General features: G+C 57.0%; 109 protein-coding genes and 7 tRNA genes (2 of these 116 only partly in view). 72 read left to right on the forward strand and 44 right to left on the reverse strand.

Translation table 11 applies throughout. The features are described from left to right. From nagB to AB8818_RS07965, 12 genes are all read left to right on the forward strand, one after another. A protein-coding gene (nagB, locus tag AB8818_RS07910) for a glucosamine-6-phosphate deaminase (RefSeq protein ID WP_028012356.1) crosses the window boundary here: on the forward strand, window positions 1–800 show its 3' portion. The gene continues 1 nt to the left of window position 1, outside the view; 800 of the gene's 801 nt are visible here — the last part of the coding sequence; the start codon is cut by the window's left edge — 2 of its three bases fall inside, at window positions 1–2; its stop codon occupies window positions 798–800. A 55-nt stretch (window positions 801–855) separates the two neighbouring features. Further along, window positions 856–2,004 (forward strand): N-acetylglucosamine-6-phosphate deacetylase, encoded by a 1,149-nt coding sequence (gene nagA / locus AB8818_RS07915; protein ID WP_028012355.1) that lies wholly within the window; start codon window positions 856–858, stop codon window positions 2,002–2,004. An 8-nt stretch (window positions 2,005–2,012) separates the two neighbouring features. Beyond that, a complete protein-coding gene (locus tag AB8818_RS07920) occupies window positions 2,013–3,233 on the forward strand; it encodes an N-acetylglucosamine repressor (protein WP_116343891.1) in 1,221 nt (406 codons plus the stop codon). A 45-nt stretch (window positions 3,234–3,278) separates the two neighbouring features. Beyond that, a complete protein-coding gene (nagD, locus tag AB8818_RS07925) occupies window positions 3,279–4,031 on the forward strand; it encodes a ribonucleotide monophosphatase NagD (RefSeq protein WP_116343890.1) in 753 nt (250 codons plus the stop codon). A 249-nt stretch (window positions 4,032–4,280) separates the two neighbouring features. Beyond that, window positions 4,281–5,945 carry an asparagine synthase B gene (gene asnB / locus AB8818_RS07930; RefSeq protein WP_192983959.1) on the forward strand — a complete coding sequence of 555 codons (1,665 nt, stop codon included), beginning with the start codon at window positions 4,281–4,283 and terminating at the stop codon, window positions 5,943–5,945. Between the two features lie 226 nt (window positions 5,946–6,171). Beyond that, window positions 6,172–6,248 (forward strand) — tRNA-Met (locus tag AB8818_RS07935). A 7-nt stretch (window positions 6,249–6,255) separates the two neighbouring features. Further along, window positions 6,256–6,340: transfer RNA gene (locus AB8818_RS07940), tRNA-Leu, on the forward strand. A gap of 23 nt (window positions 6,341–6,363) precedes the next feature. Next, window positions 6,364–6,438: transfer RNA gene (locus AB8818_RS07945), tRNA-Gln, on the forward strand. A gap of 32 nt (window positions 6,439–6,470) precedes the next feature. Next, a tRNA-Gln gene (locus AB8818_RS07950) sits at window positions 6,471–6,545 on the forward strand. A gap of 17 nt (window positions 6,546–6,562) precedes the next feature. Then, window positions 6,563–6,639: transfer RNA gene (locus tag AB8818_RS07955), tRNA-Met, on the forward strand. A gap of 39 nt (window positions 6,640–6,678) precedes the next feature. Next, window positions 6,679–6,753, forward strand: a tRNA-Gln gene (locus AB8818_RS07960). A 36-nt stretch (window positions 6,754–6,789) separates the two neighbouring features. Continuing rightward, window positions 6,790–6,864: transfer RNA gene (locus AB8818_RS07965), tRNA-Gln, on the forward strand. A gap of 108 nt (window positions 6,865–6,972) precedes the next feature. Here the strand turns inward: AB8818_RS07965 and ubiF are convergent. Then, on the reverse strand, window positions 6,973–8,148 hold the full coding sequence (gene ubiF / locus AB8818_RS07970) for a 3-demethoxyubiquinol 3-hydroxylase (RefSeq protein ID WP_116341777.1): 1,176 nt from the start codon (window positions 8,146–8,148) through the stop codon (window positions 6,973–6,975). Window positions 8,149–8,284: 136 nt separating this feature from the next. Here ubiF and miaB point away from each other — a divergent pair, with 136 nt between their 5' ends. From miaB to rihA, 10 genes are all read left to right on the forward strand, one after another. Further along, window positions 8,285–9,709: a tRNA (N6-isopentenyl adenosine(37)-C2)-methylthiotransferase MiaB gene (miaB, locus tag AB8818_RS07975; RefSeq protein WP_371199862.1), complete on the forward strand. Its 1,425-nt coding sequence runs from the start codon at window positions 8,285–8,287 to the stop codon at window positions 9,707–9,709. Window positions 9,710–9,872: 163 nt separating this feature from the next. Further along, window positions 9,873–10,919 carry a PhoH family protein gene (locus AB8818_RS07980; protein ID WP_028012349.1) on the forward strand — a complete coding sequence of 349 codons (1,047 nt, stop codon included), beginning with the start codon at window positions 9,873–9,875 and terminating at the stop codon, window positions 10,917–10,919. Continuing rightward, complete coding sequence (gene ybeY / locus AB8818_RS07985; protein ID WP_003858677.1) at window positions 10,916–11,383, forward strand: rRNA maturation RNase YbeY; 468 nt, start codon at window positions 10,916–10,918, stop codon at window positions 11,381–11,383. Before AB8818_RS07980 ends, ybeY begins: the two co-directional genes overlap by 4 nt. An 84-nt stretch (window positions 11,384–11,467) precedes the next feature. Continuing rightward, window positions 11,468–12,346, forward strand: a complete 879-nt coding sequence (gene corC, locus AB8818_RS07990; protein WP_021242574.1) for a CNNM family magnesium/cobalt transport protein CorC — start codon at window positions 11,468–11,470, stop codon at window positions 12,344–12,346. A gap of 5 nt (window positions 12,347–12,351) precedes the next feature. After that, window positions 12,352–13,890, forward strand: coding sequence for an apolipoprotein N-acyltransferase (gene lnt, locus AB8818_RS07995; RefSeq protein WP_192983961.1), 1,539 nt, complete (start codon window positions 12,352–12,354; stop codon window positions 13,888–13,890). 401 nt (window positions 13,891–14,291) lie between these two features. Continuing rightward, window positions 14,292–15,197, forward strand: coding sequence for an amino acid ABC transporter substrate-binding protein (locus AB8818_RS08000; RefSeq protein ID WP_162874968.1), 906 nt, complete (start codon window positions 14,292–14,294; stop codon window positions 15,195–15,197). 155 nt (window positions 15,198–15,352) lie between these two features. After that, the gene (locus tag AB8818_RS08005) at window positions 15,353–16,093 is read left to right on the forward strand and encodes an amino acid ABC transporter permease (RefSeq protein ID WP_028012347.1); all 741 of its coding nucleotides are present in this window, start codon (window positions 15,353–15,355) and stop codon (window positions 16,091–16,093) included. Beyond that, the gene (gene gltK, locus AB8818_RS08010) at window positions 16,093–16,767 is read left to right on the forward strand and encodes a glutamate/aspartate ABC transporter permease GltK (protein ID WP_013097580.1); all 675 of its coding nucleotides are present in this window, start codon (window positions 16,093–16,095) and stop codon (window positions 16,765–16,767) included. The genes AB8818_RS08005 and gltK overlap by 1 nt, the downstream gene beginning before the upstream one ends. Further along, on the forward strand, window positions 16,767–17,492 hold the full coding sequence (locus AB8818_RS08015) for an amino acid ABC transporter ATP-binding protein (protein ID WP_014883001.1): 726 nt from the start codon (window positions 16,767–16,769) through the stop codon (window positions 17,490–17,492). Before gltK ends, AB8818_RS08015 begins: the two co-directional genes overlap by 1 nt. A 120-nt stretch (window positions 17,493–17,612) precedes the next feature. Next, on the forward strand, window positions 17,613–18,554 hold the full coding sequence (rihA, locus tag AB8818_RS08020) for a pyrimidine-specific ribonucleoside hydrolase RihA (RefSeq protein ID WP_192983963.1): 942 nt from the start codon (window positions 17,613–17,615) through the stop codon (window positions 18,552–18,554). 79 nt (window positions 18,555–18,633) lie between these two features. On the opposite strand, the gene AB8818_RS08025 is transcribed toward rihA, so the two are convergent. Further along, window positions 18,634–19,116 carry a zinc ribbon-containing protein gene (locus AB8818_RS08025; RefSeq protein ID WP_116341781.1) on the reverse strand — a complete coding sequence of 161 codons (483 nt, stop codon included), beginning with the start codon at window positions 19,114–19,116 and terminating at the stop codon, window positions 18,634–18,636. A gap of 216 nt (window positions 19,117–19,332) precedes the next feature. On the opposite strand from AB8818_RS08025, the gene leuS reads away from it, so the two are divergent. From leuS to lipA, 14 genes are all read left to right on the forward strand, one after another. Next, a complete protein-coding gene (gene leuS, locus AB8818_RS08030; RefSeq protein ID WP_116341181.1) occupies window positions 19,333–21,915 on the forward strand; it encodes a leucine--tRNA ligase in 2,583 nt (860 codons plus the stop codon). A gap of 14 nt (window positions 21,916–21,929) precedes the next feature. Beyond that, the gene (gene lptE / locus AB8818_RS08035; protein ID WP_116341183.1) at window positions 21,930–22,499 is read left to right on the forward strand and encodes an LPS assembly lipoprotein LptE; all 570 of its coding nucleotides are present in this window, start codon (window positions 21,930–21,932) and stop codon (window positions 22,497–22,499) included. Continuing rightward, window positions 22,499–23,530, forward strand: a complete 1,032-nt coding sequence (gene holA, locus AB8818_RS08040; RefSeq protein ID WP_192984052.1) for a DNA polymerase III subunit delta — start codon at window positions 22,499–22,501, stop codon at window positions 23,528–23,530. The genes lptE and holA overlap by 1 nt, the downstream gene beginning before the upstream one ends. Further along, the gene (gene nadD / locus AB8818_RS08045; RefSeq protein ID WP_192983965.1) at window positions 23,523–24,188 is read left to right on the forward strand and encodes a nicotinate-nucleotide adenylyltransferase; all 666 of its coding nucleotides are present in this window, start codon (window positions 23,523–23,525) and stop codon (window positions 24,186–24,188) included. The genes holA and nadD overlap by 8 nt, the downstream gene beginning before the upstream one ends. Window positions 24,189–24,456: 268 nt before the next feature. Beyond that, a complete protein-coding gene (gene rsfS / locus AB8818_RS08050) occupies window positions 24,457–24,774 on the forward strand; it encodes a ribosome silencing factor (RefSeq protein ID WP_003858696.1) in 318 nt (105 codons plus the stop codon). A 3-nt stretch (window positions 24,775–24,777) separates the two neighbouring features. Then, a complete protein-coding gene (gene rlmH / locus AB8818_RS08055) occupies window positions 24,778–25,245 on the forward strand; it encodes a 23S rRNA (pseudouridine(1915)-N(3))-methyltransferase RlmH (protein WP_003858701.1) in 468 nt (155 codons plus the stop codon). A 28-nt stretch (window positions 25,246–25,273) separates the two neighbouring features. Continuing rightward, on the forward strand, window positions 25,274–27,175 hold the full coding sequence (gene mrdA / locus AB8818_RS08060; RefSeq protein ID WP_163330468.1) for a peptidoglycan DD-transpeptidase MrdA: 1,902 nt from the start codon (window positions 25,274–25,276) through the stop codon (window positions 27,173–27,175). Between the two features lie 2 nt (window positions 27,176–27,177). Next, complete coding sequence (mrdB, locus tag AB8818_RS08065) at window positions 27,178–28,290, forward strand: peptidoglycan glycosyltransferase MrdB (protein ID WP_042715186.1); 1,113 nt, start codon at window positions 27,178–27,180, stop codon at window positions 28,288–28,290. Between the two features lie 16 nt (window positions 28,291–28,306). After that, window positions 28,307–29,416, forward strand: a complete 1,110-nt coding sequence (gene rlpA / locus AB8818_RS08070) for an endolytic peptidoglycan transglycosylase RlpA (protein ID WP_116341191.1) — start codon at window positions 28,307–28,309, stop codon at window positions 29,414–29,416. A 139-nt stretch (window positions 29,417–29,555) separates the two neighbouring features. Further along, complete coding sequence (gene dacA, locus AB8818_RS08075; RefSeq protein ID WP_116341193.1) at window positions 29,556–30,767, forward strand: D-alanyl-D-alanine carboxypeptidase DacA; 1,212 nt, start codon at window positions 29,556–29,558, stop codon at window positions 30,765–30,767. Between the two features lie 105 nt (window positions 30,768–30,872). Then, the gene (gene ybeD / locus AB8818_RS08080) at window positions 30,873–31,136 is read left to right on the forward strand and encodes a DUF493 family protein YbeD (protein ID WP_003858718.1); all 264 of its coding nucleotides are present in this window, start codon (window positions 30,873–30,875) and stop codon (window positions 31,134–31,136) included. A 94-nt stretch (window positions 31,137–31,230) separates the two neighbouring features. Next, entirely contained in the window at window positions 31,231–31,872 is a 642-nt protein-coding gene (gene lipB / locus AB8818_RS08085) for a lipoyl(octanoyl) transferase LipB (RefSeq protein ID WP_192983967.1), read from the forward strand. A 290-nt stretch (window positions 31,873–32,162) separates the two neighbouring features. Then, window positions 32,163–33,116, forward strand: coding sequence for a YbeF family transcriptional regulator (locus AB8818_RS08090; protein ID WP_116341195.1), 954 nt, complete (start codon window positions 32,163–32,165; stop codon window positions 33,114–33,116). A 207-nt stretch (window positions 33,117–33,323) separates the two neighbouring features. After that, window positions 33,324–34,289 (forward strand): lipoyl synthase, encoded by a 966-nt coding sequence (gene lipA / locus AB8818_RS08095; RefSeq protein WP_028012333.1) that lies wholly within the window; start codon window positions 33,324–33,326, stop codon window positions 34,287–34,289. A gap of 80 nt (window positions 34,290–34,369) precedes the next feature. Here lipA and tatE read toward each other — a convergent pair whose 3' ends face one another. Next, window positions 34,370–34,570, reverse strand: a complete 201-nt coding sequence (gene tatE / locus AB8818_RS08100; RefSeq protein ID WP_014882988.1) for a twin-arginine translocase subunit TatE — start codon at window positions 34,568–34,570, stop codon at window positions 34,370–34,372. A gap of 125 nt (window positions 34,571–34,695) precedes the next feature. Further along, window positions 34,696–35,484, reverse strand: a complete 789-nt coding sequence (locus AB8818_RS08105) for a deaminated glutathione amidase (protein ID WP_192983970.1) — start codon at window positions 35,482–35,484, stop codon at window positions 34,696–34,698. Between the two features lie 67 nt (window positions 35,485–35,551). On the opposite strand from AB8818_RS08105, the gene crcB reads away from it, so the two are divergent. After that, the gene (gene crcB, locus AB8818_RS08110; RefSeq protein WP_163330472.1) at window positions 35,552–35,935 is read left to right on the forward strand and encodes a fluoride efflux transporter CrcB; all 384 of its coding nucleotides are present in this window, start codon (window positions 35,552–35,554) and stop codon (window positions 35,933–35,935) included. Window positions 35,936–36,154: 219 nt separating this feature from the next. On the opposite strand, the gene cspE is transcribed toward crcB, so the two are convergent. Then, complete coding sequence (gene cspE / locus AB8818_RS08115; protein ID WP_002439184.1) at window positions 36,155–36,364, reverse strand: transcription antiterminator/RNA stability regulator CspE; 210 nt, start codon at window positions 36,362–36,364, stop codon at window positions 36,155–36,157. A 190-nt stretch (window positions 36,365–36,554) separates the two neighbouring features. Beyond that, a complete protein-coding gene (gene pagP / locus AB8818_RS08120) occupies window positions 36,555–37,172 on the reverse strand; it encodes a lipid IV(A) palmitoyltransferase PagP (protein WP_163330537.1) in 618 nt (205 codons plus the stop codon). A gap of 392 nt (window positions 37,173–37,564) precedes the next feature. Here pagP and dcuC point away from each other — a divergent pair, with 392 nt between their 5' ends. Further along, the gene (gene dcuC / locus AB8818_RS08125; protein WP_163330473.1) at window positions 37,565–38,932 is read left to right on the forward strand and encodes an anaerobic C4-dicarboxylate transporter DcuC; all 1,368 of its coding nucleotides are present in this window, start codon (window positions 37,565–37,567) and stop codon (window positions 38,930–38,932) included. A 94-nt stretch (window positions 38,933–39,026) separates the two neighbouring features. Further along, the gene (rna, locus tag AB8818_RS08130; RefSeq protein ID WP_192983973.1) at window positions 39,027–39,836 is read left to right on the forward strand and encodes a ribonuclease I; all 810 of its coding nucleotides are present in this window, start codon (window positions 39,027–39,029) and stop codon (window positions 39,834–39,836) included. On the opposite strand, the gene AB8818_RS08135 is transcribed toward rna, so the two are convergent. Then, window positions 39,830–40,447: a flavin reductase family protein gene (locus AB8818_RS08135; protein ID WP_192983976.1), complete on the reverse strand. Its 618-nt coding sequence runs from the start codon at window positions 40,445–40,447 to the stop codon at window positions 39,830–39,832. The genes rna and AB8818_RS08135 overlap by 7 nt on opposite strands. A gap of 246 nt (window positions 40,448–40,693) precedes the next feature. On the opposite strand from AB8818_RS08135, the gene rnk reads away from it, so the two are divergent. Then, window positions 40,694–41,104 carry a nucleoside diphosphate kinase regulator gene (gene rnk, locus AB8818_RS08140; protein WP_061098890.1) on the forward strand — a complete coding sequence of 137 codons (411 nt, stop codon included), beginning with the start codon at window positions 40,694–40,696 and terminating at the stop codon, window positions 41,102–41,104. 123 nt (window positions 41,105–41,227) lie between these two features. On the opposite strand, the gene AB8818_RS08145 is transcribed toward rnk, so the two are convergent. Then, window positions 41,228–42,466, reverse strand: a complete 1,239-nt coding sequence (locus AB8818_RS08145) for a zinc-dependent alcohol dehydrogenase (protein ID WP_192983979.1) — start codon at window positions 42,464–42,466, stop codon at window positions 41,228–41,230. A gap of 181 nt (window positions 42,467–42,647) precedes the next feature. Here AB8818_RS08145 and uspG point away from each other — a divergent pair, with 181 nt between their 5' ends. Continuing rightward, window positions 42,648–43,076, forward strand: a complete 429-nt coding sequence (uspG, locus tag AB8818_RS08150; RefSeq protein ID WP_116341212.1) for a universal stress protein UspG — start codon at window positions 42,648–42,650, stop codon at window positions 43,074–43,076. 39 nt (window positions 43,077–43,115) lie between these two features. On the opposite strand, the gene AB8818_RS08155 is transcribed toward uspG, so the two are convergent. From AB8818_RS08155 to ahpC, 6 genes are all read right to left on the reverse strand, one after another. Beyond that, on the reverse strand, window positions 43,116–43,883 hold the full coding sequence (locus AB8818_RS08155) for a DmsC/YnfH family molybdoenzyme membrane anchor subunit (RefSeq protein ID WP_192983982.1): 768 nt from the start codon (window positions 43,881–43,883) through the stop codon (window positions 43,116–43,118). Then, complete coding sequence (locus AB8818_RS08160; protein WP_080327917.1) at window positions 43,883–44,440, reverse strand: 4Fe-4S dicluster domain-containing protein; 558 nt, start codon at window positions 44,438–44,440, stop codon at window positions 43,883–43,885. Before AB8818_RS08160 ends, AB8818_RS08155 begins: the two co-directional genes overlap by 1 nt. Further along, window positions 44,437–46,713: a molybdopterin-dependent oxidoreductase gene (locus tag AB8818_RS08165; RefSeq protein WP_166710420.1), complete on the reverse strand. Its 2,277-nt coding sequence runs from the start codon at window positions 46,711–46,713 to the stop codon at window positions 44,437–44,439. The genes AB8818_RS08160 and AB8818_RS08165 overlap by 4 nt, the downstream gene beginning before the upstream one ends. Next, window positions 46,710–47,285, reverse strand: a complete 576-nt coding sequence (locus AB8818_RS08170) for a molecular chaperone (RefSeq protein WP_192983986.1) — start codon at window positions 47,283–47,285, stop codon at window positions 46,710–46,712. Before AB8818_RS08170 ends, AB8818_RS08165 begins: the two co-directional genes overlap by 4 nt. 191 nt (window positions 47,286–47,476) lie before the next feature. Continuing rightward, window positions 47,477–49,042, reverse strand: coding sequence for an alkyl hydroperoxide reductase subunit F (gene ahpF / locus AB8818_RS08175; protein WP_192983989.1), 1,566 nt, complete (start codon window positions 49,040–49,042; stop codon window positions 47,477–47,479). Between the two features lie 241 nt (window positions 49,043–49,283). Then, window positions 49,284–49,847: an alkyl hydroperoxide reductase subunit C gene (gene ahpC, locus AB8818_RS08180; protein ID WP_014882974.1), complete on the reverse strand. Its 564-nt coding sequence runs from the start codon at window positions 49,845–49,847 to the stop codon at window positions 49,284–49,286. A gap of 623 nt (window positions 49,848–50,470) precedes the next feature. Between ahpC and AB8818_RS08185 the strand changes: the two genes are divergently transcribed. The 3 genes from AB8818_RS08185 to AB8818_RS08195 all read left to right on the forward strand — a co-directional run bounded on the left by AB8818_RS08185 (window position 50,471) and on the right by AB8818_RS08195 (window position 53,381). Beyond that, a complete protein-coding gene (locus AB8818_RS08185; protein ID WP_163330480.1) occupies window positions 50,471–51,370 on the forward strand; it encodes a LysR family transcriptional regulator in 900 nt (299 codons plus the stop codon). Window positions 51,371–51,546: 176 nt separating this feature from the next. Continuing rightward, the gene (locus tag AB8818_RS08190) at window positions 51,547–52,770 is read left to right on the forward strand and encodes a phosphoadenosine phosphosulfate reductase (RefSeq protein ID WP_163330481.1); all 1,224 of its coding nucleotides are present in this window, start codon (window positions 51,547–51,549) and stop codon (window positions 52,768–52,770) included. Then, window positions 52,755–53,381: a ParB/RepB/Spo0J family partition protein gene (locus AB8818_RS08195; protein ID WP_192983992.1), complete on the forward strand. Its 627-nt coding sequence runs from the start codon at window positions 52,755–52,757 to the stop codon at window positions 53,379–53,381. The genes AB8818_RS08190 and AB8818_RS08195 overlap by 16 nt, the downstream gene beginning before the upstream one ends. Here the strand turns inward: AB8818_RS08195 and AB8818_RS08200 are convergent, their stop codons facing one another. Beyond that, a complete protein-coding gene (locus AB8818_RS08200) occupies window positions 53,382–54,542 on the reverse strand; it encodes a pyridoxal phosphate-dependent aminotransferase (RefSeq protein WP_166710414.1) in 1,161 nt (386 codons plus the stop codon). 247 nt (window positions 54,543–54,789) lie between these two features. Here AB8818_RS08200 and AB8818_RS08205 point away from each other — a divergent pair, with 247 nt between their 5' ends. Genes AB8818_RS08205 through AB8818_RS08215 form a run of 3 tightly spaced genes read left to right on the forward strand, consistent with a single transcriptional unit; the run spans window position 54,790 to window position 56,629 of the window. Then, window positions 54,790–55,404, forward strand: coding sequence for a methylthioribulose 1-phosphate dehydratase (locus AB8818_RS08205; RefSeq protein WP_116341231.1), 615 nt, complete (start codon window positions 54,790–54,792; stop codon window positions 55,402–55,404). Beyond that, complete coding sequence (mtnC, locus tag AB8818_RS08210) at window positions 55,401–56,090, forward strand: acireductone synthase (RefSeq protein ID WP_116341233.1); 690 nt, start codon at window positions 55,401–55,403, stop codon at window positions 56,088–56,090. Before AB8818_RS08205 ends, mtnC begins: the two co-directional genes overlap by 4 nt. Beyond that, window positions 56,087–56,629, forward strand: a complete 543-nt coding sequence (locus AB8818_RS08215; RefSeq protein WP_192983995.1) for an acireductone dioxygenase — start codon at window positions 56,087–56,089, stop codon at window positions 56,627–56,629. Before mtnC ends, AB8818_RS08215 begins: the two co-directional genes overlap by 4 nt. 96 nt (window positions 56,630–56,725) lie before the next feature. Here AB8818_RS08215 and AB8818_RS08220 read toward each other — a convergent pair whose 3' ends face one another. Next, on the reverse strand, window positions 56,726–57,196 hold the full coding sequence (locus AB8818_RS08220) for an SRPBCC family protein (protein WP_032641748.1): 471 nt from the start codon (window positions 57,194–57,196) through the stop codon (window positions 56,726–56,728). Window positions 57,197–57,238: 42 nt separating this feature from the next. Beyond that, a complete protein-coding gene (gene mtnA / locus AB8818_RS08225) occupies window positions 57,239–58,255 on the reverse strand; it encodes an S-methyl-5-thioribose-1-phosphate isomerase (RefSeq protein ID WP_166710408.1) in 1,017 nt (338 codons plus the stop codon). A 104-nt stretch (window positions 58,256–58,359) separates the two neighbouring features. Here mtnA and mtnK point away from each other — a divergent pair, with 104 nt between their 5' ends. Then, on the forward strand, window positions 58,360–59,559 hold the full coding sequence (gene mtnK, locus AB8818_RS08230; RefSeq protein ID WP_192983997.1) for an S-methyl-5-thioribose kinase: 1,200 nt from the start codon (window positions 58,360–58,362) through the stop codon (window positions 59,557–59,559). A gap of 52 nt (window positions 59,560–59,611) precedes the next feature. Here the strand turns inward: mtnK and AB8818_RS08235 are convergent, their stop codons facing one another. The 4 genes from AB8818_RS08235 to AB8818_RS08250 are packed head-to-tail and all read right to left on the reverse strand — an operon-like array spanning window position 59,612 to window position 64,428. Then, window positions 59,612–60,853, reverse strand: a complete 1,242-nt coding sequence (locus tag AB8818_RS08235; protein ID WP_192983999.1) for an LVIVD repeat-containing protein — start codon at window positions 60,851–60,853, stop codon at window positions 59,612–59,614. Next, complete coding sequence (locus AB8818_RS08240) at window positions 60,850–61,914, reverse strand: sugar ABC transporter substrate-binding protein (protein WP_192984001.1); 1,065 nt, start codon at window positions 61,912–61,914, stop codon at window positions 60,850–60,852. The genes AB8818_RS08235 and AB8818_RS08240 overlap by 4 nt, the downstream gene beginning before the upstream one ends. Before the next feature lie 19 nt (window positions 61,915–61,933). After that, window positions 61,934–62,929 (reverse strand): ABC transporter permease, encoded by a 996-nt coding sequence (locus AB8818_RS08245; protein WP_192984003.1) that lies wholly within the window; start codon window positions 62,927–62,929, stop codon window positions 61,934–61,936. Continuing rightward, window positions 62,926–64,428 (reverse strand): sugar ABC transporter ATP-binding protein, encoded by a 1,503-nt coding sequence (locus AB8818_RS08250; protein ID WP_192984005.1) that lies wholly within the window; start codon window positions 64,426–64,428, stop codon window positions 62,926–62,928. The genes AB8818_RS08245 and AB8818_RS08250 overlap by 4 nt, the downstream gene beginning before the upstream one ends. 158 nt (window positions 64,429–64,586) lie before the next feature. Here AB8818_RS08250 and AB8818_RS08255 point away from each other — a divergent pair, with 158 nt between their 5' ends. From AB8818_RS08255 to AB8818_RS08270, 4 genes are all read left to right on the forward strand, one after another. After that, window positions 64,587–65,675 carry an oxidoreductase gene (locus AB8818_RS08255; protein ID WP_192984007.1) on the forward strand — a complete coding sequence of 363 codons (1,089 nt, stop codon included), beginning with the start codon at window positions 64,587–64,589 and terminating at the stop codon, window positions 65,673–65,675. A 57-nt stretch (window positions 65,676–65,732) separates the two neighbouring features. Next, window positions 65,733–66,476 carry an SDR family NAD(P)-dependent oxidoreductase gene (locus AB8818_RS08260; protein ID WP_116341252.1) on the forward strand — a complete coding sequence of 248 codons (744 nt, stop codon included), beginning with the start codon at window positions 65,733–65,735 and terminating at the stop codon, window positions 66,474–66,476. A gap of 183 nt (window positions 66,477–66,659) precedes the next feature. Continuing rightward, window positions 66,660–66,962: a type II toxin-antitoxin system RelE/ParE family toxin gene (locus AB8818_RS08265; RefSeq protein ID WP_116341254.1), complete on the forward strand. Its 303-nt coding sequence runs from the start codon at window positions 66,660–66,662 to the stop codon at window positions 66,960–66,962. Further along, window positions 66,937–67,341, forward strand: coding sequence for a helix-turn-helix transcriptional regulator (locus tag AB8818_RS08270; protein WP_116341256.1), 405 nt, complete (start codon window positions 66,937–66,939; stop codon window positions 67,339–67,341). The genes AB8818_RS08265 and AB8818_RS08270 overlap by 26 nt, the downstream gene beginning before the upstream one ends. Here the strand turns inward: AB8818_RS08270 and AB8818_RS08275 are convergent. The 7 genes from AB8818_RS08275 to entC form a co-directional block, all read right to left on the reverse strand. Beyond that, complete coding sequence (locus tag AB8818_RS08275; protein WP_006809671.1) at window positions 67,338–67,535, reverse strand: YbdD/YjiX family protein; 198 nt, start codon at window positions 67,533–67,535, stop codon at window positions 67,338–67,340. The two genes, AB8818_RS08270 and AB8818_RS08275, sit on opposite strands and share 4 nt — an antisense overlap. Window positions 67,536–67,651: 116 nt before the next feature. Next, window positions 67,652–69,757 carry a pyruvate/proton symporter CstA gene (gene cstA, locus AB8818_RS08280; RefSeq protein WP_166710402.1) on the reverse strand — a complete coding sequence of 702 codons (2,106 nt, stop codon included), beginning with the start codon at window positions 69,755–69,757 and terminating at the stop codon, window positions 67,652–67,654. A 149-nt stretch (window positions 69,758–69,906) separates the two neighbouring features. Beyond that, window positions 69,907–70,320, reverse strand: coding sequence for a proofreading thioesterase EntH (gene entH, locus AB8818_RS08285; protein WP_116341260.1), 414 nt, complete (start codon window positions 70,318–70,320; stop codon window positions 69,907–69,909). Beyond that, window positions 70,320–71,072, reverse strand: a complete 753-nt coding sequence (entA, locus tag AB8818_RS08290; protein ID WP_163330489.1) for a 2,3-dihydro-2,3-dihydroxybenzoate dehydrogenase EntA — start codon at window positions 71,070–71,072, stop codon at window positions 70,320–70,322. Before entA ends, entH begins: the two co-directional genes overlap by 1 nt. Further along, window positions 71,072–71,926, reverse strand: coding sequence for an isochorismatase (locus AB8818_RS08295; protein ID WP_192984011.1), 855 nt, complete (start codon window positions 71,924–71,926; stop codon window positions 71,072–71,074). Before AB8818_RS08295 ends, entA begins: the two co-directional genes overlap by 1 nt. A gap of 10 nt (window positions 71,927–71,936) precedes the next feature. Continuing rightward, a complete protein-coding gene (gene entE, locus AB8818_RS08300) occupies window positions 71,937–73,547 on the reverse strand; it encodes a (2,3-dihydroxybenzoyl)adenylate synthase EntE (protein ID WP_192984014.1) in 1,611 nt (536 codons plus the stop codon). A 9-nt stretch (window positions 73,548–73,556) separates the two neighbouring features. Continuing rightward, window positions 73,557–74,732 carry an isochorismate synthase EntC gene (gene entC / locus AB8818_RS08305; RefSeq protein ID WP_192984017.1) on the reverse strand — a complete coding sequence of 392 codons (1,176 nt, stop codon included), beginning with the start codon at window positions 74,730–74,732 and terminating at the stop codon, window positions 73,557–73,559. A gap of 187 nt (window positions 74,733–74,919) precedes the next feature. Between entC and fepB the strand changes: the two genes are divergently transcribed. Further along, window positions 74,920–75,879, forward strand: coding sequence for a Fe2+-enterobactin ABC transporter substrate-binding protein (gene fepB / locus AB8818_RS08310; RefSeq protein WP_192984020.1), 960 nt, complete (start codon window positions 74,920–74,922; stop codon window positions 75,877–75,879). A 46-nt stretch (window positions 75,880–75,925) separates the two neighbouring features. On the opposite strand, the gene entS is transcribed toward fepB, so the two are convergent. After that, complete coding sequence (entS, locus tag AB8818_RS08315) at window positions 75,926–77,173, reverse strand: enterobactin transporter EntS (protein WP_192984023.1); 1,248 nt, start codon at window positions 77,171–77,173, stop codon at window positions 75,926–75,928. Window positions 77,174–77,281: 108 nt separating this feature from the next. On the opposite strand from entS, the gene fepD reads away from it, so the two are divergent. Genes fepD through fepC form a run of 3 tightly spaced genes read left to right on the forward strand, consistent with a single transcriptional unit; the run spans window position 77,282 to window position 80,066 of the window. After that, on the forward strand, window positions 77,282–78,286 hold the full coding sequence (gene fepD, locus AB8818_RS08320; RefSeq protein WP_163330494.1) for a Fe(3+)-siderophore ABC transporter permease: 1,005 nt from the start codon (window positions 77,282–77,284) through the stop codon (window positions 78,284–78,286). After that, entirely contained in the window at window positions 78,286–79,275 is a 990-nt protein-coding gene (gene fepG, locus AB8818_RS08325) for an iron-enterobactin ABC transporter permease (RefSeq protein WP_192984055.1), read from the forward strand. Before fepD ends, fepG begins: the two co-directional genes overlap by 1 nt. Next, complete coding sequence (gene fepC / locus AB8818_RS08330; protein WP_163330495.1) at window positions 79,272–80,066, forward strand: iron-enterobactin ABC transporter ATP-binding protein; 795 nt, start codon at window positions 79,272–79,274, stop codon at window positions 80,064–80,066. The genes fepG and fepC overlap by 4 nt, the downstream gene beginning before the upstream one ends. An 87-nt stretch (window positions 80,067–80,153) precedes the next feature. Here the strand turns inward: fepC and entF are convergent, their stop codons facing one another. Genes entF through fes form a run of 3 tightly spaced genes read right to left on the reverse strand, consistent with a single transcriptional unit; the run spans window position 80,154 to window position 85,427 of the window. Continuing rightward, on the reverse strand, window positions 80,154–84,011 hold the full coding sequence (entF, locus tag AB8818_RS08335; RefSeq protein WP_192984026.1) for an enterobactin non-ribosomal peptide synthetase EntF: 3,858 nt from the start codon (window positions 84,009–84,011) through the stop codon (window positions 80,154–80,156). Next, on the reverse strand, window positions 84,008–84,220 hold the full coding sequence (locus tag AB8818_RS08340; protein ID WP_166710396.1) for an MbtH family protein: 213 nt from the start codon (window positions 84,218–84,220) through the stop codon (window positions 84,008–84,010). Before AB8818_RS08340 ends, entF begins: the two co-directional genes overlap by 4 nt. Window positions 84,221–84,230: 10 nt before the next feature. Then, window positions 84,231–85,427 carry an enterochelin esterase gene (gene fes / locus AB8818_RS08345; RefSeq protein ID WP_192984029.1) on the reverse strand — a complete coding sequence of 399 codons (1,197 nt, stop codon included), beginning with the start codon at window positions 85,425–85,427 and terminating at the stop codon, window positions 84,231–84,233. Window positions 85,428–85,573: 146 nt separating this feature from the next. Between fes and AB8818_RS08350 the strand changes: the two genes are divergently transcribed. Continuing rightward, entirely contained in the window at window positions 85,574–87,814 is a 2,241-nt protein-coding gene (locus tag AB8818_RS08350; RefSeq protein WP_163330499.1) for a TonB-dependent siderophore receptor, read from the forward strand. 112 nt (window positions 87,815–87,926) lie between these two features. Further along, a complete protein-coding gene (gene entD / locus AB8818_RS08355; protein ID WP_371199863.1) occupies window positions 87,927–88,601 on the forward strand; it encodes an enterobactin synthase subunit EntD in 675 nt (224 codons plus the stop codon). Here entD and AB8818_RS08360 read toward each other — a convergent pair. The 5 genes from AB8818_RS08360 to betT all read right to left on the reverse strand — a co-directional run bounded on the left by AB8818_RS08360 (window position 88,555) and on the right by betT (window position 94,221). After that, window positions 88,555–89,394 (reverse strand): metal ABC transporter permease, encoded by an 840-nt coding sequence (locus AB8818_RS08360; RefSeq protein ID WP_116341289.1) that lies wholly within the window; start codon window positions 89,392–89,394, stop codon window positions 88,555–88,557. The two genes, entD and AB8818_RS08360, sit on opposite strands and share 47 nt — an antisense overlap. Further along, a complete protein-coding gene (gene sitC / locus AB8818_RS08365) occupies window positions 89,391–90,239 on the reverse strand; it encodes an iron/manganese ABC transporter permease subunit SitC (protein WP_047355404.1) in 849 nt (282 codons plus the stop codon). The genes AB8818_RS08360 and sitC overlap by 4 nt, the downstream gene beginning before the upstream one ends. Next, window positions 90,236–91,042 carry an iron/manganese ABC transporter ATP-binding protein SitB gene (gene sitB, locus AB8818_RS08370; RefSeq protein WP_116341291.1) on the reverse strand — a complete coding sequence of 269 codons (807 nt, stop codon included), beginning with the start codon at window positions 91,040–91,042 and terminating at the stop codon, window positions 90,236–90,238. Before sitB ends, sitC begins: the two co-directional genes overlap by 4 nt. A gap of 2 nt (window positions 91,043–91,044) precedes the next feature. After that, on the reverse strand, window positions 91,045–91,956 hold the full coding sequence (locus tag AB8818_RS08375) for a metal ABC transporter substrate-binding protein (protein WP_302218873.1): 912 nt from the start codon (window positions 91,954–91,956) through the stop codon (window positions 91,045–91,047). 231 nt (window positions 91,957–92,187) lie between these two features. Then, entirely contained in the window at window positions 92,188–94,221 is a 2,034-nt protein-coding gene (betT, locus tag AB8818_RS08380; protein ID WP_163330501.1) for a choline BCCT transporter BetT, read from the reverse strand. A gap of 128 nt (window positions 94,222–94,349) precedes the next feature. On the opposite strand from betT, the gene betI reads away from it, so the two are divergent. From betI to AB8818_RS08405, 5 genes are all read left to right on the forward strand, one after another. Beyond that, a complete protein-coding gene (betI, locus tag AB8818_RS08385; RefSeq protein WP_116341295.1) occupies window positions 94,350–94,937 on the forward strand; it encodes a transcriptional regulator BetI in 588 nt (195 codons plus the stop codon). Window positions 94,938–94,950: 13 nt separating this feature from the next. Continuing rightward, entirely contained in the window at window positions 94,951–96,423 is a 1,473-nt protein-coding gene (betB, locus tag AB8818_RS08390; RefSeq protein ID WP_192984034.1) for a betaine-aldehyde dehydrogenase, read from the forward strand. Between the two features lie 13 nt (window positions 96,424–96,436). Beyond that, entirely contained in the window at window positions 96,437–98,116 is a 1,680-nt protein-coding gene (betA, locus tag AB8818_RS08395) for a choline dehydrogenase (protein WP_192984036.1), read from the forward strand. A 273-nt stretch (window positions 98,117–98,389) separates the two neighbouring features. Further along, window positions 98,390–99,130 carry an SDR family oxidoreductase gene (locus AB8818_RS08400; RefSeq protein ID WP_163330504.1) on the forward strand — a complete coding sequence of 247 codons (741 nt, stop codon included), beginning with the start codon at window positions 98,390–98,392 and terminating at the stop codon, window positions 99,128–99,130. 33 nt (window positions 99,131–99,163) lie between these two features. Beyond that, window positions 99,164–100,858, forward strand: a complete 1,695-nt coding sequence (locus AB8818_RS08405; RefSeq protein ID WP_192984038.1) for a thiamine pyrophosphate-binding protein — start codon at window positions 99,164–99,166, stop codon at window positions 100,856–100,858. A gap of 33 nt (window positions 100,859–100,891) precedes the next feature. On the opposite strand, the gene AB8818_RS08410 is transcribed toward AB8818_RS08405, so the two are convergent. From AB8818_RS08410 to budA, 5 genes are all read right to left on the reverse strand, one after another. Continuing rightward, window positions 100,892–101,590: a GNAT family N-acetyltransferase gene (locus AB8818_RS08410; RefSeq protein WP_116341787.1), complete on the reverse strand. Its 699-nt coding sequence runs from the start codon at window positions 101,588–101,590 to the stop codon at window positions 100,892–100,894. A gap of 107 nt (window positions 101,591–101,697) precedes the next feature. Next, window positions 101,698–102,171 (reverse strand): cold-shock protein, encoded by a 474-nt coding sequence (locus AB8818_RS08415; protein WP_116341305.1) that lies wholly within the window; start codon window positions 102,169–102,171, stop codon window positions 101,698–101,700. A 137-nt stretch (window positions 102,172–102,308) separates the two neighbouring features. Beyond that, entirely contained in the window at window positions 102,309–103,079 is a 771-nt protein-coding gene (locus AB8818_RS08420; protein ID WP_192984040.1) for a (S)-acetoin forming diacetyl reductase, read from the reverse strand. Between the two features lie 20 nt (window positions 103,080–103,099). Further along, a complete protein-coding gene (gene alsS / locus AB8818_RS08425; protein ID WP_163330508.1) occupies window positions 103,100–104,779 on the reverse strand; it encodes an acetolactate synthase AlsS in 1,680 nt (559 codons plus the stop codon). A 13-nt stretch (window positions 104,780–104,792) separates the two neighbouring features. Then, window positions 104,793–105,572: an acetolactate decarboxylase gene (budA, locus tag AB8818_RS08430; protein ID WP_116341312.1), complete on the reverse strand. Its 780-nt coding sequence runs from the start codon at window positions 105,570–105,572 to the stop codon at window positions 104,793–104,795. Window positions 105,573–105,677: 105 nt separating this feature from the next. Here budA and AB8818_RS08435 point away from each other — a divergent pair, with 105 nt between their 5' ends. After that, on the forward strand, window positions 105,678–106,562 hold the full coding sequence (locus AB8818_RS08435) for a LysR family transcriptional regulator (protein ID WP_116341314.1): 885 nt from the start codon (window positions 105,678–105,680) through the stop codon (window positions 106,560–106,562). Window positions 106,563–106,635: 73 nt separating this feature from the next. On the opposite strand, the gene AB8818_RS08440 is transcribed toward AB8818_RS08435, so the two are convergent. Together AB8818_RS08440 and AB8818_RS08445 are read right to left on the reverse strand one after the other, a co-directional pair. Next, window positions 106,636–106,998 (reverse strand): cupin domain-containing protein, encoded by a 363-nt coding sequence (locus AB8818_RS08440; RefSeq protein WP_116341315.1) that lies wholly within the window; start codon window positions 106,996–106,998, stop codon window positions 106,636–106,638. Window positions 106,999–107,073: 75 nt separating this feature from the next. Then, the gene (locus AB8818_RS08445; RefSeq protein ID WP_116341317.1) at window positions 107,074–107,892 is read right to left on the reverse strand and encodes an AraC family transcriptional regulator; all 819 of its coding nucleotides are present in this window, start codon (window positions 107,890–107,892) and stop codon (window positions 107,074–107,076) included. Between the two features lie 610 nt (window positions 107,893–108,502). Here AB8818_RS08445 and AB8818_RS08450 point away from each other — a divergent pair. From AB8818_RS08450 to glnQ, 8 genes are all read left to right on the forward strand, one after another. Beyond that, the gene (locus tag AB8818_RS08450) at window positions 108,503–109,093 is read left to right on the forward strand and encodes a hypothetical protein (protein ID WP_192984042.1); all 591 of its coding nucleotides are present in this window, start codon (window positions 108,503–108,505) and stop codon (window positions 109,091–109,093) included. Between the two features lie 15 nt (window positions 109,094–109,108). Then, on the forward strand, window positions 109,109–109,585 hold the full coding sequence (locus AB8818_RS08455) for a GNAT family N-acetyltransferase (RefSeq protein ID WP_116341321.1): 477 nt from the start codon (window positions 109,109–109,111) through the stop codon (window positions 109,583–109,585). Window positions 109,586–109,738: 153 nt separating this feature from the next. Then, window positions 109,739–110,596: a MurR/RpiR family transcriptional regulator gene (locus AB8818_RS08460; RefSeq protein WP_116341323.1), complete on the forward strand. Its 858-nt coding sequence runs from the start codon at window positions 109,739–109,741 to the stop codon at window positions 110,594–110,596. A gap of 128 nt (window positions 110,597–110,724) precedes the next feature. Next, a complete protein-coding gene (locus tag AB8818_RS08465) occupies window positions 110,725–112,053 on the forward strand; it encodes an aspartate aminotransferase family protein (RefSeq protein WP_116341325.1) in 1,329 nt (442 codons plus the stop codon). Next, window positions 112,050–112,604, forward strand: a complete 555-nt coding sequence (locus tag AB8818_RS08470; protein WP_192984044.1) for a carboxymuconolactone decarboxylase family protein — start codon at window positions 112,050–112,052, stop codon at window positions 112,602–112,604. Before AB8818_RS08465 ends, AB8818_RS08470 begins: the two co-directional genes overlap by 4 nt. Before the next feature lie 125 nt (window positions 112,605–112,729). After that, window positions 112,730–113,482: a glutamine ABC transporter substrate-binding protein GlnH gene (gene glnH, locus AB8818_RS08475; protein WP_192984060.1), complete on the forward strand. Its 753-nt coding sequence runs from the start codon at window positions 112,730–112,732 to the stop codon at window positions 113,480–113,482. A 51-nt stretch (window positions 113,483–113,533) separates the two neighbouring features. After that, window positions 113,534–114,190, forward strand: a complete 657-nt coding sequence (gene glnP, locus AB8818_RS08480; RefSeq protein ID WP_116341329.1) for a glutamine ABC transporter permease GlnP — start codon at window positions 113,534–113,536, stop codon at window positions 114,188–114,190. A 2-nt stretch (window positions 114,191–114,192) separates the two neighbouring features. Next, a protein-coding gene (glnQ, locus tag AB8818_RS08485) for a glutamine ABC transporter ATP-binding protein GlnQ (protein ID WP_126797013.1) crosses the window boundary here: on the forward strand, window positions 114,193–114,551 show its 5' end (the start). It continues 364 nt past the right edge of the window; only the first 359 of its 723 coding nucleotides appear in the window; its start codon is at window positions 114,193–114,195; the stop codon falls past the right edge of the window.

The following is a 114,551-nucleotide window of genomic DNA, read 5'->3' on the forward strand; positions in this document are numbered from 1 at the left end:
TGAGACTGATTCCCCTGGCAACTGCTGAACAAGTCGGTAAATGGGCCGCTCGCCATATCGTTAACCGTATTAATGCCTTCAAGCCTACTGCCGATCGTCCGTTCGTTCTTGGCCTTCCAACCGGTGGTACTCCACTGACCGCGTACAAAGCGCTGGTTGAAATGCACAAAGCGGGCCAGGTTAGCTTTAAACATGTTGTAACCTTCAACATGGACGAATATGTTGGCCTGCCAAAAGAACATCCTGAAAGCTACCATAGCTTCATGCACCGCAATTTCTTTGATCACGTTGATATCCCAGCTGAAAATATTAACCTGCTGAATGGAAATGCGCCTGATATTGACGCAGAATGCCGTCAGTACGAAGAAAAAATCCGTTCTTACGGTAAAATCCACCTGTTTATGGGTGGCGTGGGCAACGATGGGCATATCGCGTTCAACGAACCAGCCTCTTCTCTGGCTTCCCGTACCCGCATTAAAACGCTGACCCATGACACCCGCGTGGCAAACTCCCGCTTCTTTGACGGTGACGTGAACCAGGTTCCAAAATACGCCCTGACCGTTGGCGTAGGCACCCTGCTGGATGCCGAAGAGGTGATGATTCTGGTGCTGGGCGGCGTGAAAGCGCAGGCGCTCCAGGCTGCCGTTGAAGGCAACGTTAACCACATGTGGACCATCAGCTGCCTGCAGCTGCATCCTAAATCAGTCATCGTCTGCGACGAACCGTCAACGATGGAGCTGAAAGTGAAAACGCTGAAATACTTCAACGAGTTAGAAGCAGAGAACATCAAAGGTCTGTAATTGAATAACCGCCTCTTCCACAAGAGGCGGCCGCTTTTTTTAACCGGGGGTCGTTATGTACGCTTTAACCCACGGTCGGATTTATACCGGCCATGAAATTCTGGATGACCATGCGATTGTTATCGCCAATGGCCTGATTGAACGTGTTTGTCCGCTGGCAGAGCTGCCGCCGGAGATTGAACAGCGCTCACTCAATGGAGCAGTAATCTCCCCCGGTTTCATCGACGTACAGCTGAACGGCTGCGGCGGCGTGCAATTCAACGACACCGCCGAGGCGGTGACGGTTGAAACGCTGGAAATCATGCAGAAAGCTAACGAGAAATCAGGCTGCACCAGCTATCTGCCGACGCTCATTACCAGCAGTGATGACCTGATGAAACAGGGTATCCGCGTGATGCGCGAATACCTGGCGAAACACCCGAATCAGGCGCTGGGCCTGCACCTGGAAGGACCATGGCTGAATATAGTGAAGAAAGGCACGCATAATCCGGATTACGTGCGCAAGCCTGATGCTGAACTGGTCGACTACATGTGTGCCAACGCTGATGTAATCGCTAAAGTGACGCTGGCGCCTGAAATGACCGGCACTGAGGTCATCAGCAAACTGGCTGCCGCCGGGATTGTGGTTTCCGCAGGCCACTCAAACGCCACGCTGAAAGAAGCCAAAGCGGGCTTCCGTGCGGGTATTACCTTTGCCACGCACCTTTACAACGCCATGCCGTATATTACCGGCCGTGAACCGGGTCTGGTCGGAGCGATTCTCGACGAACCGGACGTCTACTGCGGCATTATCGCTGATGGTATGCACGTTGATTACACCAACATTCGCAATGCCAAGCGGCTGAAAGGTGACAAGCTCTGCCTGGTCACCGATGCCACTGCGCCAGCAGGTGCAAATATTGAGCAGTTCATTTTTGCCGGTAAAACAATATACTACCGCAACGGACTGTGTGTGGATGAAAACGGTACTCTGAGTGGCTCCTCTTTGACCATGATTGAAGGGGTGCGTAATCTGGTTGAGCATTGCGGGATTGCGCTTGATGAAGTCCTGCGTATGGCCACTCTTTATCCGGCTCGCGCCATCGGCGTGGATAAACAGCTTGGCGGAATTGCACCAGGTATGGTTGCAAACCTGACGGCATTCACACACGATTATAAAATTATTAAGACCATCGTTAATGGTAACGAGGTCGTCACTGAGTAAGTAAAAGTATGACACCAGGCGGACAAGCTCAAATCGGTAATGTCGATCTCGTTAAACAACTTAACAGTGCGGCGGTTTATCGCCTGATTGACCAACATGGTCCAATCTCGCGGATCCAGATAGCCGAACAAAGCCAGCTTGCTCCCGCCAGCGTGACAAAAATCACCCGCCAGCTCATTGAGCGCGGTTTGATCAAAGAAGTCGATCAGCAGGCCTCCACCGGGGGCCGCCGCGCCATCTCCATTATTACCGAAACCCGCAACTTTCAGGCCATTGGTGTCCGGCTTGGTCGTCATGACACCACGCTCACGCTCTACGATCTGAGCAGCAAAGCCATTGCCGAAGAGCACTACCCGCTGCCCGAACGCACCCAGGAGACGCTGGAACACGCGCTGCTGAATACCATCGCGCACTTTATTGAAAGCTGTCAGCGCAAGATCCGCGAACTCATCGCCATCTCCGTCATTTTGCCGGGCCTCGTCGACCCGGAAAGCGGTGTGATCCGTTACATGCCGCATATTCAGGTTGAGAACTGGGCGCTGGTCGACGCGCTGGAGAAACGCTTTAAGGTGACCTGCTTTGTCGGCCACGATATTCGATCTTTAGCGCTGGCTGAGCACTACTTTGGTGCGAGTCAGGACTGCGAAGACTCTATTCTGGTGCGCGTACACCGCGGTACGGGCGCTGGCATTATCTCCAATGGCCGTATATTTATTGGTCGCAACGGTAACGTTGGCGAGATCGGCCACATTCAGGTTGAGCCGCTCGGCGAACGCTGCCACTGCGGCAACTTCGGCTGCCTTGAAACCATCGCCGCCAACACGGCCATCGAGCAGCGCGTTCGCCACCTGCTTGAGCAGGGTTATCAAAGCCGCGTCTCACTGGACGATTGCAAGATAGGCACCATCTGCAAAGCCGCCAATAAAGGCGACGCCCTGGCCTGTGAGGTGATCGAGCAGGTAGGTCGCCATCTGGGGAAAACCATCGCTATCGCCATTAACCTGTTTAACCCACAAAAAGTGGTGATCGCCGGAGAGATTGTTGAAGCGGAAAAGGTGCTGCTGCCCGCCATCGAAGGCTGTATTAACACCCAGGCGCTGAAAGCATTCCGCCAGAATCTTCCGGTGGTTCGTTCGAAGCTTGACCATCGCTCGGCGATTGGCGCATTTGCGCTGGTCAAGCGCGCCATGCTCAACGGGATCCTACTCCAGCATTTGCTGGAATCCTGATCGGACCTTATAGTAACGCCTTCTTTTTTTGATGTCGGAATGTCCATGACCATTAAGAATGTAATTTGTGATATCGACGGCGTGCTGATGCACGACAACGTTGCCGTGCCGGGTGCTGCGGAGTTTCTGCACCGCATCATCGACAAAGGAATGCCACTGGTTCTGCTCACGAACTACCCTTCCCAAACCGGTCAGGATCTGGCGAACCGTTTTGCCACCGCAGGCGTCGACGTGCCGGACAGCGTGTTTTATACCTCGGCAATGGCCACGGCGGATTTTCTGAAGCGTCAGGAAGGGAAAAAAGCTTACGTAGTGGGTGAAGGCGCGCTGATCCACGAACTGTATAAAGCAGGCTTTACCATTACCGATGTGAACCCGGACTTTGTGATTGTCGGCGAAACACGCTCCTTTAACTGGGAGATGATGCATAAAGCTGCCTACTTTGTCGCCAGCGGCGCGCGCTTTATCGCCACCAACCCGGACACGCACGGGCGTGGTTTTTATCCTGCCTGCGGCGCGCTGTGCGCCGGTATCGAAAAAATCTCCGGTCGTCAGCCGTTTGTGGTCGGAAAACCGAGCCCGTGGATCATTCGTGCCGCGCTGAACAAAATGCAGGCCCACTCTGAAGAAACGGTCATCGTCGGCGACAACCTGCGCACCGATATCCTGGCCGGTTTCCAGGCGGGTCTGGAAACTATCTTAGTGCTTTCCGGCGTCTCGCAGATTGATGACATTGACTCAATGCCGTTCAGGCCAAGCTGGATTTACCCCTCCGTCGACGAAATCGACATTATCTGATACTGAACCACGCCTCAGGGCGTGGTTTTTCATTTTCAGCCCATACCAACAAAACCCCATCTAACAAAAAGCGTGTTTTATTGCATAATCATCAATAAAAGGATGAGTGACGTACTCTTTTTTCACTATTCCACAATCACTATTGCACTATTTCCGTTTTAACCCGTAAAACCCTTGCGCCCCTCCCCCCTTTGCGGCATTTTCATAAGCAAGCAACATCACAATGCAACAGGGTTAACGGAGAAGGTTATGTGTTCAATTTTTGGCGTACTGGATATTAAAACTGACGCGGGCGAACTGCGTAAAAAGGCACTCGAACTGTCCCGCCTGATGCGCCATCGCGGACCGGACTGGTCAGGCGTATACGCCAGCGATAAAGCGATTCTGGCTCACGAACGTCTGTCTATTGTTGACGTCAACGCCGGTGCACAGCCGCTGTATAACGAGAAAAAAACGCACGCGCTGGCAGTCAACGGTGAAATCTATAACCATCAGGCGCTGCGCGCCGAGTACGGCGACCGCTACGCGTTCCAGACAGGGTCTGACTGTGAAGTGATCCTGGCGCTGTATCAGGAGAAAGGTCCCGAGTTTCTCGACGATCTGCAGGGCATGTTTGCCTTCGCCCTGTACGACAGCGAAAAAGACGCCTGGCTGATTGGCCGCGACCACATCGGTATTATCCCGCTGTACATGGGCCACGATGAACACGGCAACTTCTATGTCGCGTCCGAAATGAAAGCCCTGGTTCCGGTTTGCCGCACTATTAAAGAGTTCCCGGCTGGCAGCTATCTTTGGAGTAAAGACGGTGAAATCCGTCCGTACTATCAGCGCGACTGGTTCGATTATGACGCGGTTAAAGACAACGTGACGGATAAAGCCGAGCTGCGTCAGGCGCTGGAAGATTCCGTGAAAAGCCACCTGATGTCAGACGTGCCTTACGGCGTACTGCTTTCCGGCGGTCTGGACTCCTCCGTGATCTCCGCGATTACCAAGAAATTCGCTGCTCGTCGCGTGGAAGATCAGGAGCGCTCCGAAGCCTGGTGGCCGCAGCTGCACTCCTTTGCGGTGGGTCTGGAAGGGGCACCTGACCTGAAAGCCGCGCAGGAAGTGGCAAACCATCTCGGCACCGTGCACCATGAAATTCACTTCACCGTGCAGGAAGGTCTGGATGCAATCCGCGATGTGATCTATCACATTGAGACCTATGACGTGACCACCATTCGCGCCTCCACGCCGATGTACCTGATGTCGCGTAAGATCAAAGCGATGGGCATCAAGATGGTGCTCTCCGGTGAAGGTTCTGATGAAGTGTTTGGCGGCTATCTGTACTTCCACAAAGCGCCAAACGCCAAAGAGCTGCATGAAGAGACCGTGCGTAAGCTGCAGGCGCTGCACATGTTCGACTGTGCGCGAGCCAACAAAGCGATGTCGGCCTGGGGTGTGGAAGCGCGCGTGCCGTTCCTGGATAAAAAATTCCTCGACGTGGCGATGCGCATCAACCCAGAGGACAAGATGTGCGGCAACGGCAAGATGGAAAAACATATTCTGCGTGATTGCTTTGAATCCTACCTGCCGGCGAGCGTGGCCTGGCGTCAGAAAGAGCAGTTCTCTGATGGCGTTGGCTACAGCTGGATCGACACCCTGAAAGAGGTGGCAGCAAAACAGATTTCTGACCAGCAGCTGGAAACCGCAAGCTTCCGCTTCCCGTACAACACGCCGGGCTCGAAAGAGGCGTACCTGTACCGTGAGATCTTTGAAGAGCTGTTCCCGGTTCCGAGCGCTGCCGAATGTGTTCCTGGCGGTCCGTCCGTGGCCTGTTCATCCGCAAAAGCCATTGAATGGGATGAATCTTTCAAGGCGATGAACGATCCATCAGGACGCGCGGTTGGCGTTCACCAGTCCGCCTATAAATAATCACAACGATTTCAAACAGGCCCTCAGGGGCCTGTTTTTTTTGCCTCACATTTCACCACCGAAAACCGATTAATAACCAATAATTGCCGAATATTCGGCCACGCTGTTCGCAACCTAACCAAACAGTCACATTCCGGCTATTTTCGTTGAAAAAGGTGTTGACGCTGCAAGGGTCTATACGCATAATGCGCCCCGCAACGCCGATAAGGTAACGCGAAAAAAAGATGGCTACGTAGCTCAGTTGGTTAGAGCACATCACTCATAATGATGGGGTCACAGGTTCGAATCCCGTCGTAGCCACCATCTTTTTGCGGGAGTGGCGAAATTGGTAGACGCACCAGATTTAGGTTCTGGCGCCGCAAGGTGTGCGAGTTCAAGTCTCGCCTCCCGCACCATTCCCGGGTAAGCGTTGCACGGATGGGGTATCGCCAAGCGGTAAGGCACCGGTTTTTGATACCGGCATTCCCTGGTTCGAATCCAGGTACCCCAGCCATATTTCTTCGATTTTGCGGTTCTCCGCGGTATTGGGGTATCGCCAAGCGGTAAGGCACCGGTTTTTGATACCGGCATTCCCTGGTTCGAATCCAGGTACCCCAGCCATCGAAGACTGCAGTACTGGCTACGTAGCTCAGTTGGTTAGAGCACATCACTCATAATGATGGGGTCACAGGTTCGAATCCCGTCGTAGCCACCAAATTAAGATTATCGATTTGTTTCGGTAATAAAAAATTGTTGGGGTATCGCCAAGCGGTAAGGCACCGGATTCTGATTCCGGCATTCCGAGGTTCGAATCCTCGTACCCCAGCCAATTTAAAAAGTCGTTAAGCCGTATGTTTAACGCAATTGGGGTGTCGCCAAGCGGTAAGGCTCTGGTTTCTGATACCAGCATTCCGGGGTTCGAATCCCTGCACCCCAGCCACTTAAAACAAATAAGCCCGCTCTGCGGGCTTTTTTGTTTTTGTTGCTCAGAATTGTGCGGCCTGATGCCCTCACCCTGGCCCTCTCCCACTGGGAGAGGGAATAATGATTAGAGTCCTAAGGCGTATTTCAGCGCCTGACGCTTCAGACCACCGGCACGCTCTGCTGCCATCAATCCGATGTTACGCAGAATGCGCACCGGAGCTACGTCATTGCTGAACCCGGCATAGAACAGATCCATCCCCGACTGCATGATGAAGTTATCCGCCATACGGCGCGTCTGGTAGCGCTTGAGTACCTGATGGCTGGCCCATGCCTCCGCATGACCGCGCGCATTGCTTAAAACATCCAGCAAGGCGTCGACGTCACGGTATCCAAGGTTGACTCCCTGCCCCGCCAGCGGGTGAATGGTGTGTGCCGCATCGCCCACCAGCGCCAGCCCTTCACGGGCATACTGTAACGCGTGGCGCCGCGTGAGCGGAAATGCCCCTGCGGCGACCGGCGTCACGTTGCCCAAACGGCTCGGGAAGTGAAGCAAGATCTCGCGCTGCAGCTGCTCCATCGACAGCCCCTGCAGCTGGCGAATGCGCGCCGGCTTGTCGTACCAGACCAGCGACGCCCAGTTATCATACAGCGGTAAAAACGCGTGCGGACCGTTCGGAGTAAAGTGCTGCCAGGTGCTTTCACCCGGCGCATTCTCGCACTGAACGGTAATCAGCATACAGGACTGCTGGTACTGCCAGGCATGAACGCCGATGCCCGCCATCTCCCTGACCTGCGAGTTAGCGCCATCGGCCCCGACGACCAGCTTCACTGCCAGCTCATCGCCGCTGTCGAGAGTCAGTAGATAGCCACTCTCGTGAGGATGCAGTGCCTTAAGTGACGCAGGCATACGCAGCGTCACCTTCGGATGTGCCTCCAGCGCCTGCCAGAGCGCCAGCTGGAGCACGTTGTTTTCCACCATATAGCCCAGGCGCGGCAGCTTCAGCTCAGCGGCGTCAAACGACACGTGAGCATTTTCCCACTCCCAGGTTTCAAGGCGGCTGTAAGGATGCGCACGCATCGCCAGCACCGCCTCCCAGACGCCCAGGCCGCGCAGCAGATCGACGGACGCCGCGCTGATGGCGGAAATGCGCACGTCCGGTTTGCTGGCGGGATCGAATGCCGGCGGTGCCGACTGCTCAATTACCGTTACCTCAAATCCCTGCTGCGCCAGTCCCAGCGCCAGCGCGCCGCCGACCATACCGCCGCCGACAACGGCAACTTCGGTGTGTTGGAGTGTCATGGTCATTTTTTCCTTCTTGGAGAATCCCTTAAGTTTACCGGATTTTTGCGGTCATGAGACACATAACCGTCACACTGGTCACAACCCCACCAAAGCATTACAATACGCGGCTTGCAATCCTGAGCTGAGCAAGTCGATGACTAAAAAACTCCATATAAAAACCTGGGGCTGTCAGATGAACGAATACGATTCATCCAAGATGGCCGATCTGCTGGATACCACCCACGGATCCCAGCTGACTGAAAATGCGAAAGAAGCCGATGTGCTGCTGCTGAACACCTGTTCAATTCGTGAAAAAGCACAGGAAAAAGTCTTTCATGTGTTAGGCCGCTGGAAGCTTCTGAAACGGAAAAATCCGGACCTGATCATCGGCGTGGGTGGCTGCGTCGCGTCGCAGGAAGGTAAGCTGATCCGCCAGAGAGCCCCGTATGTGGATATCGTCTTTGGCCCTCAGACCCTGCACCGCCTGCCTGAGATGATCAATCAGGTTCGCGGTAACCGCAGCCCGGTTGTTGACGTCAGCTTCCCGGAGATCGAAAAATTCGACCGCCTGCCAGAGCCGCGCGCCGATGGCCCGACCGCTTTTGTCTCCATCATGGAAGGCTGCAACAAATACTGTACCTACTGCGTGGTGCCTTACACCCGTGGTGAAGAGGTCAGCCGCCCGGCAGATGATATTCTGTTTGAAATCGCGCAGCTTGCCGCGCAGGGCGTCCGTGAAGTGAACCTGCTCGGCCAGAACGTTAACGCCTGGCGTGGGGAAAACTACGACGGCACCACTGGCAGCTTTGCCGAACTGCTGCGCCTGGTGGCCGCGATTGACGGTATCGACCGAATCCGCTTTACCACCAGCCATCCGATGGAGTTTACCGACGACATCATTGACGTGTATCGCGATACGCCTGAGCTGGTGAGCTTCCTGCACCTGCCGATTCAGTGCGGCTCTGACCGCGTTCTGAACCTGATGGGCCGCCCGCATACGGTGCTGGAGTACAAATCCACCATCCGCAAGCTGCGTGAAGCGCGTCCGGATATTCAGATCAGCTCCGACTTCATCGTTGGCTTCCCTGGTGAAACCGCTGATGACTTCGAGCGCACCATGAAGCTCATCGGTGAAGTGAACTTTGACGTCAGCTACAGCTTCATCTTCTCAGCGCGTCCTGGAACACCCGCGGCCGACATGGTTGACGATGTGCCGGAAGAAGAGAAAAAGCAGCGTCTGTATATTCTGCAGGAGCGCATCAATCAGCAGGCCAACGCCTGGAGCCGCCGTATGCTCGGCACCGTCCAGCGCATTCTGGTGGAAGGCACCTCCCGCAAGAGCATTATGGAGCTGTCCGGTCGTACCGAAAACAACCGCGTGGTGAACTTTGAAGGCACCCCGGATATGATCGGTAAATTCGTGGACGTCGAGATTGTCGAGGTGCTGACCAACTCGCTGCGCGCGAAGGTGGTACGCACCGAGGACGAAATGGGCCTGCGTATCGCAGAGTCACCGGAATCCGTGATCTCGCGTACCCGCAAAGAAAACGATTCTGGCGTTGGGATTTACCAGCCTTAATCCTTCAGGCCTGCCGCTTTGGCAGGCCTTGTATTTCCTCTCATCGCCCCCAATATCTTCCGCAACGCTTGCGCCTTTATTCTGTGGCGTGAATAATTTCGGTAATGACCGTTTTATTGCGCCGTGTGGCAGCGGGTCAGTTAACCAATCAAAGAGGAACAGTTTGAACATAGATACGCGTGAAATTAGCCTTGAGCCCGCAGACAACGCTCGCCTGCTGAGCCTGTGCGGGCCGTTTGATGACAACATCAAACAACTGGAACGACGTCTGGGTATCGAAATCAATCGTCGCGATAACCATTTCAAACTCACCGGACGCCCTATCTGCGTCAACGCGGCTGCGGATATTCTGCGCAGCCTGTATGTCGATACCGCCCCAATGCGCGGCGAGATTCAGGACATCGAACCGGAACAAATTCACCTCGCCATTAAAGAGGCGCGAGTGCTTGAGCAAAGCGCGGAAAGCGTGCCGGACTACGGCAAGGCGATCAACATTAAGACCAAGCGTGGCGTCATCAAGCCGCGCACGCCAAACCAGGCGCAGTACATCGCTAATATTCTTGACCATGACATCACCTTCGGCGTGGGTCCGGCGGGTACGGGTAAAACCTATCTGGCGGTTGCCGCGGCGGTCGATGCACTGGAACGCCAGGAGATCCGTCGCATCCTGCTGACCCGCCCTGCCGTGGAAGCGGGTGAAAAACTGGGCTTCCTGCCTGGCGATCTGAGCCAGAAGGTCGACCCGTACCTGCGCCCGCTGTATGACGCGCTGTTCGAAATGCTCGGCTTTGAGAAGGTTGAGAAGCTGATTGAGCGTAACGTTATCGAAGTGGCTCCGCTCGCCTACATGCGCGGTCGTACGCTGAACGATGCGTTCATCATTCTCGATGAGAGCCAGAACACCACCATCGAACAGATGAAGATGTTCCTGACGCGTATCGGCTTTAACTCGAAAGCGGTCATCACCGGTGACGTCACCCAGATCGACCTGCCTCGCAGCACCAAGTCCGGCCTGCGCCACGCCATTGAAGTGCTGTCAGAGGTAGACGAAATCAGCTTTAACTTCTTCCACAGTGAAGACGTGGTACGCCACCCGGTGGTCGCGCGCATCGTTAACGCCTATGAAGCCTGGGAAGAGGCGGATCAAAAACGCAGGGCCGAACAGGCCGCGGAACGTAAGCGCGAAGCGCAGGAGCAAGAACAGAAATGAGTCAGGTGATCCTCGATTTACAGCTGGCCTGTGAAGACAATTCTGGCATGCCAGAAGAGGCACAGTTTCAGAAATGGCTGGATGCCGTTATTCCTCAGTTTCAGGAAGAATCAGAAGTCACGATTCGCCTGGTGGATGAAGCGGAAAGCCACGAGCTTAACCTGACCTATCGCGGGAAAGATAAGCCGACCAACGTGCTCTCTTTCCCGTTCGAAGCGCCGCCGGGCATCGAGATGCCACTGCTTGGTGATTTGATCATCTGCCGTCAGGTAGTGGAACAGGAAGCCAAAGAGCAGCAGAAACCGCTGGAAGCCCACTGGGCGCATATGGTGGTACACGGCAGCCTGCACCTGTTGGGCTACGATCATATTGAAGATGACGAAGCGGAAGAGATGGAGTCCCTTGAGACAGAGATAATGCTTGCTCTGGGCTATGAGGATCCGTACATTGCCGAGAAAGAATAGTCAGTTACTGACTACCATGCCACCGCGCAGGGACATAGCGCGGTGGTTAACGTTGAACTAATAAGAGAACCCTTAACAAACGCCATGAGCGACGACAATTCACACAGTAGCGACACGACAACCAGTAAAAAGGGATTTTTCTCCCTCATTCTGAACCAGCTTTTCCACGGCGAGCCGAAAAACCGTGATGAACTGCTGGAGCTGATTCGTGATTCCGGGCAGAACGACCTTATCGACGAAGATACGCGCGAAATGCTCGAAGGGGTTATGGACATCGCTGACCAGCGCGTCCGCGACATCATGATCCCCCGCTCGCAGATGATCACCCTGAAACGTAACCAGACCCTGGACGAGTGCCTCGATGTGATCATCGAATCCGCCCACTCGCGTTTCCCGGTCATCAGCGAAGATAAAGATCACATCGAAGGGATTTTGATGGCGAAAGATCTGCTGCCGTTTATGCGCAGCGATGCCGAAGCCTTCAGCATGGAAAAAGTGTTACGCCAGGCCGTGGTTGTGCCGGAAAGTAAACGTGTGGATCGGATGCTGAAAGAGTTTCGCTCTCAGCGTTACCACATGGCGATTGTTATTGATGAATTCGGCGGCGTCTCAGGTCTTGTCACGATCGAGGATATCCTTGAGCTGATCGTGGGTGAAATCGAAGACGAGTACGACGAAGAAGAGGATATCGACTTCCGTCAGCTCAGCCGCCACACCTGGACCGTGCGCGCGCTGGCCTCGATTGAAGACTTTAACGACGCCTTCGGTACCCACTTCAGCGATGAAGAGGTCGATACCATTGGCGGACTGGTGATGCAGGCCTTTGGCCATCTTCCGGCGCGCGGTGAGACCGTTGACATCGACGGTTACCAGTTCAAAGTAGCAATGGCCGACAGCCGACGTATTATACAGGTTCACGTCAGAACGCCGGACGATTCACCGGTGCCAAAACTGGAAGATTAATGTAAATGGCATTTGCCCCATTGCTTGAACGCCAGCGCGTCCGTTTGCTGCTGGCGCTGTTGCTCGGAGCCAGCGGTACGCTGGCTTTTTCTCCTTACGATATCTGGCCCGCGGCCATTCTCTCCCTGATGGGACTTCAGGGCCTGACCCTGAACCGTCGTCCGGTACAGGCCGCCGCCATTGGCTACTTCTGGGGGCTGGGGCTGTTTGGTTCCGGTATTAACTGGGTCTACGTCAGTATCGCCCAGTTTGGCGGGATGCCGGGCCCGGTTAACGTCTTTCTGGTCGTACTGCTCGCTGCTTATCTCTCACTGTACACCGGTCTGTTCGCCGGTATCCTTTCTCGCCTGTGGCCTAAAACCACCTGGCTGCGCGTCGCCATTGCCGCGCCGGTAGTCTGGCAGATTACCGAGTTCCTGCGTGGCTGGGTGCTGACCGGTTTCCCGTGGCTACAGTTCGGCTACAGCCAAATTGACGGCCCGCTGAAAGGTCTGGCGCCGGTAATGGGCGTTGAAGCCATTAACTTCCTGCTGATGGTGGTGAGCGGCCTGCTGGTCCTGGCGCTGGTCCAGCGCTGCTGGAAACCGCTGGCTGTGGCGCTGGTGCTGTTCGCCCTGCCCTTCCCGCTGCGCTATATCCAGTGGTTCACGCCTGAGCCTGAGCGCACCATGCAGGTTTCCATGGTGCAGGGGAATATCCCGCAGTCCATGAAGTGGGACGAAAAAGAGCTGCTGAACACGCTGAAGATCTACGCCAACGCCACCGAAGAGGTGATGGGTAAATCGCAGCTGATTATCTGGCCAGAGTCTGCCATTCCCGATCTGGAAATCAACCAGCAGCCGTTCCTGAACATGATGAACGACCTGCTGGTAGCGCGCGGCAGCACGCTGATTACCGGCATTGTCGATGCGCGGCTGAATCAGCAGAACCGCTACGACACCTACAACACTATCATTACGCTTGGGAAAGATAGCGAGTACAGCTACCACTCTACTGACCGGTACAACAAGAACCACCTGGTGCCGTTTGGTGAATTTGTCCCGCTGGAGTCGATTTTGCGCCCGCTGGCACCGTTCTTTGACCTGCCGATGTCCTCCTTCAGCCGCGGCCCGTACGTTCAGCCCCAGCTGCATGCGCACGGTCTGGCTCTTACGGCGGCCATCTGCTACGAAATCATCCTCGGCGAGCAGGTGCGGGATAACTTCCGTCCGGATACCGACTATCTGCTGACCATCTCCAACGATGCCTGGTTTGGTAAATCTATCGGCCCGTGGCAGCACTTCCAGATGGCGCGCATGCGTTCCCTGGAGCTGGCGCGTCCGCTGCTGCGCAGCACCAACAACGGCATCACAGCCGTGATTGGTCCGCAGGGTGAAATCCAGGCCATGATCCCGCAGTTTACCCGTGAGGTGCTGACCACTAACGTCACACCAACCACGGGACTTACGCCGTACGCCCGTACCGGCAACTGGCCACTGTGGATTTTGACCGCGCTGTTCGGCTTTGGCGCCGTGCTGATGAGCCTGCGTCACCGTCGTCGCTAGTCTTACCTTCTGTTGCCGGGTGGCGCTGACGCTTACCCGGCCTACATTTTTACTCCCGTAGGTCGGGTAAGGCGTAGCCGTCACCCGACAACTCCCTTCCGACGCCAAATCTGGCACGCCTATTGCTTTATTTATTCACGCAAACGCAGTTTGGCTTAACGTGTAACCTTGTCGCACCAGCGTAGATCATCGGTAGCACCGAAACGGTGCAACGGGAGATTATTGCCTCTGAATGGTGCGGCGCGCTTCGCAAAAATAAACAATAACGCAGCAAAATCTTTACATTAAGCCAGACTAAATGTTAACAAGCTTGCATAACACTGCACTCGCATCGCGCGAGATATAACAACATCACAATGGGTATCAATGCGTCACTGGCGCTGATAAGAAAGGAGTTGGGTATGCAATTACGTAAACTGGCCACAGCAATGCTGGTTATGGGAATGTCCGCAGGCGTGGTTCACGCTGAAGACGCTCCAACAGCAGGCAGCACTCTCGACAAGATTGCCAAAAACGGCGTCATCGTGGTCGGCCACCGTGAATCTTCCGTCCCGTTCTCTTACTACGACAACACGCAAAAAGTCGTGGGCTATTCACAGGATTACTCCAACGCCATCGTTGAAGCTGTGAAGAAAAAGCTGAACAAACCTGACCTGCAGGTGAAGCTGATCCCAATCACTTCACAGAACCGTATTCCACTGCTGCAAAACGGCACCTTTGACTTCGAGTGTGGCTCTACCACCAACAACCTCGAACGCCAGAAGCAGGCGGCCTTCTCTGACACCATCTTCGTCGTGGGTACCCGTCTGCTGACCAAAAAAGGCGGAGCGATCAAAGATTTTGCTGACCTGAAAGGCAAAGCGGTCGTTGTGACCTCCGGAACCACTTCTGAAGTCCTGCTGCACAAGCTGAACGACGAGAAGAAAATGGACATGCGCATCATCAGCGCGAAAGACCATGGCGACTCTTTCCGTACCCTGGAAAGCGGCCGCGCCGTCGCGTTTATGATGGATGACGCCCTGCTGGCGGGCGAACGTGCGAAGGCGAAGAAACCAGACAACTGGGATATCGTCGGTACCGCGCAGTCCAAAGAAGCCTACGGCTGTATGCTGCGTAAAGACGATCCGCAGTTCAAAAAGCTGATCGATGACACCATCGCTCAGGTTCAGACCTCCGGCGAAGCGGAAAAATGGTTCGACAAGTGGTTCAAGAACCCAATTCCACCAAAAAACCTGAACATGAATTTTGAACTGTCTGACGACATGAAAGCGCTGTTCAAATCTCCAAATGACAAGGCTCTTAACTAATTAGAACAACAGGGGCGGGATCTCCTGCCCTCTCGATTGTCGGGAAGCATGGACAGACTATACGTTGAGTGGTCGTTCCCCACTCAGCGCGAAAAATGAGCTTCTCACCAATCTTCGAGGGTAGCGCTGCTACCCTCTTTTTTCTGGAGTTTATTATGTCAATAGACTGGAACTGGGGCATATTCCTGCAACAAGCCCCGTTCGGCAACACCACCTATCTTGGCTGGCTGTGGAGCGGCTTTCAGGTTACCGTGGCATTATCGATAACGGCGTGGATCATCGCGTTTCTTGTCGGTTCGCTGTTCGGTATTCTGCGCACCGTCCCTAACCGTTTCCTTTCAACCATTGGCACACTGTATGTGGAACTGTTCCGTAACGTTCCGCTCATCGTGCAGTTCTTTACCTGGTATCTGGTCATCCCGGAACTGCTGCCGGAAAATATTGGCATGTGGTTCAAGTCGGAGCTGGATCCGAATGTGCAGTTCTTTGTCTCCTCCATGATGTGTCTGGGGCTGTTTACCGCTGCGCGCGTTTGCGAGCAGGTGCGTGCCGCCATTCAGTCATTGCCGCGCGGACAAAAAAATGCGGGCCTGGCCATGGGCCTGACCCTGCCACAAACCTACCGCTATGTGCTGCTGCCTAACGCCTACCGCGTTATCGTTCCACCGATGACCTCTGAGATGATGAACCTGGTGAAAAACTCGGCCATCGCCTCAACCATCGGCCTGGTGGATATGGCTGCACAGGCGGGCAAGCTGCTGGATTACTCCGCTCACGCGTGGGAATCCTTCACCGCGATCACGCTCGCCTATGTTCTGATTAACGCTTTCATCATGCTGGTGATGAACCTGGTTGAACGCAAAGTACGCCTGCCGGGCAATCTGGGGGGCAAATAATGTACGAATTTGACTGGAGTTCTATTGTTCCATCCATGCCCTACCTGCTCGATGGTCTGGTAATTACCTTAAAGATCACCGCGATCGCCATCATCGTGGGTATAGTCTGGGGCACCCTGCTGGCCGTCATGCGACTGTCGAGCTTTAAGCCGCTCGCCTGGTTTGCGACCGCCTACGTTAACGTGTTCCGCTCTATTCCGCTGGTGATGGTGCTGCTGTGGTTTTATCTGATCGTCCCCGGCTTCTTACAGAACGTGCTGGGGCTGTCGCCGAAAACTGATATCCGCCTGATCTCCGCTATGGTGGCGTTCTCAATGTTTGAGGCCGCTTATTATTCAGAGATTATCCGAGCGGGTATCCAGAGTATCTCCCGCGGGCAGTCCAGCGCCGCACTGGCGCTGGGAATGACGCACTGGCAGTCCATGCAGCTCATCATTCTGCCGCAGGCGTTTCGCGCCATGGTTCCACTCCTGCTGACCCAGGGTATCGTGCTGTTCCAGGATACCTCTCTGGTTTATGTTCTGAGCCTGGCGGACTTTTTCCGTACCGCGTCGACCATCGGTGAACGTGATGGTACGCAGGTCGAGATGGTGCTCTTCGCGGGTGCGGTCTATTTTGTGATTAGTTTAAGCGCGTCGCTGTTGGTCAGCTGGCTGAAGAAAAGGACGGTATAATGATTTCCCTGAAAAATGTTTCTAAATGGTATGGGCACTTTCAGGTGCTGACCGACTGCTCCACCGAAGTCAAAAAAGGCGACGTGGTGGTGGTGTGCGGGCCGTCCGGTTCCGGTAAGTCCACGCTGATCAAAACGGTTAATGGTCTGGAGCCTGTGCAGCAGGGCGAAATTGTTGTGAACGGCACCAAAGTGAACGATAAGAAAACCAACCTCGCCCAGCTTCGCTCTCACGTTGGCATGGTGTTCCAGCATTTTGAGCTGTTCCCTCACCTCTCCATTATTGAGAACCTGACGCTGGCGCAGGTAAAAGTGCTTAAGCGTGATAAAAAAGCGTCGCGCGAGAAAGGGCTGAAGCTCCTGGAGCGCGTGGGGCTTTCTGCGCATGCCGATAAGTTCCCGGCACAGCTTTCCGGCGGCCAGCAGCAGCGTGTGGCGATCGCGCGCGCACTGTGTATGGATCCGGTGGCCATGCTGTTCGATGAGCCCACGTCAGCGCTCGATCCTGAAATGATCAACGAAGTGCTGGACGTGATGGTCGAGCTTGCGCACGAAGGGATGACCATGATGGTGGTGACGCACGAAATGGGCTTCGCCCGTAAAGTGGCCAACCGCGTGATCTTTATGGACGAAGGGAAAATTGTCGAAGACTCACCGAAAGAAGAGTTCTTCGCCAACCCGAAATCCGAACGCGCCAAAGATTTCCTCGCGAAAATCCTGCACTAATCTTCTCGGTGCGCAATCTGCGGATTGCGCACTGCTTCACGCTTTCACTCAGTTCCTCTCGTCGGCGTCACATTGCAGCGTTAACCTTGTCACAAAATAACGCTACGTATGGAGAACGCTATGGCACAGCCAATTATTCTCGATTGCGATCCGGGTCATGATGACGCGATCGCGCTCGTCCTTGCACTTGCCTCCCCTGAACTCGATGTAAAAGCGGTCACCTCGTCCGCTGGAAACCAAACGCCTGATAAAACCCTGCGCAACGTGCTGCGCATGCTGACGCTGCTCAAACGCACCGATATTCCTGTCGCCGGCGGGGCCGTGAAGCCGCTGATGCGCGAGCTGATCATTGCCGACAACGTTCATGGGGAAAGCGGCCTGGACGGCCCGGCACTGCCGGAGCCAGGCTTTGCGCCGCAAAACTGCACCGCCGTGGAGCTGATGGCGAAGGTGCTGCGTGAAAGCGCGGAGCCCGTGACGCTGGTCGCCACCGGACCGCAAACCAACGTTGCGCTGCTGCTAAACAGCCACCCGGAACTGCACGGTAAAATCGCCCGTATTGTGATTATGGGCGGCGCGATGGGGCTGGGGAACTGGACGCCGGCTGCGGAGTTCAACATCTTTGTCGACCCGGAAGCTGCTGAGATTGTCTTCCAGTCCGGCCTACCGATTGTGATGGCTGGGCTGGACGTTACTCACCGCGCGCAGATTATGGCGGACGATATTGAGCGTTTCCGCTCCGTGGGTAATACGGTCGCGACAACCGTGGCCGAACTGCTCGACTTCTTTATGGAGTATCACAAAGCCGAAAAGTGGGGTTTCCACGGCGCGCCGCTGCACGACCCGTGTACCATTGCCTGGCTACTGAAGCCTGAGATGTTTACCACTGTGCACAGATGGGTTGGCGTCGAGACGCAGGGGAAATACACCCAGGGGATGACGGTGGTGGATTACTATTCGCTGACGGGGAATAAACCGAATACCACGGTAATGGTGGATATCGACCGGGAGGCGTTTGTGGATTTGCTGGCGGAAAGGCTGACTTATTACTCTGCGGCCTGATGCCCTCACCCCGGCCCTCTCCCACGGGGAGAGGGAGCAAACACTAAAAACGGCAACGGGGTTGCCGTTTTGCTTTTATTTATGGCTCAAACGGGCGACGCTGGAACTGATCGTGCCCACACTTCGGACACAGCGGCAACACATCCGGCGTATACACCGCAATATGGTGATGGCACTTCTCACACACCAGATTCCCCAGCCCCACGACTTCACCGCTCTGGTACACGCCGTGATGGTTTAAATCCTGGAATACTTCGCGCCACTCCAGTTGGGTTTTATCGGTAATATCCGCCAGCTCCTGCCACAGGCTCTCTTTGATCACCCGCATAAAGACGCTGTCCGTGACCTCTTCCTGGCTCTCTTCGTAGCTACGCGCAAACTCCTCAAGATCGCGGCGCACGGCGCGCGTCACCTCTTCCACTTCGGTTCGCGTTAACTCACCCGTTTGCGTCACCCGGGCACGCGCCTGTTCGACCAGCGTGTCAATATCGCGCTCGCCGTTACGCAGCCGTTCCGTCAGTGTCGCCACCAGTTCGCGGTAAAATTGAGCAACCTTGTTCATCATTTTGCCTCCCGGGTAAGTAACTATTTCTAATAATAGACCTTATTTCACCGCCGCTTTGTCAGGTGAAGCACAGACCCGGTAAATTCCTGCAAAGTGCAATTGCGCGAAAGGCTGTTTTGACGCGGGCGTTTGGGCTATGCTATGCGGATCTGAATTACCACATCCATTGGCTACATTTTTGTAGCTGTATTGAACACAGGACCACTGGCTGCCATGCAAGAGCAATACCGCCCGGAAGAGATAGAATCAAAAGTCCAGCAACACTGGGACGAGAAGCGCACCTTTGAAGTAACCGAAGACGAGAGCAAAGAGAAGTATTACTGCCTGTCGATGCTTCCCTATCCTTCTGGTCGACTACACATGGGCCACGTGCGTAACTACACCATCGGTGATGTGATCGCCCGTTACCAGCGCATGCTGGGAAAAAACGTTCTGCAGCCAATCGGCTGGGATGCGTTCGGCCTGCCTGCAGAAGGCGCAGCGGTTAAAAACAATACCGCTCCGGCACCATGGACGTATGACAACATCGCGTACATGAAAAACCAGCTCAAAATGCTGGGCTTCGGTTATGACTGGAGCCGCGAGCTGGCGACCTGTACCCCGGAATACTACCGCTGGGAGCAGAAGTTCTTCACCGAGCTGTACAAAAAAGGCCTGGTATACAAGAAAACGTCTGCCGTTAACTGGTGCCCGAATGACCAAACCGTTCTGGCGAACGAGCAGGTTATCGACGGCTGCTGCTGGCGCTGCGACACCAAAGTTGAGCGTAAAGAGATCCCGCAGTGGTTTATCAAAATCACCGCTTACGCTGATGAACTGCTGAACGATCTGGATACGCTGGACCACTGGCCTGACACCGTTAAGACCATGCAGCGCAACTGGATCGGCCGTTCTGAAGGCGTGGAAATTACCTTCAACGTTGAGAACTACGATCAGACCCTGACCGTCTACACCACCCGTCCGGACACCTTCATGGGCGCGACCTACCTGGCCGTGGCCGCAGGTCACCCGCTGGCGCAGAAAGCGGCAGAGAACAACCCGGAACTGGCTACCTTCATCGACGAGTGCCGCAACACGAAAGTGGCCGAAGCCGACATGGCGACGATGGAGAAAAAAGGCGTTGCGACGGGCTTCTATGCTAAGCACCCGCTTACTGGCGAAGCGATCCCGGTCTGGGCGGCAAACTTCGTGCTGATGGAGTATGGTACCGGTGCGGTAATGGCCGTTCCGGGTCACGATCAGCGCGACTACGAATTTGCCACCAAATACAACCTGCCGATTAAAGCCGTTATTCTGGCTGCCGATGGTTCTGAACCCGACCTGACCGAGCAAGCGCTGACCGAAAAAGGCACCCTGTTCAACTCCGGCGAATTCAGCGGTCTGAGCTTCGAAGAGGGCTTCAACGCCATCGCCGACAAGCTGGCCTCACTGGGCGTGGGCGAGCGTAAAGTGAACTTCCGTCTGCGCGACTGGGGCGTGTCCCGTCAGCGCTACTGGGGTGCGCCGATTCCGATGGTGACCCTGGAAGACGGCACCGTGATGCCAACGCCGGAAGATCAGCTGCCGGTGATCCTGCCGGAAGACGTGGTTATGGACGGCATCACCAGCCCGATCAAAGCCGATCCTGAGTGGGCAAAAACCACCGTCAACGGCCAGCCTGCGCTGCGTGAAACCGACACCTTTGACACCTTTATGGAGTCGTCATGGTACTACGCGCGCTATACCTGCCCGCAGTACAAAGAAGGTATGCTGGATTCTGACGCCGCCAACTACTGGCTGCCGGTAGACATCTACATTGGCGGCATCGAACACGCCATCATGCACCTGCTCTATTTCCGCTTCTTCCATAAGCTGATGCGCGATGCCGGCATGGTGAACTCTGACGAACCCGCTAAACAGCTGCTGTGTCAGGGCATGGTGCTGGCAGACGCCTTCTACTACGTTGGCGCGAACGGCGAGCGCAACTGGGTTTCTCCGGTTGATGCAATCGTTGAACGCGACGAGAAGGGCCGTATCGTTAAGGCGACAGACGCTGAAGGCCATGAACTGGTTTATACCGGCATGAGCAAGATGTCCAAGTCTAAGAACAACGGTATCGACCCGCAGGTGATGGTTGAGCGTTACGGCGCGGATACCGTGCGTCTGTTCATGATGTTTGCCTCTCCGGCTGATATGACGCTGGAGTGGCAGGAATCCGGCGTGGAAGGCGCGAACCGCTTCCTGAAACGCGTCTGGAAACTGGTGTACGAACACACCGCACAGGGTGATGCCCCGGCACTGAACGCCGCTGCGCTGAGCGAAGATCAGCAGGCGCTGCGTCGTGATGTTCATAAAACGATCGCGAAAGTGACCGATGATATCGGTCGTCGTCAGACCTTCAATACCGCAATTGCGGCTATTATGGAACTGATGAACAAGCTGGCGAAAGCCCCGCAGGACGGCGAGCAAGATCGTGCCATCATGCGTGAAGCGCTGCTGGCCGTCGTTCGCATGCTGAACCCGTTCACGCCGCACGTCAGCTTCACCCTGTGGCAGGAGCTGAAAGGTGAAGGCGATATCGACAACGCGCCGTGGCCGGTGGCTGACGAGGCAGCGATGGTGGAAAACACCACGCTGGTGGTGGTCCAGGTCAACGGCAAAGTCCGTGGTAAAATTACCGTGGCGGTTGATGCAACTGAAGATCAGGTTCGCGAGCGCGCGGGTCAGGAACCTCTGGTTGCGAAATATCTTGAGGGCGTTACCTTACGTAAAGCGATCTACGTACCGGGTAAACTGCTCAATCTGGTCGTTGGCTAAGCGCGGGAGGAAACGTGCGACAACTGGCAACAATACTCTTATCTCTGGCGGTGCTTGTCACCGCTGGCTGTGGCTGGCACCTGCGCAACACCACGGCGGTGCCTGCTGAGATGAAAACAATGATCTTTGATTCCGGGGATCCAAACGGTCCGCTCAGCCGGGCAATTCGCAATCAGCTGCGCCTGAACGGCGTTGAGCTTATCGAGAAAGGTACGCTTCGCCAGGACGTACCGTCTCTGCGTGTACTGGGGATGACGCTGAGCCAGGATACGGCGTCCATCTTCCAGGACGGTCGTACAGCTGAATATCAGATGGTGCTGTCGGTCAACGCGGCTGTGCTGATCCCGGGTAAAGACATCTATCCGATCAGCACAAAAGTGTATCGTTCGTTCTTTGATAACCCGCAAACCGCGCTGGCAAAAGATGCCGAGCAGCAGATTATCATCAACGAAATGTATGACAAGGCGGCGGAACAGCTGATCCGCAAACTGCCAGGTATTGCAGCGTCTAACCGGGAAGGCTCTGACATTATTGAAAAACCGGATGCCAGCACGCCTCCTGTTTCTACCTCTCTGGGTAAATGATGATCAGGCTGTATCCTGAACAACTCCGCGCGCAGCTCAATGAAGGGCTGCGCGCGGCGTATCTGCTGCTCGGAAACGATCCGTTACTACTTCAGGAAAGCCTGGATGCCGTGCGGCATGCGGCCGCGGCCCAGGGCTTTGATGAACACCATACCGTTCAGGTGGATAACACCACCGACTGGAACTCCCTCTTCTCACTCTGTCAGGCGATGAGCCTTTTTGCATCGCGCCAGACAATCCAGATCCTGCTGCCGGAGAACGGCCCTAACGCGGCCATCAACGAGCAACTCGCCACCCTGGTGAGCCTGTTACACAGCGATCTGCTGTTAATTGTGCGCGGCAGCAAGCTTACCAAAGCGCAGGAAAACGCGGCATGGTTCACCCAACTCGCGACCCACGCGGTGCTGGTCACCTGCCAGACGCCTGAGCAGGCGCACCTGCCTAAATGGGTGGCGACGAGAGCAAAGCAGAACAACCTTCAGTTGGACGATGCGGCGAACCAGCTGCTCTGCTACTGCTATGAAGGCAACCTGCTGGCTCTGGCACAGGCGCTGGACAGGCTTTCCCTGCTCTGGCCGGACGGCAAGCTGACGCTACCGCGCGTTGAGCAGGCCGTGAACGACGCGGCGCACTTTACGCCGTTCCACTGGGTGGATGCGCTGCTCTCGGCGAAAAGCAAACGCGCCCTGCATATTCTTCAGCAGCTGCGCCTGGAGGGCAGTGAACCCGTCATTCTGCTGCGCACGCTGCAGCGCGAACTGTTGCTGCTGATAACGCTCAAGCGCCAGTCGGCCCATACGCCGTTGCGCTCCCTGTTTGATAAACACCGGGTGTGGCAAAACCGGCGGGCAATGACCACCGAGGCCATCAACCGCCTGAGTCATGAACAGCTTCGCCAGGCTGTGCAGCTTCTGATGCGCGCCGAGCTCACCCTAAAACAAGATTACGGCCAGTCGGTGTGGGCGGAGCTGGAAAGCCTTTCCCTGCTGCTCTGCCACAAGGCGCTGGCTGACGTATTTATTGATGGATAGTATGCACTCTTTACAGGCCCTGTATGGCGGCACCTTTGACCCAGTACACTACGGGCATCTGAAGCCGGTAGAAATTCTGGCGAATCTGATCGGCCTGCAGCGCGTTACCATCATGCCCAATAATGTCCCGCCGCACCGCCCCCAGCCTGAAGCAACCAGCGAGCAGCGAAAAGAGATGCTCGCTCTGGCTATCGCGGATAAGCCGCTCTTCAGGCTGGACGAACGGGAATTGCGTCGTGACACCCCCTCGTGGACGTCCCAAACGCTGCAGGAGTGGCGGGCTGAGCAAGGGCCGAACCAGCCGCTCGCCTTTATTATCGGTCAGGACTCCCTGCTCAACTTTCCCACGTGGCACAAGTATGAAACCATTCTGGAGAACAGCCACCTGCTCGTCTGCCGCCGTCCGGGCTACCCGCTGACCATGCGAGAAGCGCAATATCAGCAGTGGCTTGAACACCATCTCACCGATAACGTTGAAGATCTTCACAACCAGCCCGCCGGGAAGATTTATCTGGCGGAGACGCCGTGGTTTGACATCTCAGCCACCCTTATTCGCGAACGTTTACAGCAGGGTTTAGCCTGTGACGATCTGCTGCCAGCCCCGGTGCTGGCGTATATTCATACGCACGGGTTGTATCAGAAAACCGCAGATAAATAGCCGGAAGGCATAAAAAGCAGCATATTGATTATCCTGCCTTGACAGGTTAAGCCATACTGTTATCCTCCGCTGCCAGACTTTCCCGCCGAACGTTGCTTTACAGAAATTGTTTTACAAAAATGGCGATGCAATCTCAGGCGGAGGGTGGGATGATACCCGCCTTCAAAAACCCGGACGGCGACATTTGTCCCGACAGGGGCGTCAGTTCAGGTATACTGTCTGGCCACGAATTCATAGTTGTACAATCTCATTCACCCAGGGGGAAAACTTGCAGGGTAAAGCACTCCAGGATTTTGTTATCGACAAAATTGATGACCTGAAAGGTCAGGACATCATCGCTATCGACGTTAAGGGTAAATCCAGTATTACCGACTGCATGATTATCTGCACCGGGACCTCTACGCGTCATGTTGTTTCGATTGCCGACCATGTGGTTCAGGAATCGCGTGCAGCAGGACTGTTACCGCTTGGCGTTGAAGGTGAAGCAACCGCTGACTGGGTGGTTGTTGACCTCGGCGATGTAATTGTCCACGTCATGCAGGAAGAGAGCCGTCGCCTGTATGAGCTGGAAAAACTCTGGGGTTAATGCGTGAAGTTGCAGCTGGTCGCCGTCGGCACCAAAATGCCGGACTGGGTACAAACCGGTTTTACTGAATATCTGCGTCGTTTTCCAAAAGACATGCCGTTCGAACTGGTGGAGATCCCCGCCGGGAAGCGCGGCAAGAACGCGGATATCAAACGTATTCTCGACAAAGAGGGTGAACTGATGCTGGCTGCCGCAGGCAAGAACCGCATCGTCACTCTCGATATTCCAGGTAAACCCTGGGATACGCCGCAGCTGGCGCATGAACTGGAGCGCTGGAAGCAGGATGGCCGCGACGTCAGTCTGTTGATTGGCGGGCCTGAAGGGTTATCCCCCGCCTGCAAAGCGGCAGCAGAACAAAGTTGGTCTCTCTCTGCGCTGACGCTGCCCCACCCGCTCGTTCGGGTCCTGGTGGCGGAAAGCTTGTATCGCGCGTGGAGCATTACTACCAACCACCCCTATCACCGCGAGTAATGACTGACCAGGGTAGATTAAGCAGCGGATGAAACTACAGAATTCTTTTCGCGACTATACGGCTGAGTCCGCGCTGTTTGTGCGCCGGGCGCTGGTCGCCTTTTTGGGGATTTTGCTGCTTACCGGCGTGCTGATCGCTAACCTTTATAATCTGCAAATTGTCCGCTTTACCGATTACCAGACGCGTTCAAACGAAAACCGCATTAAGCTGGTGCCTATCGCGCCCAGCCGCGGCATTATCTACGACCGTAACGGCACCCCGCTGGCGTTAAACCGCACCATCTATCAAGTCGAGATGATGCCGGAGAAGGTTGATAACGTACAGAATACGCTGGAGGCGCTAAGAAGCGTTGTCGATCTTAACGATGATGATATCGCGGCCTTCAAAAAGGAGCGCGCCCGCTCGCACCGTTTCACCTCCATTCCGGTGAAAACCAATCTGACGGAAGTCCAGGTCGCCCGTTTTGCGGTGAACCAGTACCGCTTCCCCGGAGTGGAAGTGAAGGGTTACAAGCGTCGCTACTATCCTTACGGCTCCGCGCTGACGCATGTGATTGGCTACGTTTCCAAGATTAACGATAAAGACGTCGAGCGCCTTGATAAAGACGGCAAGCTGGCGAACTACGCCGCGACGCACGATATCGGCAAGTTGGGAATTGAACGCTACTACGAAGATGTCCTGCACGGGCAGACCGGCTATGAAGAAGTTGAGGTTAACAACCGTGGCCGCGTCATCCGCCAGCTTAAAGAAGTACCGCCTCAGGCGGGGCACGACGTCTATCTGACGCTCGATCTCAAACTGCAACAGTATATTGAAACCCTGCTGGCAGGCAGCCGTGCGGCCGTGGTGGTCACAGACCCGCGCACCGGCGGCATTCTGGCCATGGTTTCTATGCCAAGCTATGACCCGAACCTCTTTGTTGACGGCATATCCAGTAAAGACTACTCCGGCCTGCTGAATGACCCTAACACCCCGCTGGTGAACCGCGCTACGCAAGGCGTTTACCCGCCGGCATCAACGGTTAAACCTTACGTGGCAGTCTCAGCGCTGAGTGCGGGCGTTATCAACCGCAATACCAGCCTGTTTGACCCGGGCTGGTGGCAGCTCCCCGGCTCTGAAAAACGCTATCGCGACTGGAAAAAATGGGGTCACGGCCATCTGAACGTCACTAAATCGCTGGAAGAATCTGCGGATACTTTCTTCTATCAGGTGGCGTATGACATGGGCATTGACCGCCTGTCTGAGTGGATGAGCAAATTCGGCTACGGACACTACACCGGCGTGGATCTGGCAGAGGAACGGTCCGGCAACATGCCCACCCGCGAGTGGAAGCTGAAGCGCTTTAAGAAGCCGTGGTATCAGGGTGATACCATACCGGTGGGTATCGGCCAGGGCTACTGGACGGCTACACCGCTTCAGATGAACAAAGCGATGATGATCCTCATCAACGACGGCGTGGTTAAGGTCCCGCACCTGCTGCAAAGTACCGTTGAAGACGGCAAAAAAGTGCCGTGGGTGCAGCCCCATGAAGCGCCGGTGGGTGACATCCATTCCGGCTTCTGGGAAATAGCGAAAGACGGTATGTACGGTGTGGCAAACCGTCCAAACGGAACCGCGCACAAGTATTTCGCGGGTACGCCATATAAAGTAGCCGCGAAATCCGGTACGGCACAGGTCTTTGGCCTGAAAGCCAATGAAACCTATAACGCACACCGCATTGCCGAACGTCTGCGTGACCATAAGCTGATGACGGCGTTTGCCCCTTATGATAACCCGCAGGTAGCGGTGGCGATGATTCTGGAGAACGGCGGCGCTGGCCCGGCGGTAGGGACCATCATGCGCCAGATCCTGGACCACATTATGCTGGGTGATAACAACACCGAACTGCCGGCTGAAAACCCGGCCGCCGCTGCGGCGGAGGACCAATAATCATGACGGATAATCCAAATAAAAAATCGCTGTGGGATAAAATTCACATCGACCCAGCCATGCTGCTGATCCTGCTGGCCCTGCTGGTTTACAGCGCCCTGGTTATCTGGAGCGCCAGCGGCCAGGACATCGGCATGATGGAACGCAAGATCGGCCAGATCGCGATGGGTCTGGTCATCATGGTGGTGATGGCGCAGATCCCGCCGCGCGTCTATGAAGGCTGGGCGCCCTATCTCTACATCTTCTGTATTATTTTGCTGGTGGCGGTAGATGCGTTCGGTGCCATCTCAAAAGGGGCACAGCGCTGGCTGGATCTGGGCATTGTCCGTTTCCAGCCCTCGGAGATTGCCAAAATCGCAGTCCCGCTGATGGTAGCGCGCTTTATCAACCGTGACGTCTGTCCGCCGTCGCTGAAAAATACCGCTATCGCCCTGGTGCTGATATTCCTGCCGACGCTGCTGGTTGCGGCGCAGCCTGACCTCGGTACCTCAATCCTTATCGCCCTCTCCGGCCTGTTTGTCCTGTTCCTGTCGGGCTTAAGCTGGCGCCTGATTGGTATCGCGGTGGTGCTGGTGGCCGCGTTTATCCCTATCCTGTGGTTCTTCCTGATGCATGACTACCAGCGCCAGCGCGTCATGATGCTTCTCGATCCGGAAACCGATCCGCTCGGTGCGGGCTATCATATTATTCAGTCCAAGATTGCGATTGGCTCCGGCGGCCTGCGCGGTAAAGGCTGGCTGCACGGTACCCAGTCGCAGCTGGAGTTTTTACCGGAACGCCACACCGACTTTATCTTTGCGGTACTGGCTGAAGAGCTAGGACTGGTTGGCATCCTGATCCTGCTGGCGCTTTACGTGCTGCTCATCATGCGAGGATTGTGGATTGCGGCACGCGCGCAAACCACCTTTGGCCGCGTCATGGCAGGTGGATTGATGCTGATTTTATTCGTTTATGTCTTCGTAAATATTGGTATGGTGAGTGGTATTCTGCCGGTGGTAGGCGTACCGCTGCCGCTGGTGAGTTACGGAGGCTCGGCACTGATCGTGTTGATGGCCGGGTTTGGTATCGTGATGTCGATCCACACCCACAGAAAAATGTTGTCAAAAAGCGTATAAAAATAAGGGGATCGGAATGCGTAAGCAGTGGCTGGGGATCTGCATTGCGGCAAGTTTACTTGCGGCATGCACAAGTGATGATGGTCAGCAACAGGCAACCGTCGCGCCGCCGCAGCCTGCGGTGTGTAATGGCCCAATCGTTGAAATCAGCGGTGCCGATCCCGTTTATGAACCGCTGAATGCCAGCGCGAATCAGGATTACGAGCGCGACGGCAAAAGCTACAAAATCGTGCAGGATCCGTCCCGCTTTAGCCAGGCTGGCTTTGCCGCCATTTATGATGCTGAGCCGGGCAGTAACCTGACGGCATCGGGTGAAACATTTGATCCAATGCAGCTGACTGCGGCGCACCCGACGCTACCGATCCCAAGCTACGCCCGTATCACCAACCTGGCGAACGGCCGAATGATCGTCGTGCGTATTAACGACCGCGGCCCGTACGGTAACGACCGGGTAATTTCCCTGTCGCGCGCGTCAGCCGATCGCCTGAACACCTCGAACAACACCAAAGTTCGCATTGACCCGATTATCGTGGCGCAGGATGGTTCGCTCTCCGGGCCGGGAACCGCGTGTACCACGGTGGCGAAACAGACCTATGCCCTCCCCGACCGCCCAAATCTGGACGGCGGCATGGGAAGCGTCTCCTCGCCAGCAGAGCCTTCTCAGCCGGCGGGAGAAATACGCCCGATCAGCAATGACACCCTGCAAAGCGATGATTCCACTGGCGCACCGGTAAAAAGCAGCGGCTTCCTTGGCGCACCAACGAACCTGGCCTCGGGCGTGCTGGAGGGCAGTGAGCCGACTCCCGCGCCGGTTGCCGCCCCCGTCGTGCAGCAGCCAGCCCCCGTAACGGCTCCGGTCACGACCCAGAGCGCAGCCGTTGCCGCTCCCGCAGCAGCCAGCGGCGGCTTTGTCGTTCAGGTGGGGGCTGTGAGCGATCGGGCCCGTGCCCAGCAGTATCAGCAGCGTCTCAGCCAGCAGTTTGGCGTACCAGGACGCGTTGAGCAAAACGGCGCGGTCTGGCGTATTCAGATGGGGCCGTTCTCCAGCAAGTCGCAGGCGGCGTCCCTGCAGCAGCGTTTGCAGAGTGAGGCACAGCTGCAGTCCTTTATCGCTGTTACGAAGTAATTAATCGGCGGTATCCGAAATGTCAGTTTGTGTAAAACACATTCACAAACTCATGCTTAAAGTCGGATGCCTGCCTGAATAGCATTTGCTATAGTAAGGCACTTTTTTTAATTCCATCACGGATGTCGTAGTTCTGACCATGAAGACCACTTTTTCTGCTCGTTTTGTGCAGCGCATGGCGCTGACCACGGCCCTTTGCGCGGCTGCACTCTCTGCAGCTCATGCTGATGACCTGAATATCAAGACCATGATCCCTGGCGTTCCGCAAATCGATGCGGAATCCTACATCCTGATCGATTACAACTCTGGCAAAGTGCTGGCAGAACAGAATGCTGATGCCCGCCGTGACCCGGCCAGCCTGACCAAAATGATGACCAGCTATGTTATCGGCCAGGCAATGAAAGCCGGTAAGTTCAAAGAGACGGATCTGGTCACCATCGGTAACGATGCGTGGGCTACCGGGAACCCGGTTTTCAAAGGTTCCTCGCTGATGTTCCTGAAACCAGGAATGCAGGTTCCGGTTTCTCAGTTAATTCGTGGTATTAACCTGCAGTCCGGCAACGATGCCTGCGTGGCTATGGCCGATTTCGCCGCCGGTAGCCAGGATGCTTTCGTCGGTCTGATGAACAGCTACGTTACCGCGCTGGGCCTTAAGAACAGCCATTTCCAGACCGTACACGGTCTCGATGCAGACGGTCAGTACAGCTCCGCGCGTGATATGGCGCTGATTGGTCAGGCGCTGATCCGTGATGTGCCGAACGAGTACTCTATTTACAAAGAGAAAGAGTTCACCTTCAACGGTATTCGTCAAACCAACCGTAACGGCCTGCTGTGGGATAACAGCCTGAACGTTGACGGCATCAAAACCGGCCACACCGACAAAGCCGGCTACAACCTGGTGGCTTCTGCCACTGAAGGCCAGATGCGTCTGATCTCAGCCGTGATGGGGGGTCGCACCTTCAAAGGTCGCGAAACCGAAAGCAAGAAGCTGCTGACCTGGGGCTTCCGCTTCTTCGAAACCGTGAACCCACTGAAGGCCGGCAAAGAGTTTGCTTCTGAACCCGTCTGGTTCGGCGATAACGACCGTGCTTCCCTGGGCGTGGATAAAGACCTGTATCTGACCATTCCACGCGGTCGTATGAAGGATCTGAAAGCAAGCTATGTGCTCAACACCACCGAACTGCATGCCCCGCTGCAGAAAAACCAGGTGGTGGGTACCATCAATTTCCAGCTGGACGGTAAAACAATCGACCAGCGCCCACTCGTGGTATTGGAAGAAATTCCTGAAGGCAATTTCTTCGGCAAAATCATTGATTACATTAAATTGATGTTCCATCACTGGTTTGGCTAAAAATCGAACACTTGAAAGTGTGATTTTGATCCCCATATACTAAGTATCCTGATAACTCCCACCTGACGTGGGAGTTATTCTTTTTGACGTTACGCCGGAGCTGACATGAAAACCAAACTTAACGAACTGCTTGAATTCCCTACCCCATTTACCTACAAAGTAATGGGTCTGGCGAAACCTGAGCTGGTTGATCAGGTGGTTGAAGTGGTACAGCGCCATGCGCCGGGTGACTACTCTCCGTCAGTAAAACCAAGCAGCAAGGGCAACTACCACTCGGTTTCTATTACCATCACTGCTACACATATCGAGCAGGTTGAGACGCTGTACGAAGAGCTCGGCAATATCGAAATTGTTCGTATGGTGCTGTAGTCCCTTTGCGGTTACCCGGTTTACCGGGTAACCCCTCTTCCCCGCTGTGATATACTCCCCCTCATCTTTTGTTCCTCGTCTTCGGAGACGCGTTTTGTATCAGGATAAAATTCTGGTCCGTCATCTCGGGCTGCAACCTTATGAGCCTGTCTCCCAGGCTATGCACGAGTTCACCGATTCACGCGATGACGCTACCCCTGATGAGATTTGGCTGGTCGAACATCTGCCGGTATTTACGCAGGGCCAGGCGGGAAAAGCGGAACACTTATTAATGACGGGCGATATCCCGGTGATCCAGAGCGATCGCGGCGGACAGGTGACTTACCACGGCCCGGGTCAGCAGGTCATGTACGTCCTGCTTAATCTGAAGCGCAGAAAGCTTGGCGTGCGTGAGCTGGTCACTTTGCTGGAGCAAACCGTCGTCAACACGCTGGCGGAATATGGTATTGACGCGCATCCGCGTGCCGATGCGCCGGGCGTCTACGTTGGCGAAATGAAGATCTGCTCTCTGGGGCTACGTATTCGTAAAGGCTGTTCCTTCCACGGCCTGGCATTGAATATTAATATGGATCTTACGCCTTTCCAGCGCATAAACCCCTGCGGCTACGCCGGCATGGAAATGACGCAAATGCGCCAGTGGGTCGACACCGCTACGCCGGAGAATATACGCCCCGTGCTTCTGAAGAACATGTTAGCACTACTTAACAACCCCCCACACGAATATATCCCTGCTTAATATATCATCCAGGCGGCCCGATAATTTGACGGGCCACTGTTTATTTACCGCTTTTACGCTTTACAATAAACCGCAGATTCTATATTTTCGAAGCGCCCGAATATTGCCGTTACATATTATTTAGCCTCCGGACAGCACGGCATACACAGGCTAAGTAACTTGAGTGATAATCACACAACTGTTTGTTTTTGATAAACAAGTGGAACAAAACCAACACTTTACGAATCTCTACAAGCATAATAAATAAATTCAACTATCATTCATGTTGTGAATGTATACGGAGTGAAAGCGTGGAGTATAATAATTTACCAGCCAAACGCCTGAATGACCCTGGTGGCGAAGACAAGCCGCAAATTTTTCGGACTTTACGTAATATTGACCTCAATTTACTGACTATTTTTGAGGCAGTATATGTCCATAAGGGGATCGTTAACGCTGCGAAAATTCTTAATCTCACGCCGTCCGCAATAAGCCAGTCAATTCAAAAGTTACGGGCTATATTTCCCGATCCCTTATTTATCCGTAAGGGTCAGGGCGTCACGCCGACGGCCTATGCAACACATCTCCACGAATACATTAGCCAGGGGCTGGAGTCGATTCTGGGTGCGCTGGATTTAACCGGAAGCTATGACAAACAGAGAACCATTACCATCGGCTGTTCTCCTTCTGTCGGCGTGCTGGTGATGCCTGCGATCTTCCAGGCTGTAAAAGAGCATGCGCCACAGCTTCTGCTTCGCAATGTGCCTCTCAACGAACCTGACGTTCAGCTTGCTCAGTTCCAGACGGATCTGGTTATTGAAAGCGGCAGCTTTAGTGCCCGGGCGCTGGGGCAAAATGTGCTTTACGCGGATAACCTGGTGCTGGTTTGCCGCAAGCAGCACCCCGCTCTCAGCGAGCCGTTAACCATTGAGAACCTGCGCAACTACGACCACTCGTCTTTCATGACCGAAGGACAGTCAAACCATGCCCTGCGTCAGCGTATTGATGAAATTTTCCCGGAACGTCAGATCAGCTTCAGCAGTTACAATATGTTCACCACCGCATCCCTGATCGGCAGCAGTGATATGCTGTGCATCATGCCTTCACGCCTGTATAACCTGCTGCGAAAATGCTGGCCGCTGGAGAGCATCCCGCTTAGCCAGCTCAATGCAGAATCTATCGAGATTTCACTGCATTACAACAAACTCAGTTTGCGCGATCCGGTGCTGGAAAACGTCATCCGCATTATCCGTCAGGCCTTCTGACAAAGCGTGCCAGTACACGTTCCTGCCGCTTGCAGGGCAAAACGCACAAAACAACAACTATTTTACAAATTGGCGACCTGACAGGCTGCTTTAAAGACCCTTTCAATGATATACTGCCTGTCGTTCGTTCAAAAATAGTTGATAAATACAACATTCCCTTGAATTGAAACGCTTTCCTTCGATATTCGCAACTGGAACACGCACGCTATGAGTAAACCCATTGTGATGGAACGCGGTGTTAAATACCGCGATGCCGATAAAATGGCCCTTATCCCGGTTAAAAACGTGGCTACAGAGCGCGAGGCGCTGTTAAGAAAACCGGAATGGATGAAAATCAAACTTCCGGCAGATTCTTCGCGTATCCAGGGGATCAAAGCGGCGATGCGTAAGAACGGCCTTCATTCAGTTTGTGAAGAAGCCTCTTGCCCGAACCTTGCTGAATGTTTCAATCACGGCACCGCGACGTTTATGATTCTGGGTGCCATCTGTACCCGCCGCTGCCCGTTCTGCGACGTAGCTCATGGCCGCCCGGTGGCTCCCGATGCCAACGAACCGCAAAAACTGGCGCAAACCATCGCCGACATGGCGCTGCGTTATGTGGTTATCACGTCCGTCGACCGTGACGATCTGCGTGATGGGGGTGCTCAGCACTTCGCCGACTGCATTACTGCCATTCGCGAAAAAAGCCCAAATATCAAAATCGAGACGCTGGTTCCCGACTTCCGCGGCCGTATGGATCGCGCGCTGGACATCCTGACCGCAACGCCGCCAGATGTGTTTAACCACAACCTGGAGAACGTTCCGCGTCTTTATCGTCAGGTGCGTCCAGGCGCAGACTATAACTGGTCTCTGAAGCTGCTGGAGCGCTTTAAAGAAGCGCATCCGCATATTCCAACCAAGTCAGGTCTGATGGTCGGCCTGGGCGAAACCAATGACGAAATCATCGACGTTATGCGCGATCTGCGCCGCCACGGTGTGACCATGTTGACGCTCGGTCAGTATCTGCAGCCAAGCCGTCACCACCTGCCGGTTCAGCGCTACGTCAGCCCGGATGAGTTTGACGAGATGAAAGCCGAAGCGCTGGCGATGGGCTTTACCCACGCAGCGTGCGGTCCGTTTGTTCGTTCTTCTTACCACGCGGACATGCAGGCGAAGGGTGAAGAAGTCAAATAACACCGTAATATTCATTTACAGTAATGCAAAAAAACCGGCCTCATAGCCGGTTTTTTTTCGCAAGCCCTCAGGCATTGCCGTTACTCTTTGTGGGAAAGCTTCTCTGCCGGGATGTCCTCAGCGCTTTTCTTCGCGGCTGCGTCATCGTCGTTCATCGCTTTCTTGAAGCCTTTGATGGCAGCCCCCAGGTCACCACCCAGCGTGCGTAACTTCTTGGTACCAAACAGCAGGACGACCAGTGCGGCAACCACCAGCAGTTTGGTAATACTAATCTCACCCATAGATACCTTCTTTACATAAAACAGGCTGCATTCAGCGCCAAAACCCGATTGTATTAACGGTCATTTGGCGCGTGCACACAATAGCAATCTGTAACAAGGTGAATCAAGCATTGTTGAAAAAAACATCACAATAATTGCGGTGGCGCAAAGCGTCGGTTGCGAAGAACAGGTAATTGCTGACGCGCAAGCGCAATTCTTTCTAAAATTATCTCCGCCATCAGCAGAACGGGCGCTTCCGCTGCGGCGGCAATCGTGACGCCCAGCGGATCAACCACCCTGCTCTGTCCAATGTTTTTATTGCCGCACTCTCCGGAGGCAACGACATAGCAGGTCGTGTCCAGCGCGCGTGCCGCAAGCAGCGTTGCCCAGTGCTGCTCTTTTAGCGGCCCCTTAACCCATGCGGCAGGCAATACCAGCACGTCCGCCCCTTGCAACGCCAGATGCAGGGCCAGCTCCGGGAAACGCAGGTCATAGCAGGTCATCAACCCCACTTTAAACCCGTCGATATCAATGAGCGGCGGGACAACATCTCCCGGATCAACGCGTCGCGATTCCTGAATGCTGAACGCATCATAGAGATGAAGCTTGGCATAGCGCGCAACAATTGCACCGTCACGGATAGCCACGAGCGTATTTACTGCGCGACCCGGCGTTGAGGGAACGTGCAAGGTTAAGATGGTGGTCATCGTACTGCCCACGCTCTGGGCAAGCAGCTGCTGTAAAAATTCGCCGTCAAGGGATTGCGCGGACTTCACGGACAAATCAGGGTCATTATCATCCCTTGCCAATAGCGCCTCAGGAAGTACCAGCAGCGACGCCCCTTTCCGTCGGGCCTGCATCATCAGGTTAACGCACTGCACTGCGTTAACCCGCCAGTCAGGCGTGACTGCAAACTGCCCTACCGCAACATACATATTTGTCCCCTCATCATAAACAGCGTTAAACTCGCTACTCTTACACATCAAATAGCAGGTATTTAGCGTGTTACAACTCCTTTTAGCTGTTTTTATTGGTGGAGGCACAGGGAGCGTTGCGAGGTGGTTCCTGAGTATGCGTTTTAATCCGCTGCATCAGGCGATTCCAATGGGGACACTGGCCGCCAACCTGATTGGTGCTTTTATCATTGGTATGGGCCTGGCCTGGTTTAACCGGATGACGCACATCGATCCCATGTGGAAAGTCTTGATTACCACCGGCTTCTGCGGCGGTTTGACCACCTTTTCAACCTTTTCTGCGGAAACGGTTTTTCTCTTTCAGGAAGGTCGTATCGGCTGGGCGCTGGTGAATATCGCCATCAACATGATCGGATCCTTCGCGATGACGGGGATCGCATTTTGGTTATTTTCCTCTGTCAGCACGCATTAACTGCCGGAGCGTTAATGTTGGCTTAATTTTTCTCTGTCACTCTGGAGGCAATACTGAACGAGGGTGACAGAATGAAACAGAGTCTGATGAGCGCAGGCATGGTGTTGTTGAGCGTACTGATCGTGGCCAGCTTCCTGAAAATGTACCTGCTTGGCTGATTCATAACGAAAAAAACCCGCTCAATGAGCGGGTTTTGAAATTCTTGCTGACGCGTCTGAATTACAGAGCGATTACGTTAGCAGCAGAAGGGCCTTTGGCACCGTTAGTGATTTCGAACTCTACACGCTGACCTTCAGCCAGAGTTTTGAAACCATTAGACTGGATTGCAGAGAAGTGTACGAACACGTCTTTGCTGCCATCTTCAGGAGTAATGAAACCGAATCCTTTGGACTCATTAAACCACTTAACGTTACCTTTAATCTTAGACATCAAAATTACCTTTACATTAAAAAACGACACAAATGCTGTGTCGGTTACCAGTACATCAATTGTGGGACCTTTTGTCCAGCGGATCTTTGACAAAAAGTGACTAAAGTCGCGTTAATTTTCACTGGCAGATTTTTATCGCTTATGAATCAACGACTGCGCGTTTTTTCACCACCAAGTAACGTTATGTCAGTTAAAACTGAAAACGCATCCAGGCGAAGTAAACGTTACCGTTGTTGTATGTCCCCGGAATGTAGGTCATCTGGAACGTTGCAGGGCCATAGCCAACAGAGGCCAGAGGCAGCAACACAGGGATCGGAATATACTTCCAGTTGTCGCGCGCGGTCACCCCGGCGGTATAGCCCAGACCAACGTGGAAGTTCTCATCCGCTAACGGGCGCCAGGTTTTTTCCCAGCCGTAGCCACCAATCGGTTCCCACTTGTTAAAGGAGTCTTTGAAGGCCATCAGATAGATGCCATGCCAGTTTCCTTTTTCATCCCAGCGCGACTGCCCAAAACCCGCGCCCCAGGGACGCTCGTTGTATTTATCCGTTTTCTCTTTGTCGTAAGCAAAGCGCGCGTGCCACGTTATTGCCGGAACATAGAGATCATAATGTTCAGGTGCTGACCAGGTCTGCGATACATTATCCGTAAAAGTAGAGAACCAGCCTTTATCCGTCGCATTGTCCTCTGCCTGTGCAACAGAAGAAAACGTTAACTGGCCAATAATAAACAATAAAATAGAGAAAAAAGTATTACGTACACTCACAATGCAATTACCATTCTTGATATTCGAGGCAAAGTTTACCATAAAATAATTGAACCAAGCCTTAACAGCATCAGCGCTACTCTTAAATATCAGGCCCCTTTTCGGGAATATTCTTAAAGCGGAGTTCTGCACACGCTGAATAAACCCATACTATGTATGCCTACTGCCCGTTAACCGTCTCCAGGATTAACGGGCCAGATCACACAAAATCTTAACATTTTGTTATCATTAGATAGACATGTTACGCTATCTTTGACGGTCAAGATCCTTATGACATAAATGCCTGAGCCACGGCAAAAACGCTGTTATGCTGTTCGTTAGTCGTCTGTTTATTGATTTTAATCAGCAAGGACAGGCCATTAATTCGGCACATTTTCATCCTTCTTTTTATATTAATTTTTTATATCTCAGGGCATAAAGATACAGGGGAAATCATGCTTACGTTTATCGAGCTCCTAATTGGGGTCGTCGTCATTGTGGGTGTAGCGCGTTACATCATCAAAGGATACTCAGCCACAGGCGTTTTATTTGTTGGTGGGTTAACGCTGCTGATTATCAGCGCAGTAATGGGTCATCAGGTTTTACCTGCCAGCGCAGCCAGCACGGGTTACACCGCCACAGATATTGTTGAATATATTAAAATACTGCTCATGAGCCGCGGTGGCGATCTGGGTATGATGATCATGATGCTGTGCGGTTTTGCAGCCTATATGACCCATATCGGCGCGAACGACATGGTTGTGAAGCTTGCCTCGAAACCCCTGCAGTACATTAACTCGCCGTATCTGCTGATGGTTGCCGCCTATTTCCTCGCCTGCCTGATGTCGCTGGCCGTTTCATCGGCAACCGGGCTTGGCGTACTGTTAATGGCCACGCTGTTCCCGGTGATGGTGAACGTGGGCATCAGCCGCGGGGCGGCGGCGGCAATATGCGCCTCCCCGGCGGCCATTATTCTCTCCCCGACGTCAGGTGACGTGGTGCTGGCGGCGAAAGCAGCCGAAATGTCGCTTATCGACTTCGCCTTTAAGACCACGCTGCCAATCTCGATTGTCGCCATTGTGGGAATGGGTATCGCGCATTTCTTCTGGCAGCGCTATCTCGATAAGAAAGAGAACATTAGCCATGAAATGATGGATGTAAGCGAAATCACCACCACCGCGCCTGCGTTTTATGCCATTCTGCCGTTCACGCCGATTATCGGCGTGCTCATTTTTGACGGAAAATGGGGCCCACAGCTGCACATTATTACTATTCTGGTTATCTGCATGCTGCTGGCTGCTGTGCTGGAGTTCATACGCGGTTTCAACACGCAAAAAGTCTTCTCCGGCCTTGAGGTGGCATACCGCGGTATGGCGGATGCCTTCGCGGGCGTGGTGATGCTGTTGGTTGCGGCGGGCGTCTTTGCCCAGGGCCTGAGCACGATTGGCTTTATCCAGAGCCTGATCTCCATCGCCACCTCGTTTGGCTCAGCCAGTATTATCCTGATGCTGGTCCTGGTGGTACTGACCATGCTGGCGGCAATGACCACGGGTTCGGGTAACGCGCCATTTTACGCCTTCGTTGAGATGATCCCTAAGCTGGCTCACTCGTCCGGTATCAATCCGGCTTATCTTTCCATTCCCATGCTCCAGGCCTCAAACCTGGGTCGTACCATCTCGCCTGTCTCAGGCGTGGTGGTTGCGGTTGCCGGGATGGCAAAAATCTCGCCGTTTGAAGTGGTGAAACGCACGTCAGTACCGGTGCTGGTTGGCCTGGTCATCGTCATTATTGCTACCGAAGTGCTGGTTCCCGGCGCCGCCTAAGTTAAATTCCTGATTGCCAAAAAGCGCCTGCGGGCGCTTTTTGTGCTTTAATAACCCACAAAAATGAATTGCGCACAACCAATCAGGAAATCACATGTTCAGGAAGGATATCGTTATCCCGTCTGGCGCAGCAGCGCTTGCACTCAGTCTCTTCCCAGCACAGGCCGAACCCCTCAAGGCCACGCAGTACGGCGATTTCGATCGCTATGTGCTGGCTTTGTCCTGGCAAACGGGGTTTTGTCAAAGCATGGTCGAGCGTAACCGCAATGAACCGGATGAATGTCGTCTGCAAAAAGAGCGCGATAATAAAACCGATTTTCTGACCGTTCACGGATTATGGCCAGGCCTGCCAAAATCGATAGCTGCACGCGGCGTGGATGAACGTCGTTGGATGCGATTTGGCTGCGCCACGCGTCCCATCCCGAACATGCCGGAAGTGAAGGCCAGCCGCAAGTGTGCTGCCGCCGAAACAGGGTTGTCGCTCTCCGGCGCGGCTAAGCTGAACGAGGTCATGCCGGGCGCGGGTGGAAACTCCTGTCTGGAACGGTACGAATATGCCAAACATGGCGTCTGCTTTGGTTTTGATCCCGACGCCTATTTCGGCACCATGGTGAGAATGAATCAGGAAATGAAAAACAGCGCCGTCGGTCATTTCCTTGCGGAAAATTACGGTAAAACTGTCAGCCGGAGTGATTTTGACAGCGCCGTTGCCAAAACCTGGGGCAAGGAAAATATCAAAGCCTTCAAGCTGACCTGCAACGGTAATCCTGCATATCTGACCGAGATGCAGATTTCGCTGAAAGCAGACACCATTAACGCCCCGCTTTCTGCGGCATCCTTTGCCCCGCAGCCGCATCCAGGCAACTGCGGAAAACAATTTGTCATTGATAAAGCCGGTTACTGACTCACCGTCGGGCGCACCATGTCGAACCGGTGTTCGTCACTGATACCATAGTAAGCCGTCGGCCCACCCGCTCGCAGGATGGGCTGCGCTTTCGCCGTCTGGTATATCCCCTCTTCCAGCAGCGTTTCGGCAATATGGATCCCGACCACTTCTCCCAGCACCAGCCAGGTATCCACCGGCGTACCGTCGGCGCTGGTAAGCTGAATGCACTGAGACAGGCGGCACTCAAAATTGACCGGGCTTTCCGCCACGCGGGGAGCGCTCACCAGCTGGCTTGCGGCAGGCGTTAATCCCGAAAAGGTGAATTCATCCCGGTCGTGAGGAAGCGTGGCGGAGGTTAGATTCATCGCTTCAGCGAGATCGCGCGTCGCCAGGTTCCAGACAAACTCCTTTGTTTCAGCAATATTACGCACGCTGTCTTTCCAGCCGTTGCTGGAAAAGCCGATGATCGGTGGGCGATAGTTAAAGCAGTTAAAGAAGCTATACGGCGCGAGGTTCTGCTGCCCGGTCTTATCGCATGAGGAAATCCAGCCGATCGGACGTGGACCAATAATGGCGTTCAGCGGATCGTGCGGCAGGCCGTGACCCTGAGACGGTTGGTAGAAGTACATAGTTCTCTCTCGTTGGCGGGCAACGCCCTGGTTCAGGACACACAGCGTAACGCAATCCGTCAGGAATGAAGACTGAATAAATTTCAGCAAAAATTCATATGGCCCATGAATGTGACTTTCATCACTTCAAACTTGCCCGTTCAGCCAGTATCATCGGGAGAGTAAAACCCTCGCTGCCAGACGGCGAGGGTTTTCTTTTGGATTGGTTTCTGCGTTAGACGCAGCATTAACGACATGGAGTAAAAAATGTCCAGACCTACAATTATCATCAACGAGCTCGACGCAGAACGTATCGACAGACTGCTGGAAAAAGCAGAATTCGCCTCACTTCCGGTGGCCGACGCCCTGAATGAGGAGCTCGACCGCGCGCAGATGTGCACGCCAGAGTCCATGCCGCATGACGTGGTCACCATGAACAGCCAGGTGAAATTCCGCAACCTCACCACCGGTGAAGAGCTGACCCGCACGCTGGTTTACCCGGCTCAGATGACCGACAGCAGCGCGCAGCTTTCGGTTCTTGCTCCAGTGGGAGCCGCGCTGCTGGGGCTGCGCACGGGCGATACTATCCACTGGGAATTGCCGGGCGGTGCCTCCACCCATCTGGAAGTGCTGGAGCTGCTCTACCAGCCAGAAGCTGCGGGCGATTACCTGCGTTAATGTCATTCTGAACAAACGCGACCCGCGTTGCACAGAGGATGCGCCTGCATCCTCTTTCCGAACATCTTCACCCGATTGTGCTACAACCCGGGACAGTATCCTGAACGCCACTGGCGAGTGACCTCACACGACGCCGCCCGGGAACGCATTCACCAGGCCCTTCACTTTTTGCTCTGCGGCCTCAGGCGTTTCTGCGCCGGGCACCAGAATCACCTTCCGGCACTCCTCCTCCCGTTTTTCAAAAATCTTATAGGCACGCTCCGCATCCGCCAGGGGGAGATAATGGGTCACAATCTCTTCCGGCGTCAGCAGCCCTTTTTCGATCAGCGGTAACAGCTCTCCCAGCCAGGCGTGGACGTGCGTCTGGCCCATCTTAAACGTCAGCCCCTTATCGAAGGCATCCCCAAACAGGAAGCCATGAATAAACCCGGCATACACGCCGGGTACGCTGACTACCCCGCCGCGCCGGACGGCAGCGATACACTGGCGCAGCGCTTTGCCGCTGCTGCCCTCGATTTTCAGGTTGCTGAGGATCGTCTCCGTCGTGCTGCCTTTGGCTTCGAACCCGACGGCATCAATGACGGCATCGACGCCCCGCTGCCCGGCGGTTTGCTCAATGATCTTTTCCGCCGCGTCGTTATCATCATCGAAGTTGATGGGGATGGCGCCGTAACGCGCCTCGGCAAACCGCAGCCTGTAGGGGTGATGGTCGATAACAAAGATCTGCTCAGCCCCCAGCAGTCGCGCGCAGGCTATAGTCAATAATCCCACCGGACCGGCACCAAAAACGGCGACGCTGGAGCCTTTTTCAATTTGCGCATTTTTTGCCGCCTGCCAGGCGGTGGGTAAAATATCAGACAGGAAGAGGGCCTTATCATCGGAGAGCAGCTGCGGCATCTTAAACGGTCCGACGTTGCCTTTCGGCACACGCACATATTCCGCCTGTCCTCCCGGCACACCGCCGTAGAGATGGCTATAGCCAAACAGCGCTGCCGGCGCGGGAATTTGCTTTTTGTTCAGCGCGGCGCCCTGCCCGGCATTGGTATTCTCACAGGCCGCGTACTGCTGCAGACGGCAAAAGAAGCAGTCACCACAGGCGATGACAAAGGGGATCACCACGCGATCGCCTTTTTGCAGATCCTTCACCTCCCGACCGCACTCGACGATCTCGCCCATAAATTCATGTCCAAAAATGTCGCCGTGCTGCACCTTTGGGATCTTTCCGCGATAGAGATGCAGGTCGGAGCCGCAAATCGCCGTGGCCGTGACGCGCAGGATGATATCGTCGGGCTGTTCAATGATGGGATCGGGGACATTCTCGACGCGAACATGGTGCGGACCGTGATACGTGAGTGCTTTCATGCAACCTCCGAAAGGTTTCAGGTAAGTTTATAAAGGGTAGCTACCTCTGAATGTCTGCCGGGAAATACGCGCCTTTTGAGATTTATCCTGGCGAGAGAGGAAAAGTGCCGAAGCGCTTACAGAAACCATTCATATTTTGTGGTTGAATGTATCCAGCGTTTATAAACAAGGAGAAACGGTTATGTATAAGACAATCATTATGCCGGTTGATGTTTTCGAAATGGAACTGAGCGACAAGGCTGTGCGTCACGCGGAATTCCTTGCGCAGCAGGACGGAATTATTCATCTTTTACATGTCTTACCGGGCTCTGCCAGCCTGAGTCTGCACCGCTTTGCCGCCGACGTGCGTCGCTTTGAGGAGCATTTACAGCACGAAGCCGAGACGCGCCTGCAGACCATGGTCGGGCATTTCAGCATCGACCCTTCCCGCATCAAAACCCACGTCCGGTTCGGTAGCGTGCGCGATGCCGTCAATGAGCTGGCCGCGGAGCTGGATGCAGACGTGGTGGTGATCGGTTCACGTAATCCTTCCATTACCACTCACCTGCTGGGGTCGAACGCCTCCAGCGTGATCCGCCATACCCACATTCCGGTGATGGTGGTCCGGTAAATACCAACAAAAAACCCCGCTTTCGCGGGGTTTTGTTTATCAGTACAGGTGACCAATATTGACGATGGTGCTGACGGTATCGCCGAAGAAGGTCAGACGGCTGAGCACCACGCCCACCAGCAGGAGCGCAAACACCGCTTTCTGCATCGGCTGGCGCTTCATCGACAACACGCCTCCCACGACGCAGCACAGCAGGCTGCCCAGATAGAGCGGCGAGCTTAGCCAGGCGTGAGCGGTCATCTTCATGATAGTGCCACCGCTGAGCCACATCACCGGCGCGGCAATCAGCAGCGCCATCAGGGCGATAATCCCCTGGCGCAGCGCGGCGTTTGATGCTTTCAGCCCAAGCAGCGGCGTTGCGGCACAGCCCATCACCCAGACCGTCGCAAAGAACAGCATCATGGTGATGCCGTTGGCAATAGCCTGCATCGCCGGTGCCGCGTAGGTCATCCCCTGCACCACCACCAGCAGGATCCCGAACAGGGACGCCAGCAGCGCCGCGCCTTTGTTCCCCTTACTCAGGAAGGCCAGCCCAATCATGGCGCCGTAGAGGGTCGCGCCCAGAATTTCACGGCTCAGCCAGGCATGCTTCAGGTTAATGAGCGCATTGTAAGCGTGTTCCGGGTGCGCCAGATGCAGCACAGCGGCGACGGAGGCCACGCCCAGAATCAGCCCGGTAATCAGCCAGTGCATGCGGTTGCCAATGACTTCGCCACGCAGCGTGCGCCAGGTCAGGAGCAGCGTCATCCCGACGGACATCTGGCTCAGCACGGTAAAGCTAACGAGCGGTAATTCATACTTTTCCATTATTTATCCCCCGGCTGTTTTGGCTGACGGGCCAGAATGAAGCGCGTACCCGGATTAAGCTGAGGCATCTTCGGGAAGCCAGGCGGATACTGCACAGCATTGTTCGGCAGCGGATCGGCATCCAGATCGATAATCGTCAGCGCACCGACCGGGCACGCGTTAACGCAGGCCGGGGCCATTCCGATATCCAGACGTTCATAGCACATGCTGCACTTCTCAGCCTTTTGCGTCTCCTCATTGAAGCGCGGGGCGCCGTACGGGCAGTTACGGATGCAGTTTTTACAGCCGATGCAGCGTTCAGGGTTATGCACCACCACGCCGTCATCACGTTTGGTGTAGGCTTCCACCGGACACGCCGCCAGACAGGCCGGGTTTTCACAGTGGTTACAGGCCAGCGAGAAAAACGCACGCTCCTCATGCGGATAAATTTCTTTATCCAGCGGATAGACATAGCGCCAGAAACGATCCGGCTCAAGCTGGTTAAAACTCTTGCAGGCCATGGCGCATCCGCGGCAGCCAATACATTTATCACTGTTTACTAAAAATGCGCGTCTCATGCGTCTGCTCCTTCATTCGCGATAAGGGCAATGTCGACAAACTGGCTGTGGATCGCCGCGCCAGGTGCACCGGTTGCCATTTTGCCCATATCGGCTGGCGTATCTTTCACGACGTTCTGCACGTTGTACTTAAGCTTGTTAAACCAGGACTCATACATCACCAGGAAATCTTCCGGCACGTTGGTGGTGATCTTCGCCCGCAGCTCCACTTCGCCCACGTCGTTAAACACGCGGACTTTTGCCAGCTCGCGAATGCCCTTCTTCTGCGCAGCGGCAGGATGGATATAGACAAACGGCTCCGGCCAGAAGACCTGCATCCAGTCGAGGTTGACGAACTGAGAGTGGAGGCCGTACTGCAAGTGCGGGGTGAAGAGATGGAACGGCAGCTTGCCCTCTGCGGCCGGCATATACTCCGGCAGCGCTTTATGGCCGTTCTTTTCACATAGCTCAGAGAGGAACTCATACTTGCCCGATGGCGTTTTAAACTTGCGGTCGTGCCAGGCTGCAGAGCTGACCATTTTGGCTTTCACCGGCCCATCCAGCAGATCGTCCCAGGAGCGGATGCCGAACTGTTTCGCCATGCCCTCATTAAACTCAAGGTCGAGCCATTTTTTCTGGTCAATGTCCTGCGGGAAGGTACAGGAGCCCGGCTCCATTTTGTTGATGGTACGCGAGAGCAGCACGGCAATATCCAGATCGCTCTTGCATTCGTACATCGGCTTAATGGCCGGTTCATTCACCGACAGCCAGTAATGCCAGTAAGACGACGACAGGTTCCAGTGCTCAAAGGTCGTGGTCACCGGCAGCACGATATCGGCATGCTGCACTGTCTCGTTGAAGAACTGATCGACGCAGACCACCATCTCCAGCTTGCTGAAGGCTTTTTCCATTTTGTTGCGGTCAAAGTCCTGGGCAAACGGGTTCTTACACGCCACCCAGAGCATACGAATGGGCGGATCGTTGGCATCAAGAATGCTCTGCGCGGTCTGGTTCAGGTTCAGCGCGCGGTCGGAGTAGTGGCTCTTCTCGCCACTGTCGCTGACGAACTCGCCTACCGGGCCGCTTTCGCCCACCATGCCAACAGACCCGACCGGTGGCTTCTGCGTCATCGCATGGTAGTTGTAGCCCCAGGTCTGCAGATGGCCGTAGCGGGCACCGCCGCCTTCCACACCGATGTTGCCGGTCATGGCAACGAAGGCGTCAATGGCGCGGACGTTAGCCCCGCCGTTGACGTGGCGCTGCATCCCGTAGCCGATCCAGACGGTGGCGGGTTTTACCGCGGTGAACTCTTCCGCCAGTTGGCGAATTACGTCTGCCGACAGGCCACAGATTTCAGACGCCCACTCAACGGTGATATTGCTTCGCAGATACTGCTCGAACTCCGGGAAACCGTGCGCGAAGTTATTCACAAACTCCTGGTCGACGCGGCCTATATCCAGCAGATGGCGCGCCATCCCCAGCGCCAGCGCACCGTCTGAGCCTGGGCGCACGCGCAAATACAGATCGGCTTTCGCGGCGGTTTGCGAGAACAGCGGATCAATGACCACCACTTTCGCCCCTTTCTCACGCGCCTGATAGATGTACTTCATGGTGTGCATGGAGCACCACGCCGGGTTTGCGCCCCAGATAATGATGTATTTTGCTTTAACCAGATCTTCCGGGTCGTTACACCACATGTCGCCCATGTCGTAGTGCTGAGCATCGATCCCTGCCGGCCAGCATGGCGTACCGGCAAACCGCGTGGTGTAACCGAGAGAAGACATCATTCCTTCCACGGCATAGCTCATCACGCCCAGGTTGCCGGAGTATTTCGACAGCGCCAGGCCGAGCATAGAGCCGTCTTTCTTTTTAATCTCCAGCATTTTGCTGGCAATGCGCTGCATGGCTTCATCCCAGGAGATGCGACGCCATTTACCGCTGCCGCGACCATCCTGAATCATCGGGTATTTAATACGATCCGGGGAGTAGACACGGCGCGGGTAGGTCAGCCCTTTCACACACGGCGCGCCGTGCGTAAACGTGGACTCGCTCGCCCCGTCGACAAAGGTGATAACGTCATCTTTGACCCAGGTTTTTAAGCTGCAGGTGTCGTAGCAGTTACGCGGGCAAGCGTTACGGAAAATTTTGTAGGTTTTCGGGTTAAACGGAATGGGAGGCTGTGCCATGGCACATCGGGATGATAATAATCCGCCGGGTAATGCGGCGACGGTACCCAGCGCAATCAGTCCTTTTAAAAAGGAGCGTCGGTTTAGCTGCCCTTTATCAATACTCATAATATTACTCTCGTTTTTAATTCATCAAACCAATTAGTCAGTTGCGACGCGAGACATTTCATTGCGGAAGTTTGTGCACAATCATTTATTTTTGTGATAAACGCAGGGAGCCATAATTCGAGATGGCCGCGTACAAAGCGAGTAAGTGCATCGTGATATTGCGGGGAATGTCTGGCATGCACGGAGAGCATCACCGCCAGCTCCATTTCATAGCTGATGTGATCGTCGGGAACGCTATTCTCCTCCGTCACGAACAGCCCAATGCTTTGCAGGAATTCGCGCACTCTAAGCGTAGTGGCCCCCATCAGCAGCGGCTCCTCATCCAGATATACCGAGGCATAAGGCGGTGCCAGCAGCATCGCAGGGCCGGAAAACAGAGCGTTGAAGTCATACTCTACCTCTAACGCCTCATCCTGCTGCCAGGCTCGACTCTCCGGAAATAAAAGGTGTAACGAGGCGCATCGCGATGTAGTATCTGCCGCGTTAAAAAAATCGCGAAACGCTAGCCCCTTTATTTCAAAAGAGGTTAACGCCTCATATATTGAAGAGGTGAATATATCTTTATCATTCATGTTAAATATAAATATTTATCGACAGGAAAACGACGAGATATTATCAGCAGGCTTATTAATTTCTTTGATCGAAGCAGGTAATTAACGCATGAAGTAGTCAATAACGAGGATAATTGAGGGTAAAAAAAACCTAAAAAAAAAGCCACCCCATGATGAGGTGGCTACTGCAGGTATCGTCTTACTTTCTTTTATTATGCGGTTTTGGTGCGGATCAGATAGTCAAACGCGCTCAGGGACGCTTTCGCACCTTCGCCAGTAGCGATGATGATCTGCTTGTACGGCACGGTGGTGCAGTCGCCTGCGGCAAACACGCCCTTCACGCTGGTCTCGCATTTCGCATCGATGATGATCTCGCCCATGCGGTTGCGCTCAATCGCGCCTTCAAGCCAGGTGGTGTTTGGCAGCAGGCCAATTTGTACGAAGATACCCGAAAGCTGAACGCTATGAACGTCGCCGCTTACGCGGTCACGGTATTCCAGCCCGGTCACTTTGCTGCCGTCCCCCTTCACTTCCGTGGTTTGCGCGTTCAGGACGATATCAACGTTTTTCAGGCTGCGAACTTTATCCTGCAGAACCTGGTCGGCCTTCATCTCTGGCGCGAACTCCAGCAGCGTCACGTGCTCAACGATCCCCGCCAGGTCGATAGCCGCTTCCACGCCGGAGTTACCGCCGCCGATTACCGCCACGCGTTTACCTTTGAACAGCGGGCCGTCGCAGTGTGGGCAGTAGGTCACGCCTTTGGTGCGATACTGATCTTCACCCGGCACGTTCATGTTGCGCCATTTCGCGCCGGTGGCAACGATCACGCTGCGCGCTTTCAGCACCGCGCCGGACGCGGTTTCAATCTGATGTAATCCACCCTCAACCGCTGCCGGAACCAGCTTGCTGGCGCTCTGGCTGTCGATCACGTCCACGTCGTAGTCGTTGACGTGTGCCTTCAGCGCACCCGCCAGCTTCTGGCCTTCGGTTTTCGGCACGGAAATGTAGTTTTCGATGTCCACGGTATCCAGCACCTGGCCGCCAAAGCGTTCGCCCATCAGGCCGGTACGGATCCCTTTACGCGCAGAGTACACCGCCGCCGCCGCACCCGCCGGGCCGGAGCCGACAATCAGCACGTCGTACGCATCGCGCTGGTTCAGCGCTTCCGCCGCGCGTTTTTCCGCGCCGGTATCCACTTTGGCAACGATTTCGGTCAGGGTCATACGCCCCTGCCCAAATTCCTGACCGTTCAGATACACCGCCGGAACGCCCATTACGTTGCGCTCGGTGATTTCGTTCTGGAACGTACCGCCGTCAATCGCCGTGTGTTTGATGCGAGGGTTCAGAACCGACATCAGGTTCAGCGCCTGCACCACATCCGGGCAGTTGTGGCAGGAGAGCGAGTAATAGGTTTCAAACTCAAATTCACCGTCGATATCGCGGATCTGCTCCAGCAGCGCCTGCGCTTCTTTAGACGGATGACCGCCGGTCCACAGCAGCGCCAGCACCAGCGAGGTAAATTCATGTCCCAGCGGAGAGCCGGCAAAGCGCGGCCCCTGGTCAGAGCCTGGGTTAGCGATCAGGAAAGAAGGCTTACGGACGGCAAGCGTATTATCTTCTTTAAAGGTCACCTTCGGTGACAGTTCAGCGATCTCTGCCAGCAGTTCCTTGATCTCTGCCGATTTCGCGCTGTCGTCCAGCGTGGCAATCAGCTCAACAGGTTTGGTCAGTTTCTCAAGGTAAGCCTTGAGCTGGGTTTTCATCGTAGTGTCGAGCATGGTTCTTCCCTCTCTTAAGACGTCATCATGCAAGCTGCCTTATAGGGGCGGCCTGAATGCAACTTGCATCATGGTGCTGGAATGAAATGGGCGCGGGAGCGCCCATAACTGAAACAATTTCCAAAGTATTTCGCGTCAGAGCAAGGCGGCTAGCCTGAGAATCCCCGGGAGCTTACTGAAGTAAGTGACCGGGGTGAGCAGGCGACGCCAACGCAGCTATGGCGTGAAAGACGACGGAAATTTAGATCTTGCCGACCAGGTCCAGGGATGGCGCCAGGGTCGCTTCGCCTTCTTTCCATTTCGCCGGGCACACTTCACCTGGGTGAGAAGCCACGTACTGAGCCGCTTTCACTTTACGCAGCAGGTCAGAAGCATCACGGCCGATACCTTCAGCGGTAACTTCGATAGCCTGGATAATGCCCTGCGGGTCAACGACGAAGGTTGCACGGTCGGCCAGGCCTTCATCTTCACGCATGTTGTCGAAGTTACGGGTCAGGGCGCCAGTCGGGTCGCCGATCATCGCGTATTTAATTTTCGCGATGGTTTCAGAGCTGCTGTGCCACGCTTTGTGGGTGAAGTGGGTATCGGTAGAGACAGAGTAAACGTCGACGCCCAGCTTCTGCAGTTCTTCGTAGTGGTCTGCCACGTCACCCAGTTCAGTCGGGCAAACAAAGGTGAAGTCAGCAGGATAGAAGAAGAACACGCTCCAGCGGCCTTCGGTATCTTTCTCGGTGACTTCAATGAATTCACCGTTTTTGAACGCCTGGTTTTTGAAAGGTTTAATTTTGGTATTAATCAAAGACATCTGTACTTCCTCCGTGTTTTCGTTGAGATGTAAGGTAACTAACTTTCTTCATCGGGGCTAATGCGTATGCTTTATCAAATCAATCAGCCAAACCTAACAACATCAACAAGACAGTAAGGTGAACCTTTTAAAGGAAACGCCAAAAGTAAAAAGGCCGCCTCGACGGGCGGCCCTGATACCTGAATTCCCCGCAGGTACATTCAGTGCCAGCCGAAGCTGGCGTTGCGTTGCGCTCTACAACCCTTAATATCAAGGCGGTAACAGCGGTTTGATTACACCACCCGTGCAGAGATTGAGCAATCCATAACTGAAGCATTTCTGCCTATGGCTGTGATAGGCCGTATCGAACATCATTTCGGGGCGTTATAAATTTATTTTCATGATAAAAATACCTCGATATATAAATGACAATTGTCATTTAAGCTCTTCACCCCACTTTCTAAGATAAAATTATCTTAATCATCTTTGAAGCGCTATTTTAATAATCTGACGCCGTGATATATTAAGGTGAGTTTAATTTAAAATTAAGAGAGTTAACCGAAAGGATTGTAAATGGTTAACTTCAAACTATAGTTATCAGTGATGTGATAACCACAGCAAACACGACATCATCAGGACGAAAAATGGCAAACCTCTACGATCTTAAAAAATTCGACCTCAACCTGTTGGTCATTTTTGAGTGCATTTATCAACATCTGAGTATCAGTAAAGCCGCTGAGACGCTCTATATTACACCTTCTGCGGTAAGCCAGTCGCTGCAGCGTTTACGCGGACAGCTCAACGATCCGCTGTTTATTCGTTCAGGTAAGGGGATCACGCCGACTACGGTCGGGGTCAATCTGCACCATCATCTTGAGCAAAACCTGAATCAGCTTGAGCAGACCATCAACATCATGCACAGCAGCGGGTTAAAGAAGAACTTTGTCATTTACTGCCCGCAGTTTATGAGTACCAAAACGATGCTTGCCCCTATGAAGCTGCTGATGGATAAGTACAATTACTCCATTGAATTACATGATGTTTTTCTTGCGCCTGACTCTGCTGAAGATCTCTTAGCCTACCGCAAGGCTGACCTGGTATTTTCTTTTGCCACCTCTAACAGCCGTTCTGTCGCCAGCACGCTGTATTACCAGCTTCCCTTTGTCCTTGTTTGTCGTGAGGGCCACCCCCGCCTGAGCGGAAATCCGACCCGTGAAGAGATCCTCAATGAAAGTTTTACCGCCTACCTGAGCGATGAGAACAGCGTCAAAGACTATCATGAAAAAGCCGAAAACATTTTAACCGAAAGGAATGTTGTCTATCGTAGTGATTCCTTTATTTCTCTGTTGTCGATGATCAGTTCATCGGACCTCATCGGATTAGCGCCAACCCCGGCCTTTGAGCAATATGGCCAGGCACTCAACCTGCGCAAAGTAGAAACTGATATTCAATTCCCCAGCATTGATATTTACATGATGTATAATCGTTCCGCACTGAATAGCTCAGCATTCGCGAGTTTCATTGAAGAAATAACACTCCCATGAATAACTATCGTGGTTCTCGCTGAGAATACCGAGCCACGATATTACTGAAACATACACCCTCGTTATAGAAACAATCGGCATTAACTTTATACATTTATTTATTATTTGACTGATATAATTCTCACCTTAGTATTGACACTTAAGCCCGGCATTAATTACTCAGGATGAGAATGCACATGTCAATTTATAAGTACCCCCTGCACCAGGATGTTCTTAGTGCGACACAGGAACGAATAAAATGGACTCTCGAGAATTTACCCAGAACCTGTGTCTCTTTTTCTGGCGGTAAAGACTCCACCGTCATGCTGCATCTGGTTGCCCTTCGGGCGCGACAGATGAAAACAAAAATAGATGTGCTGTTTATCGACTGGGAAGCGCAATTTTCTTATACCATCGCCCACGTTGAACATATGCGCGAATTGTACAGCGATGTCATTGACCATTTCTGGTGGGTGGCCCTCCCCCTGACAACGCAAAATTCCCTGTCGCAATTTCAGCCAGAGTGGCAATGCTGGGAACCGGGCACCCGTTGGGTTCGCCAGCCTCCTGAAGATGCAGTAACCGATCCCACTTTTTTTCCTTTCTACCAGCCAGGCATGACGTTTGAAGTCTTTGTTCGCAGTTTCTCCGACTGGTATTCACGCAACCGCCCGGCGGCCGTACTGATTGGTATTCGTGCTGATGAATCCTACAACCGTTTTCTGGCTATCGCTTCAGCACGAAAGCAGCGGTTTGCCGACGATAAACCCTGGACGACCGTCGCGCCGGGGGGGCATGCCTGGTATATCTACCCTCTCTACGACTGGAAAACCGCCGATATCTGGACCTGGTTCGCTAAATCGGGGAGTTGCTATAACCCACTCTATGACCTGATGTTTCAGGCCGGTGTGCCGCCACGCTACATGCGCATCTGCGAACCCTTTGGCCCGGAACAGCGTCAGGGATTATGGCTCTACCACGTTGTAGAACCCGAACGCTGGGCAATGATGTGCGAGCGCGTCAGCGGCGTGCGCAGCGGGGGGATTTACGCCGGGCACGATAACCATTTTTACGGCCACCGGAAAATCCTGAAACCCGAACACCTCTGCTGGCGCGAATATGCCATGCTGCTCCTCGACAGCATGCCGCAAAATACCGCTGAGCATTACCGCAATAAAATCGCCGTTTATCTGCACTGGTATCAGAAGAGAGGCATAGAGGATATTCCCGATACGCAGGACGGTGATATCGGTGCCAAAGACATTCCCTCCTGGCGTCGTATTTGCAAGGTTATCCTTAATAACGACTACTGGTGCAGAGCGCTATCGTTCAGCCCAAATAAACCCAAACATTATCAGCGCTACAGCGACAGAGTGAAGGCAAAACGCAAGGAGTGGGGAATATTATGCGACAAAGACTAATCACCGAGATGGAAACGTACCTTCAGTCACTTCCCGAAGAGGATCGCATTAACGCCATAAATGCTTTTCGCGAAGCGATCCATAAAAACAGCCCTTTTCGCGAGCAACCGATAGACTGCGTCCTCTGGATCAGACAGGACGCTATTACCGCTAACGACTACAACCCCAATAACGTGGCTCCTCCAGAAAAGCGGCTGCTCAGTAAGTCGCTGGAACTCGATGGATTCACCCAACCTATTGTTGTGACCGAAAGCGAACCGCAACATTACGAAATTGTGGATGGATTTCATCGGCATGAAATTGGCAAAAACCGGGCGGCATTGAAGCACCAGCTTAAGGGATACCTCCCCGTCACCTGCCTACGCCAGGATCGACAGGATAAACATAACCGTATGGCCGCAACCATTCGGCACAACCGGGCGCGGGGTCGACACCAGATTAACGCAATGTCGGAGATCGTTCGCGAACTGGTGCAGCTTGGCTGGAATGACGAGAGAATAAGCAAGGAGCTGGGAATGGACAGCGATGAAGTCTTGCGCCTCAAGCAAATCAACGGCCTGCTGGAGCTGTTTGCAGACCGCCGTTACTCAGAAGCCTGGACGGTGAAATAATCAGAGCGTGTTCAGACGCTCCGCCGCGGCCAGCAGCGTCGATTCCTGCTTCGCAAAGCAGAGACGGATCAGCTTGTGCGGGAAGGGATCGGCGCAGAACACCGACAGCGGAATGGCGGCCACGCCGACCTCTTTCGTCAGCCACTGGCAGAAACTGACGTCGTCCAAATCGGAAATGGCGCTGTAATCGGCCAGCAGGAAGTAGGTTCCTTCAGACGGCAAAATTTCCAGGCGGCTTTGGCCCAGCGCCGTCACAAACAGATCCCGGCGTGCACGGTAAAAATCCGGCAGGTCGCGATAGTGCTGTGGTTCAGCGCGCAGCATATCTGCCAGCGCCAGCTGAGCCGGAGTATTTACGGCAAACGTCAGGTACTGGTGCACCTTGCGCAGCTCAGCGCTGATGGCGGCGGGCGCCACGCAGTACCCCACCTTCCAGCCGGTCATATGATAAGTTTTACCGAATGACGAGACGGCTACGGCGCGTTCACGAAGCTGCGGATGAGCCAGCACGCTGGCGTGCCCTTCTTTCGCGAAACAGATGTGCTCATACACCTCGTCGCTCAGGACATAGATTTCACGTTCGGCGATGGCCTGCCACAGCGCGGCAAAATCGCCCTTTTGCCACACCGTCGCCGACGGGTTGTGCGGCGTATTCAGAATAACCAGACGGGTTTTGTCACTCAGCAGCGCCGCGAACGCCTGCCAGTCCGGACGGAAATGCGGCGGCTGCAGCGCCACGCGTTTCACCACGCCGCCGGAAAGTTCAACCGCAGGCGCGTAGCTGTCATAGCTCGGGTCAAAGCAGATCACCTCATCGCCCGCGCGCACCAGCGCGGTAATGGCCGCATACAGCGCTTCGGTCGCCCCTGCCGTCACCGTGATCTCGCTGTTCGCATCGGGCTTATGGCCGTACAACTCCGCCGTTTTATCCGCAATGGCCTCCCGCAGCGCCTGCACGCCGGTCATCGGCGCATACTGGTTCGCCCCCTGCGCAACGTGGTACGCCAGGCGCTCCTGCAAATAGCCTGGCCCGTCAAAATCCGGGAACCCTTGCGAAAGGTTAATGGCGTTGTGCTGCTGCGCCAGGGCGCTCATCTGCGTAAAAATGGTGGTACCGAGACCGGGAAGTTTACTCTGCGGGATCAATGCGTTATTGCTCATTTTGTTTTGCCTGCTTGTAATACTTATGTTGCTGCCACTATAACACGATGTTAGTCTTTGGCAATCAAGACGCTTAGACGTCTATACCCTAAATAATTCGAGTTGCAGGAAGGCGGCAAGGGAACGAATCCCCGGGAGCGTACAAAAGTACGTGACTGGGGTGAGTGAGTGCAGCCAACGCACCTGCAACTTGAAGTATGACGGGTATAAACCATATGAATATTCCTGGCCGCGAGGGTAAAAGGAAATGACAGACAACCTGCAACTCACACATCTGGTCGACGCCTGCCGCTGGATTGGCGCTAAAGGCTGGGCTCCCGCCACCGGCGGCAACATGTCGGTGCGCCAGGACGAACGCCTGTGCTGGCTCAGCGAATCCGGTAAAGACAAAGGCAGCCTGACGACGGAAGATTTTTTGCAAGTTGAAATCGCCACCAACCGCGCGCCGTCCGGTCGAAAACCGTCGGCGGAAACCGGACTGCACACCCTCATCTATCGCCTGTTCCCGGCGGCCAACGCCGTCCTGCACGTTCATACCGTTAACGCCACGGTGCTGTCGCGTCTGGTCAAAGATGCCGAGCTCAACATCAGCGGTTTCGAGATGCAAAAATCGCTCTCCGGGCAGACCACGCATCTGGATACAGTCGCCATTCCGGTATTTGATAACGATCAGGACATCGATGCCCTCGCCTCGCGAATCGCCCATTACGCCCAGGAACGCCCGCTTAATTATGGTTTTCTTCTGCGCGGTCATGGCTTAACCTGCTGGGGACGCGACGTGGCCGAAGCCCGGCGTCATCTGGAAGGACTAGAATTCTTATTTGAATGCGAAATGCGTTTACGACAACTGGAGAGAGTATGATTCGCGCGATTGTGACGGATATTGAAGGGACCACCAGCGATATCCGTTTTGTCCATGATGTTTTGTTCCCCTACGCGCGTGAGCGGCTGGCGGCCTTCGTGACCGCGCAGCAGTACGCCGAGCCGGTCAAATCCATTCTGGACAACCTGCGTGATGAAATCGGTAACCCGCACGCCAGCGTCAGCGAGCTTATCGACACCCTTTTTGCCTTTATGGATGAGGACCGCAAATCGACGGCGCTGAAAGCGCTGCAGGGGATCGTCTGGCACGACGGCTACGTGAACGGCGACTTTACCGGCCACCTCTACCCGGACGTGCTGCCTGCGCTGGAAAAGTGGAAGGCGCAAGGGATTGATCTCTATGTTTATTCCTCTGGCTCCGTCGCCGCGCAGAAACTGTTATTTGGCTACAGCGACGAAGGTGATATTACTCATCTGTTCAGCGGCTATTTTGATACCCACATCGGTGCCAAGCGCGAGGTGCAGTCTTATCAAAACATTGCGGCGCAAACGGGCATCGCCCCGTCGCAGATCCTGTTCCTGTCTGATATCCATCAGGAGCTGGACGCGGCTGAACGGGCAGGCTTTCGCACGCTGCAGCTGATTCGCGGCGATGATGACGGCGCAAGCCATCACCATCAGGTCCACCAGTTTGACGAGATTAATCCGGAGCAGATCCCTTCATGAGCACATTGACCATTTATTCCGACAAAGACGCCAGCCAGCCGCAGTGGCACAGCACCGACGCCGCCGAGATCGCCCAGCAACTGAACGCTAAAGGCGTACGTTTTGAACGCTGGGACGCGGATCGTGATTTAGGGCAGGATCCCGCGCCCGAGGCAGTGATCGCCGCGTATCAGCATGCCATCGACAAGCTGGTGGCGGAGAAAGGCTATCAGAGCTGGGACGTAATCAGCCTGCGCGCCGACAATCCGCAGAAAGAGGCGCTGCGCGCGAAGTTCCTGAACGAACACACCCACGGCGAGGACGAAGTGCGCTTCTTCGTGGAAGGCGCAGGGCTGTTCTGCCTGCACATTGGCGATGAGGTGTATCAGGTGCTGTGCGAGAAAAACGACCTGATTTCCGTTCCCGCGGGCACGCCGCACTGGTTTGATATGGGCTCAGAGCCGAACTTTACCGCCATTCGTATTTTCGATAACCCGGAGGGCTGGGTGGCCCAGTTTACGGGCGATGCGATCGCGGATGCGTATCCAAGGCTGGCATAGGTAAAAGCAAAACGGCAGCTATAGCTGCCGTTTTTAGTGTTTGCTCCCTCTCCCTGTGGGAGAGGGTCGGGGTGAGGGCATCAGGCCGCTCGAGCTTCAACGCTCCAGTCCCTTCACATATCCCACCAGCTGATCCAGCACAATCCCCCATCCTTCGTGGAAGCCCATCTGTTCATGCTGCTCGCGGATTTCCTTCGTCGGATGGCGCGCAATCGCCGTGTAGCGGGTTTTGCCCTCGCCCACATCCTCAAGCAGCAGGATCGCCGTCATAAACGGCTTCTCGGCCGGCTTCCAGCCTTCGGTATAGCCGTCGGTAAAGACCAGCTTTTTACCCGGGTCGATTTCAAGAAACACGCCCCGGTTATCCATCCGCTGACCGTCTACCTCAAACACGGTGTTGAACCGCCCGCCCACCCGCAGGTCGAGGTCGCATTCGGTCACCTTATGGGGAGCAGGAATGAAGAAGTTTTTGATGTGCTCCGGCGTAGTCCAGCAGAGCCACAGCAGGTCGCGCGGTGCGTCCACCACACGCTCCAGTTTTAAGTCAGTTTCAGGATCGAGCGTCACGATATTGTCCTCGTAAGGGAACCCCTTAAAGGATAGCCGGACTCAGGCAAATTTCCCGTTTGCCACCTCTTCCGGTGTGACCACGCCCGTATCCAGCACCCAGCCGCTAATCAGCGAGGCAGGTGTAACGTCAAACGCCGGGTTATAGACCTGCGCGTCTTCCGGCGCCCACTGCACTGCGCCAAAGCTTCCGGCTACGCCCATCACCTCGCTGGCGGCGCGCTGCTCAATCGGGATCGCGTCACCGTTCGGGCAGTCCGGGTCGAGGGTCGTTTGCGGGGCAGCAACGTAGAACGGAATGCCGTGGAATTTCGCCAGCACCGCCAGAGAATAGGTGCCGATCTTGTTCGCCACGTCGCCGTTGGCGGCAATGCGGTCTGCGCCCACCCACACAGCGTCTACCTGCCCTTTCGCCATCAGGCTGGCGGCCATGGAGTCGGTAATCAGCTGGTAAGGCACACCCAGCTCGCCGAGCTCCCACGCTGTCAATCTACCGCCCTGCAGCAGCGGACGGGTTTCATCGACCCAGACGCTGCTTACGTTACCCTCCTGGTGCGCGCGAGCAATCACGCCCAGCGCGGTGCCGACGCCCGCCGTTGCCAGCCCGCCGGTGTTGCAGTGGGTCAGCAGGCGGCTGCCGGGCTTCACCAGCGCGCTGCCGGCTTTCGCTATCGCGTCGCAAAGCCGTTTGTCTTCGTCAATCAGGCGCAGCGCTTCGGCCACCAGCGCCGGAACATAATCTTCCTGCCACAGGGCAATCTTCATGCGGTCGAGGTTGTTCATCAGGTTCACCGCCGTCGGGCGGGATGCGCGCAGGGTTTCGAGCGCCACCGCCAGCTCGTCGCGGCTTTTACCGTTTTCCGCCAGCAGCGCCAGCAGCAGGCTTGCAGAGAGACCAATCAGCGGCGCGCCGCGCACCCGCAGGGCATGAATGTGCCCAACCAGCGCCTCGACCGTCGAAGCATCCAGCCAGCGTTTCTCCTGCGGAAGCGCCTGCTGGTCGAGAATAAAGAGCTGATTATCCCCCACCCGCAGGCTGGTCGTCTGTAATGTCTGCATGTCGTTAATTCCCTGTTGCGTTGTTGTAGCACATTGTGTCAGGATGAAATCCAGATGTATAGACGTCTACATGTCTTAATTAGGAAATTCGTGAGGAGCAGGCCATGTCGCAATACCGTACCTTTACCGCTCAGGACGCCGTGGAGTATGCCAGGCAGTTTGGCGGGCTTGACGATCCTTCATCGCTGGTAGAGGCGCAGGAGGTAGGCGACGGCAACCTCAATCTGGTTTTTAAAATTTTCGACAGCGCGGGCGTGAGCCGCATCATCGTTAAGCAGGCGCTGCCCTACGTGCGCTGCGTTGGTGAGTCCTGGCCGCTGACGCTGGACCGCGCCCGCCTTGAAGCGCAAACCCTGGTCGAGCACTACCGGCACAGCCCGCAGCACACCGTGAAAATCCACCACTTTGACCCGGAACTGGCGGTAATGGTGATGGAAGATCTCTCCAGCCATCGCATCTGGCGCGGCGAGCTGATCAACAACATTTACTACCCGCAGGCGGCGCAGCAGCTGGGCGAATATCTCGCGCACGCGCTGTTCCACACCAGCGATTTCTACCTGCACCCGCACGAGAAAAAAGCGCAAGTGGCGAAGTTCATCAACCCGGAGATGTGTGAGATCACCGAAGATCTGTTCTTCAACGATCCGTACCAGGTTCATGAGCGCAATAACTACCCTGCCGAGCTGGAAAATGACGTCGCCGCCCTGCGCGACGACGCCCCGCTAAAAATTGCCGTGGCCTCCCTGAAGCACCGCTTCTTCTCGCATGCCGAAGCGCTGCTGCACGGGGACATCCACAGCGGCTCAATTTTTGTCGCCGGCGGCAGCCTGAAGGCCATCGACGCCGAGTTTGGCTATTTCGGGCCGATTGGCTTTGACATCGGCACCGCCATCGGCAACCTGCTGCTGAACTTCTGCGGCCTGCCGGGGCATCTGGGCATTCGCGATGCTGCCGCCGCTCGCGAGCAGCGCCTGACCGATATTCAGGAGCTGTGGAACACCTTCGCGGAGCGCTTCCAGGCGCTGGCAAACGAGAAAGCCCGCGACGCCGCGCTCGGCGCGCCGGGCTATGCCTCCGCGTTCCTGAAAAAAGTATGGCATGACGCCATCGGCTTCTGCGGTACCGAGCTCATTCGCCGCAGCGTCGGGCTTTCCCACGTGGCGGATATCGACACCATCCAGGATGAAGCCATGCGCCACGAATGCCTGCGCCACGCGATAACGCTCGGTAAAGCGCTGATTGTCATTGCCGACCGCATCGACAGTTCGGAAGATCTGGTAGCAAGAGTGCGGCAGTACAGCTGATTTTCTCCCTCTCCCTATGGGAGAGGGTCAGGGTGAGGGGCAACAACCGCCCTCACCCCAAATACTCAATCACCGACAGCCCGCCGTTATAATCCGTGCTGTAGATAATTCCCTGCGCGTCCACAAACACGTCACAGGACTGGATCACCTGCGGGCGATTCGGCCGCGTGTCCATCATTCTCTCCGGCGCGGCGGGCACCAGCGCCCCGGTTTCCACCGGTCGATACGGGTTGGAAATGTCATACGCGCGCACGCCCGCGTTCTGATACGTCGCAAAAATCAGCGTCGAGCTGACAAAGCTCCCCGGCCGGTTCTCGTGCAGGTTGTGCGGGCCGAAATGCGCCCCTTTCGCCACGTAGTCGGTTTCATCCGGCTGCGGGAAGGTCGAGATGCTTACCGGGTTCGACGGCTCGCGGATATCAAACAGCCAGATGAGCTTCTCGCCGTCCTGCTGGTTATCCAGCACCGCTTCGTCCAGCACCACCAGCAGGGAGCGGTCCGGCAGCGGCAGCGCGGTGTGCGTCCCGCCGCCAAACGGCGGGCTCCAGTTGCGGTGGCTAATGAGCTTCGGCTGACTGCGGTCTTTCACGTCAAGCAGCGTCAGGCCGCCGTCGCGCCAGCTGCCGTAGGCGGTATCGCCCGCGATAATCGCGTGGTGCAGCGCGTAGCGTTTCCCTTCCGGCCAGTTCGGCTGTTCGCCTGCGGACTGGTTCATCCCCGGCAGCCACCAGCGCCCCGCCACCTCGGGCTTACGCGGGTCCGCCAGGTCGATGGTCAGGAAGATGTAGTCAGTAAAGCCGTCGATCAGCGCCGACACGTAGGCCCAGCGCCCGCCAACGTACCAGATGCGGTGAATGCCGATGCCGCTCAGCGACAGAAAGCCGATTTCACGCGGCCTGTCCGGCGTGGAGATATCGAACACTCGAAGCCCGGCGCTCCAGCCTTTGTCCTGCACGTCGCTGACGGTCTCCCCCACCTGGCGGGTGTAGTAGACCTTCTCGTCGGCAAAGCGGGCATCGGCAAACAGATCCCGGGCGTTAATCACCAGCAGCAGATCGTCGTGCGCCTGCAGGTGCACGTTCCATGTGCCCGGCGGCGCGGGCACATAGCCCGCCGCTTTCGGGTTTTTCGGGTCGCGCACGTCAACAATCGAAAAGCCCTGCGAGACCATATGGCCGATATAGGCGAAACCGCGATGCACCATCAGCTGCACGCCATCCGGACGACCGCCCTGGTCGCTGTGGCCAATCAGCCGCATATTGCGGCTGTATTCTGGCGTAGGGAGCATGCTCATTTATTTTTCGTTTCCAGCGTCGCAAACCACGGCGCGATAAAATCTTCCGTCTGGCCCCAGCCCGGAATGATTTTCCCCAGAGACGCCACGTTCACCGGGCCCGGCTGGGCGGTCAGCAGCGCCTGCGGAATGGCCGCCGCTTTAAAATCGTAAGTCGCAGGCGTCGCTTCCCCGGCAATCTTATTGGCGATCAGGCGCACGTTGGTCGCGCCAATCAGCTTCGGATCCACCGCCACGCTCACCTTCCACGAACTGCCCGGCTCGCGCATCAGCTGTAGATCCTGGTTGGAGATGTCGATGCTGTAGAGCTTGATCTCGGTGCGTCCATTTTCTTTCAGCGCCTTATACGCGCCCTGGCTAAAGGCGTCCCAGGTGCCCCAGATGGCGTCGATTTTGCCCTTCGGGTATTTCGCCAGGATCGCACCCACCTTGTTGGCGGTATCGCCCTGCACGTCAGAGGAGACCGCGCCGATGGACTCCAGCTCTTTAATATCCGGGTACTGCTTTTGCAGCTCTTTATAGGCTGCCTGACGGCGCTCCATCGGTGGGAAGCCCGCCACCCACAGCTTGACGATATTCGCCTTGCCGTTGAAATCTTTCGCCAGCTGGCCGAAAGAGAGGTTCGTCAGAGAGGCATCGTCCTGCTGGGTGACGGTCACGCCCGGGATCTCGCCGTTAACGGCGGTATCAAAGACGGCGACTTTGATACCGGCATCCACCGCTTTCTTCACCAGCGCGGTGGAGTACGGATCGCGCCCCTGAGAGAGAATAATCCCGTCATACTTCTGGCTGATCGCCTGGTTAACAAAGTCCTGGAATTTGGCGTCATCGCCGTTGCTTAAAAAGGTGCTGACCTTAAAGCCGAGCTTTTTCCCTTCCTGAATCGCCCCGGCAACAAACTGCGTGGTGTTGTCGTCCGAGCCCAGGTTACGGATCACCGCGATGCGAATCGGGCCGTCATGGTTGGCAATGGCAGCAGGAAGCGGCGCGGGCGTGGCCGCGAAGCCCGGCAGAGCAGTGAGCAATCCAAGTGCCACCAAAGAGAGTGCAATCTTTTTCATTTTTTATCCCGTTGTGTTGTCAGCGTTTTTGTATGTAGGTAATCGCCAGTGCCACCGCGAGCACCAGCCCTTTTATAATGTCCATGGCATAATACGGCACTGAGAGCATCACCAGCCCGTTCGACAGCACGCCGAGAATGACCGCCCCGACCAGGGTTCCCAGCGCGTTCGGCTTGCCGGAGCCTGCCAGCGAGAAGCCAATCCACGCCGCCGCCACCGCATCCATCAGGTATCCGCCGCCCGCATTCACCTGCGACGATCCAATGCGGGAGGCCAGCAGAATGCCGCCCAGCCCCGCCAGCAGCGAGGCAATCATGTAGGCCGCTACCCTGTAGCGCGTGGTGCGAATGCCTGAAAGGCGCGCCGCTTCCGGGTTGCCACCAATGGCGTACATACGACGTCCGTGAGTGGTCAACGAAAGGCCAAGCTGCGCCAGCACGGTCACCACCAGCATGACGATCACAATGGTCGGCACCTGCCCCAGCAGGCTAAACGCCGCCGGAATGGTCCCTTCCGCCATGTCGCCGCTCGGCAGCACCATGTTCTCGGTAATCGACCCGCCGTAGCTGTAGGTCATCGCCACGCCCTGAATGACGAACAGGCTGGCAAGCGTGGCAAGCATGTCCGGAATACGCAGGATGACGATCAGAAAGGCGTTAAACAGCCCGACCAGCGTGCAGAGCGCGAGGGTGATCAGAATCGACTCGGTGGTACCTAAGCCGTGCCAGACGAAAAGGGAAATCACCAGCGCGTTCGCCAGCGACGCGGTGGAGCCCACGGAGAGATCGAACCCGCCAACGGTCAACGAAATTGACACGCCAACGGCAATCACCGTCACGATGGCAATCGAGCGCAGAATGTTGATGATGTTGTTCGGATCGAGGAAGCTGTCCGACGCCAGGCCAAAGACGGCCACCAGCGCGACGACGGTCAACAGCATGCCCCACCTGTAGAGAAAATCAAAAAGTTGCTGACGGCCAGACGCTGCCGCCGTTACTGAAAGGGCCTTGCTCACGACGCCGTTCCTCCGGTTGAATAATAAAGTAGTGTCTCTTCGCGGGCCTCCGCCCCGGCGATTTCCGCCACGATACGCCCGTCCCACAGCACGCAGATGCGGTCGCACAATCCCACCAGTTCAGCAAATTCGCCCGAGGCGTAAATCACCCCTTTGCCCTCGCGCGCCAGGCCGTCAATCAGCTGGAACAGGTCGGTTTTGGCCTTCACGTCCACGCCCTTGGTCGGCTCGTCGAATATCAGCACGCTGGCGTCATTGCGCAGCCATTTACCGATGGCGACCTTCTGCTGGTTGCCACCGGACAGACGTCGCAGCACCTGCCCCGGCCCACGGGCGCGCACGCCGACGCGGGCAATCACCTCTTCCGCCCAGCGCCACGCCTGACGATGGCCGAACAGGCTCCAGCGCGAAAAGCTGTTATCGGCGCACACGGCAAGGTTCATGCTCACCGGCTCGTCGATAAAAATGCCCTCTTTGCGCCGCTCCTCCGGCACCAGCGCCAGCCCGCGCAGCACCGAATCCGCCGGGTCCCGCGGGGTCCAGGCCTGATGATTCAGCTCACCGCGCGCCACGCGGCTTTTGGTGGCGCCAAACAGCGCCTTGCAAAGTTCGGTTTTCCCCGCCCCCGCCAGCCCGGCAATCCCGAGGATTTCGCCTTTGCGCAGGTGCAGGGAGATATCTTTCAGCAGCGCGTCGTCGTGCAGCCCCTCAACGCGCAGCAGCGTCTCTTCGCCGTGCGGGGGCCGCGCGGGCGGATAGATATCGCTCAGCACGTGGCCGAGCATCTTCTCGACGATCGCTTCGCCGCTAAGATCGGCCATCGGGCCGGATTCGATCAGCCTGCCGTCGCGCAGCACCGTTAAGGTGTCGCAGATGGCCTTCAGCTCGTGAATGCGGTGGGAGATAAACACCACGCCGATGCCCTGCTGCTTTAAACGTCTCACCACCGTAAACAGACGCTCGCTCTCGTGCGCGTCCAGCGGCGCGGTGGGTTCATCAAGAATCAAAAAACGGCAGTGATGAGACAAGGCGCGCGCCAGCAAAATCTGCTGCTTTTCGGCCAGCGAACAGCTGTCGATGGAACGGCGCACGTCCAGCGTAACGTCAAGCTGCGCCAGCGCCTGCCTCGCCTGCTGGCGGACGCCGCGCCAGTTGAAACGATGCCCCGGCAGCGCCAGTTGGTCGAGCATAATGTTTTCAGCGATGCTTAACCCCGGGATCAGCGCCACATCCACCTCCTGCTGTACGAGGTGGATCCCCAGCCGTTTGGCATCAAGCGGTTCACGGATGCTCACCGGCTGATTGTTGATGCTGATCTCGCCCTCATAGTGGTCGTGCGTGCCGCACAGCACCGCCATCAGGGTCGATTTCCCCGCGCCGTTGGCACCGGTCAGCGCATGTACTGACCCGCCGGTTAAGGTGAAATTCACGCACGACAGCGCCTGAAAACCGGAAAAGGCCAGGCTGATACCGCGCATTTCAAGGCGACTGGAAACCATCCGCGTAAATCCTTCATTACTCTTCTGATTTATCGAATTTTTCACAGCTCCGGTTGACTGACAACGACGGAAAAGGCATAACTTAAAGCGAAATATTATTAGCCATCCGGATGTCCAGACATAACATCGGGTTAGCGCTTGCTAAAAAGGACAACACCATGAGCAACACCGACATCCGCGTCGTGCCCGGCCCGGCGAACTACTTCTCTCACCCCGGAAGCCTTGCGCAGCTGGATAACTTCTTTACCCCGGAACAGCTTTCCCGCGCGGTATGGATCTACGGCGAGCGCGCTATCGAAGGTGCGCGCCCTTTCCTGCCGGAGAGCTTTAACGCGCCGGGGGCGAAACACCTGCTGTTTAAAGGCCACTGCAGCGAGCGCGACGTCACCCATCTGGTGAACGAATCCGGCAGCGGCGCCAGCGTGGTGATTGGCGTCGGCGGCGGCGCGGTACTGGATACCGTCAAGGCCGTGGCGCGCCGCTTAGGGGTGCCGTTCGTGGGCATCCCTACCATTGCCGCCACCTGCGCGGCCTGGACCCCGCTCTCCGTCTGGTACAACGATGCCGGTCAGGCGCTGCATTTTGAGATCTTCGACGACGCCAACTTCCTGGTGTTGGTGGAGCCGCAGATCGTCCTTAACGCCCCGGCGGAATATCTGCTGGCAGGCGTCGGCGATACGCTGGCGAAGTGGTATGAGGCGGTAGTGCTTGCCCCGCAGCCTGAAAATCTGCCGCTAACCGTGCGGCTGGGCATCAACGGCGCGCTGGCGATCCGCGACGTGCTGCTGGAACACAGTGAGCAAGCGCTGGCCGACCAGCAGCGCGGCGAACAGACGCAGGCGTTCCGGGACGTGGTGGATGCGATTATCGCCGGCGGCGGGATGGTCGGCGGACTGGGCGAACGCTATACGCGCGTGGCGGCAGCGCATGCGGTACACAACGGCTTAACCGTGCTGCCGCAGACGGAAAAATACCTGCACGGCACCAAGGTGGCCTACGGTATTCTGATGCAGAGCGCCCTGCTCGGCCAGGACGACGTGCTGGCGCAGCTGGTGACGGCGTACAAGCGCTTTAACCTGCCGACCACGCTTCGCGAGCTGGACGTCGACATCAATAACCGGGAAGCGCTGGATAAGGTCATTGCCCACACCCTGCGCCCGGTGGAGTCGATTCACTATCTGCCGGTTGCGTTAACGCCTGACGTTCTGCGCGCCGCGTTTGAGAAAGTGGAATCCTTCAGCCGTTAATCTCGCCGACAGGCTATACCTAATGATGATTCTTACCACTTTCGTAACGAGGTCATCATGCAGATCGATTTAACAGGTAAAAAGGCGCTGGTTACCGGCGCCAGCCGCGGGTTGGGTCGGGCAATTGCACTCTCGCTGGCGCGCGCCGGTGCGGATGTGATTATTACGTATGAAAAATCGGCCGATAAAGCCCAGGCGGTCGCCGATGAGATTAAGGCACTGGGACGACATAGCGAAGCCGTGCAGGCGGACAGCGCCAGCGCACAGGCGATTCAGGACGCCGTCACCCATGCGGCGCGTTCCCTTGGCGGGCTGGACATTCTGGTCAACAACGCCGGGATCGCGCGCGGCGGCCCGCTGGAGTCCATGACGCTGGCGGACATTGACGCCCTTATCAACGTCAACATCCGCGGCGTGGTGATTGCCATTCAGGAAGCGCTGGTGCACATGTCCGACGGCGGGCGCATCATCAACATCGGCAGCTGTCTGGCAAACCGCGTGGCGCAGCCGGGCATTGCCGTTTACTCGATGACCAAATCTGCCCTAAACTCCCTCACCCGCGGACTGGCCCGTGATTTAGGACCGCGCGGCATTACCGTTAACCTGGTGCACCCCGGCCCGACCAACAGCGATATGAACCCGGAAGACGGGGAACAGGCTGACGCTCAGCGTCAGCTTATTGCGTTGGGTCACTACGGTCAGCCGGAAGACGTCGCGGCGGCGGTCACCTTCCTTGCCAGCCCGGCTGCTGGTCAGATCTCCGGTACCGGTCTGGACGTAGACGGCGGTTTGAACGCCTGATCGCATATTTTCTGCAAGCCTCTGTCGCCCGGCAGAGGCCTTCCCGAGCAGCCTTGAAGGTTTGCGTTTTGCCGCTTTCTCCCGTTTTTTCTCCGCTCTACAGTAGCCCATTAGAAATTCAGAATTTATCTAATAGTCTTATTATTTCCTTATGTTTTGTGTGGGCGTACAGTGGAGGTACGGATGAAGATTGTCTGGTCAAAAACAGCTGAGAAGCAATTTTCTAAAATCGATAATCGGTATCAAAACCGCATTAAATTCAGGCTGGAGAAGATGGATGATAAAGCGTCACCGGTCTCAGATATCAAGAAATTATCTTCTCCCGAAAACCACTTCAGGTTGCGATTAGGCGATTACAGGATCATTTACACCTTCGGGGACCCGCCGGGTGACACCTGTTACGTAGTGGCGGTAAAACGCCGGACAACCACCACCTACCTTCATGAGGAGCATACGGAATATGACTATTCAGTTCATCAAGGATGAAGAAGGAAAAAAACAGTATGTTGTCATTCCCTACGGTGAATATTTTCGCATGCGCTTAGCCATGCTGGAGTACGACGACGATAATGAAAACGACTGGGAAGACATCCCTTACGAATCAGACATCTACGATAACGTAGGTTTACCGGGTGAAGTGTGCGACATCATGCATAACGAGAACGTTAGCCTGCAGGCCGCGTGGCGTATCCTGCGCGGCATGTCCCAGCAAGAGGTGGCTGAGAAACTCGGCATTAGCCAGTCTGCCGTGTCACAGCTGGAAGCGCTGGACTCCAGACCGCAAAAGCGCACCCGCGAAAAGCTGGCGGTCGTCTACGGCTGTAAACAGGAGCAAATCAGCCTCTATTTACCTAAAGAGGGTTAACAGCACTTCGCCCCGCCCTTGCCGCCGTAGCGGGCATCCTGACGGTCGCGGAAAAATTCTTCGTAGGTCATGGGCGTCTGGTCCGGATGGTTGACGCGCATATGCTCGACGTAGTTGTCGTAATCCGGCACACCAATCATCATTTTGGCGGCCTGGCCCAGATACTTACCTGCTTTGGAAAGGGTGTCGAACATAGGTCGTTTCTCGCTATTTCCCCTCACCCTAACCCTCTCCCCAAAGGGGGGGAGGGAATTTGAACACCCTCTCCCCTTTGGGGAGAGGGCCGGGGTGAGGGATATATTTAGTTAAATTAATGCGCCCCTTTCGCCTGGGTGACAATCTCTTCCAGGTTTTCAGGCATTGGCTCGTACGGCGTCTCTTTCGCTGTTGGCTTATCGTTTTTCAACGCCGCCAGCGCGGTCTTGAGAGAATACAACGCCAGCATCACGACCACCACCATAAAGAAGATGGTCAGCCCGGCATCCAGACGGTTGTTAAACACCAGCTGCGACAGCTGGGACTCGGTGTACTGCGCCGGGATCTTACCGCTGTCGATCATCGCCTGGAACTTGTTGGCGATCGCCAGGAAGCCCACCTTGTTGTCCGGGCTGAAGGCTTTCTGCCAGCCCGCCGTCAGGGTACAGATCAGCAGCCACGCGGTGGGCACCAGCGCCACCCAGGCGTAACGCTGGCGCTTCATCTTGAACAGCACCACCGCGCAGAGCATCAGCGCCATGCCTGCCAGCATCTGGTTGGCGATACCGAACAGCGGCCACAGGGTGTTAATCCCGCCCAGCGGATCCACCACGCCCTGGTGCAGGAAGTAGCCCCACGCCAGCACACACAGCGCCGTCGCCAGCAGGTTAGCCGGGAGCGAGTCGGTACGCTTCAGGTTCGGGGAGATCACCCCCAGCAGGTCCTGCAGCATAAAGCGCGCCGCACGGGTTCCCGCATCCACCGCCGTCAGGATAAACAACGCCTCAAAAAGAATGGCGAAGTGATACCAGAACGATACGTCCATCAGCCCGCCCAGCGCGCCGTGGAGGATGTAAGCCATGCCCACCGCAAGCGTAGGCGCTCCGCCCGCACGGGAGATGATCGACTGTTCGCCCACCTCATCAGCAATGTGCGTCAACGTTTCCGGGGTGATCGCAAAGCCCCAGCCGCTCACCACCTGCGCGGCAGAGGCCACCACGTCAGCGGTTCCGGCCGGGGCCAGCACCGCCATCGGGCTGTTCATCGCGAAGTACACGCCCGGGTCAATAATACAGGCGGAAACCAGCGCCATAATCGCCACAAAGGACTCCATCAGCATGCCGCCGTAGCCAATCAGGCAGGCCTGATTTTCATTCGCCAGCATCTTCGGCGTGGTCCCGGAGGCAATCAGCGCGTGGAAGCCCGACACCGCGCCGCAGGCGATGGTGATAAACAGGAACGGGAACAGGTTGCCGGTCCAGACCGGACCGGTACCGTCGATAAATTTGGTCAGCGCCGGCATGGTCAGGGTCGGACGCATAATCAGAATGCCAATCGCCAGCCCGACGATGGTGCCGATTTTCAGGAAGGTAGAGAGGTAGTCACGCGGGGCCAGCAGCAGCCACACCGGCAGCACCGCCGCTACAAATCCGTAGCCCACCAGCATCCAGGTCAGCTGTACGCCGGTAAAGTCGAAGAACGGCGCCCAGGTCGGGCTTTCCGCCACCCAGCCGCCGGAGATAATCGCAAACACCAGGAACACCAGGCCAATCACCGACACTTCACCGATGCGGCCCGGGCGCAGGTAGCGTATGTAGATCCCCATAAACAGCGCCAGCGGAATGGTGAAGGCAACCGTGTAGGTCCCCCACGGGCTGTGGGTCAGCGCTTTCACAACGATCATCGCCAGCACCGCGAGGATGATCACCATGATCATAAAGGTCGCTACGAGGGCAATCACCCCGGCGGTTGCCCCCATCTCCTCTTTCACCAGCTCGCCCAGCGAACGGCCGTCGCGGCGGGTGGAGACGAACAGCACCATAAAGTCCTGCACCGCCCCCGCCAGCACCACGCCCGCGAGGATCCAGATCATCCCCGGCAGGTAGCCCATCTGCGCCGCCAGCACCGGCCCCACCAGCGGACCCGCCCCGGCAATCGCCGCAAAATGGTGACCGAACAGCACTTTTTTGTCGGTCGGCACGTAGTCCAGACCGTCATTGTGGCGCACGGCAGGCGTCATGCGCGTGCCGTCAACCGCCAGCACGGTATTAGCGATATAGCGGCCATAAAAACGGTACGCGATCAGATAAATGCAGACGGAGGCGACAACGATCCAGAGCGCATTGATCTGTTCCCCCCGGTTGAGGGCGATATAGCCCAGGGCAAAGGCTCCCACAACGGAGAGCACCGCCCATGTAAGGTATTTCCCTGAGTTGTTCATAGCTGTTATCCGTTGTTGTGAAACAGTGAGATGTTACATTTTGTTTCTAGAACAACGGATAAAATTTAACAACTTTGAAACGCAATAATGCGTGGTCAAACCAGAGATTTACACCACAGTGTTAAGCCGATCACTTTCAGCCGAATGGCCTACCCCAGCACCATCGTACTCAACCGACAGGTGCAGCACCGCCGCCCCTGTTCGTCGAATACCACGATCTCCCAGCTCTGACTCGAACGTCCCAGATGCAGCGGCTGACATACCCCGCGCACCTTACCGTGAGAGACGGCGCGATGGTGCGTGGCGTTCAGCTCCGTGCCCACCACGCTCTGCCCGTCGCGGGTCATCAGAAAACCGGCCATTGAGCCCAGCGTTTCCGCCAGCGCCGCCGACGCCCCGCCGTGCAGCAGGCCAAACGGCTGATGGGTGCGCGCATCCACCGGCATCTCCGCTTCCAGCGTGTCGTCCCCGAGGCGGGTATAAACGATGCCCAGATGTGCCACAAGGGTGTTCACGCTGGTGGCGTTCAGTTCTTCAGGCGATAAATGACGTTTCCAGATCATCAGGCCCCCAGCGTGGAGCCGCCGTCCACCACAATATCCTGCAGGGTGATATGGCTGGCGGCATCGGATGCCAGGAACAGCACCGTGCTGGCAATCTCCTGCGGACGGGCAATCTTGCCCAGCGGAATACCGAGCTTGAACTGCTCGCCAAAGCCACGAATACGCTGCTGCTCCGCATCGTCGCTTTTCCACAGGGTGCGCTGCATGTCGGTGTTCGTTGAGCCCGGCGACACCAGGTTACAGCGCACGCCGCTGCCCGCCAGCTCCAGCCCGACGGTCAGGGCCAGGCTTTTCAGCGCCGCTTTCGAGGCACCGTAGGCGCTCATGCCGATGCGCGGCGCGTGTGCCGCGTCGGATGCCACAGTGACAATCGCCCCGCCCTGCTGACGGCGGAACTGGCCCATCGTCTGCTGGAACAGGTTGAACGCGCCGCCAACATTGACCGCAAAGGTCTGCTGCCAGTCCTCCTGCGAGAGCTGGTCCGTCGCCCCCATGCGCAGAATGCCCGCCGCGTTGACCAGCACGTCCAGACGTTCGAGGGTATTAAGCAAACGACCACACGTATCGCTGACCTGAGCAAAATCCGCCACGTCCAGCGTCTCGGTGGCGAAGGGGTAATCGCCCTGCGGGAAGGCCAGGTCGAACCCGGTCACCTCTGCGCCCGCCTCAGCAAACGCCAGCGCCGTCGCGTAGCCAATCCCCTTCCCCGCGCCCGTTACCCAGACGGTTTTGCCGGTAAAATCAAAACGCATTACTTCACCTCGCGGGAGAGCAGCGCCCACCAGGCGTCGATTGTTGGATTTTTTGCCAGCATCACGAAATCGATATCGCCGTGCACTTTGCGCCAGCGGGCGGCCAGCGCCATCATGCGCACCGAGTCCAGACCGTAGTCGATCAGGTTTTCGTCATCCATCGGCTCGTCGGACTCGTCCAGTAAAGGCAGGATCAGCTCGCGCAGCGCGGCTTTCGAGGTCGGAACGGACGGCAGCAGCTCGTCGGTCATCACCACGCGGCCCGAGCGTCCTGCCACGTAGTTGAGCGACATCAGGTGCTCGTCGCGGGTAAAATCCGCCAGCGCGTCGGCAATGAAGAACGGCTTGATGTCGCGCATAAAGGCATCGGTGGCGGTGGTCATACAGCCGATATGGGCGTAAACGCCGGTAATCAGCAGCTGGTTGCGGCCCGTCTCTTTTAGCATCTGCTCCAGCGGCGAGCGGTGGAACGCGCTGTAGCGCCACTTCACCAGCACCGTGTCCGCTTCGTCCGGGGTCAGCTCAGCGACGATGCGCTGCTGCTCCGGCGAGCGGGTCAGGCCCGGCCCCCACATGTCGTTCAGCAGGGCGCGATCTTCGTCGCTCTGCTCTTTCGGCTGGGCGGTGTAGTACACCGGAATATTGTGCGCTTTGCACCAGGCGCGCAGTCTGGCGATGTTCGCCACCACCTGCTGCATCATCGCGCTGTTTTCGCCCCAGAAGTTCAGGAAATACTCCTGCATATCGTGGATTAGCAGCGCGGCGCGTTCCGGCTCAAAGCTCCAGTTCACCTTGTTGGTCGGCAGCTCTGCGGCAGTCGGCAGCGCGTAAGCGGTTAATTTTGGAATGGCCATACTCTGTTCCTCAGCCCTGTGCCCGTTCAGCAAGCCACAGGCGCAGCTGTTTCTTATCGACTTTGCCGACCGGCGTTAACGGAAGCGCATCCACGCTCTCCACGCGGTCCGGCAGCTTAAATTCGGCAACGCCCTGCTCGCGCAGGAAACGACGCACCTCGACCGCGCGCAGGGGCTGTTTCACCACCAGATACGCGCAGCTTTTTTCGCCCAGCAGGCTGTCCTCCATGCTCACCAGCGCGGCGTGGATCACCGCTTCGTGGCGCAGCAGCAGGTTTTCGATCTCTTCGGCGGCGATCTTCTCGCCGCCGCGGTTGATCTGATCCTTCTCACGCCCCTGTACGGTGATGTAGCCCTGCTCGTCAATGGCGATCAGATCGCCGGAGCAGTAAAAGCCGTCGGCGTCGAAGGCGCTGGCGTTGTGTTCCGGGCTGTTGAAATAGCCGCGGAAGGTATACGGTCCGCGCGTCATCAAACGCCCGACCTCACCGCGCGGCAGCGGGTTGCCGTCCTCGTCCGCCACCCACACTTCGTCGTCCGGGCACATCGGGCGGCCCTGGGTATTGATGATGCGCTCCGGCGCGTCGTCGAGCGCGGTGTAGTTCACCAGCCCTTCGGCCATGCCGAACACCTGCTGGAGCTGGCAGCCGATCTCTACCGGAATACGCGCCGCGAGCGTGGCGGAGAGGCGGGCGCCGCCCACCTGCAGCAGCTTCAGTGATTTAAGCTGCGCGTTGCCCGCCCCGTCGGCAATCGCCTGAAGCCAGAGGCTGACAGCAGGCGGTACCAGCGAGGTGACGTTAATCTGATGCTGTTCAATCAGCGGGAAGCAGAGCGTGGCGCTCGGATCGTTCGCCAGCACCACGCAACCGCCTGCCGTGAAGACGCCCAGCGATCCCGGCGAGCTCATGGCATAGTTATGCGCCGCAGGGAGCGCGTTCAGGTAACGCGTTTCGGCGGTGATACCGCAGATCTCGTTGCTGCGGCGGATGCTGTAGTCGTAATCGTTGTGCGTGCGCGGGATCAGCTTCGGCGTGCCGGTGCTGCCGCCGGAGAGCTGGAAAAATGCTACTTCGTCGGCGGGCGTCGGGTTCGGGATGAAGTTGTCCGCCGGACGCGCAGTCGCCGCTTCCAGAGCATGTGCGCCCTTATCGCCGCGCAGCAGCACGGCGCGAACCGAGCGGTGTTCATCCACGAAGGTATTAAGAAAATCATCGCCCGCGAACAGGGCATGGTCGCGATCGGCGATCAGCACGGCGGGTTTGATCTGCACGGCGTAGGCGTTCAGCTCGCTGCGCTGATGGCTAAAGAGCGCGTTCACCGGCGCGACGCCGATCTGCAGCAGCGCGAAGAAGGTGATGTAGAACTCGGCCACGTTGCCGAGCTGCACCAGCGCGGTCTCGCCGCGGTGCAGCCCCTGCGCCTGAAGGGCGGACGCCAGATTGTTCACCGCCTGATGAAACGCGCGGTAGGTGATGCGCCGATCGCCGTCGATAATCGCCACGGCATCGCTGTCCGCATGGTCCGTCAGGATGTGGGTCAGCGGCAGATCCTGCCAGTAACCTTTTTCACGGTAGCGCCGGGCGAATTCCTCAGGCCAGCGGGTAAAGGGAATGGTCATGAGTGTTCCTTAGTGCAGGCCAAACACGTTGAGCATGGTGGAGAGCTTCACGCCGGTTTCGCGCCACTCGCCCACCGGCGAGGAGGCGGGGACAATGCCCGCACCGGCAAACAGGCGAACGGTGTTTTTATGCAGACGCGCGCAGCGGATGGTTACCACCCACTCGCCGTTGCCTTCGCTGTCGCACCAGCCGACGATGCCGCCGAAAAGCTCGCGATCGAACGGCTCCAGCTCGGCAATCAGCTCTTTTGCCGCCTGATGCGGGAAACCGCTCAGTGCCGGCGTCGGATGCAGCAGGCAGGCCAGGGTCAGGGCGTTTTCGTTCTCGCGCGCGTCGCCTTCAACCGGCGTCGCCAGGTGCCACAGCGTCGGCGTGGTAATCAACTGAGGAGAATCAGGCATGCTGAGATGGTGGCTGCGCGGTGCCAGAATGGCCTTCATCGCCTGGGTGACCAGATCGTGCTCGTGACGGTCCTTTTCGGAGGCCAGCAGCTTATTGCCCGCTTCGCGATCCAGCACGTCGTCCGGCTGACGGCGCGCGGAGCCTGCCAGCGGCAGAGAGCTAAAGTGCCTGCCCTCTTTGCGCAGCAGCAGTTCCGGGCTGGCGCCGAGTAGCACGCCGCCGTCTTCCTGCGGCACGTGGAAGTTAAAGCTAGCCGGGTTCTGGGCGATCAGACGCTCCATCAGCGCCCCGCTGTCTATATGTTTGTCGGTGGCAATATCAATCAGACGCGACAGCACCACCTTGTTCACCTGCGGCGTGGCGGTCAGCGACGCGGCGCGGGCGACCATCTCTTCAAAAACGGGCTGAGCGGGGATCTCGGTGCGCTGTTCCACCTTCAGCGCCTGCGCGCCGGAGAAATAGCGCGCGGACTGCTGACGCGCAGGACGGGAAAACGTCTCCCAGCGTTGCGGAATAAACAGTGACGACGGCTTGCGGGTATCGAACGGGATGGCCCCTACCATGACGGGATGGGCGATGCCGCTGGCTTTTGCATTCCGGAAAGCCTGGGCTAATTTCTGCTGGAAGTGCCCTGCCGGATCGTCGCCGCCGACGGCAGGTTCAGAGAAGCGGGCAAAACAGCCTGAGGTAGTAAAACTGCGATAAGGCGACATAAAGAAAAAGCTGTCTGATTGCAGCGTGGTCGCGGCGTGCTGAACTTCCTCAGCCAGGGACGTGTCCATATCATCCTCCTCAAAATGATAAAAGAAGCAATAATGATTATCATTTATATTTTCGTCGGCTAACCTAATCCCACATCGCCCCGCTGTCAACCATCGGGTAAAGACTTGTGCGACAAACGCTTGCATCCCTCCCTCACAACCATGAAAATGAGAAGCATTATCTTCAACAAAAACAGGATGCCGCTCAGTGAAATTCCCTGCCGTTTGCCGCAATGCCCTCTTTTTGACAGGACTTTTTGTTTTAGGACTAACCTCAGCCACCGCCGCAGACTGGCCGCGTCAGGTGACCGACAGCCGCGGCGTACACACGCTGGAGCGCAAACCGACGCGCATTGTCTCCACCAGCGTGACCTTAACCGGCTCCCTGCTGGCAATTGACGCGCCGGTCATCGCCAGCGGCGCAACCACGCCGAACAATCGCGTGGCGGATGCGCAGGGTTTTCTGCGCCAGTGGGGTGATATTGCGAAACAGCGTAAGGTTGCGCGGCTGTACATCGGCGAGCCGAGCGCCGAAGCGGTAGCGGCGCAAATGCCGGACCTGATTTTGATCGGCGCCACCGGCGGGGATTCCGCGCTGGCGCTGTACGATCAGCTCTCCGCCATCGCCCCGACGCTTATCATTAATTACGACGACAAGAGCTGGCAGGCGCTACTGACCCAACTGGGCAGCATCACCGGAAAGGAAAAACAGGCCGCAGAGCGCATTGCCGAGTTTGATAAACAGCTCGCGCAGGTGAAAGAGCAGATGAAGCTGCCGCCGCAGCCGGTGAACGCCATCGTCTACACCGCCGCCGCGCACAGCGCCAACCTGTGGACCGCGGAATCGGCGCAGGGCAAGCTGCTGCACCAGCTGGGCTTTACGCTGGCCGCTCTGCCCGCCGGGCTGCACACGTCAAAAAGTCAGGGCAAACGCCACGACATTATTCAGTTGGGTGGGGAAAACCTGGCTACGGGGCTGAACGGCGAAGGGCTGTTTGTGTTTGCCGGCGACCAGAAAGACGTGGATGCGATTTACGCCAACCCGCTGCTGGCGCATCTACCTTCGGTGAAAAACAAACGGGTTTGGGCATTGGGAACCGAGACGTTCCGCCTGGATTATTACAGCGCGATGCTGGTGTTAGACAGATTGAATGCGTTGTTTAAGTAGGTATTTTCCCTCCCTCTCCCTGTGGGAGAGGGCCGGGGTGATGGCATCAGGCCGCACCGTCGTTCAACACACTCTCCTGCCTGAACCGGCGCAATTCTGCCAACGTCATTAATAAAATCACACCAATAATTGCCAATACAAACCCGCTGCTGCTCGCCGAAGCCACCGGGGTCATCATCGCCCCCAGCCCACCGAGGATCGCCGCGCCAATCGCATCGCCCGTGACGTTCTGCGCCGTCCACAGGCCATTAATGCGCCCGAGCATGCCTTCCGGCGTCTGGGTCTGGATCAGGGTGTACTGAAGCAATGAGCTGATGGCGCTCAGCCAGCCGAAAATCACCAGGCACAGCACGCCCAGCGCCCACACCGGCATCAGGCTAAAGAAGCCGATGGCGATAAACGAGGCCAGCGTGGCAAGCAGCATAATCAGCCCCGGACGCGCGCTCTGCGCCAGGTTGCCGCTGGTCAGCGCCCCGCACGCCGCGCCGAGCGGAATGGCGGCGTACAGCACGCCAATCTCCGAGGCGCTCATCTGCCACTCGCCCGCCAGCGCCGGGTAGAGCACGCGCACGGCGCTCGCCATCGTCAGCAGGCCGCCGAGCAGCGCAATGCCGCCAATCAGCGAGTTGCTGAACAGGAAACGAATCGCGGCCATCAGCGATTTCAGCGGATGCTCGCGCGGCTGCGGCGGAGGTGGCAGCAGCGGCAGGCGCAGCAGCGTTAGCGTGGTGATAAAGGTCCCCGCCGCCGCCAGCCCGTAGTTCCACGCCACGTTGCCAGTCGCCAGCAGCAGGCCGCCCACCATTGGTGAAATCACCGAGCCGAGGCGCACGGTGAGCATGGTGATCGCCCCCGCCTGCATCAGATTCTCGCGCCCGACCAGCGCGGGCGTTGCCGCCAGCAGCGCCGTCACGCCTAACGAGGCGAAGAAGCCGTCCCACAGCCCCAGGGCATAAATGGCAATCAGCGACGGCTCCGGCAGCATCGCGTTCAGACACAGCCCGATAAAGCCCACGCCGCAGGTGCCGCGCGCCAGCAGGATCAGCTTTTTACGCTCGTAGCGGTCCGCCAGCACGCCGCCGACCATCAGGCCGATGAACATCGCCCCGCCGGTTAAGGTGACGGATAACCCCACCAGCCAGCTGGAGTGCGTCATGGTCTGGATCTGGACCGGCACGGCCACGCCGAGCAGCCCGAGGGACAAAATGGAGATAAAGCGAGCGATAAAAACGGCGCGATACGCCGGGTGCGTTTTCAGCAGGCTGAGGTTGAGCAGCCAGGATTTTTGATTCATGACAAAGCCTTGAGTCTATTTCTACCCATTCAATGGGCGCACATGCTAACATAGCCAAATAAGATAGATAACGATAATCACTATCATTATCAAATCATGGATGTTGCTATGTCGTTTTCCTCTTCTGCGGTGCGCGCCGCTGCCGCACCCGTTTTACTGCTGCTCCTGAGCCTTGCGGTTGCACTCAGCCTGCTGGTCGGCGCGAAGCCGCTGCCCGCGTCCGTTATCGTTGATGCGCTTACCGGCACCTGCCAGAGCGCAGACTGCATTATCGTGCTCGACGCCCGACTGCCACGCACGCTTGCCGGGCTGCTGGCGGGTGGCGCGCTTGGCCTTGCCGGTGCCCTGATGCAAACCCTTACCCGCAACCCGCTGGCGGACCCCGGCATTCTCGGCGTCAACTCCGGCGCCAGCTTTGCCATCGTGCTCGGCGCGGCGCTGTTCGGGTTGACGTCGCCCTCTGAACAGCTGGTGATGGCCTTCTGCGGCGCGCTGGCCGCCTCGCTGGTCGTCGCCTTTACCGGGAGCCAGGGCGGCGGGCAGCTGAGTCCGGTACGCCTGACGCTTGCGGGCGTGGCGCTCGCGGCGGTGCTGGAAGGCTTGTCCAACGGCATCGCCCTGCTCAACCCGGACGTCTACGACCAGCTGCGCTTCTGGCAGGCTGGCTCGCTGGATATCCGCACCCTCGACACGCTGAAAGTGGTGGCGATCCCGGTCGCTATCGCTGCCGCCGTGACGCTGTTTTTGAGCCGATCGCTCAACAGCCTGAGCCTCGGCAGCGACACCGCCACCGCCCTCGGCAATCGGGTGGCGCGCACGCAGCTGATTGGTCTGCTCGCCATCACCGTACTCTGCGGCAGCGCGACCGCCGTGGTCGGCCCGATCGCCTTTATCGGTCTGATGATGCCGCACATGGCGCGCTGGCTGGTAGGGGCGGATCACCGCTGGTCGCTGCCGGTGACGCTGCTTGCAACCCCTGCCCTGCTGCTGTTTGCCGACGTGCTGGGCCGCCTGCTGGTGCCCGGCGAGCTGCGCGTCTCGGTGGTCAGCGCCTTTATCGGCGCGCCGGTGCTGATCTTCCTGGTTCGTCGTAAACGCGGAGGTGGCGCATGATGGCCCCGTCCCGCCGTTTACTGACCAGTGTCTCGCTGCTGCTTCTCGCCATTCTGCTGCTGGCGGTCTGGAGCCTGCGCAGCGGCGCGGTGTCGCTCGACTTTACTCAGGTGGTTAACGCCCTGCTCGGCAGCGCGCCGCGCAATATCACCATGGTGGTGACGGAGTGGCGACTGCCGCGCGTGGCGATGGCGATTCTGGTCGGCGCGGCGCTCGGCGTGAGCGGTGCGATATTCCAGTCGCTGATGCGCAACCCGCTCGGCAGCCCGGACGTGATGGGCCTCAATACCGGGGCCTGGAGCGGCGTGCTGGTGGCGATGGTGCTGTTTGGTCAGCACCTGACGGCGATTACCTTTACGGCGATGGCGGGCGGCATTCTGACGTCCTTACTGATCTGGGCGCTGGCCTGGCGCAACGGCATCGACACCTTCCGCCTGATCGTCATCGGGATCGGCATCCGCGCCATGCTGATGGCCTTTAACACCTGGCTTTTACTGCAGGCCTCGCTGGAAACCGCGCTCTCCGCCGGGCTGTGGTACGCCGGCTCCCTCAACGGCCTGACGTGGGGCAAAACCTGGCCCGCCGCGCCGCTGATTGTGCTGATGTTTATCGGCGCGCTGCTACTGGTGCGACGTATGCGTCTGCTGGAGATGGGCGACGACAGTGCCTGCGCACTGGGCGTGGGCGTCGAGCGCTCGCGCCTGATGCTGATGCTGGTCGCCGTACTGCTGACCGCCGCCTCCACCGCGATCGCCGGGCCGATCTCGTTTATCGCCCTCGTGGCACCGCACATCGCCCGCCGTCTTAGCGGAACGGCGAAGTGGGGATTAACCCAGGCAGCGCTGTGCGGCGCGCTGCTGCTATTGGCCGCCGATCTCTGCGCCCAGCGGCTGTTTATGCCTTATCAACTGCCGGTGGGCGTAGTGACCGTCAGCCTCGGCGGGATTTACCTCATCGTCTTGCTCGTTCAGGAGTCACGCAGGAAATGACAGATTCAACCACCCGCTTGCGCGGCGAAAACCTCACCCTCGGCTACGGCAAAAAAATCATTGCCCGTGACTTATCCGTTGCCATTCCGGACGGCCACTTTACCGCGATTATCGGGCCGAACGGCTGCGGTAAATCGACCCTGCTGCGCACGCTGAGCCGCCTGATGACGCCGGCTGAGGGCAGCGTGTTCCTCGACGGGGAGCAGATCCAGCGCTTCGCCAGCAAAGAGGTGGCCAGGCGCATCGGGCTGCTGGCGCAAAACGCCACCACGCCGGGAGACATCACGGTGCAGGAGCTGGTCTCGCGCGGGCGCTATCCGCACCAGCCGCTGTTTACCCGCTGGCGCAAAGAGGACGACGAGGCGGTGAACCGCGCGATGCAGGCGACGGGAATTACCGATCTCGCCCGGCAAAGCGTGGACACACTCTCCGGCGGGCAGCGTCAGCGCGCGTGGATCGCGATGGTGCTGGCGCAGGAGACCTCCATCATGTTGCTGGACGAGCCGACGACCTGGCTCGACATCAGCCATCAGATTGACCTGCTGGAGCTACTGAGCGAACTGAACCGCACTCAGGGGTATACCCTGGCGGCGGTGCTGCACGACTTAAACCAGGCGTGCCGCTACGCTACGCATCTGATTGCCCTGCGAGACGGTGAGATTGTGGCTCAGGGCGCGCCGAAAGAGATTGTGACGCCGGATCTGATCGAGAGGATCTACGGCATGCGCTGCATGATTATTGACGATCCGGTAGCGGGCACGCCTCTGGTGGTGCCGTTAGGTCGGCGGTAATTGCCGGGTGGCGGCTACGCCTTACCCGGCCTACACTCGGCTCCCGTAGGCCGGGTAAGGCGCAGCCGCCACCCGGCGCTTTTGACGTTACCCCAATATATCCTTCAACACTGGCCCAATTTTCTCAAACGCCTGCGGTGAAATAATATCCACGTGGGCGCAGTCCTGGCTGTACACCTCAAGCTCCGCCACCCACGGCGCCCACGCGACCTGCGGATCCATCGTTCGCGTACGTTCGGCGACAAACAGCGTCGCTTTGCCGTCAAACCGCGCGCTGTGCGCCGTGGTGAGCAGCCGTACCGCGTCGGCGTAGTTGCCTTCGATAGCGTTAAACAGCTCGCTGGAGCCCTGCCCCTGCTGCGCGGCGATAAACGCCTGACGCTCGCGCTCAATTTCCGCCAACACCTCCGGGTCGAGGCCGTTGGCCTCTTTCTCCGCCCAGTTCTGGGTTTCCGGCGGCCAGGTGTCCAGCAGGCCGAGGAAGGCCACCTCTTCACCCAGCTCGCGCAGACGCGCAGCAATGCCCTGCGCCAGCGTGCCGCCGAGAGAATAGCCGAACAGATAATATGGCCCCTGCGGCTGCTGCTTACGCAACGTATTCAGGTGATGCTCAATCACCCCATCCAGATCCGCACACTGCTGCATCGGCCCCTCTGGTCGAGGAGACTGAATGCCGGTAATTGACCAGCGCGGACTGAGGTAGCGCGCCAGCACGCTAAACTGCCAGGCAAAACCGGACGCAGGATGGAAGCAGAACAGCGTCGGGCCGTTGCCTTCGCGCAGCGGCAGCAGGGTTTCACAGCCCAGACGCTGCGCCTGCTCGTCGCTCATCTGTGAATCCAGCAGCGCGCTGAGCTTGCTCACCGTCGAGGCGACCATAATCTGCCCCGGCGTCACCTTGCGCTCGAACACGCGGCTAAGCTGCGCCGCCAGGCGCATCGCCAGCAGCGAGTGTCCGCCGAGGGCAAAGAAATCGGCTTCGATATCGTTGACCTCACAGCCCAGCAGGGCGGAGAAAGCCTGCGCGACGGCGGTTTCGGTTTCCGTCTCCGGCGCGCGGCCGGAGGTTTTGCTGGTCAGCTCCGGCAGCGGCAGCGCCTTGCGGTCGAGCTTGCCGTTGGCGCTGAGCGGCAGCGTACTGATTTGCAGCAGCACCACCGGCACCATATGCGGCGGCAACTGGGCTTTGAGCGATTCCAGCAGCGCGTCGCGGTCCAGCGGTAAACCGGATTCGGAGACCACATACCCCACCAGCTGGCGGGCATCGCCTCCCGTCGCCGCCGCCTGGTTGAACACGCAGGCTTGGGCGACGGCCTGGGCCACGTCCGGCAGCGCGAGCATCGCCCGGTCGATTTCGCCCAGCTCGATGCGCTGGCCGCGGATTTTTAACTGATCGTCGCTGCGGCCCAGATACTCCACCGCGCCGTTGTCCAGCCAGCGGGCGACGTCACCGGTACGATACATCCGCTCGCCCGGCGCAAACGGGTCGGCAATAAAGCGGCTGGCGGTGAGGTCCGGACGGCCCAGATACCCCTGTGCCAGCTGAATGCCGGTGAGATACAGATCCCCCGCCACGCCAAACGGCACCGGGCGCATCATCGCGTCCAGAATGCGCAGCCCCGTGTTCCACACCGGGAAGCCGATCGGCACGCTGTTGCCCTCCACCGCCGCCAGCTCGGGACCATAAGCCGGATACCAGCTGACGTCCACCGCCGCTTCCGTTGGGCCATAGAGGTTGTGCAGCGGCGCATGGGTTAACTGCTCCCACTCGCGGCACAGCTCGGTCGGCAGCGCTTCGCCGCTGCAGAACACCTGCTTAAGGGTTTTGCAGCACGCCACGTTTTCCGGCGTCAGCGAGGCGACAAAGGCCGCCAGCATCGACGGCACGAAGTGGGTGGTGGTCACGCCGTACTGCGCGAAGAAGCTCTGCATCGCCTGCGGATCGCGGTGCGCGTCCGGCTCTGCCATCACCAGCTTCGCCCCGGCGATAAACGGCCACCAGAACTCCCACACCGATACGTCAAAGCTGCACGGCGTTTTCTGCGCCACCACGTCCGTCGCGTCCAGCGGGTAATGATCCTGCATCCACTTCAGGCGGTTAACGATGGCGGTATGGCCGACCATGACCCCTTTCGGGCGCCCCGTCGAACCGGAGGTAAAGATGATGTACGCCGTCTGCTCCGGCCTGGCCAGGCGCAGCGGTTCCACCTCCGCAGCCGGTAACAGTGTGTTGTAACTAAATGCCGTAATCGGCAGATCGCTAAAGCGCGAACGCTGTTCGTCGGTAGTAATGAGCAACGAAGGTTTGGCATCTTCCAGCATCATCCGCAGGCGGTCGTCCGGGTAGCCGGTGTCGAGCGGCAGCCACGCGGCGCCGGCCTCAACGATGCCGTGCAGCGCCAGCGTCAGGAATACCGAGCGCGGGAGTGCCACCGCCACGCTGTCGCCCGGTTTCACGCCGCGCTCGCGCAGCAGGTTTGCCAGCGCGACCACCTGCTCGCGCATCTCACGATAGCTAAGCTCAATATGCGCGTCCGCCAGCGCGGGGGCGTCCGGCGTTTTGCTCGCCTGCTCCGCCACCAGATCCGCCAGCGTGGTGGACGGCAGCGCCAGCCCGGTATCGTTGATGCGAGCCAGCTGCTGATATTCCTGCTCTGAAACGGTTTCCACTTCGCCACAGCGCAGGTCCGGGTTGGCCGCAAACTGCAGCAGCATCGCGTTCAGACGCGCGACGTGGCGGGTGAGCGTCACTTCATCGTAACGCTGTTTATTGGCGAGGATCTCAATACTCAGGCCACCCTGCTCGTCCGGGAACAGCGCCAGCTCCAGATCGTTCACCGGGCCGGTTGCCAAGGTGTGGGTGATGGCCTCCACGCCGTCGATATCCAGCTGATAATCGAACACCTTGACGTTCAGCACCGGGCCAAATAACGCTTCGTCGCCTGCGGCGCGCCCGCCGTCGCGCACGATCTGCTCGGCGTCGTAGCGCTGGTGACGGCGCATTTTTTTCAGCTGGTTCGCCAGGCGCAGCGCCAGCGCGGGCAGACTCTCCTGCGGGTTGATATTCACCGCCAGCGGCAGGACGTTGAGCACCGGTCCGGTCGCGGTCAGCGCGGCGGAGCCCATGCGGCGCATAAAGATAAACCCGGCGGCGTAATCCAGGCGCCCGGTCAGGCGGCCCAGCCACAGCGCCACCAGCGCAAGCGCCAGATCGGTGCGCTGCGTCTGCCCTGCCGCCTGCGTAAGCTGGCTAAAGGCGCGAGCGTCCGTTGCAATTTTCAGGCGCAGGATATCGGTGGTGGCGGCGCGTCCCGGCAGCGGCGCGGAAGAGAGCGAGACCGGAGAAGGAAGCTGCCTGCGCTGCGCTGCCCAGAAGGCGCCGTCGCGCTGATACGCCTCGCTTTGACGGTAGCGCTGGTACTCCTCCACCACTTCGGCAAACGGCGTAAACGGGGATGCGGGCGTCGGGTCACCCTTCTTCCACGCGGCGTAAATCGCGGCGATCTGGCGGGTAATGGCCGGGAAGCTGAAGCCATCCACCACCAGATGGTGATAGCGCTGATACCAGTACCAGTGGCTTTCACCCACCTGAATCAGCTGGTGAAACGCCAGCGGCTGGCCGCTCTCGACGCGCAGGTTTTGATTGAGATCGGCCTCCATCAGCGCCACGGCGGCGTCGTGAGAATCAACGCGAACGACAGGTGGCTCCGGCAAAATGACGGTGTCATCCACCCACTGCCATACCTCGCCGTTATCTTCGGCAAAGCGCATGCGCAGGGTATCGGCCTGCATCATGCCTTCAGCGATGGCTTTAGCCAGCAACGGCGCGTCGATATCGCCTTTCAGCTCGGTGTAGTGCGCCACGCTCCAGGCGTTTGGCAGGGAGGAAAGCTGTTCCGCCATCCAGATACCCGGCTGGGCGGCGACGAGAGGTAGACGGTTCATGCGCTCCCCTCCGCAAAATGGGACGGTTCAAGCGTGCGCCAGCGTTCGGCCAGCCACTGCTGGCACGCCTCCTGAGACTGTGCCTCGCACACCACGCGCCAGCCTGCGGGCAGTTCGCACTGCTGCGGCCACAGGCTGTACTGGCCCTGGTCGTTTTGCAAAATGGCGAACTGTCCCTGCGGATTATCGAAAGGATTGCTGAATTCCATACAGACTCCGTTATTGAATAAGCGGCTGCCAGAGGGTCATCAGCCCCTGCGTCAGCCCACCGCGCCAGCAAAGCGCGTCATGTCCGCCGTCAACCTGACGCCAGTAAACATGCTGCGCGCGGAGTTCGGCGTAAATCGCCTGGTTCGCGCGGAAGATAAGCGGCTCGTTGCGCCCGGCCTCAAGGACGATGCGCAGCCCGCGTGCGTTTTTTTCACCCGCTTTAAGCTGTTCGATGAGCAGCCCGTCCTGCTGCCCGCCGCGGTGCGGCCACCAGTAGGATCCGGACTGGCTGAGGATGCAGCCAAAGCGCTGCGGCCAGTTAAGGCCAGCGTACAGCGAAGAGAGGCCGCCAAAGCTCTGGCCCGCGACCACGGTACGGTCAGCGTGGTCGCTGAAGGGCGCGAGCTGTTTTACATGAGGGAGAAGTTCTTCCTGCACCGCCAGCCAGAAATCGGGATTACAGGGCAGTTCGCGGCTGCGATGTTCCATGTCGATCGCATCAATTAATACGTAGACCGCAGGCGGCAGTTTGCGCTCGGTGGTAAGCGACGCCAGCGCGGGCCAGACGGGCATGCTTTCGGCCCAGAACTGCCCGTCGAGCAGGACCGCCAGCGGACGTTCCGGGCCGTCATCCCCGGTGGTGAAAATCCAGACGCGACGGCGGTTTTTCAGGCGCGCGCTTTCCCATTCAATGCAGATCGGCGCCTTGAAGGGCGTTTTGGGCTGATTCCAGCCGGGCTGAACGGGCGCATCCGGCATCTCCAGCGCCGAGACGGCATGACCGCGCCCGCCGCACCAGCTCTGCGGATTCAGCGGGTCGGAAACCGCGTGCGGCAGCAGCCTGCGCCAGCCTTCGCGCAGCGCCATGCGGTCCGGCTGCTGGCCTTCAAACACGGTATCGGCAAAATCGTTTTCATTTACGGAGGGGATAAAACAGTAGCTGCCGCGCCATTCCGGGCTGAACTCGCCCTGCCACTGCCAGACGTCGGTATCCGGAATGCGTTCAAGAGATTGCGGGCGGGCATTCTGATGATGGTCGGTCACGCCGGTAACGTAGAGCCAAACGCGTTTGATTGCCGACGTTTTCTGCGTGCCTTTCGGGTCACGCCACCAGAAGGTGACGCGATATTTCCCTTGTTCAGGCTTCCATTCCGGCCCGTTTTTGGACTGCCACCACGCTTCACTTCCGGTTGTTAACGCCGTCACCCTTATAACCCCATGTTTAACAGACTTTTTTGTTTCAGGACAAATTTTATTGATAATATTATTGATAACTATTTGCATTTGCAATAGCGTAATGCCCGCGCTGTGGGAAGCGCGTTCATTAAATAACCATAAAAGCGGGACGTACAATGAATAAGAAGATTCACTCTCTGGCCTTGCTGGTCAATTTAGGGATTTATGGTGTCGCGCTGCCCGCCATGGCAGACGACAACACCGCCTCCGCGCAGCACGAAGACACCATGGTGATCACCGCCGCCGAGCAGAATCTGCAGGCGCCCGGGGTTTCTACCATCACCGCTGACGAGATCCGCAAAAACCCGCCCGCACGCGACGTGGCGGAAATCATCCGCACCATGCCGGGCGTTAACCTCACCGGAAACTCCACCAGCGGCCAGCGCGGGAACAACCGCCAGATTGACATTCGCGGCATGGGCCCGGAAAACACCCTTATCCTGATCGACGGCAAGCCGGTCACCAGCCGTAACTCCATCCGTCTGGGCTGGCGCGGCGAGCGCGATACGCGCGGCGATACCGGCTGGGTGCCGCCGGAGATGATCGAGCGCATTGAGGTCATTCGAGGCCCGGCCGCCGCACGCTACGGTAACGGCGCGGCAGGCGGCGTGGTGAACATCATCACCAAAAAATTCGACGACCAGTGGCACGGCTCCTGGAACACCTACCTGAACGCGCCTGAACACAAGGACGAAGGTTCCACCAAACGCACCAACTTCAGCCTCAGCGGCCCGCTGGGCGGCGACTTCAGCTTCCGCATGTTCGGTAACCTGGATAAGACCCAGGCCGACGCGTGGGACATCAACCAGGGCCACCAGTCTGAGCGTACCGGCGCTTACGCCAACACCCTCCCTGCGGGCCGTGAAGGCGTGGAGAACAAAGACATCAACGGCGTGGTGCGCTGGGACTTCGCGCCGATGCAGTCTTTGGAGTTTGAGGCGGGCTACAGCCGCCAGAACAACCTCTACGCGGGCGATACGCAGAACACCAACAACGACAGCGCGCTGGTGAAGAAGAACTACGGCAAAGAGACTAACCGTATTTATCGCCAGAACTTCGCGGTGACCTGGAACGGCGGCTGGGACAACGGCATTACCACCAGCAACTGGGCGCAGTACGAACACACCCGCAACTCCCGCCTGGGCGAAGGGCTGGCGGGCGGTACGGAAGGCCTGTTCAACAGCGATAAATTCACCGACACCGACCTGGCCGACGTGATGCTGCACAGCGAAATCAACCTGCCGATTGATTTCCTCGTCAACCAGAACCTGACTCTCGGCACCGAGTGGAACCAGCAGCGCATGAAGGACTCCACCTCCTTCACGCAAACCCTGCAGGGCGGCACCATTCCGGGCATGAGCAACGACCGCAGCCCGTACACCTCGGCTGAGATTTTCTCCCTGTTCGCCGAAAACAACATGGAGCTGACCGACAGCACCATGCTGACCCCTGCCCTGCGCTTCGATCACCACACTATCGTCGGCAACAACTGGAGCCCGTCGCTTAACCTGTCGCAGGGGCTGGGGGATGACTTCACGCTGAAGATGGGGATCGCGCGCGCCTACAAAGCGCCGAGCCTGTACCAGACCAACCCGAACTACCTGCTGTACAGCAAAGGCCAGGGCTGCTACGCAAGCTCTGACGGCGTGGGCTGCTACATGATGGGCAACGACGACCTGAAAGCCGAAACCAGCATCAACAAAGAGATTGGCCTGGAGTGGAAACGCAACGGCTGGCTGGCGGGTGTGACCTGGTTCCGCAACGACTACCGCGACAAGATTGAAGCGGGCTACGCGCCAATCGGTCACACCTCGTCCGGTAAAGTGCAGACGGACATCTACCAGTGGGAAAACGTGCCGAAGGCGGTGGTGGAAGGTCTGGAAGGCTCCCTGAACGTGCCGGTCAGCGACACGATTAACTGGACCAACAACATCACCTGGATGCTGCAGAGCAAGAACAAGGAGACCGGCGACCGTCTGTCGATCATTCCGGAATACACCCTGAACTCAACCCTGAGCTGGCAGGTGCATCAGGACGTCTCGCTCCAGTCGACCTTTACCTGGTACGGCAAGCAGCAGCCGAAGAAGTACAACTACAAAGGCCAGCCGGTGACCGGGTCTGAGAAAGACGAAATCAGCCCGTACAGCATCGTTGGCCTGAGCGCGACCTGGGACATGACCAAAAACGTCAGCCTGACCGGCGGCGTGGACAACGTCTTCGACAAGCGTCAGTGGCGCGCGGGTAATGCCCAGACGACCGGAAATGCCACCACCGGTGCGTATATGTACGGTGCGGGTGCGTATACGTATAATGAACCGGGTCGCACCTGGTACATGAGCGTGAATACGCGATTCTAGGTAAAAGTAAAACGGCAACCCCGTTGCCGTTTTTAATGTTTGCTCCCTCTCCCTGTGGGAGAGGGCCGGGGTGAGGGCATCAGGCCGCACTACTTGCTGATAGAGGAAAACCATGCACACCACCCACAGCACATTTTCTCTCGCCGGCCACACCCTCCACCGCGTCACCTTCGATCCCGCCACCTTCACCGACGCCGATCTCCTCTGGCTCCCCCATCACGCACAGCTCGCTGACGCAGGACGCAAGCACAAGGCCGACCACCTCGCCGGACGCATCGCTGCTGCGCACGCATTGAACGATCGCACCATTCCCGCGATCGGCCCCAGCGGGGAACCGCTCTGGCCGGAGGGCGTTTCCGGCAGCATCACCCACAGCGGCACGCAGGCCATGGCTGTGGTGGTTCGCGACAGACTCGCGCTTATCGGCATCGACTGCGAAACCATCCTGCCCGAAAATGAAGCCAGAGAAATTAAGGACGGCATTATTGATGCCCGGGAAGAGCGCGTGCTTTCCCACTCGGGATACCCGTTTGCCCTCGCCCTGACGCTGGCGTTCAGCGCCAAAGAGAGCCTGTTCAAGGCCCTCTTCCCGCGGGTTCAGGCCTGGATGGGTTTTGACAGCGCCCGCGTCACCATGCTCGACGATAAGACGCTTACGCTGGCCTTGACCCGTCAACTGGCAGGCTTTAACGAAGGCGCCACCTTCACCCTGCACTGGCAGCAGCACGGTGAGCAGGCGATCACCCTGCTGTCACGCTCTCCTGCCGACGGGCCTTCACGCTGGTAACCCCAAACGTCACGATAAACACCGCCGCGAACAGCACCACAATGGTCGGTGCAGGCGCGCTGTCGAGATAAAACGAGGCATATACGCCGCTAACCGACACAATGGCTGAAACGGCGACCGCCACCAGCAGCGCCATGTGGAAGCGCCGGGTGATGAGCACCGCTACCGCGCCGGGCGCGATCAGCAGTGAAATCGACAGAATAATCCCCACCGCCTTCAGCGTCGCCACGATGGTCAGCGACACCATGCACAGTAAACCATAGTGGAGCCAGCGGGTGCGCAGGCCGCTGGCCTGAGCCTGCTGATAGTCAAAGCAGAACAGCAGAAAATCCCGCCACTTCAGGCCAATCACCAGCGCGATCAGCCCCGCCACGATCCCGCTTTGCAGAATGTCCATCCCGTTAATGCCCAGCATATCGCCGAACAAAATGTGGTCGAGATGCACCTCGGGCTTGACGGCGATATAGAGGATCAGGCCAGCGCCGAACATGCCGGAAAAGACGATCCCCATGACCGTATCCTGCTTGATGCGGCTGTTGTCCTTCAGGTAGCCGGTGGCAACCGCGCAGAACAGACCGGCCACGAACGCACCCAGCGCCAGCGGCAGGCCCATTATCCAGGCCAGCACGACGCCGGGAAACACCGCGTGGCTCATGGCGTCGCCCATCAGCGCCCAGCCTTTCAGCACCAGGAAAACGGACAGCAGCGCACAGGGCACGGCCACCAGGAGTGAAATCAGCAGCGCGTTAGTCATAAACGCAAACTGGAAAGGTTCAAGGAGGATTGCCATCATGGGTGTGCCTCCCGCGCGCGACGGCGGCTGGCAAGCAGACCGTGCTTCGGCGCAAAGACGAACGCCAGCAGGAACAGCAGCGTCTGGGCGACGACAATAATGCCGCCGGTGGCGCCGTCCAGATAATAGCTCGCCCACGCGCCGAGGAAGCTGGTGATGCTGCCAATGGCGACGGCAATCATCAGCAGGCGCGGGAAGCGGTCGGTGAGCAGCCACGCGGTCGCGCCGGGGGTGACCACCAGACAGATCACCAGAAACGCCCCGACGGTTTGCAGCGCCGCCACGGTGGAGACCGCCAGCAGGGTAAAGAAGAGGATCTTCAGGCGTTCAGGACGCAGACCGATGGCGCGGGCGTGGTTCTCATCAAAAAAGGTCACCATCAGATCTTTCCATTTGAACAGCAGGATAACCATCGATACCACGCCGATAATCGCCAGCTGGACGATATCTTCCGGGGCGATGGCGAGAATATTGCCGAGCACGATGGTCTGAATATTCACCGAGGTCGGGTTGAGTGAGACCATAAACAGCCCGAGCCCGAAAAAGGAGGAGAAGATCAGCCCGATGATGGCGTCCTCTTTCAGGCGGCTACGCTGGTTGAGAAACAGCATGCTCCCCGCCGCCAGCCCGCCCGACAGGAACGCCCCCAGCGAGAACGGCAGCCCGAGCATGTACGCTCCCGCCACGCCCGGCACGATGGAGTGCGAGAGCGCATCGCCGATCAGCGACCAGCCTTTGAGCATCAGATAGCAGGAGAGAAACGCGCACAGCCCGCCCACCATCGCCGAGACCCACATCGCGTTGAGCATGTACTCGTAGCCGAAGGGTTCGAGAAGCGCGTTCATTTGGCCTCCTGTCGGTGGGTCACAAACGGCCGTTCGTCGTCGGTAATAATGCGATCTTCCGAGCCGCTGAGCACCACGTGGCGCAGCACGCCGCTGAAGGCGCGCTCAAGGTTCTCGGCGGTGAAGGTGGTGTCCGTCGGGCCACTCGCCAGCACGGTGCCCTTGACCATCACCGTGTAATCGCAAAACTCTGTGACCGAACCTAAATTGTGGGTCGAGACAAGCATGGTTTTGCCCTCGTCGCGCAGCTCCCGCAGCAGGGTGATGATCCTGGCTTCGGTTTTGACGTCCACGCCGGTAAACGGCTCGTCGAGCAGGATCACCTCGCCCTGCTGGGCAATCGCCCGCGCCAGAAACACGCGCTTCTTCTGCCCGCCGGAGAGCTCGCCAATCTGCCGATGGCGCAGCTCGAGCATATCCACGCGCTTCAGGGCGTCGGTCACTATTTGCCTGTCGCGCGCTTTAGGTCGGCGCAGGAAACCCATATGGCCGTAGCGGCCCATCATCACCACGTCTTCAACCAGCACCGGAAACGACCAGTCAACCTCTTCCGACTGCGGCACGTAGGCGACCAGATTCTGACGCAGCGCCCGGTGAGGCGGCAGCCCCAGAATGGTGATAGTGCCGCTCGCCGCCCGCACAAAGCCCATCACCGCCTTAAACAGCGTGGACTTGCCTGAACCGTTCACCCCCACCAGCGCGGCAATCGATCCGCCCGGCACGCTGAACGACGCATCGCGCAGCGCCGTGTGGCCGTTGCGGTAGGTCACGGTCACGTCTGTGACAACAATCCCCTTGTGCATGGTTACTCCTTCATGCCGTCACGGATGCCCTGCACCAGCGTGCGGGTGGTGACGTTCAGCAGATCGATATAGGTCGGCACCGGGCCGTTTTCCGCGCTCAGGGAGTCAACGTATAGCACGCCGCCGTAATGGGCGCCGGTTTCACGCGCCACCTGACGGGCGGGCTTATCCGAGACCGTGCTTTCGCTGAACACCGCCGGGATATGATGTTTTTTCACCTGGTCGATCACCTTACGCACCTGCTGGGGCGTGCCCTGCTGATCGGCGTTGATCGGCCACAGGTAAAGCTCTTTCATCCCAAGATCCCGCGCCAGATAGGAGAAGGCACCTTCGCTGGTTACCATCCAGCGCTTGTCTTCCGGGATCTCCGCGACCTGCTTACGCAGCGGTTCGAGGGTGGCAGTGATCTTCTGCTTGTAGGCTTCCGCGTTGCGCTGGTACGTCTGCGCGTTGGCCGGATCGTACTTCACCAGCGCGTCGCGGATGTTATCAACGTAAATCAGGGCGTTGTCCGGCGACATCCACGCGTGCGGGTTGGGCTTGCCGTTATACGGCCCTTCGCCAATCCCCATCGGTGTAATACCTTTGGTGACAATAACCTCCGGCACGCCGTTCAGGTGCTGATAAAAACGCTGGAACCACAGTTCCAGATTCATGCCGTTCGCCAGGATCAACTGCGCCTTCTGCGCGCGTTTGATATCCCCCGGCGTAGGCTGGTACTCGTGGATTTCCGCGCCCGGCTTGGTAATGGAGGTCACGTCTGCGGCGTCACCCGCCACGTTTTTCGCCATATCGGCGATAACGGTAAAGGTGGTGATGACCTGAAACTTTTCAGCCGCCAGCGCGCCGGTAGTGGTCGCAGTCATGAGCAGCGCGCCGAGCAACAGACGCTTCAATCCTTGCAGTGGGTGCATTGCAGAAGTCTCCAGAGGTGTTTAAATTCAAAGCAAAATTAGCCCGTGCTATAAGGTATAGCACAGGCTATATTTTAATGAAAATAGTTATCATTAAAGTTATGTCAATGAAGGGCGTGCCTGATGGCGCTTCGCTTATCAAGCCTACGGAAAACTGGTTTGGTAGGCCGGGTAAGGCATCGCCGCCACCCGGCTTGAGGGAGGCGGCGATGCCTTTATAGGTTATTCAGCTCAAACATCCGGGAACATCACGCTATTCCCCGGCGCTTCCCTGTGCAGATGGATAAAGTTCAGGTGCCGTTCATACTGGTCCAGAATATCCGTTATCACCTGCTCCTTGCTGTAATCCATCAAATCATTCCCCTGGCTCCCCTCCAGCAGGAAGGTCTCCAGCCGGTAGTAGGTCGATTTCCCGCTGCGCGCCCGGTAGGTAAAACCGGGGACCGAATACTGCTGTGGCCAGATCTGATAGACAAAGTTCTGCTCGTCGCCCATGTGCACCAGCAGATCCAGGTGCCCCAGGTTCTCGCCCTCCTCCGGTGGCAGGTTTTTCAGCTCCACGTAAGCACCACGCAGCTTCAGCTCCTGTGCCACCTCTTCCATAGCGGGGAAGCAGACCGTCTCCATCATCTGTTTGGTGTAGCGCGTGCCAGGGTAGTTCATCAGGCGCGACAGGCGTTTCTTCCAGCTCAGCCTGTCCTGCGCACCCATCGGACGCGGCGCGGTGTCGCGGCTCGCGCTGACGCGGCGGTAGTCTTCCACCTTGAGCGATTTATACAGCCCGGCCATCACGAAGAAGATGACGAAGCTGAACGGCAGGCCCATGATCACCGTGGTGTTCTGCAGCGCCGAAATGCCGTTGGTCATCAGCATGCCGAGCGTCAGCAGGCCGATGGCGACGGACCAGAAGATGCGCAACCAGTTCGGCGCATCGCTGTTGATGTCCTTGAGCTTCGAGGTGAAGTTGCCCAGCACCAGCGCGCCGGAATCCGCCGAGGTGACGTAGAACAGCAAGCCGGTGATGGTCGCCACGGAGGCGCTAAAGGTAAACGCCGGGTACTGCGCCAGCAGGCTGTAGAAGCCGCGCTCCGGGTGCGCCATCGCTTCCTGTGCGAAGGTCGCATTGCCGTGGATAATCTCGTGCAGCGCGCTGTTGCCGAAAATCGACAGCCACAGCAGGGTGAAGGTGAACGGGATTATCAGCGTGCCCATCACAAACTGGCGGATGGTGCGGCCGCGTGAAATACGCGCCAGGAACAGGCCGACAAACGGCGACCACGCGACCCACCACGCCCAGAAGAACAGCGTCCAGTTGTTCATCCACTCCACCGGACGGTCAAAGGCGAAGCTGTTCAGCGTCATGCCCATAAAGCGGTTTACGTAGTCGCCCACGTTCAGCACTAAGGCATTGAGCAGAAACGAGGTGTCACCCATAAACAGCACGAACAGGATCAGCCCCAGCGCCAGCGCCACGTTCAGCTCGGAGAGCACGCGGATGCCCTTATCAACGCCCGACGTCACCGAGATGGTGGCGATAATAACGGAGAGCGCAATCAGCGCCGCTTTGGCCGCCATCGAGTCCGGGATGTCAAACAGCACGCTCAGCCCGTAGTTGAGCTGCACCACGCCAATCCCGAGCGTGGTGGCGATACCAAAGATGGTGCCGATCACCGCCGCGATATCAACGCTGTGGCCAATCGGGCCGTTAATTTTTTTACCGAAAATCGGATACAGCGCGGAGCGAATGGTGAGGGGCAAATTATAACGATAGCTAAAGTATCCGAGCGCCATGCCCATCAGGGCATACATCGACCAGCCCGTCAGGCCGTAGTGGAACAGCGTCCAGACCATGGCCTGGCGCGCGGCCTCCATCGTCTGCCCTGCCCCTTCCGGCGGCTGCATATACTGCGTGACCGGTTCCGCCACGGAGAAGAACATCAGGTCGATGCCGATGCCTGCGGCAAACAGCATCGCGGCCCAGCTCAGCAGGCTGAACTCGGGCTTGGACTGCTCTGGCCCGAGCTTCACTGACCCAAAGCGCGAACAGGCAATACAAACCACGAAAACAATGTAAAGCGTCGCCGCCAGCAGGTAGTACCAGCCGAAGGTCTTCGACACCCAGTTCAGGGTGCGCCCAATCCACTCGGCAGAAAAATCGCGAAAGAAGATCGTCGTCAGGGAAAACAACAAAATCAGCCCGGCGGAAGTATAAAAAACGACCGGGTTGATTTTGTCTTTTTCTCTGTCCTGTGAAAGGTCTGTCATCCAGTATCCTCACTGTTTTTGTAACTATTAAAATCCAAATCCGCAACAATTAAGACACATTTTATATTGAACGTCCAATCAAAAACCGCTTTAATATATAACCAACGCTGATGAATGGAGTGGCAAAAATGCCCAAAGTGGGGATGCAGCCGATCCGGCGCAGGCAGCTTATCGACGCCACGCTGGAAGCAATTAATGAAGTGGGCATGCACGATGCGACCATCGCGCAAATCGCCCGTCGGGCGGGCGTGTCCACGGGGATCATCAGTCACTATTTCAAAGACAAAAACGGCCTGCTGGAAGCGACCATGCGCGACATTACCGGCCAGCTGCGCGACGCGGTATTGAGCCGTTTACACGCCCTGCCGGGCGGCAGCGCGGAGCAGCGCCTGCAGGCGATTGTCAGCGGCAACTTCGATGAAACCCAGGTCAGCGGCGCGGCAATGAAGGCCTGGCTGGCCTTCTGGGCAAGCAGCATGCACCAGCCGATGCTCTATCGCCTGCAGCAGGTCAGCAGCCGCCGCCTGCTCTCAAACCTGGTGTACGAGTTCCGCCGCGAGCTGCCGCGTGAACAGGCTGAAGAGGCGGGCTACGGGCTCGCGGCGCTGATCGACGGGCTGTGGCTGCGCGCCGCGCTGAGCGGCAAGCCGCTGGATAAAACCCTGGCGCAGTCGCTCACCAGCCACTTTATCAGCCAGCATTTACCGACCGAATAACCGAGGAGGATTTATGTCCCGAATGGCAGAACAGCAGCTTTACATCAATGGTGGTTATACATCCGCCACCAGCGGTCGCACCTTCGAGACCATCAACCCGGCCAACGGTGAAGTTCTGGCGAGCGTACAGGCCGCCGGGCGAGAAGATGTCGACCGCGCCGTGGAAAGCGCAAAACGCGGGCAAAAAATCTGGGCGGCAATGACCGCCATGGAGCGCTCGCGCATTCTGCGACGCGCCGTCGACATCCTGCGCGAACGCAACGACGATCTGGCGAAACTGGAAACCCTCGACACCGGTAAAGCGTATTCCGAAACCTCAACCGTCGATATCGTCACCGGCGCGGATGTGCTGGAGTACTACGCTGGGCTGATCCCGGCGCTGGAAGGCAGCCAGATCCCGCTGCGCGACACTTCGTTCGTCTACACCCGCCGCGAGCCGCTGGGCGTGGTGGCGGGCATCGGCGCGTGGAACTACCCGATCCAGATCGCCCTGTGGAAATCGGCCCCGGCGCTGGCGGCGGGCAACGCGATGATCTTCAAGCCAAGCGAAGTGACGCCGCTCACCGCCCTGAAGCTTGCGGAGATCTACACCGAAGCGGGCCTGCCGGACGGTGTGTTTAACGTCCTGCCGGGCGTGGGCGCGGAAACCGGCCAGTACCTGACCGAGCATCCGGGCATCGCGAAAGTCTCCTTCACCGGCGGCGTCGCCAGCGGCAAAAAGGTGATGGCCAACTCGGCGGCCTCGTCTCTGAAAGAGGTGACGATGGAGCTGGGCGGCAAATCCCCGCTGATTATTTTTGACGATGCGGATCTGGATCTCGCGGCAGACATCGCCATGATGGCGAACTTTTTCAGCTCCGGCCAGGTGTGCACCAACGGCACCCGCGTGTTCGTGCCCGCGAAGTTTAAAGCAACGTTTGAGCAGAAAATCGTTGAGCGCGTGGGCCGCATCCGCGCGGGCGATCTGTTCGATGAACGTACCAACTTCGGCCCGATGGTCAGCTTCCCGCACCGCGACAGCGTGATGCGCTACATCGCCAAAGGCAAAGAGGAAGGCGCCCACGTGCTGTGCGGCGGCGAGGTGCTGAAGGGCGACGGCTTTGACAACGGCGCGTGGGTCGCCCCGACCGTGTTCACCGACTGCACCGACGAGATGACCATCGTGCGCGAAGAGATCTTCGGCCCGGTGATGTCCATCCTCACCTATGAAACCGATGAAGAAGCCATTCGCCGCGCCAACGACACAGACTACGGGCTGGCGGCGGGCATCGTCACTGCCGACCTGAACCGCGCCCACGGCGCCATTCATCAGCTCGAAGCGGGCATCTGCTGGATCAACACCTGGGGTGAATCCGCCGCGGAGATGCCGGTCGGCGGCTACAAGCACTCCGGCATTGGCCGCGAGAACGGCGTTATGACGCTGCAGAGCTACACCCAGGTGAAGTCCATCCAGGTTGAGATGGGTAAATTCCAGTCCATATTTTAACCGGGAGGTTTATTTGCAATTTGACTACATCATTATCGGGGCCGGCTCTGCCGGCAACGTCCTGGCAACGCGACTGACTGAAGATCCGAACACCACCGTCCTGCTGCTTGAGGCGGGCGGGCCGGATTACCGCTTTGACTTCCGCACCCAGATGCCCGCCGCTCTGGCGTTCCCGCTGCAGGGCAAGCGCTACAACTGGGCGTACGAAACCGAGCCAGAGCCGTACATGAACAACCGCCGTATGGAGTGCGGACGCGGTAAAGGGCTGGGCGGCTCGTCGCTGATCAACGGCATGTGCTACATCCGCGGTAACGCGATGGATCTCGACCACTGGGCCAAAGAGCCGGGCCTGGAGCACTGGAGCTACCTCAACTGCCTGCCCTACTACCGCAAGGCAGAGACGCGCGACGTGGGCCCGAATGACTACCACGGCGGCGACGGTCCGGTGAGCGTTACCACCTCGAAGCCGGGCGTGAATCCGCTGTTTGAGGCGATGGTGGAGGCTGGCGTGCAGGCGGGCTATCCGCGCACCGAGGATCTCAACGGCTACCAGCAGGAAGGCTTCGGCCCGATGGACCGCACGGTCACGCCGCAGGGCCGACGCGCCAGCACCGCACGCGGCTATCTGGACCAGGCAAAACAGCGCCCGAACCTGACCATCCGCACCCACGCCACGACCGATCGCATTCTGTTCGACGGCAAGCGCGCCGTGGGCGTCGAGTGGCTGGAGGGTGAAAGCACTATTCCGTCCAACGCGACGGCGAACAAAGAGGTGCTGCTGTGCGCAGGGGCCATTGCTTCCCCGCAGATCCTCCAGCGCTCCGGCGTGGGCAGCGCGGACCTGCTGAAGCAGTTTGATATTCCGCTGGTGCACGACCTGCCCGGCGTGGGCGAAAATCTCCAGGATCACCTGGAGATGTACCTTCAGTACGAGTGCAAAGAGCCGGTCTCCCTCTACCCTGCCCTGCAGTGGTGGAACCAGCCGAAGATTGGCGCGAAGTGGCTGTTTGGCGGCACCGGCGTAGGGGCGAGCAACCACTTCGAAGCAGGCGGGTTTATCCGCAGCAGCGAGGAGTTCGAATGGCCGAACATTCAGTACCACTTCCTGCCGGTAGCGATTAACTACAACGGCTCGAACGCGGTAAAAGAGCACGGCTTCCAGTGCCACGTCGGATCGATGCGCTCGCCGAGCCGCGGGCACGTGCGGATTAAATCCCGCGATCCGCACCAGCATCCTGCGATCCTGTTCAACTATATGTCCCACGAGCAGGACTGGCAGGAGTTCCGCGACGCGATCCGCATCACCCGCGAGATCATGCACCAGCCCGCGCTGGACAAGTACCGCGGCCGCGAAATCAGCCCGGGCGTCGAGTGCCAGACCGACGAGCAGCTGGACGAGTTCGTGCGTAACCACGCGGAAACCGCGTTCCACCCGTGCGGCACCTGCAAGATGGGCTACGACGAGATGGCGGTGGTCGACGGCGAAGGCCGCGTTCACGGGCTGGAAGGGCTACGCGTGGTGGATGCGTCGATTATGCCGCAGATTATTACCGGCAACCTGAACGCCACCACGATTATGATCGGCGAGAAAATTGCCGATGCCATTCGCGGGCGCGAGCCGCTGGCGAAGAGCACGGCGGCATATTACGTGGCGAACGGCGCGCCGGTTCGTCAGGCATTACAGAACGTTTAATATTCTGCCCTCTCCGTAAAACGAGAGGGTTTTCAATACATCCCTTCATTACGATAATATTTTTCGATACCTATAAGAAATAAATATTACCCTGCAATTATTTTGTTCATTTAAAAGTCTGTTGACACTGCTCTCGCAATTCAACTAAGTTTAATCGAATGCCTTTCCATTCGAAATATACAATATATTTAAACCTGAAATTAAAGAAAGCGTCATTATTCTTTAATTCTCCCCTGCCTTTATTTTTGCATCACTCAACCGCGAGATAAGATCATGAATAATAGTGCAAACCAAGTTGTTGTTATCACCGGCGCCAGCAGCGGTATCGGTCAGGCTATTGCCCTGTATTTAGCGAATAAGCCCTTTTCGCTGGTACTGGTGGCGCGTCGCCTGGACAGAGTTAACGCCCTGGTGGATCGCATCATCCAGCAGGGCGGCCGGGCGATTGCCGTGAAGGCGGACGTGACCCGTCAGGAGGAGGTCCAGCACGCGATTGACGCTGCCGTTGCCGCATACCAACGCGTCGATGTGCTGATCAACAATGCGGGCTTTATGGCTATCGCCCCCATCAGCGAGCGCAAGACCGACGAGTGGGATCGGATGATCGATACCAATCTTAAAGGCGTTTTATACGGCATTGCGGCGGCGTTACCGGTGTTCCAGCGCCAGGGTGGCGGGCATTTTATTAACGTTGCGTCTGTGGCCGGTATTAAGGTGCTTGCGCCCGGCGGCGTGGTCTACAGCGCCACGAAATTCGCCGTCCGCGCGCTGAGCGAAGGCTTGCGCCAGGAGGTGGGTAAAACGGTCCGCACTACGCTTATTTCCCCCGGTGCGGTCGAGAGCGAACTGCAGTTCGGCAGTTCTGACGAAGAGAGTAAAAAATTCCTGCATGAATTTTATAAGCAGGCTATTCCGGCAGATGCCATTGCGCGGGCCGTATTATTTGCTATCGAGCAGCCTGATGATGTTGATGTAAATGAAATTGTTGTCCGGCCAACGCAGGAAGAATTTTAGCATGACTTAAATAACGCTGAATGAGGTGTCATTATGATTAAGTCATTAACGTTCTTATCAGATTTAAATATGCGAACAGGTGCCGACATTCTCCTTGAGGTTCTTGAGAGTGAAGGCGTGGAATATATATTTGGCAACCCCGGCACGACGGAACTCCCGCTGATTGACGCCCTGCTCCGGCATGAAAATATTCACTATATTCTGGCGCTCCAGGAGAGCAGCGTGGTCGCCATTGCTGACGGCTACGCGAAAGCCTCCGGCAAGACTGGTTTTATCAATTTGCACACCGCCAGCGGTCTTGGGCACGGAATGGGAAATTTAATCAACTCGCGGATCATGAAAACGCCGCTGGTTGTCACCGTCGGGCAGCAGGACACGCGGCACTACGTGCGCGACCCGCTCCTGTACGATGACATAGTCTCCATTGGATCGCCGGTGGTGAAATGGGCGCAGGAGGTCACCAGCGCCGACCAGCTCCCGGTTCTTGTGCGTCGCGCGTTCCATGCTGCCAGCTATCCCCCCGCCGGTCCCGTATTGCTCTCTCTGCCAATGAACGTGATGGAAGAGCTGAGCGACGCCGGGATACAAACGGCCTCCAAAGTGAACTATCACACCGTCGCGGGCTCGCTGGACGAGCTGGCGGCGGACCTGAGCCAGGTTACGCCCGGCAGGATCATGATTGTGGCGGGGGATGAAGTTCACTCCAGCGGCTCAACGCCGGAGATTGTCCAGCTTGCAGAAGCGCTAGGTGCACACGTTTACGGCTCATCGTGGCCGTTGAATTTGCCCTTTCCCACGCAGCATGCCCTCTGGCGCGGCAATATGCCTACCACCGCCAGTGAAATTGCCAGCATCGTTAACGCCTACGACGCGGTGTTTATCATCGGCGGCAGAAGCCTGATCACCATATTATACAGCGAAGGAGACGCGATTCCGGGCTCATGCGCGGTCTACCAGCTTTCCGCCGACATGAACGAGCTGGGCCGCACCTACGCTACACGCCTGTCGGTGATGGGGGATATCAAACTCTCCCTGAAGGCGCTCTTACCTCTGCTTGAGCAGCGCCTGGTGGCAGGCAAATTGACGCATCAGCGGCTGCTCAAAACGGCACGCGCTGAACGTGAAAAAGAGTGGCAACTGCAGGAAGAACGTCTGGCTGCCGAGCGGCTGCGCCCGGCTATTTCGCCGATGGTGGCGGCCTATGAAGTCATCAAAGCCGTTCCGCCGGGCGTCACTATTGTTGATGAAGCGATTGCCACAGCCAGACATGTCCGGCGTTTTATCTCCGACCCGCAGCACCAGCGCTACTATTTCATGCGCGGCGGCGGTCTGGGCTGGGGTATGCCTGCGGCGGTGGGCCACTCGCTGGGGCTGGGCCACGAGCCGGTAGTGTGCCTGATGGGCGACGGCGCCTCGCTGTATTCACCGCAGGCGCTCTGGACGGCGGCACACGAAAATCTGCCGGTCACTTTTATCGTCATGAACAACCGGGAGTACAACGTTCTTAAAAACTTTATGAAGGGCCAGCCGGGCTACAGCTCGACGCAGCTGGGGCGCTTTATCGGGATGGATTTGGTTAACCCGCACATCGATTTTCAGTCGCTGGGCACCGCCATGGGCATTCGCTGTTGTCGGATAACCGATGCCGCAGACATCGCCGAAGCGGTAACCCGCGGGCTGCAGTCAGGAAAAACCAACCTGATTGAAATCGCGATTTCCGCGGATTAACTGCATCGTTGTGCTGTACCCTACATAAAAAGCTTATAAACGAAACGCCTCCAGCCGCTTAATCTGCCGCCCCTGGGCGTCAAAATTCTCCGCCGCCAGCCAGGCGCGCAGCTCCGCATCCCTTTGCGGCCATTCGCCGTCAATAATCGAAAGCATATCGCTGTCGCGGTTGCGGCCCTTGCGCACCAGCTTCTGGCGCAGGCGTCCTTCCCAGACGAACCCCAGCCGCTCCGCCGCGCGGCGTGAGGCGGTGTTCATCGAATCACACTTCCACTCCAGCCGACGGTACTTGTGCTCGAAGGCATTTTTCAGCAGCAGCCAGACCACTTCGGTGCCGATGCGGGTGCCTTTCATCCTGCGCGACCAGGTGACGTGGCCGATTTCCACCGAGCCCTGAAACCGCTCAATCGCCATGTAGCTCACCAGCCCTACCGCTTTTTCAGTGCGTAAATCGATTACCGCAAACGGGACCAGATCGTCATCCATCACCTTGCCGAGCACCCAGTGCGCGGTGGCTTCCACGCTTTCTGGCTGGGTACTTGCAAGCCACGTCCAGTCGCTGTCATCACCCAGCGCGTAAGCTTCGTATAAATCAGCCGAATGGCGATCCGCGTCCAGCGGCTCCAGGCGGCAATACTGACCGGTGAGCGGGGTGCGGGTTAAGACGCGAGCGCATTTCCAGTCCGGGACGATATCGTTAACGGTTTGACCATGTTGATTGATTTCGGGCACGGCGGTGACTCCCTGAAAGGTAAGGAGTTTGTTATAGCAGGTTAAAAAGCGGTCGGAAAGGGAGAACGTGCAGGCCGGGTAACGCGTCGCCGCTACCCGGCATAAGATCACTTCAGCAGCTTCACCGTAGCGTCGATGTCGATCTCATCTTCGGTAAAGATCATCGTTGTGTTCTGGAAGGTGGTGATCGCCAGCTTCTTCACCGTGCGCATTTCGCCCGGCTTCTTGTCGGATTTCGGCTTGATGCTGTTCATCAGCAGCCCCACTGACAGCACCGCATTCTCTTTGTCGATTTTAGTCTCAACCGGCTCTTCTTCGCTGAACACCACGAAGGATTTGATCGAGGAGAGCTTCACGCGCTCGCCCGCAATAAAGAGATGTTTGCTTTCCGGGATCACCTTCACCGCATAGGCGGAAAGGCCTTTGTTGTTGGTGGTTGGCTCAAAGGTCACCGCGGCATCTTTCTTAATCAGATCGGGGTTGGCGACCTTAATCACATGAAAATAGCGGTTGTCGCCGTTTTCATCTTTGATAAATCCGAAGCCTTTATCTTTAAACCACGTTGTGATTGTACCGTTCATCGCTGTTACCGCCTGTCAGATCTCAAGACTAAAGTTTTGCAGCGCGCAGTGTAATGCACAATGGCTGAGGAGACAAAAAAAAGCCCCTGCACGGAGGCAGGGGAAAACTCATGTCAGAGCTTATTAGTATTACGTTTTTAGTTGAACACCATCCCACCATCAATCAACAGCGACTGGCCGGTCATGTAGTCGGAATCCGGCCCGGCCAGGTATGAGACGCAGGCGGCGACGTCTTCCGGCTCGGACAGACGGCCAAGCGTAATGCGTTTGGCAAAGGTTTCAGTCCCGTAGCCAAGCGGTTTACCCGCCGCCTCGGAGACCTGACGGTCGATTTCCGCCCACATCGGCGTTTTAACGATGCCCGGGCAGTAGGCGTTAACGGTGATGCCCAGCGGCGCAAGGTCTCGCGCTGCGGTCTGAGTCAGGCCGCGCACCGCGAACTTGCTTGAGCTGTACACCGCCAGTTCAGGGTTGCCGGTATGGCCCGCCTGGGAGCAGGCGTTGATGATTTTGCCGCCGTGCCCATCTTTGCGAAACGCGTCGATGGCAGCCTGAATGCCCCAGATCACTCCTTTCACGTTGATGTTGTAGACCTTGTCGACAATCTCCGGCGTGATGGATTCGATGGGGGTGGACGGCGCAATCCCGGCGTTATTCACGATAACGTTAAAACCGCCCAGCGCGGTGCGCGCTTTCTCCACCGCCGCAAATACCTGCTCGCGGTCAGAGACATCGACCTTCACGGCGACGGCCTTACCGCCGTTGCGGGTGATTTCATCGGCGACGGCTTTTGCCGTCTCAACGTTATAGTCGGCGATGGCGACGGCAAAGCCATCCTTCACCAGGCGAAGCGCTATCGCTTTACCAATCCCCTGGCCTGAGCCTGTTACGAGAGCAACTTTTTGCATTTCTCTGTCCTTATATTGAGTCACAAAATCTGGCTGAGATGGAGCTGGCCCATCAGCAGCGGGTTATCGCTGTAGTCGACGGGAATGGCCACCACGGCAGGGCCGTCCACATCCATTGCCGCACGAAGCGTGGGTTCCAGCGCCTCGGCGCTCTCCACGGCAAAGCCCTTCGCGCCGAAGGCGTCGGCATACGCTTTGAAATCGACAGGGCCGAACTCTACGCCGGAAAGGCGCTGGTATTTTTTCTCTTCCTGAATGGCCACCATGTTGTAGCCGTTATCCACCCAGATGATGTGCAGCACATTGGCGTTGAGGCGCACTGCGGTTTCCAGCTCCATGCTCGACTGTAAAAAACCGCCGTCACCGGAGACCGACACAACCTTGCGGCCCGGGTTCACCAGCCATGCGCCAATGGCCCACGGCAGGGCGACGCCCATGGTCTGCTGACCGTTGGAGATCATCACCTGACGCGCCCGGAAGCTGTAGAGGTAGCGGGCGATCCAGATGTGGAAGCTGCCCATATCCACGGTAAGCGTCACGTCGTTATTCACGATGTCCTGCATGGCACGTACGATGCGCAGCGGGTGCAGGGCAAACTGGTTGAGCGAGGCGCCACGGCGATCGAGCAGATCCCGCTGATGCTGGCGATCGACCAGAATTTCTGACGCGCGCTGGCTCAGCTCCAGCTTATGGTCGATCCGGTTTGCGAGCAGGTTCAGCGTTTCGGCGATATCCCCCACCAGCTCCAGATCCGGCACGTAGTTACGCTCTTCATAGGCGGGCAGCACGTCAATGTGCACCAGCGTCGCGTCGCCGCTGTTCCACATGGACGGCTCGTACTCCACCGGGCTGTAGCCAACGCAGATAATCAGATCCGCCAGATGCAGCAGCCGGTCGCCCGCCTGGTTATTGAACAGGCCGACGCGTCCGGCAAAGCGGGTGAAGTGCTCCTGGTTTACCGCCCCGGCGGCCTGATAGGTGCTGGTCACCGGAATACGGCTTTTCTCCAGCAGCTTGCGCAGCGCGGCGCTGTTGGCAGGCTGGCTGGCCATCAGGCCGAGTAAGATGACCGGGTTTTTGGCGTTTTCGATAAGCTTCGCCACGTCGTTAATGGCTGATTCCGGCGCCGGGCCCATCAGCGCCGGACCGCTGGCGGGTAAAATCGCGCCCGTCGCGGGCTGGTCGACAATATCCTGCGGCAGGCTGACGAACGCGCCCCCCGGCCTGCCGTGCTCGGCGGCGCGAAACGCGTTCGATACCACTTCGGCAATCGCGTCCGGTGAACTCACCTCCACGGCGTATTTGGTGACAGGGCTGAACATGGCGACGGTGTCCATGCTCTGGTGTACCAGCTTGGCTTTATCCGCCCGCTTTACCGCCCCGCCCAGCGCCACCACCGGGTCGCCCTCGCTGTTGGCGGTGGCGATGCCGGTGATCAGGTTAGAGCAACCCGGCCCGGAGGTGACCAGCGCCACCCCGGCCTTACCGGTCAGCCGCCCGACCGCCGCCGCCATAAACGCCGCGTTGGCCTCATGACGCACCGGAATGATCTCAATGGAGGAGTCCAGCAGGGAATCAAATACCTTGTCGATTTTCGCACCCGGGATCCCGAACACCTGCTTCACGCCCTGCGCTTCCAGCTGGCCGACAACCATATCGGCGCCGTGCGCCCACTGACGTGACTGTTTCTCACTGTTCACGGTAGTTCTCCTGTTAGTTTTCGACGGAACGGATCGCTGCATCAAGATTGCTGGGGTGAAGGTTGGCCTGTAAGAACGCGCTGTCGGCGGGCAGGTCAATCATCAGCTTGTGTATTTCGCCGAAGGTGAGCACGCCGCTCTCCAGTTGGTAGTCCAGCAGATGGCCCCCGCCCTGACGGTCGTCGGTAATGAAGTGTTCGTGATACCCCGCCACGTTAATGCCCTGCATATGCTGCGGGGTGCGGAACCCGACCAGCACCCCTTCACGCTGGTTAAAGCGGAACACCGGCTGGTCATCCAGCACGTCGGTCATCGCCCGGTACGGCGGCTTCTGGCGCGGTACGGTGCGGGTGTGGGCGTGGCGGAAATTGCCGTCAATGCGCAGCGCGCAGAACAGGTTGTCGGAGGGGATCTGCTGGTCAATCACGTCGTGGATCTGCTGACGGCTGACCGGCGCATCGAAGGTTTTGCGGTACTGCGGCTGGAACCAGGTCATTACCGCAAACGGCGTTTTCTGCTCCGGCTTCGCGGCCCGGGCGCTGCCGTCGGCGCGCAGCTGGTAGACCTGGCTGCTGAAGGCAATCATTTCACCGTCCAGCTCGTTAAAGGTGCCGAGACCAAAATCACCGTGTGCCAGCAGGTCGGCGATCGTCGTCTCCCCTTCGTACACGCCGCTTAGCAGGGCGCTCATTAGCGATGTCTGGTAGATCACGCTGTCAGGATGCTGGGCTGAGAACCCGCGCAGGGTCTCGCACAGGCTGGCCTCACAGTCGCAGGCAGATGAATGCGTCATCGTGCTCGTCCTCTTCAACTTTATTTAGAAAGGTTAAATAAATGTTGACCCGATTCAGCAGAGAGTTCCAATATAGAAACCATGCTGGTTTGAGACGTTTTAGATATGGAACTTCGTTATCTGCGGTATTTTGTCGCGGTTGCACGCGAGCGACACTTCACCCGGGCGGCCGAAGCGCTGGGTATTTCACAGCCTCCTCTGAGTCAGCAGATCAAACGGCTTGAAGAGGAAGTCGGCACGCCGCTGTTCAGACGCCTGACGCGGGGCGTGGAGCTGACCGAGGCGGGAGAAGCGTTCTATGAGGATGCCTGCAAGATCCTGGCGCTGAGCGATGCCGCGCTGGAAAAGGCCCGCGGCATCGCGCGCGGGCTGAACGGCAATCTGTCGATTGGGATCACCAGTTCAGATGCCTTTCACCCAAAAATTTTCGCGCTGATTCGCCAGTTTCAGGTGCAGAACATGGCGGTGCAGGTTCACCAGGTGGAGGCCAATATGTCGTCGCTGACGACGATGCTGGCGGAGGGTGAACTGGATATTGCCTTCGTACGCCTGCCGTGCGAGAGCAGTAAGATGTTTGAAATTAAAATCCTCGACCGGGAGCCGATGGTGGTGGCGCTGCATCGCGACCATCCGCTGGCGGCTTGCGGTTCGCTGGCGTTAGAGCAGCTTCGGGGTACGCCGGTGGTGCTGTTCCCGCAGGAGGTCGCGCCGGGCCTGTATGACCGGGTGCACGGCTGCTGCGAGCGGGCCGGAATTGACGTGCAGCACGCGCTGCAATCGTCACAGCTTTCGTCGTCCCTGAGCATGGTCTCCGCCGGCGGCGGGTTTGCGCTGGTGCCGAAATCCATGGCGGCCATTTCACCGCCGAATGTGACCTATCATGCGCTAAGCTCACCGGCGCTTTATACCGATATCGCGCTGTGCTGGCGGCGTTTTGAACGCTCGCGGACGGTGAGGCGGTTTTTGACGATGATGAGCGAGGAATCATAGCGGCTTATAGGGGTTTTGAGGGTTTGTTGGCCGGGTAAGGCGCAGCCGCCACCCGGCAAGTCAGCCTTCGTCGTCAAATCCAGACATCGTTCTCTGCGGTGCGATCCCCGCCTTCGTGTCCCGTATTCAGAACCCCGCAAGGTTCTATCATCATCATTTTTACCGTCGTTTCAGCAGACGTCTTATGTTCAACGCCTTTCGGCACAACGTACAATTCCCCCGGATTAACGAGCACGTGCCCGTCACGAAAATCAATACGTAACACACCCTCAACCACGATAAATGCTTCGTCGGTTTCAGGATGCGCGTGCCATATAAAATCTCCCTCTATTTTCACAATCTTAAACTGGTAGTCATTCATCTGAGCGATGACCTTCGGCTGCCAGTGCGCGTCGAAGAGGGAAAATTTATTTTCCAGATTAATGGGTTGATACATGGTGACACTCCCTATGGTTGAGAAGTGTCCAGGATAGAGTAAGGCCGTTGCGCCGGTCTTGAATGATTGTGCAGCTCAGGTGCGGCTGTTTTGGATGATTTTCTGCCAGCGTCCCGGTGAGATCCCCAGCGTTTTGATAAACTGGCGAGTCATATGACTTTGGTCAGAAAACCCGGCCTCAACGGCCGCTTCAGCAAGAGACAGGCCTTTTTCAATCAAACGTCGGCAATATTCAAGACGCCGCATCGTCACATAGCGATACGGGCTTGTTCCGTAAAGTGCACGAAAATCCCGACTCAGGCTCCAGCGATCCCTGCCGCTGACCTCGGATAGCGTGTCGAGCGTAATGTCCTGGCTGAATTCTGTTTGAATATATTCGCGTGCACGCTCTGCGCGACGATAATCGAATGCGCATCGACGAAAGCGTTGTCCTCCCACCATGGCCAGCGTGTTGGCCAGATCGTAAAGCGCATCCTCTTCTTCCAGCGTATCGACAGGTTCTTCTGGTGCTTTTAGCAAGGATTCGGTCGCCGCAAAAAGCCGGGGATCGGATGAGATCCCGCCGGGAATAAACGGCAGCGGTTTTCCGCCCAGGATTTTCTGAACTAACGCCGGATCGATATACAGCATCCGATACTGAAATCCTTCAGTCGTCCCCGCCTCTCCGTCATGCACTTCGTCCGGGTGCAGAACCATCGTCCCGCCCGGAAGGCTGTGTTGTTGACTGCCCCGATAGTGAAAGCTCTGCACCCCGGACAAGGTTCTGCCTATCGCGTAGGTGTCATGCCGATGTGGCTCATAGCCATGTCCGCTGAAATACGCCTCTATGCGCTCTATTTTCCCGGGTTGTTGCGCCAGTCTGACCCAGTCTTTATTGGCTTTTGCATTCGACATATGACACCTGATGCCCTGTGAGGGTGAAGCAACACCATAAACGCATCGGGTGCAGTTTGGAAAGTTGTTGCAGGCAATGCGGGGAAACAAGATGCAGTAAAAATAGCCAGATAATCAGATACAGAGCGACAGTATGCTAACGTATCCTGATTCCACATCCTCACTTGCCTCCTGCTTCAGGCATTCATACATGCGCCGGAATACGCAGAACTAGACTTTCACCTCCGCATGCAATGCGGCCTGCGGGACGGGCACTGATTTTTTCCCTGTACGCCAGCAACGCAGGCCAGGGACTCAGCTCAATGGCGAAGAACCTGGCCCACCCAGGTTGCTCAAAATGAAAAGGTCTGCGTGAAGGAGTAACCGCGATGCAAACTGTGCCCGGCGGCGCTGCGCTTGCGCGGGCCTACGTGTCGCGGGTTGGTTGACGGTTTTGTTGGCCGGGTAAACGCAGTGCCACCCGGCAAGTCAGCCTTTGTTGTCAAATGACGGGATCCTGGAACGGTAAAGGTCTTACTGATGCACGCTTCGGTACTACGTTTTCCTGGTAATTGTCTGCCGCAAACCATCTGTTACTCTGGCAGGACTCAAAGGATGACAAGGAAGAGGAATGCTGAATCCCGGATTCGTTACCCGCAAAGCGCTTGCTCAGTGGCAGGATGTTCCCGCTTTTCTCCCCCAGTTCCAGTTTCATGAAAAACACCGAGCGGTCATTCATACCGCGCATCCTGAAAATATTCTGCCGTTGATTGCAAACTTTGACGTCCGGCAAGATGCCGTGATTCGTCGACTGATGGCTTTACGGCAATTACCGCAAAAATTACTACGTAATCAGCAGGCTGACTCAATCAGCAACTTTGGACTGCACAGTTTTACCCTGTTGAAAAACTCTGCATCTGAGCTCTGCTATGGCTTAAAAGGACAATTCTGGCGGACTAATTTCGGTCTGGAAAACGCACTGGACGCCATGGCTTTTCAGTCGCCAGCCGCGCCGGGTAGCGCGACATTGCTGCTGCGCTACCAGGTAACGGAACTGGCCCCAGGTCAACATGAACTCTGTACGGAAACCTTCGTCTATTGTCCGGACAAACGTACTCAACTCAAAATGGCAGCCTACTGGCTGGCAATACGGGCCGGGAGCGGCTGGATCCGTAAAAGGACGCTGAAAGTGGTTAAGTTGAATATTGAAGGGCTGGAATGAGCGAGGAGCGAAGCTATGCTTCATAGAAAACCCTATCAGGTTTCAGAGAAATACGAATGCTATAAGAATAACTATCTGGTGAGTACAGACAGAGAAAAGCTTGATGTACAGGCTATACATCAATATCTGACGAGGTCAACCTGGGCAAAAGGCATTCACCTGGACATTGTTTCTGCCTCCATAGAAAACAGTCTTAACTTTGGCCTTTATCATAATGAACACCAGATTGGTTTCGCGCGTCTGATAACAGATTATGCTACCTTCGCCTACCTTTGCGATGTCTATATCCTTGAAGAACATCAGGGCAAAGGGCTGGGAAGATGGGTTATGGAATGCATACATCATCACCCTGTGTTTGAGCAGCTTCGCAGGATCATGTTATTTACCACGACTGCACCCTGGCTCTATGAAAAATTTGGCTACGAGCCCGTAAACAGAAAAAACTATGCATGGACGATTACGCGGCCTGATATCTATTTGAATGAAAAATAGCCTGGCTGATAATCCCTGTTCAGCTCCCCGTTGACTTATTGACTCTGTGTTTTCATCATCCGTTTCCGGGACAACGCGAACCCGTTCGGTCTGTGAAGATCGAACGTACGCTAACGACAGCAGCGCTAACCTTAAAGAGCGGGACTATTTGCTATGAATCCAAGGGAAAATATTGTCAGTACATTCAGCGAGTTGTCTGCAGAATTACAGCGTGCTGCCGAGTTCTCGCTACAGAATACCAATCAATTGGTTGTGCTATCAATGCGTGCCTTCGCCAGTGAAGCAGGTGTAAAACCCGCCACGTTGCTGCGGTTGGCGCAGCGATTGGGCTACAACGGCTGGGGTGAACTCAAGGACGCTTTCATTGATGAACTCGGGCTGCGCAATGATACATATGTCTCCAAAGCCGAGAAGCTGATCGCTAAAGGCACTCAGCCGCAGCTGTATGAAGAGGTATTTCAGGCGCATCAGAGAAATTTGGCTTTTACACAGCATGAAAACCATCAGGCTATGGAGCAGGCTGTATCGCTGCTGGACGCGGCCGAGAATGTCTATATTTGCGGTTTCCGGGCCAGTTTCCCTATCGCCTGGTCGCTGTTTTATGTCTATCGACTGTTCAATCGGCAAGTCTCGCTCATTGATGGGCTGGCGAGCAATATCGAGGTATTCACCCGCGAATTAACAGCACAAGATTGCCTGTTACTCACCAGCTTTGCGCCCTATTCACGTGAGTCGCTCGATGTCCTGCGCGCGGCTCAGCAGGCGGGCGCGACAATCGTCGCCATCACGGATTCTCCCGTCTCGCCATTAGCACAGGCCGCCGACTGCACGCTGCTGTTCTCTATCGACAGCCCGTCGTTTTTCCCTTCCGTGGTGTCTGGCATGGGGCTCGCCGAGTGTTTACTGGCGATGCTGGTCGCGCGCCATGGTCGGGACGCAGTGAATAAAATCGAAAATGCTGAACGCTATCTTAATAACTCTGGCGCCTATGTGGTGCCCGGAAAACCCTGAAAAATGATTCATATGCATCTGGCATAAGAAAACAGAATGCATTTGAATCAAAAATGAAATTGACGTGATACAAATGGATCCTGCAAGATGCGCTTCATTAGCAAAGCGTATTCAGGAGCAGGACCAGCATGAGCCATATTATTCACCGCAGTCTACGCAACACGCCCGCCGTGGCGGTACGCGCTCAGGGGGCGTACATTTTCGATGCACAGGGAAAACAGTATCTGGATGCCTGCGGTGGCGCCGCCGTGTCCTGTTTAGGTCACGCGCATCCTGACGTGCTGGCTGCGATGCATCGCCAGATCGATCAACTGGCCTATGCCCATACCAGTTTTTTTACCAGTGACACCGTTGAACAGCTTGCTGAACAGTTGACGCGTACGGCGCCAGGCGATCTTAACTATGCTTATTTCGTTTCGGGCGGTTCGGAAGCGGTCGAAACCGCGCTCAAGCTGGCGCGTCAGTATTTTGTTGAGATCGGCCAGCCGTCGCGCACCAAATTTATCGCCCGTAAACAGAGCTATCATGGCAATACCCTTGGGGCGCTCGCGGTGGGAGGCAACGAATGGCGCCGCCGCCAGTTTGCTCCCTTGTTGATCGACGTGATCCGCGTTTCGGCTTGCAATGAGTATCGCGACCGCCGCGCAGACGAAACCCAGCAGCAATACACCACGCGTCTGCTCAACGAGCTGGAGCAGGCCATTATTGAGGCCGGTCCCGACACCATTATTGGTTTCTGTGCAGAAACCGTGGTGGGGGCCACCACTGGCGCCACCCCGCCTACCCCGGGCTATCTTAAAGGTGTACGCAACCTGTGTGATAAATACGGCATCCTCTATATCGCGGATGAAGTCATGTGTGGCATGGGACGCACCGGCACATTGCACGCCTTTGAACAGGATGATGTGGTGCCGGATTTGGTGACGATCGCGAAGGGGCTGGGAGGCGGCTATCAGCCGATTGGCGCAGTATTAGCGAGCGAAAAGATTGTCTCAGCCCTGCAGGCCGGTAGCGGTCTGTTCCAGCACGGGCACACCTACATTTGTCACGCGACCGCCGCTTCCGCAGCCCTGGCAGTGCAGCAGGTGATTGCGCGCGATAATTTGCTGCAGGCGGTTAAGCAACAGGGGGCTTACCTGCACAACGCATTGCGTGAGGTACTGGGGGAATTACCGCACGTCGGTGATACGCGTGGACGCGGCTTGTTTGCCGGCGTTGAGCTGGTACGCGATAAAGCCAGCAAAACCCCCTTCGATCCAGCCCTGAAGCTGCATGCAGCAATCAAAGCAAACTGTATGTCACGTGGGCTGATGGTCTATCCAATGGGGGGAACAATTGACGGGCAATATGGCGACCATATCCTGATCGCGCCACCGTTTATTGTCACGCCTGGCCAGCTCGACTTTGTGGTGGATACGCTGAACACCGTGATTCACGAAGAGACGAGCAGATTATGATCAATCGTTTACCGGCGCTGGCGGAGCATGAGTGGGACGACCAACAGCGTACTTTGGCCGAAGAGATAATCAACGGGCCCCGCGGTGCGCTGCTGCCCCCTTTCGAGCCGCTGCTGCGCAGCCCAGAGCTGATGGCCCATGCACAACGCATGGGAGAATACCTGCGTTATCGCAGCGCGCTGGGACAGCGCCTGTCGGAACTGGCGATTTTGATGACCGCGCGGCACTGGTCGCAGCCTGTAGAGTGGGCGATTCATGCACCGATAGCGCGCGAGAAGGGTATTTCTGCTGCGGCGGTGCAGGCGATTAATGAAAAACGTCTTCCAGAGGATCTGCAGCCGGATGAATGGGTGGTTTATCACTTTTGTAAGGAGTTACATGAACAGCAGAAGGTCAGCGATACCACCTGGCAGCACGCTATCGCGCTGTGGGGCGAGAAAGGCGTGGTGGATCTGATCGGAATCAATGGTTATTACAGTTTTCTCTCAATGATTATGAACGGCGCACAGACGCCGGTACCCGACACCTGGGATGAGATTATTCCCGCTTAAGTTTTCGCTTTAAATTTGGCGCATGAAAGTGCGCCCTGCATATCAACGTTTTATTTTCCCACCCCGCCGATGTATTTCGCCGGGTGACATTCATGCACGCTACTTCACTGACGCCGAGGGTTATTATGTCCGGATTATTGACTAAATTAAAAATTACGTTAGCGCTGGTCGCTTGCTCCGCCAGTTTTGTGGCACAAGCGCAGGATAAATTAACGGTTGGCGTTGATACCGCGTTTGTCCCCTTTGAATTTAAACAAGGCGATAAATACGTCGGCTTTGATATTGATTTGTGGGATGCCATCGCTAAAAAAATGAATGTCAGCTACGAATTACGCCCGATGGACTTCGGTGGGCTAATTCCGGGGTTGCAATCACGGAATCTGGATGTCGCCATGGCGGGCATTACGATAACCGATGCGCGTAAACAGGTCGTCGATTTCAGCGACGGTTATTATGATGCTGATTTATTAATGGCGGTTAAAAGCAGCGACAATACCATTACTAAATTCAGCGATTTAGCAGGAAAGAAAGTGGGATTAAAGCAGGGAACGGCGGCGGCCAGCTTTATGAAAAGCAAATATAAGGCGAATTATGTCGAATTCCCGAATATTGATAACGCCTATCTTGATTTGCAGGCAGGTAACCTTGACGCCGTGGTGCATGATTCCCCCAACGTGCTCTATTACGTAAAAACGGCAGGTGATGGAAAAGTGAAATCAACCGGCGAAACTGACAGCATTCTGCCGCAGCACTACGGCTTTGCGATGCAGAAAAACAGCAGTCTGACGCCGAAGATCAACGCAGCGCTGCAGGCGTTACGTGCAGACGGAACTTACAGCAAGATTTACGTGAAGTGGTTTGCTAAACAGCCAAAATAATCCCGCCAGGTCGGAGCGATCCGACCTCGTTGCATCTTAACGGGTAACATGATGAATTTCGACAGTAAATATATTTGGGAGTCCCTGCCGCTGTTGTTGCAAGGACTACAGCTGACGCTGGTTATTTCACTATCAGGTTTATTGGGTGGTTTTGTTATTGGCCTGCTGGCGGGAACCTGCCGGGCGCTCGGAGGGAAAATATCAAAGACAGTCTCGTTAGTCTTTGTCGAGTTAATCCGCGGAACGCCTATTATGGTGCAAGTGATGTTTATTTACTTCGCACTCCCCATGGTGCTACCGATTCATATCGACCCGGTAACCGCGGCCATTACGACCATTGTGATTAACTCGGGTGCCTATATTGCAGAAATCACCCGAGGGGCGATCCTCTCAATTAATAAAGGATTTAGAGAGGCCAGCCTGGCAATGGGATTATCCCAACGCAGCACGCTATGGCATGTCATAATGCCGCTGGCATTGCGCCGTATGATCCCGGCGTTAGGTAATCAGTGGATTATCAGTATTAAAGACACCTCGCTGTTTATTGTGATTGGTGTGGCGGAATTGACTCGTCAGGGGCAAGAAATTATTGCCGGTAATTTTCGCGCGCTGGAAGTCTGGACCGCCGTGGCAATGATCTACCTGCTGGTGACGCTGTGCCTGAGTTTCCTGCTGAAGCAACTGGAGAAAAGGATCCATATTTTATGAGCATGGTTGAGTTTAGCGCAGTGTCGAAAAATTTCGGCGCCACTCAGGTGCTGCACGACATCAATTTAAAAATTGACGCCGGCGAAGTGGTGGTGATCATCGGTCCTTCCGGATCGGGTAAGTCGACGCTGCTGCGCTGCATTAATAAGCTGGAGGAAATTTCCTCCGGCACGCTGCTGGTAGCGGGAATGCATCTTACCGATCCTCACGCTAACGAGTGTGATATCCGCCGTGAAGCCGGGATGGTGTTTCAGCAGTTCCATCTGTTCCCCCATCTGACGGCGCTGGAGAATGTGATGTTTGGTCCGGTTCGCGTACGCAAACAGAGCAAAGCCGCCGCGCGGGAACAGGCACTCGCGTT

It is taken from the genome of Enterobacter sp. KB-280D8, assembly GCF_041399405.1.
In the GTDB taxonomy this organism is placed as follows: Bacteria; Pseudomonadota; Gammaproteobacteria; order Enterobacterales; family Enterobacteriaceae; genus Enterobacter; species Enterobacter cloacae_N.

Bases quoted from the DNA above. Each gene is read 5' to 3' on its own strand.
- ubiF (WP_116341777.1), bottom strand. From the start codon at position 8,148: ATGACACTCCAACACACCGAAGTTGCCGTTGTCGGCGGCGGTATGGTC.
- AB8818_RS08135 (WP_192983976.1), bottom strand. From the start codon at position 40,447: ATGTACTTCTACCAACCGTCTCAGGGTCACGGCCTGCCGCACGATCCG.
- AB8818_RS08445 (WP_116341317.1), bottom strand. From the start codon at position 107,892: ATGTCGAATGCAAAAGCCAATAAAGACTGGGTCAGACTGGCGCAACAA.
- mrdA (WP_163330468.1), top strand. From the start codon at position 25,274: ATGAAACTACAGAATTCTTTTCGCGACTATACGGCTGAGTCCGCGCTG.
- cspE (WP_002439184.1), bottom strand. From the start codon at position 36,364: ATGTCTAAGATTAAAGGTAACGTTAAGTGGTTTAATGAGTCCAAAGGA.
- AB8818_RS08350 (WP_163330499.1), top strand. From the start codon at position 85,574: ATGAATAAGAAGATTCACTCTCTGGCCTTGCTGGTCAATTTAGGGATT.
- AB8818_RS08360 (WP_116341289.1), bottom strand. From the start codon at position 89,394: ATGATGGCAATCCTCCTTGAACCTTTCCAGTTTGCGTTTATGACTAAC.
- dacA (WP_116341193.1), top strand. From the start codon at position 29,556: ATGAAGACCACTTTTTCTGCTCGTTTTGTGCAGCGCATGGCGCTGACC.
- AB8818_RS08015 (WP_014883001.1), top strand. From the start codon at position 16,767: ATGATTTCCCTGAAAAATGTTTCTAAATGGTATGGGCACTTTCAGGTG.
- AB8818_RS08265 (WP_116341254.1), top strand. From the start codon at position 66,660: ATGAAGATTGTCTGGTCAAAAACAGCTGAGAAGCAATTTTCTAAAATC.
- gltK (WP_013097580.1), top strand. From the start codon at position 16,093: ATGTACGAATTTGACTGGAGTTCTATTGTTCCATCCATGCCCTACCTG.
- AB8818_RS08440 (WP_116341315.1), bottom strand. From the start codon at position 106,998: ATGTATCAACCCATTAATCTGGAAAATAAATTTTCCCTCTTCGACGCG.
- AB8818_RS07920 (WP_116343891.1), top strand. From the start codon at position 2,013: ATGACACCAGGCGGACAAGCTCAAATCGGTAATGTCGATCTCGTTAAA.
- AB8818_RS08170 (WP_192983986.1), bottom strand. From the start codon at position 47,285: ATGAATGATAAAGATATATTCACCTCTTCAATATATGAGGCGTTAACC.
- AB8818_RS08470 (WP_192984044.1), top strand. From the start codon at position 112,050: ATGATCAATCGTTTACCGGCGCTGGCGGAGCATGAGTGGGACGACCAA.
- AB8818_RS08465 (WP_116341325.1), top strand. From the start codon at position 110,725: ATGAGCCATATTATTCACCGCAGTCTACGCAACACGCCCGCCGTGGCG.
- dcuC (WP_163330473.1), top strand. From the start codon at position 37,565: ATGCTTACGTTTATCGAGCTCCTAATTGGGGTCGTCGTCATTGTGGGT.
- AB8818_RS08025 (WP_116341781.1), bottom strand. From the start codon at position 19,116: ATGAACAAGGTTGCTCAATTTTACCGCGAACTGGTGGCGACACTGACG.
- AB8818_RS08195 (WP_192983992.1), top strand. From the start codon at position 52,755: ATGCGACAAAGACTAATCACCGAGATGGAAACGTACCTTCAGTCACTT.
- fepC (WP_163330495.1), top strand. From the start codon at position 79,272: ATGACAGATTCAACCACCCGCTTGCGCGGCGAAAACCTCACCCTCGGC.
- AB8818_RS08400 (WP_163330504.1), top strand. From the start codon at position 98,390: ATGAATAATAGTGCAAACCAAGTTGTTGTTATCACCGGCGCCAGCAGC.
- betB (WP_192984034.1), top strand. From the start codon at position 94,951: ATGTCCCGAATGGCAGAACAGCAGCTTTACATCAATGGTGGTTATACA.
- AB8818_RS08145 (WP_192983979.1), bottom strand. From the start codon at position 42,466: ATGAAAGCACTCACGTATCACGGTCCGCACCATGTTCGCGTCGAGAAT.
- mtnC (WP_116341233.1), top strand. From the start codon at position 55,401: ATGATTCGCGCGATTGTGACGGATATTGAAGGGACCACCAGCGATATC.
- AB8818_RS08420 (WP_192984040.1), bottom strand. From the start codon at position 103,079: ATGCAAAAAGTTGCTCTCGTAACAGGCTCAGGCCAGGGGATTGGTAAA.
- lnt (WP_192983961.1), top strand. From the start codon at position 12,352: ATGGCATTTGCCCCATTGCTTGAACGCCAGCGCGTCCGTTTGCTGCTG.
- AB8818_RS08005 (WP_028012347.1), top strand. From the start codon at position 15,353: ATGTCAATAGACTGGAACTGGGGCATATTCCTGCAACAAGCCCCGTTC.
- lipA (WP_028012333.1), top strand. From the start codon at position 33,324: ATGAGTAAACCCATTGTGATGGAACGCGGTGTTAAATACCGCGATGCC.
- budA (WP_116341312.1), bottom strand. From the start codon at position 105,572: ATGACGCATTCATCTGCCTGCGACTGTGAGGCCAGCCTGTGCGAGACC.
- sitB (WP_116341291.1), bottom strand. From the start codon at position 91,042: ATGCACAAGGGGATTGTTGTCACAGACGTGACCGTGACCTACCGCAAC.
- AB8818_RS08255 (WP_192984007.1), top strand. From the start codon at position 64,587: ATGAGCAACACCGACATCCGCGTCGTGCCCGGCCCGGCGAACTACTTC.
- AB8818_RS08235 (WP_192983999.1), bottom strand. From the start codon at position 60,853: ATGAGCATGCTCCCTACGCCAGAATACAGCCGCAATATGCGGCTGATT.
- AB8818_RS08435 (WP_116341314.1), top strand. From the start codon at position 105,678: ATGGAACTTCGTTATCTGCGGTATTTTGTCGCGGTTGCACGCGAGCGA.
- rihA (WP_192983963.1), top strand. From the start codon at position 17,613: ATGGCACAGCCAATTATTCTCGATTGCGATCCGGGTCATGATGACGCG.
- entC (WP_192984017.1), bottom strand. From the start codon at position 74,732: ATGGACACGTCCCTGGCTGAGGAAGTTCAGCACGCCGCGACCACGCTG.
- entD (WP_371199863.1), top strand. From the start codon at position 87,927: ATGCACACCACCCACAGCACATTTTCTCTCGCCGGCCACACCCTCCAC.
- AB8818_RS08415 (WP_116341305.1), bottom strand. From the start codon at position 102,171: ATGAACGGTACAATCACAACGTGGTTTAAAGATAAAGGCTTCGGATTT.
- AB8818_RS08240 (WP_192984001.1), bottom strand. From the start codon at position 61,914: ATGAAAAAGATTGCACTCTCTTTGGTGGCACTTGGATTGCTCACTGCT.
- entS (WP_192984023.1), bottom strand. From the start codon at position 77,173: ATGAATCAAAAATCCTGGCTGCTCAACCTCAGCCTGCTGAAAACGCAC.
- sitC (WP_047355404.1), bottom strand. From the start codon at position 90,239: ATGAACGCGCTTCTCGAACCCTTCGGCTACGAGTACATGCTCAACGCG.
- AB8818_RS08270 (WP_116341256.1), top strand. From the start codon at position 66,937: ATGACTATTCAGTTCATCAAGGATGAAGAAGGAAAAAAACAGTATGTT.
- AB8818_RS08450 (WP_192984042.1), top strand. From the start codon at position 108,503: ATGCTGAATCCCGGATTCGTTACCCGCAAAGCGCTTGCTCAGTGGCAG.
- AB8818_RS08160 (WP_080327917.1), bottom strand. From the start codon at position 44,440: ATGAGACGCGCATTTTTAGTAAACAGTGATAAATGTATTGGCTGCCGC.
- entH (WP_116341260.1), bottom strand. From the start codon at position 70,320: ATGATCTGGAAACGTCATTTATCGCCTGAAGAACTGAACGCCACCAGC.
- AB8818_RS08215 (WP_192983995.1), top strand. From the start codon at position 56,087: ATGAGCACATTGACCATTTATTCCGACAAAGACGCCAGCCAGCCGCAG.
- nagD (WP_116343890.1), top strand. From the start codon at position 3,279: ATGACCATTAAGAATGTAATTTGTGATATCGACGGCGTGCTGATGCAC.
- AB8818_RS08155 (WP_192983982.1), bottom strand. From the start codon at position 43,883: ATGGAAAAGTATGAATTACCGCTCGTTAGCTTTACCGTGCTGAGCCAG.
- miaB (WP_371199862.1), top strand. From the start codon at position 8,285: ATGACTAAAAAACTCCATATAAAAACCTGGGGCTGTCAGATGAACGAA.
- AB8818_RS08105 (WP_192983970.1), bottom strand. From the start codon at position 35,484: ATGTATGTTGCGGTAGGGCAGTTTGCAGTCACGCCTGACTGGCGGGTT.
- betT (WP_163330501.1), bottom strand. From the start codon at position 94,221: ATGACAGACCTTTCACAGGACAGAGAAAAAGACAAAATCAACCCGGTC.
- nagA (WP_028012355.1), top strand. From the start codon at position 856: ATGTACGCTTTAACCCACGGTCGGATTTATACCGGCCATGAAATTCTG.
- betI (WP_116341295.1), top strand. From the start codon at position 94,350: ATGCCCAAAGTGGGGATGCAGCCGATCCGGCGCAGGCAGCTTATCGAC.
- AB8818_RS08250 (WP_192984005.1), bottom strand. From the start codon at position 64,428: ATGGTTTCCAGTCGCCTTGAAATGCGCGGTATCAGCCTGGCCTTTTCC.
- ahpF (WP_192983989.1), bottom strand. From the start codon at position 49,042: ATGCTCGACACTACGATGAAAACCCAGCTCAAGGCTTACCTTGAGAAA.
- holA (WP_192984052.1), top strand. From the start codon at position 22,499: ATGATCAGGCTGTATCCTGAACAACTCCGCGCGCAGCTCAATGAAGGG.
- rlpA (WP_116341191.1), top strand. From the start codon at position 28,307: ATGCGTAAGCAGTGGCTGGGGATCTGCATTGCGGCAAGTTTACTTGCG.
- AB8818_RS08405 (WP_192984038.1), top strand. From the start codon at position 99,164: ATGATTAAGTCATTAACGTTCTTATCAGATTTAAATATGCGAACAGGT.
- glnH (WP_192984060.1), top strand. From the start codon at position 112,730: ATGTCCGGATTATTGACTAAATTAAAAATTACGTTAGCGCTGGTCGCT.
- AB8818_RS08340 (WP_166710396.1), bottom strand. From the start codon at position 84,220: ATGGAATTCAGCAATCCTTTCGATAATCCGCAGGGACAGTTCGCCATT.
- AB8818_RS08275 (WP_006809671.1), bottom strand. From the start codon at position 67,535: ATGTTCGACACCCTTTCCAAAGCAGGTAAGTATCTGGGCCAGGCCGCC.
- AB8818_RS08200 (WP_166710414.1), bottom strand. From the start codon at position 54,542: ATGAGCAATAACGCATTGATCCCGCAGAGTAAACTTCCCGGTCTCGGT.
- cstA (WP_166710402.1), bottom strand. From the start codon at position 69,757: ATGAACAACTCAGGGAAATACCTTACATGGGCGGTGCTCTCCGTTGTG.
- entA (WP_163330489.1), bottom strand. From the start codon at position 71,072: ATGCGTTTTGATTTTACCGGCAAAACCGTCTGGGTAACGGGCGCGGGG.
- corC (WP_021242574.1), top strand. From the start codon at position 11,468: ATGAGCGACGACAATTCACACAGTAGCGACACGACAACCAGTAAAAAG.
- AB8818_RS08185 (WP_163330480.1), top strand. From the start codon at position 50,471: ATGGCAAACCTCTACGATCTTAAAAAATTCGACCTCAACCTGTTGGTC.
- leuS (WP_116341181.1), top strand. From the start codon at position 19,333: ATGCAAGAGCAATACCGCCCGGAAGAGATAGAATCAAAAGTCCAGCAA.
- fepG (WP_192984055.1), top strand. From the start codon at position 78,286: ATGGCCCCGTCCCGCCGTTTACTGACCAGTGTCTCGCTGCTGCTTCTC.
- AB8818_RS08455 (WP_116341321.1), top strand. From the start codon at position 109,109: ATGCTTCATAGAAAACCCTATCAGGTTTCAGAGAAATACGAATGCTAT.
- AB8818_RS08260 (WP_116341252.1), top strand. From the start codon at position 65,733: ATGCAGATCGATTTAACAGGTAAAAAGGCGCTGGTTACCGGCGCCAGC.
- ybeD (WP_003858718.1), top strand. From the start codon at position 30,873: ATGAAAACCAAACTTAACGAACTGCTTGAATTCCCTACCCCATTTACC.
- AB8818_RS08460 (WP_116341323.1), top strand. From the start codon at position 109,739: ATGAATCCAAGGGAAAATATTGTCAGTACATTCAGCGAGTTGTCTGCA.
- nadD (WP_192983965.1), top strand. From the start codon at position 23,523: ATGGATAGTATGCACTCTTTACAGGCCCTGTATGGCGGCACCTTTGAC.
- entF (WP_192984026.1), bottom strand. From the start codon at position 84,011: ATGAACCGTCTACCTCTCGTCGCCGCCCAGCCGGGTATCTGGATGGCG.
- fepD (WP_163330494.1), top strand. From the start codon at position 77,282: ATGTCGTTTTCCTCTTCTGCGGTGCGCGCCGCTGCCGCACCCGTTTTA.
- rnk (WP_061098890.1), top strand. From the start codon at position 40,694: ATGTCCAGACCTACAATTATCATCAACGAGCTCGACGCAGAACGTATC.
- tatE (WP_014882988.1), bottom strand. From the start codon at position 34,570: ATGGGTGAGATTAGTATTACCAAACTGCTGGTGGTTGCCGCACTGGTC.
- AB8818_RS08000 (WP_162874968.1), top strand. From the start codon at position 14,292: ATGCAATTACGTAAACTGGCCACAGCAATGCTGGTTATGGGAATGTCC.
- mrdB (WP_042715186.1), top strand. From the start codon at position 27,178: ATGACGGATAATCCAAATAAAAAATCGCTGTGGGATAAAATTCACATC.
- rna (WP_192983973.1), top strand. From the start codon at position 39,027: ATGTTCAGGAAGGATATCGTTATCCCGTCTGGCGCAGCAGCGCTTGCA.
- entE (WP_192984014.1), bottom strand. From the start codon at position 73,547: ATGACCATTCCCTTTACCCGCTGGCCTGAGGAATTCGCCCGGCGCTAC.
- ahpC (WP_014882974.1), bottom strand. From the start codon at position 49,847: ATGTCTTTGATTAATACCAAAATTAAACCTTTCAAAAACCAGGCGTTC.
- AB8818_RS08375 (WP_302218873.1), bottom strand. From the start codon at position 91,956: ATGCACCCACTGCAAGGATTGAAGCGTCTGTTGCTCGGCGCGCTGCTC.
- mtnA (WP_166710408.1), bottom strand. From the start codon at position 58,255: ATGCAGACATTACAGACGACCAGCCTGCGGGTGGGGGATAATCAGCTC.
- AB8818_RS08205 (WP_116341231.1), top strand. From the start codon at position 54,790: ATGACAGACAACCTGCAACTCACACATCTGGTCGACGCCTGCCGCTGG.
- asnB (WP_192983959.1), top strand. From the start codon at position 4,281: ATGTGTTCAATTTTTGGCGTACTGGATATTAAAACTGACGCGGGCGAA.
- AB8818_RS08190 (WP_163330481.1), top strand. From the start codon at position 51,547: ATGTCAATTTATAAGTACCCCCTGCACCAGGATGTTCTTAGTGCGACA.
- uspG (WP_116341212.1), top strand. From the start codon at position 42,648: ATGTATAAGACAATCATTATGCCGGTTGATGTTTTCGAAATGGAACTG.
- AB8818_RS08295 (WP_192984011.1), bottom strand. From the start codon at position 71,926: ATGGCCATTCCAAAATTAACCGCTTACGCGCTGCCGACTGCCGCAGAG.
- mtnK (WP_192983997.1), top strand. From the start codon at position 58,360: ATGTCGCAATACCGTACCTTTACCGCTCAGGACGCCGTGGAGTATGCC.
- AB8818_RS08165 (WP_166710420.1), bottom strand. From the start codon at position 46,713: ATGAGTATTGATAAAGGGCAGCTAAACCGACGCTCCTTTTTAAAAGGA.
- pagP (WP_163330537.1), bottom strand. From the start codon at position 37,172: ATGGTAAACTTTGCCTCGAATATCAAGAATGGTAATTGCATTGTGAGT.
- glnP (WP_116341329.1), top strand. From the start codon at position 113,534: ATGAATTTCGACAGTAAATATATTTGGGAGTCCCTGCCGCTGTTGTTG.
- ybeY (WP_003858677.1), top strand. From the start codon at position 10,916: ATGAGTCAGGTGATCCTCGATTTACAGCTGGCCTGTGAAGACAATTCT.